A 115,343-nucleotide genomic window follows, 5' to 3' on the forward strand; every position below is an offset into this window, starting at 1 on the left:
GAAATCCCGGCATGCCATTCACACATTTTCGGCCTGGGCGTCCATTTCCGATTTGTCAGCCTGGTATGGCGAGTCGGTGGAACGAAAGAATAAATACGCGGCCGAAATTGTCCAGTGTACCGGAGCCACCGGCGGTTTTGATGCGCAAAAAGCCCGGGAACGTTCGCCCTTATTCTGGAAAACGCCCGTTAAAAAGCGGAAAAACAGCCACTTACAAATCTACGCGGGTATTCACGACGGGTATACGGGTTCGGTGCCGATTTCGCATTCCATCCGGTTTTACAATAAGGTTGTAACGGATTTCAACGCGAGAAATAAAGGGCTGACGGTTTCAGAAAAAGACGCGGAGGAGATGCTCAAAACCCAGACATTTCCGGCAACAAAACCGCCTAAGACCATCGGCGACCGGGCGGTTTTGTATCAAAAAAAGTCAGGAAATAACCGCCTGACTATTTTTGAAGGTACGCATGAAATTCTGAAAGATGCCGCCCTGGAACAGATTTTAGCCTGGTAATCGGATTCATTGCCATCGGTGGTTAAGGCTGGTTCTGCCAGGTCTTTGCGACAGATTTCCTTGCAGGTTTGATCACCCAATTTTCACCGAAGTCATTGTAAGTGAACCCGCAACGGCGCGGTCGTTAAAGAACGAAACCGGGTCTTTACGGCCTTTCAGGCCCAGCGTATACAGCAGGGGCAGGTAGTGTTCCGGGGTCGGAATCGCCAGCAAAGCGTCTTTTCCGAGCGTTGTATAATTGACCATCGGTTGAAAATCGCCCGCACTGATCAGGTTCTTGAACGTATCGTTGAGGGTGTTCGCCCAATCGTATCCGTAGTTCGGCACGTCCATTTTATCCCAGGCCACCATCCGCAGGTTGTGAACCATGTTTCCGCTGCCGATGATCAAAACGCCTTTCCGCCGAAGCGCATACAGTTCTTTCGCCAGATCGAAATGGTATTGCGGCCCTTTGGTGTAGTCGATGCTCAGTTGCAAAACCGGAATTTTCGCGTCGGGATACATGTGCCGGACAATCGTCCAGGTGCCGTGGTCCAGGCCCCAGTCGTGATCCAGTTCGACCTGCGCCGAGTGGAGCAGCGAAACCGTCTCCCTGGCTAAAACCGGATTGCCGGGCGCCGGATATTGCACATCGAACAATGCCTGCGGAAAACCGCCGAAGTCGTGAATGGTTTTCGGGAAATTCATGGCGGTAATTTTGGTTCCCCGGGTAAACCAGTGGGCCGAAACCACCAGAACCGCCGACGGGGTCGGAATTTCCTTCGCCATTGTTTTCCAGCGACGACTAAATCCATTATCCTGAATGCCGTTCATCGGCGAACCGTGGCCGACGAACAACACCGGCATCAGGGTGCCTTGTTCTTCCAGACCATCGGTAAATTTTCTGAATTCGGGTAAGGTATTCATACTCAGTACTCCCGTTAAAATTGTTTTGACAAATTGATTGCGTTTCATACCCAAAGTCACTAATGCGCCAGCGGTTTGCTCAGCGACAGAATCGGATTGAAACCAGCGGTTTTGAAGAGGTCAAAAACCGTATTCAGGGCATTGGGGTGAATACCGGCGACAAACACATCGGCCGGTTTTTCATCACTGAACGAGTTGATGACGTTGACGACTTTGGCGTTTGGCAATTCCCGCTGCCAGTCTTCGCTACGGGTATGATTTAAAAAATCGGACATACGAATGACAATTTTGCCGGTTGAAACGTCCCGGATGCGGTTGGCCAGTTCACTGACGGGCTGGTCAGATTCCCCCACCACGATGAGATCGGCCTCCCAGCACGCGTTGACCTGACAGTCAATTACTTCAATGTCGGCGGATGGCGTGTTACGGAGAATTCGGTTGACAAGTGCCTGAGCCTTTGCCGTTTCGCGGTCGAACAGCAGCAGTCGATACCGGCAGGTAGCTAATTGGGAGGCCAGTTCTTTTTCCGCATCTCCGATTCCGAGCAGGGCAATCGTTGGTTTCATGGTGAGCGTTACGTTTGTTGAGTCGTTGATTTCCCCACAAAAGTACGCGCGCCGGTCGGGCGAAAACGATGGCTTAGTACAAGAAAAATCGTTGTACCAGGTCAATGAAATTTACGCATCGGACGGTTTTCGGCCGCGAATTCGGCTTAGAAAAGCGGGCGTGATGCCCAGGTAAGAAGCAATCATGTGTTGCGGAACCCGCTGAACAATGTCGGGGTACCGCTGAACGAATTCCCGGTATTTTTCTTCCGCCGACTGGCTGAGCGAGTTAACCAGACGGCGGTGGGTGGCCACGTAATTGTTCTGTAGAATGAGCCGCAGATACCGTTCCATTTTGGTCACCACCTGCACCATCCGTTCGTTCGACGCCTGATCGAGCAGCAGCAATTCCGCATCTTCCAGGGCTTCAATGTTATAGCGCGCCGGTTCGCCGGTCAGGTAGCTGTACAGGTCGGAAGCCCACCAGCCTTCGGGCGCAAACTGCACGATGTGTTCCACGCCTTTTTCATCGACCGTGTAAACGCGCAGCAGCCCTTTGTCAACAAACGCAATGTATTTGTCGATGTCTCCTTCCTGCAACAAAAACTGTTTTCGACGCAGTTTTTTAGGGATAAAGAGGGTTTTCAGAAACGCAAACTCGTCGTCAGTTAGCTCGACCAGGCGGGAAATATGGCGGAAAAGGCGGTCGTACATGGCGGAAAAGACGGGCGATAACGGGCTTGAAATGGACCGATTAATGCGGCATTACGGTTTTGGCTTCAGGTACGGCGGATCGGGTGGGAGCGGAATGACATCGGTTTCACCGGCAAGAATCGGAAAGTTTTGGTTTCGCCAATCCTGCTTGGCCTGTTCAATGCGGTCGAGGCTGGTCGAAACAAAATTCCAGTAAATATGCCGTCCTTCGGGGAAAGGCTCACCACCAAATACATAAACCGTGCTGTTGGCGTTGATCACAAATTCGCAAAGCTGGCTGTTTTTGGCCACCAGAATGCGTTTCGGGTCATACGTAAAGCCTTCGCTTTCAATGCTGCCTTCCAGAATATACAGCCCGGCTTCCCCGAACAAATCGTCGCCAAGCCGGATGGTTTGTGTAGTGGGGCTTTTGATTTCCAGCAAGAAAAGCGGGCTGTAAACCGGCACGGGCGACTGGCGGCCGAAAGCCGCACCCGCAATCAGTTTGTAGGAAACGCCGTCGGTTTCCCAGGCCGGTATTTCGTCGGCGGCCGCGTGGAAAAAGGTGGGTGCCATTTCTTCCAGCTCTTTCGGCAGTGCCACCCAGATTTGCAAACCGTGCAGCGTTTTGTCCGAATGGCGCAGGTGGAGAGGGGTACGCTCGGAGTGAACAATGCCTTTGCCCGCCGTCATCCAGTTAACCTGACCGGGCGTAATTTCAACTTCCGTATCGAGCGTGTCTTTGTGCAGAATCGCTCCGTCAAAAAGATACGTCAGCGTCGAGAGACCGATGTGCGGATGCGGACCAATGTCAATATTTTCGTGATCGCTCAGCTTGGCGGGCCCCATGTGGTCGATAAATATAAATGGTCCCACCATTCGTTTTTCCCGGAAAGGCAACAACCGACCGACCAGAAAATGGCCGATGTCGGCCGGACGTTCTTCGATAATGATATTGATATTCGACATGGAAAGGCGATTCGTACAATGCGGGAGCAAAATACGAAAAGTTGCGTAAGCTGCTACGTTGCCCGGCTTCGCGGTTAACCTTACATGCGCCGTTCGTGGTGAATCGCGATGCTGTAGCCGGTGTAGTTTCCGGCAATACCGTTGCCGGAGTCGGCGGGTTTGAAACTGACGACAATTTTGTCCTTGTAAAAAATCTGCCGTTCCGTAAACTCCGATCCGGCCATGGTTTCGGCCGGTTTGAAGCCCATCGCCAGTAATTCTTCCCGTAAAACCGCCTGCACGGTTTTTGAAGGCTGCTGAAAATTTAGCAAGCCCAACTGGCTGTTGCAGATGTATTGAATCAGCGTGGTGGTTTGCGTAAGTTCACTCACATACGGAAAGGGCTGAAATTCATAAATACAGGCGGGATTGGCTACGCTTTGGGACCGGTTTTTAAACACAAATCCTTTGCGGAACATGCAGGAATCAAACTGAGCGGTTTTCAGGCAGGTAATGTCAATGAGTTCACGCATGGTGATGTGTTGGGCGAAAACCGGACTGCAACAACCCATGAACAGGAAAAAAATAACACGTTTCATAGCGGCAATTTTTTTGTTATACAAGCAAACAATTTGCCAATTACGTACGAACGAACCTTAGTCTGTGAGATTTTGGCAGAGTTTATAACTCATGGAATCACCAGAATCTCACGGACTAAAGTCCATGGGTACGGGTACGCGTTAATGCGCTTTTGAGAACTTGGCGCCGAAGAGGAAAATGACGGCGTAGCAGAGGATGGGCAGGTAGTAGGCTGTTGCCACGTCGTAGTCGGCCACAGCTCCCATTGCGAAGGGGAAAAAGGCTCCTCCGCAGACGCCCATCGAAATAAACGACGCACCTTGCTGCGTATGCGGCCCCAGATTTTTCAATCCTAGACTAAAGATGGTCGGGAACATAATGCTGAAAAAGAAATTCAACATCAGCAGGGCGATGAACGACGGCCAGCCCCAGCTTTGGGCGACAATCAGACACATGAGAATATTGCTCGCGGCAAAAATCGCCAGGAGTGAATTGGGAGCGATAAACCGCATCAGAAACGTGCCGACAAACCGCCCGGCCAACATCAGGGCCATGAACAACACCATGTAATTCCCGGCGGTGGCGTCGGAGAATCCCATTTTTTCGTGGCCATAATTGATGAAAAAGGCCCAGGTACCACCCTGAGCAGCCACGTTGAAAAACTGCGCGATAACCGCCCAGACGAAATGCCGGTGCTGAAACAGACTTTTTTCCGGTTCGAGATCGACGTTCGCGGCATCCGGATCGGCAGCTGCGTGCGGATCATTGAGCGCAGGGACTTTGACGAACGAAAACAAGACCGCAATCCCGGCAATCACACTGCCAATCGCGATGTACAGCATCTTGACCGAAGTTAGATCGGTGCTCCCTTCCGTATTGTTCCGTAATAAAAAATAGGAACCAATTGCCGGCCCCATAATGGCACCCAATGCGTTGAATGCCTGCGCAAAATTGATCCGCTGATCGCTGGTACGCTGGTCGCCGAGCGACGCGACGAACGGGTGTGCCACGGTTTCCAGCGTGGAAAGACCGCATCCTAAAATGAAGAGTGCCAGCCCGAAATACGGAAAGGACGCAGCACTGGCCGCAGGTACGAACAGAAAAGATCCGGTGGCAAAAAGTCCCAGGCCCAGCAAAACCCCGGCTTTATACCCAAACCGCTTCATGAACAAACCGGCGGGAATGCCCATGACAAAATAGGCACCGAAAATAGCAAACTGGACGAAAGCCGACTGGGTTTTGGTCAGACTCAAAACATGCTGAAAGTGTTTGTTGAGAACGTCGCCCATCGTAATGGCGATTCCCCAGAACATAAACAACGAAGTGACGAAGACCAGGGTGAGGAGGTACTTGTTTTCAGTGAAAGCCGCTGGCTTTGGGTTACTTACACTTGACTGCATGGGTAAGGAGTTGGTTTAAGCGACGTAGGAGTTCGGGTAACATATTGAATTGTTGGACAATGTAACGCTAAATTTTAACTTGGTAAATTACTACATCAAAAAAGCCAACCCGTTTCGGGGCTGGCTTTTGATTTCGGTAAAACCGTCGATGGCTTATTTTTCGTGTTTGAAAACCTTCACCATGTACACGCTCTCCTGGATTTTTTTGATCTGATCCTTGCGGGCGAGTTTGGCGAGTCCGTTTTTGCGGCTCATCCGAATGGAGTTGTTTTTGAGCGAATCGGTCGGGATAGCGGAGATGGCCCGGAAGAGGTAATCGGTTTTGATGGCAAACGTAGCGCCTTCCGACGAGGTTTGCTTGCCGCTGATGATCCCGATGACATTGCCTTTTTCGTCGAGCAGCGGACCGCCGGAGTTCCCCGGATTCACGCTGATGGCGACCTGATAAGCCGTTGAATCTCCCCGGTAACCGGTTTGCGAACTCAAATAGCCTTCGCCGTAAACGATTTCTTCGCGCGGGAAACCGAGTGTAAAGACGCGTTCGCCCAGATCCGAAGGAGCGGCTTCAAAACCGTACGGCAATACGGTTTTTACCCGGAAAGCGCTGTCTTCGTGCACCTGCAGAATCGCCAGATCGTATTTCCGGTCGGCGTAAACAACTTTGGCTTTGTAAATATCACCGCGCGTACTTTGAATGTACACCGAGTCGGCATCCTGAATGATGTGCGTATTGGTAACCAGATAACCGTCTGGCGACAATAAAAAACCCGAACCGGCCACCTGACCCGGGTTGATCTGCAAAGCGCGTTCGCGGGCGTTCAAATCCTGCAAAATCGCGTTCTGTGACCGCCGGATGGCTTGCAAATCCCGGCGCATCATGCTGTATTGTTCCTGTTGCTTGTGACTCGACTGATACTGACGAATCAGCATCAGCGTACCAAACGTGGTGATCAGGGCAACGGTTGCGGCCACCGCCAGAATCGGGCGGTAGGTTTGCCACAGCTGCCGGACCGTGCCGCCGTTGCGGTGCAGTTTCCGAACTTTCGAAAGTTGATTGACTTCCTCCCGAACGGCGTCCATGTCCAGACTGGCCTGAATGCGGTTCAACCGGGCCCGGAAATCCGTCCGTTGGCCATAGGTTTTCATGGCCTTTACCAATTGTTGCTGTTCCCGGGCGCGTTGCGCCAGAACCGGGTCCGACCGACGGAGTGTTTCAAATTCCAGCCGCTCGGTTTCGGTCAGCTCGTTGCGGAGCCATTTGTCAACCCAGTCGGTGAATTTCTGATTGTCAATCATATCACTCTTCTTTAAAAACTGAAAAAAATAGCCGTTTTAGCCGCATCAGACATTTATACTTCTGTGTTTTGGCATTATCGGCGTTGGTATACCCAAACTTTTCGGTAATATCCTGCATCGACAGGTGGTGGATGTAGAAATCCTCCAGCAAGGTCCGGCAGGGTTCTCCCAATCGGTCGAGTGAATCGGCCATCAGGTCGAACTGGCGGTCGCGGGCTTCGTGATCGGTCAAATCATCATCCACCTCCGCAACTCCTTCGGTATCCAAAAGCGAATTTCCGTTCCGGTTTCGCATCGACAACTGCTTAAGCCAAAGCCGACGGCTCACCGAATAGAGGTATGTTTTTAACTGGCAATGTAATTCCAGCGAATCCGTAGTGACTTTCTCGTACAGGACGATCAAGGTTTCCTGATAAATATCTTTGGCATCGTCTTCGGTGCCGCTGTTATTCAGAATCAGGTGCATCACCATCGGAAAATACCGTTTATACAGCTCTTCCAGCACTGTGTCCGAACCGTTGGCCAGGCCCGCAAGGAGTTGGTCATCAGATAAATGCGAACGGTTGGATTCTGTCATTGCTTCCTTGCCTACTTAATACGATTCCGGGTCAAATGTAACCCAAAAAATTTTTTTAATTTTTTTGAAAAAAGATGGGTTACCTAACGGCCATTCCTGTATTAAGGGTGAGATCTATTAACACTTAAACTGACTACTCTCATGAAACGTATTGTAAAATCTGTTTTGTTCGTTGCAACGATGGTTTCTTTGGCAGCTGCTTGCCAGTCTAAAAAAGCGGAAGATACTACGTCTACAACGGACTCAACTGCAATGTCTTCAGACTCATCAATGATGTCTGACACGACGATGGCAACTGATAGCATGTCTGCTGATTCAGCAAAATAAGCTATACGTTACTTATTAACGTACGAAAGCCGTCCAGCAATGGGCGGCTTTTTGTTTTTCTGCCATTTTACTCCTGAAAACCGGTTTTTGCGGCAAAAACCGGTTGCACTCCGGACGGAATAGTTTGCCAAAACTATTATTCTTATTTAGACTTTTGAAAAATAATAACACAAAATCGTTGTTTATTTAGAAATAGTCTAATTAATTTGTGCCTGTAAAATGACCGGAATAAAATGGCGAAGAAAGTCTATTTGATTATATTCATACTGATTGTCAGCGGATCGGCCTACGCGCAGGGCATTTCAAAAACCGAACGGATCGTGTCCCTGAATGGCACCCTAACCGAAATTCTCTGCGACCTGGGTTTGCAACATCAAATTGTGGGCGTCGATATCACCAGCACCTATCCGGCGGCCATGGATAAAGTCCCGAAAGTTGGGCATAACCGCAATATCGGCGCCGAAGCGGTTTTGGCCCTGCGCCCGACGGTTATCGTAGCCGCGAAGTCCAACGGCAGCATGGACATAAAACCGGAAGTGCTGCAACAATTCAAAAGTGCCGGGGTGAAAACCCTGCTTTTTGACCAGGAAACGAGCGTGGCCGGAACCAGGGCACTGATCAATGAAGTCGCCAAAGCCGTGGGCGCAACCGCCAAAGCAACCGCGATCAATCGTAAACTGGACGCCGATCTTGCCAAAGTGAAGAAACCGGTCAAAGCTCAGAAAGTACTCTTCATTTACGCCCGGGGCACCGGCACCATGATGGTTTCAGGCCGGAATACACCAATCGAAAAAATTGTTCAACTGGCCGGTGCGCAGAATGCCTTCAACGATTTTGATAATTATAAACCACTCACTCCCGAAGCGCTCGTGGTCGGGAATCCCGATGTAATCCTGCTGTTTACGAGTGGGTTAGAGAGCCTGGGCGGCATCGACGGTTTGCTGAAAGTACAGGGAATTGCCCAAACCAACGCGGGTAAAAACCGCCGGGTAATTGAAATGGACGGCCAGTTGCTGACCGGTTTTAGCCCACGTCTGGGCCTGGCCGTGCAGGAACTGAGCCGGAAACTGAATCCCGAACTGTCCCTGAAAAACTAACGACTCCGACTGATTCCATGCAAGCCGACCTCCCCAATACCCTGACTGCCGCACCGCCGAAACGTTCTGTCCAAACCGGGTTGCCCCGTGCCAAAGGCGGGTGGCTGAACGGCTTGCTGATCGTGCTGCTGGTGGTCGTGATGATCTGGTCGGTGGGCATCGGCGCCGTATCGATTCCGATTCCGGACGTGCTGGCGATTCTGTTGGGAAAGATTGGCTGGAACATTGGCGTCGTCGAACCGCAGCAGGAAACCGTATTGACCGTGATTCGCCTGCCGCGCATTCTATTGGGCGTGCTGGTCGGTGGCGTTCTCGGTATTTCCGGCGCGGCCATTCAGGGCTTATTTCGCAATCCGCTGGCCGATCCGGGCCTGATCGGGATTTCGTCGGGAGCCTCCGTCATGGCGGTTTTGATGATCGTACTGCAACTGAAGGTTTTCCAGGACCTGTCGTCGCTTTCCGGTTTGTACGCGCTGTCACTGGCGGCTTTTGCCGGAGCGGTTTTTACAACGCTGCTGGTCTACACGCTGGCGCGTAAAAACGGCCGAACCGTTGTTTCAACGATGTTACTGGTCGGAATTGCCATCAATGTATTGTGCGAATCGCTGCGCGGTTTGATGATGTATCTGGCCGATGAAGCGCAATTGCGGGCCATTTCCTACTGGAGCATGGGCAGTCTGGGTGGGGCAAGTTGGGACGTGCTACAGGTTGCCTCGCCGTTTTTGCTGATTCCGATTCTGTTGATGCCCCGGCTGAGTAAATCCATGAATGCGTTCGCGCTGGGCGAAAGTCAGGCGGGTCATTTGGGAGTCGATGTTTCGAAACTGAAACGGAATGTCATTATTCTGGCGACGCTGGGCGTCGGCGTCGCGGTGGCGGTTTCGGGCGTGATCGGTTTTATTGGACTGGTCGTTCCGCACCTGATTCGTCAGATTTCGGGCGCCAACCACCGGACGGTTTTACCGGCTTCGGCCCTGCTGGGAGCCATTGTCCTGACGTTATCGGATCTGGTGGCACGTACCATCGTCACTCCCGCCGAATTACCCATCGGAATCATCACCGGTATGATCGGTGCGCCAACGTTTTTGTACATGCTGATCCGGGGGGCGGGCGATCGGGCCTGAATACCGTAAACCAAAAAAACGAGTATCATGCTGGAAGCGCAACATATCACGCATCAAATTAACCGGAAAACGTTGCTGGACGACGTATCGCTGGTGGTGCGGCCGGGCGAACTGGTGGCGGTAGTCGGAGCCAATGGCGCCGGGAAATCGACGCTTTTGAAAACGATTAGCCGGGAGTTGACGCCCACCAAAGGGGAGGTGGTGCTGGATAAAAAACCGCTTAACCGGTTTTCGTCACTCGATCTGGCCCGACGGCGGGCGGTTTTGGCGCAGCAGAACCCGTTGGCGTTCGAGTTCAGCGTTTATGAATTGGTGATGATGGGGCGGTATCCGCATTTTGAAGGTCACCCACATCCCGAAGATCTGGCGATTGTCGATTTTGCGCTGGAGCGAACCGGCATTGCTCATTTGGCCAGACGGGCCGTTCCGACGCTTTCGGGCGGGGAGCAGCAGCGGGTTCACCTGGCCAAAATTCTGGCCCAATTGATGGGCATCGAGGAAATCAATCGGCCCGAAGCATCCATTCGTCAGACTAAATATTTGCTGCTCGACGAACCGACTACGGGGCTGGATTTTTATTACCAGCACAGTTTGCTGGAAGTAGCCAGTGAACTCACCCGGCGCGGTTACGGTGTTGTCGCGATCTTGCACGATCTGAATCTGGTGATGCAATACGCCGATAACGTGCTGTTGCTCAGGGAAGGAAAAGCCCTGTCGTTTGGCAAACCGGCCTCGGTGCTGACAGCGGAGTCCATTTTTAACGCATTCAATTTATCCGTTCATATTATTCACCAGCCCGAACTGGACTGTCCGCTGATTGTCCATACCCGGCAAACCGTTCCTCTCACGGCTCAAATTAATTAACGAAACAACATGACAACGACCGTTCTCGACCTGAAAAAACACTATGCAGCTTTCAAAGCCGAAAATCCGAAAGTGCGCATTCGCGATGCGGCTCAGCAATTGGGCGTAAGCGAAGCCGAACTGGTTGCCACGGGCGTGGGCGAAACCGCTACCCAACTGGAAGGCGATTTTCGGGAATTATTGAAAGAAGTACCCACGCTGGGGTACGTTATGGCGTTGACCCGCAATGAAAGTGTCGTGCACGAACGCAAAGGCGAATACCTGAATGTGTCGTTCAACGGCCATGTTGGGCTGGTTTTGGGCGAAGACATTGACCTGCGGTTGTTTCTGGCCAGCTGGAAATTTGGGTTTGCCGTTCACGAAAATGATCGCAAAAGCCTGCAGTTCTTTGCCGGGGACGGTGAGGCCATTCATAAAATTTACCTGACCGATAAAAGCAATGAAGCGGCTTACGACGCCCTCGTTGCGAAATACCGGGCGGCCAATCCGTCGGGTCAGCTGGAAATAGAGCCCAAACCGGAAACCGTTGCCCCCACGCCTGATTCGGAAATCGACGTGGCGGCTTTTCAGGAAGCCTGGTTGAACCTGAAAGACACGCACGAGTTTTTTGGCATGTTGCGGAAGAATAAAGTAAACCGCTTGCAGGCTATGCAGTTTGCGCCGGAAGGGTACGCACTGCCGATTTCGATGGATGCGGTGAAGAACGTCTTTACCGAAGTTTCTAAAACCGGTCTGCCAATCATGATTTTTGTCGGAAACCGGGGATGTATTCAAATCCATACGGGCGAAGTGCGGAAACTGGTGGCGATGGGACCGTGGTTTAACGTGCTCGATCCGCAGTTTAACCTCCATTTGCGCGAAGACCACATCGCGTCGGCCTGGGTGGTGAAGAAGCCAACCACGGATGGCATTGTCACGAGCCTGGAATTGTACGACGCCGAGGGCAATCAGATTGCGCTGGTTTTTGGTAAACGCAAACCCGGCATTCCCGAAAAAACCGAATGGCGCGAAGTGGTTGCCCAAACGGCTTTGGCAGTAAATTAATTAACACCCTGTCAGCGGCCAACGGCCCTGACAGCGGTTTTCCCCAAACTTCTGCATAATCCGAATAAAGAATTTGGAATAGCAATGGTGAACGCACCGCTGTCAGGGCCGTTGGCCGCTGACAGGGTGGGTAACAAAATCGAGCTTTCATTCGCTATTTTGGTTCGAATTATGCCAAATAAAATAATCGAATGAATCTTGAATAAATTCAAAAACTGTTGAACGTACTGGTCTTTCGAACGAACATCAATTCCGCGCAGCGACTCCATAAGGCGGCTTGCCGGTTGTGCAAACTGCGGGGCGTTTGCCGGTGGAGCGTCGATATGGAAGACCGGGACTGTGTCCTGCGGATCGAAGCACCGGAAGATTCGGCGGAACCGTATTCTGAGCAGACGGTTATCCGGATGCTAACCAAAGCTGGACTCGAATGCGAAGTGCTGACCTGATTCAAGTGGATGTTTCATGCCAAAGAAATTAGATAAAACCGTGAAAAAAAATTCTTTACTTTTCAGTCTACTGGTTGGAGCTGCGCTGCTGGATCAACCGCTCCAGGCCCAGTCGCTTAAAATCGACACTGTCAATGATTTACCCGCCGATCCGGCCAGCAACGACCCGCAATCGGGCCGTCCGATGGGATCGACCAACCGGTTTACCTTTTTCAGTTTTAAGAACGGCAAACAGGTTCCGAACAGCGATTCGGCCACCAGCAAATGGGACATCGGCATTCGGGCGACCACGATCATCGTCAACGGCGGAACCGGCCGGGCGGGGCAGGGGGGGGCTTATATTTACAGTGGAAAATTCGAAAGTCTGACGGCAGTACCTGATAATGCAACGTTTGTCGGTGACGAAAACGCCAACAAACTGGCCATCCCGACCGGTTCGGGCAATGGCTGGTATACCTACGGCGGAGGGGTCATTTCCCCAACCGATGATAAAGTACTGGTCATTCGGACGGGCGAGGGAAAATACGCCAAAGTACAAATTCTGGGATATTACAAAGGCGGCCCCGACGGGCCGGGAAATGAAAGCCGGTTTTATACGTTCCGGTACGTCTATCAGCCCGACGGCAGCAAAAAACTGAACTAACCGATTCTATATCCACACTTTCCACCGGACTACCCACGAACTGCCATGATTCACCGCGACACTTGTTTCATCACGCTGGCCCAAACCGAATACGGCGAAATCCACCTTTGCCGCGGTTGCAAGGCCAATCTCAGTTTCCGGTTCAACAACATTTTTCAGATCATGTCGCCGGACGAATTCCGGCAATTGTTCCGGCACGTTGAATCGGTCGATGTCGACGGTTTTTTTGGACAACTGGTGCCGGATTCCGGTACGGAGATTCGGCGGCTCTACCTCGGTACGACCCTGGAACCACTCTATTTCTGTTTTACGAAACGGGAGCTGGAGAACCTGAGGGGTATTCTGAACGACGCCATGGCGCGGCTCAATACGCTGGAAAAAGCCTGGACCGAATTGAATTGATTTCACCACTCCGCCGTCGTTAAAAACCGGAGTGATAAGGTAATACAGTAAAAGCTATAGTGAGTAGGATAGAAAAAGCAGTGTCTTTGACGCTGCTTTTTTTTTAAGTGAACAATTCATCAGAACTTTGCTCGTAATAGGGAATAGACAAAAGACGTTAGGCAAGCGACAAAAGAGTCGTAAGCCCGAGTCTTTCGTCGCTTGTCTAATGTCTTTAATCAAAATACTTCATGAGTAAATCGTATCAAATTCGGCGATTCGCCATCCTCATCGTGACCGGTTTTACGGTTATTTTGGCTTCCTGCAAGGAAAATAGGGATGACAGTCTCCGGCCTTCGTTGAACATTCCGCAGGTTTACGACAGTGTCGGGTATGCCTTCAATACGGAGTCGATGAAGCCGCTCATTCAGCAGTACATGACGTTGGTAAGTGAAGCCAGAAAAGGCAACCAGAACGGCCAGTATGTGTCGGAAGAATCGCTGAATTCGGCCTTTACAAAAGGGATTTTTAGTTTGCAATCAGTTACAACCCCGTATTTTGCCAGTCGGCTACAGGCCCAGAACAACGGTTTTTTTGCCGAACTGTCGAAAGCCAGCGGAGGTTCATTCTATCCGTTCGACCGCAGTTGGGAAGGCGGGGTTTATAAATCGTATCTGTTGGATGAATACGGGTTGGAAATGGGCCAGATGATCGAAAAAGGGTTGCTGGGCGCAACGCTGTATAACTACGCCATGTCGCTGACCAACGGAACTTTTACCACCGCTACGGTCGACCAGATGCTGTTTTTATACGGAGGGAATCCCCGGTTTCTTAACAGTGATAATTCCGCATTTTATCCCAATCCAGACCGCTTTATGGCGGGTTATGCGGCCCGTCGTGATGACGGTACCGGAACGGGTTTATACAGCCAGAACCGCCAGGCGTTTATTACGCTACAGACGGCTGTGCAAAAAGGAGAAGACTATGATTCGTACCGCGATGAAGCCCTGGCGGCCATCAAACTCAATTGGGAAAAGATCAATGCTGCGACAGTAATCAACAACATTCATGCGAGTTATACCATGTTGCAGGCCGGGCAGCTGGACGATAACAAGCGCGCTGATATTCTGCATTTAATCAGTGAAGCCGCCGGTTTTTTACACGGCTGGCGGACCGTTGAGACCCAAAATAAAAAGATTACAGATGCGCAGATTGACGAAGTTCTAACGCTTCTGAATGCTCCCTACGATCGTTCGGCGGCTGTCTACCGGTTTGTTACCAATACGGATACCGAAGCGACGAAACTGACGGATGCGGTCGCTAAACTTCAGGGTGTCTACGGTTTTACGAACGCCGAAGTGGAAAGCTTCCGCCATAATTACGTAGCGGATCAGGCAAGATAATACGTTTTCGGTATTCGGTTTACAGTTTACAGTGGCTGACGCATTCTTTTGTAAGCGCGCGTCAGCCACTGTAAACTGTAAACCGTTAGACTTTCTTAACCAGTTTGTATTCGATATTCGGATAGCCGCGCACCCCGCCGTCGGACGAGGTATAATTCATAAATCGTACTTTGTAAACATTTCCGGCGGCATCTTTAATGACATAAAACCGGTCGGTTTTAACCCCCGCCGGAACACCGTTTGGTCCAGCCGATGTCCGCCAGTTACTACCAATTACATTACGGTCTTTCTTAAACGTCGTCGTCGTAATGGTTGCTTCCGAATAGGCATCGTACGTAGAGGTAGTGGTTAAAACTTCCGCTGCTTCGACACCGCCGAGATGGTTAATAAAAACGTAATCCGCGTAGGTATACGGAACCGATTCGGTCGCGCTGAGGGCTGCTTTGTACGTTGCCAGGGTCCATTCCATATCCCAATCCGTTTTGGCGGGTTCAACCGTTGTAAGTCCTTTTTCGAAGGAAACGTAGCTGAAATTTAGTTTCGAATCTTTCGTGACATCGAGTGTTTTGAAGGTGGTTTCGGCAATTTGGGCATATTGCAGGGTATATCCGGTTCCTTTCCGAACAATCCGGACTTTGTACCAGGCTTTGGCGGTCGTCCCTGAATTGCCCGGATTGATAATGTATACTTTGTTCTCCGCATCGGTTGCCGAGATCGTTTTAATAGCGGTTTTGGTAATGTCACCTTCCGGATCGTCGACGTTGTCGAAACTGCCGGTTCCCTGGCTCAAAATCAGGATATTTCGCAATCCGACGGTGTCGGCGGCCGTTACCTGCGTAAGGTCCGTTTTGGGTAATTCTTTGGCCGTAGCCCCCGTTGTTCCATTGATGACCACCCGAAAATCCGTGCCACTATAGAAGCCTAAGTCCCAGCTGTTGCGGGCCACTGAACTCTGCGCATTGTTGCTAAAGTCGACAAAAACGGAGTTGATCGCGCTGGAACCGCCCTCGCCACCGTTCAGTTTCAGGGCCGAACCGGTCGATACGATGGACGAAAATTTAAGCGTCGAAGTGGTTTTCGTACCTACTAAAACCGGACTGGCCGCTGTCTTAATCGTGAAATTGATGGTTTCTTTTCCGCTCAGGAAAAGGTTCGCGCCTTTGGTTACTTTGAAAGATCCCGTGCTGCTGCCGGCCGGGATGGTCACCGTCAGGCTGTTGTTCGTTGCCGCCGGGTTGGTCGTAAACTGCGTTCCGTACGCAATACCACTTGGCGCCAGATCAATGGTAACTGCCGTGGCGGTTTCGGCGCTGCGGGTCAACGTCAGTTTAATTTCAGCTTCCGTTTTATCCGAGTCGAATCCCTGTTCGGCGGCATCAAAATTAACCAGGTTATCGGGCAGCGGGGGATCATCCTGCTTACAGGCATTTATTGCCATACTGAAAATAAATAAGGCTAAAAGAGAGCGTACTTTGTTCATGGATGTATTGATTTATTTGGTATTGATTGTTTTATTGACCATAGACCATTGACGGCCGACGATTGACTACTGACAGCCGACAATGGTCAATCGTCGATTGTCAATGGTCCTTTCACTTACCCCACTGAAAATTCAAACCCAGAAAATACGACCGGCCGTAACTCAGGGGGACGGCTCCGCCCGTGCTGTGTGCGCCACCGACATCCGTCGAGGTGTTGTTCAGGCGCGTCACATTTAGCAGGTTCTTCGCGCCCGTATTCAGGGTGACGTATTTCGTAATGGATTTGCTAATGGTCAGGTCAGCCCAGTGATAAGCAGCGGTTTCGGCCAGGCGGGTGGTGGTTTTTCCGTCCGTGCCCGTCTGCGTTTCGTAGGAAGGTCGTTTACCGGTGTACTTGTAAAACAGACTGACTTTGGTGTCAATTTTCTGAAGATGGTAGGTAAGGTTGGAATTGATTTCGGGCGACCAGACAAATTCGGGCAAACTGTTGTCGCTCTGCGTCAGGCTGTTATAACGGCCGACGTGCGAAAAGCCCAGCGTTAACTGAAGATTTTTGGTATACAGCGTATTGTTGAAGGTTCCGCCGGTGGTTTTGAACCGATCGACGTTGATCGTCCGCATGACGCCCGGATTGCCCGGATCGACGCCGTAACTGATCAGGTTGTGGAAGTCGTTGTAAAAACCGGTCAGCGTGGAGGTGATGCGTAGCGTGCTGGTGGTGACCGACCGCCAGGTGATTGAACCGTTGAAGCTGTTGGAATATTCGGCCTTCAGATTCGGGTTTCCGGTAATGGAGTGGCTGGCGTCGAAGAAATTAAAGTATAATTCGCGCAAAGCCGGAGAGCGAAAACCGCGGGCGTAGGCCAGCCGCAGATCGGTATTTTTGTGCAGGGTAATTTTAGTATTCAGCGACGGAATAACCGGTGGCGCGTCGTAAACCGAGTTTTTGATAAAGCGCAAACCCGGCCGGATCGTGACGGCCGACGTCGGTTTGATCTCCGAAGAAATGAACAGCGCGTAATCACTGATGGTGGGCGACCCCAGAATCCGGGCGCCCGAAGCACGTTCCACGTTGATGTCGACGCCCGGTTGCAGCGAAACCATCGCCGACACTTTGTACTGAATCGTTGTCCGGAAAATCCGGCTGTCGAAGCCCGAAACATCCTGCTCGCCCTGCCCCAGCGAAAGCGTCCGTTTGCCGGTAGTAAAGTCGATGTTGGTGGTTTGCGTCCGGCGGCTGTAATCGGTGTACGACAGAATGCTGTTCAGTTGCAGTTGCTCGCCCACCCGCCAGTCGCCCTGCATCTGGTGGGTAAACCGGGTGGAAATGTAGTTCTGATCCCGGGCCTGATCGGTGTTGGTGTTGACGGCCCCGAGCGCCTTGATGGTTTCATCGACCGCATCGAGCCGGTACCAGATGTTCACGTTGTCGTTGCGATACCCCATTTTGACGTTGCCGAGCAGCTGGTCTTTCGCGTGCCATTCCTGCGTGCGCGTGACGGATTTTCCCTGCCAGCCGCCAAATTCGTTGCGCGTTCCGCCCAAGGAAGCGTTCCAGCCATTTTTCTGCCAGGTTACGGCAAGGTTCTGATTGTGAGAGCCTTTCCCATCAAATGCCTGGTATTCCCTGCCGACGGTTTCTTCCTGAACCCGGCCCGAAACCGAAAACCGGTCGTTCCCCGGTTTTTTGGTAATGATGTTGATAATGCCCGCCAGCGCATCGGTTCCGTAAGAAACCGACATGGGGCCTTCCACGATCTCGACGCGCTCGATGGTGTTGATATCGATCTGATTGAGACTTTCGCGGGTGTCGCCCCGGTCGACCATCGGCACCCCGTCGAGGAGGATTTTTACGTTCCGGCCCGACATGCCCATCAATTGGATATCGGAGGTTCCGAGTGTCGCGTCGTTCGAAAACCGGATGCCGAGTTCGTTGTTCAGTACGCCGATCAGGTTAGTAGCGCCCCGCAGCAGTATTCGTTCGCGGTCGATGGTGCGAATCTGGTAGACCGACTGGCTGATGGATTGGGGCTGGTATTGGCCGGTAACGACCACGTCGGCCAGTTGCCGGGTTGATTCGTTAAGGGTAGTAGCCGGAATATGTGCGATTTCACCAGCTTTAACCCGAACCGGAACGATTTTGGTTTCGAGACCAAGTGATTGAATGACAAGTGTGTATCGGCCTTCGGGCGCTTCGATGGAGTAATTGCCTTCCGCATCAATGGTCGTTCCATAACGGGTCGATTTCAATGAAGCTGTAGCGGAAATGGCCGGTTTACCATCAGCAGTCAGAACTGTTCCATAAATCTTCCCATTTTCTCCCTGCGCAAAAACCGGCAACTGAAGGAGATGGAAGCAACAAATGAGGAGGAAGAAGTGTCTCATCTTGAAATTGAGCTCCTTTATTTAGACTGATTAATTATTTTTATTAAGACTGATTATAATTTAAGCAAAGGTACAACATGATTTGAGCAATTCTACTGTTCGGGATTATTTTTGAAAATTTTTACTAAAACACTGAAAATCAACGTGCCCACGAACGTCAGTCCGTGTTTTGGATTTTATTGGATCAACTCTTAAAAAATACGGACTGCGTTCGTGGGTACGAAGCAGTACCATACGACGGGTAGGTTACCGGAAGATTCGGTTCTTTAAAAACAAAAAACGGCTCGATCGAATGACCGGGCCGTGGATTGGCTCTGGAATACATGGGATAAGGTCCAGGCCACATGGAACTCTGAACAAACCGTGAAATGGGAGACAATGACCAAACGGCACAGAATTTTTACGAAATCAATCAACCTGTTGAAATGGTGATATTTCCTGGACAACGGTATTTTGGTGGGCCTTACTGCATCAACGTTGGGTTTAAATACTTGAATAGTAGTATGGTATTCTTTGCCGTCGTTCCGGCCAGAATTGCAGCAAAGATGAAAGCCGAAAAGATGGCTTGTGCGTTTTACTTGCTACTGAATCGGTTGATCCGTTCATTATAACTATCAAGCATGGTATCATCCAGCTTATCAGCCTGTTGGAGATCGAGTAAGAGGAAATCTGCTCGATCGACCCCTTCGATCATTCCCTCAAATTTGAGTTCCTGATCCACCCAAACCGACGTTTTTTGCAGGGCAGCCGCCTGGGCAAGAACTGCCTGAACAATTGCCGAGGTACGGTCCGCATCCTGAGTCGTTAGCAACAGGGTACGAATGGTCAACCTATAATCCGTTTCGGTCAGTCCCTGGGAGGGTAATCCTGTACGAATCCACTGCTGAGTCAGGTTCTGAATCAGTTCGTGATAAGGTCCGGTTTTAAGATCGTCGGGGCGTATACGTAGTTTCACGGACAAAATATACCAATTCACGATTATTTTGTCAAAATTGAGACGAAAAGAGGAGCCTTGGCAAACACGCTAACGTACCATTACCAAATGAGCCCGTCTTTGTCGTACTGAATTACCGTTCCTGATCGCTAATGTTCGTTGTTATGCTGGACCGATTATTCCGGATTTTAGGGCTTATTCTGGTTGCACATTGCGGCACCAGCTACGGGCAGTCGATGCCGAATCCCGATGATACCACCTGCATCATGACGCTGTTGAAACAAGGCGAAGCGGTTGAAACCAGTCAGCCCGCCACGGCGCTGACGAATTACCAAAAAGCGCATACATTCTCCCGGAAAGTAAACTACACCAAGGGCTATTTTGAAAGTATGCGCCTGCTGGCCTACCAGTTAAACAACATGGGGCGGCACGATGAAGCCCGAAAGATAGCGTGGGCGGCCGTTCAGAAAGCAAAAAAGGATACCTCAAAGCGGTATTTGGCCCTGAGTTATTTTGCAGTCGCCAACACCGCGCTTTTTATGGGACGCTATCAGGAAGCCATTCCCAATTATCAGCAGGCGGTTTTATACATGCGTCAGATTGGAAACCTGAAAAACGTAGCCGTTGTTAATCAAAACCTCGGCTTCATTTTCAGAAAACAGAAAATGTATGACAAAGCGCTTGAGTATTACGGGAAGGCACTTGCGCTTGATTCGACCCGGACGAAAGAGACCGCCGATCGCCGTTCCATCGCGTCCGATTATTTCAGCATCGGTGTCGTCTATAGTGATCTGGAAAAACCTCAGCTGGCGTTGGCCTATTACCAGAAAGCTAAACGATGGGTTGACCCGAAAACCGATCTGGATTTCATGATCAATCTCTACAACAACATCGGTTTTGAACACGGGCTGGCCCAGCGCTACGATTCGGCCCTGTATTACCGACGCGAAGCCCTGCGGGTCAGTCGTCTGGTGGGCAACAATCGCCATGAGCTTCATTTGCTGATGACGATGGCGGAAACGTACAGCCAGATGAATCAGTATGCCAAAGCCAAAAAATTGCTGGACGAGTCGTATGCACTTGCCCGGAAGACAAACGCCAGTTTAACCGAATTTCAGAATATTTACCACGAATATGCCCTGGCGACGGACGGCCTGGGCCAGTATGAAGCAGCGGTTCAATGGCTCGATAAATACATCATTGCTACGGATTCGCTGAACAATCAGCAAACGAAAAGTTTGTTGCAGGATTATGAAGTAAAGCTCAAACAGGCCGAAGCTCGTCAGCAACTGGCTCAGAAACAGCGAAGTATTGATCAGCTACAGGAACAGCAGCAGCGCCAGCGATTGTGGCTGGTCATAGCCGCTCTGATTACCCTGGGAATGATCGGCGCCCTGGTATTTGCCTATTTATACATCCGCCAGCGGCAACGTACCGCTGATCAGGCGGTTTTAGCTGCTGTCCGGGAACGCGAGTTGGCCGTTGTTCAGTCGGAATTGCAGGGGCAGCAGAAAGAGCGATTGCGCATTTCCAAGGAGATGCACGACGATCTGGGCGCATCGCTGACGGCCATCGGTTTGCTCAGTGAAGTGGTGAAAACCCGGATGGGGGCCGCCACAACGCCCGAAGTCGAAAAGATTTCGAGCATTTCGGCGGAGATGGTGACGGCGATGAACGAAATTATCTGGTCGTTAAATACCAGGAATGACAGTCTGAACGGGTTAATGGCCTACACCCGCTCGTACGCCAGCGAGTTTATCGAAAATACTGCTCTCACGCTCCGTACCGAAGTGGGAGATTTGCCACGGGAGATTTCGATGCGGGGTGCCGATCGCCGAAACGTATTTCTGACCGTGAAAGAAGCACTTAACAACGTGGTGAAGCACGCCCAGGCAACCCAGGTGACATTACGAATGCTGCCCGCAGCGCACCAATTGAGGATCGAAGTTTGCGATAATGGATGCGGTTTTACACCCAACGATAAAACCAGTTTACGGAATGGTCTGGGTAATATGCAGAATCGAATGGCAGAATCGGGCGGAGATTGTGAAATTTTGCCGTCGCCAAGGGGTACCTGTGTCAAAATAACTTATCCCTATCCGGCGGCAACCGTTCAGAATGTACCGCAAAACGTGTAGAATCAGGGGACTTGAACGGTCATCAGAGACGTAATGACAATACCAGAAAAACGGAAGAAGTCGACGGCCGGACAGGCGTAGGCAACGACTTCCATAAAAGAAGGATGACCACCGAAGTTGAAGTCATTGGGATTTCTTCAAACACAAAAAGCTTCCGACCATCCTTCACGAGCCCTTTCGTTTTAAACTCCTTCAGGATTCTTTATAACAAATGCTGGTTTTTAAACATTTCTGACGTGTTTCTGAAATTATTGAGCCTGAACGGGTGTATTTCAATGAGTCGAGGCTGGTCGCATCTGACATCGTCGTCTGGTAAGTTGGGCGGTTATTTCATTCGATAGAGCCTTTAGGCCTTTCATTTCATGCATTGCTGATGTCTAAAAAGACGTATTTTTTTCTAATCCTGATTTTAGGTAGTTTAACGGCGCTGGGGCCGTTTTCAATTGACATGTATTTGCCGGGATTTCCCGCCATTGCCAAAGACCTGCACACCACGGCGGCAAAAGTTTCCCTTTCCCTGTCCGGTTTTTTCATCGGTATTTCAGCGGGACAACTGCTCTACGGACCCTTACTCGACCGGTTTGGACGAAAAAAACCGCTATACATTGGGCTGATCGTTTATATTCTGGCATCGGCAGGTTGCGCTTTCACTGCGAGTATCGACGGACTAATCGTCATGCGGGTCATTCAGGCCATTGGAAGTTGCGCGGCAGCGGTCGCATCGGTTGCCATGGTGCGCGATTTATTTCCGGTAAAAGACAATGCCAAGGTATTTTCGCTGTTATTGCTGGTTGTCGGCGCTTCCCCGATGATCGCACCCACCGTTGGAGGGTATGTTACCGCTGCGTTCGGGTGGCAGGCGGTTTTTGTCATTCTGATGGGGATGGGAATCGCCATTTTACTGGCCGTCTTTTTCTGGCTACCCGCGAGTTACAAACCCGACAAGTCACTCTCGCTGAAGCCAAAACCGATTTTGCTTAATTTCTGGAGCGTGTTGCGGGAGCCTCAATTTTACACCTATGCTTTGACCAGTTCCATTGCCTTTTCGGGCCTGTTTGCCTATGTTTCCGGTTCGCCAATTTTATTTATGGAAGTGTTTCATACCGATGAAAAGGTATACGGCTGGATCTTCGCTTTTCTTTCCGTTGGCTTCATCGGAGCAAGTCAGGTAAACACGCTGCTGCTGCGAAGCTACAGGAGCGAGCAAATCGTCAGCGTGGCGTTAATTTGCCAGGTAATCGTTGCCCTGACTTTTCTAACGGTGGCGATGAGCGGTTGGCTAACGCTCTCGATCACCATTGTTTTTCTGTTCCTGTTCCTTTGCTGCATCGGTTTTACAAACCCCAATGCTGCGGCCTTATCGCTGGCTCCTTTTGCCAAAAATGCCGGTAGCGCGTCGGCCGTGATGGGTGCCCTCCAAATGGGAATGGGCACGTTGATTTCCATTTTTATCAGTCTCTTTGAGGTTCCTTCCGCCGTTCCAATGGTGCTGGGAATGGCCGGATCGGCCACCCTTGCCCTGCTGGTATTACTAACAGGCCGCAGAAAAATCAGTCATCGGGTTGAAGTTGAACAAGATGCCGATTCGGCCCTGATTCATTAGGTATTTGAACGCAGGCTCGTCATACGCATTCTCCTTCAATTTTTGGTTAGCATGATTGTCCGAAGGCAAAAAAGCTCCATCTCATTCAGCGGTAGCCAGTGAAGGCAGAAGACTGAACGAAATGGAGCCTTAAAAACCGCCTGAACGGGGGATAGGGGGATGCGTTATTGCTTTAGGAACTTTATATTTTGGTTCTGGTTACCCGACGTAACTTGCAATAGGAACATTCCGGGTGGCAACTGATCAACGCCAAAAACCTGTTCATCAGTTGATCGATCAGAAGGTAAATTTCGATTCTGCAACAGCTGACCTTGTAAATCAATAATCCGTAACCGAATGGATTCCTGTCCCGGACCCGTTAGTCGAACCCGGAGTTTTTCATGGACGGGATTTTCCAGAATGGTAACCGTCAACTTTTGGTCTGGATTGCTCACGCTGAGACGAGTGTTCCGATTGGGTGGGCTACACAGGTTCGGCAAATCAAACAGGTAGGTGGTTGTTTTGCCGCTTTGCGTGGCCTGAATGGGAATTGGTTTCGGATCGAAACGTAATCCTTCTTCCACGGTTCCGGTATTGTTCATGAGACTCGTTCGGGTGATACCCGGCGCTCCGTACGTAATTGGGGAGCCGTCCCCGCCTACGGTATTGAACGTGATGGCTCCGGTGGCGCAATCGTAGGTGGGTGGCATTAATGCCAGACTCCTATTCGTTGAAGGTCCTCCGTTCGAGCAGAATGCTTTTAAATCAAAGAGGATACTGACGGTTTTGCCACTTTGCGTAGCCTGAATGGGGATGGTTTTCGGATCAAAGCGTAACCCTTCTTCGACAGTTCCCGTATTGCTCATGAGACTTGTTCGGGTAATTCCCGGAGCTCCGTACGTGATGGGTGTACCATCACCGCCTACGGTATTGAAAGTGATGGCTCCGGTGGCGCAATCATAGGTGGGGGGCGTCAGTGCCAGACTACCATCCGGTGACGGTCCTCCGTTCGAACAGACGGTTTTTAAGTCAAAGATAATACTGACGGTTTTGCCACTTTGCGTCGCTTGAATAGGAATCGGTTTGGGATCGAAGCGTAACCCTTCTTCCACGGTTCCCGTGTTGCTCATCAAGCTCGTTCGGGTTATTCCCGGCGCGCCATAGGTAATAGGAGAGCCATCCCCACCGACGGTATTGAAGGTAATCGCACCGGTGGTGCAATTATAGGTTGGGGCCCTGAGTTGCAATGCGTTAACGGCGGTCGCTTGCCGACGGATCCACACGGCCAGTTTCCCATCGTCATTGACACCGCCAAATAGCCCCGGAGATGCCGTCGTACCGGCGATCAGATAGGTTCCGTCGGGATTGACGAGGACCCGACGGGCTTCATCATTGTATGGACCTCCCCCTTGTTCCTGCCATTCGATTTCCAGATTAGGAGAGAACTTCGTGATCCGGTAATCCGAATGAGGACCATTGGGATAGTTGTCTACTAGTTTATCAACGGCAATACATCCCCCATCGGGCGTGGTAGCAACCGAAATGGAATTTTGAACATTGTTTTCATCCGAATTAGACAATGCTACGCCCTGAATGATATTGAGTTGATTATCCAGTTTAAAAACCGCTCTGGACGCAATCGAACCATAGTAGCCGATGGCAAAATAACCACCTGGTCGCGGAGAAATAGCGCGTAAGACACCGTTCTGTCTTCCCACACTCTGCCATACAATTTGGCCCGTTTCATCAATTTTAAAATCGTAGGAAATCCCATAGCTTGCCTCCGGATTACCCGTGATCGTAGGATCACTGGTAGTAGCATGTATCAGGTATCCTCCGCCCTCCGTTGCCCGAACCGCTTTGTATAAGAAGGTAAAACCGCTTCCGCCAATGGTTTTAGACCAGCTTATTTTAAGATTCTGGTCTACTTTCACCAACACCAGGTCCAGGCGCTGGCCGGGAGTAGTGGACGGGTATTCGTAACCAGCCAATAGAAACCCACCGTCCGGAGAAGCAATCATATCGCCCAGATTACGCGGTGTAGTAAACCAGTTGGGCAGTTCAAGTGAATTGTAAAAGTTTCTAAAGCCCGTGGAAGTGTACCGAACAAATCCAAAACCCGTCGGCGCATAGTTTGAATAATAATTCCCCGCTACCACAATGTCTCCATTCGGCTGGGTTAGGACTTCAGTAGGGGAAAAATAGTCCGGCAACTCAGCGGTCCAAATGAGTTTGCCGATAGGATCAAATCTGGAGACGAACGGTTTACCCACACTGTTGACTAGTGAAAAGGGGGAGCCCACGGCAATGCTACCCCCATCCGGCAGGCGATCTATGCCTAAAAAACCAAAAAAATCTCCCCGGGTATAATCCGGCGTCTTGGTTTTATCTAAAACCGTTTGCCAATAAACAGGTGGCGTATTGGACTGCGCCAATAAGGAGGAAAGGCTTCCCCAACATGCAATGAGCAGAAGTAACCCTTTGTGTGTCAGGGTTGGGCGGTAGTTGTTTTTCATCGGATGTGAACGAGTAAGACGATTTTAAGAATTAGATAGTCACTGCATGTCGATATGACGACCCTGTTTCAGGGATAAAGGTTGTTTGATACATATATCTGACACCTCGGCAAAAGGTGAATGGCAATGGTAGAAAATTGTAGTGCTAATGAATTTGAGGCAAAAAAAAGTACCTGCCTCTTCAAGAAACAGGTACTTCATATCAGTTAAACTTCCGAAAAATTACGGACGCTCAATCGTCCATAAGTCCCCGTTTTTTGTCTGGAGTCTGGATAAGGCCCCCTGCTCAGTCAGGTTTTGTAAATAGGCTTCGCATTCCTGCCGGGGAACCCCCGACAGTTCCGAGAATTCGCGCGCGGTGAGGGAAGGGAAACGGAAAAATAACCGTTGCCACTGATTCTCAATTTCCTTTTTCTCAATCGATGCGTGTACGTTGAGGAGCGCATTTTCGTAGGTAGTGTACGGTTGGGACCCGTAGACGAATTCCTGGTTACCCCAATCATCTGCAAAAAACATGGACGGAAACCCCCGTACCCCCAATTTCTGCGCCAGTTTTAAATCTTCCGCAAATTGCGCTTTAGCCTCGCCCTCGAAATCCGTTTTTAGCCTGACAACATCCAACCCGACTGACTGGGCAGCTTCTGCCAGGTGATCCCACCGAGTGATATTTTTCTTTTGCAGGAAAACCATCTCCCGAATTTTGCGCAAAAATTTAATCGCCAGTTCCAAGCTCTGCAACTGCGCGGCCTTGAAGGCAATCGAGGGCGGAAAGGAGGAGTCCAGCGGATCTTCCAGCCACACGTCTCCGTCAATGGGCATGTCATAGTGTTGACTCACTTCGTCCCAGTGATGGGCCACGTCCGACGGCTTGCTAATGCCACCGCTGTTGTAGCTCCAGTCGGGCAGGAGGCCGCCCATCCGGTATTCTATTTCGAGAGAATGGCCATATTCAAGCTTCAGTTTTCGAAGCTGCGGTTCGATGCCCCAGCAGGAGGAGCAAATGGGATCGGTGAAATAGATGATTTTGACCGGTTTTTGGCCAACCTGAATGGCTGCGGTACGTTCCATTGGAACAGAGGACGGGACCTGGCAGAGACCCGTTTCGATGTCACATAGCAGCGGATTCGTGTTCTGATTTTCCATTTTATTGTGAGCTACTTGCGTGCTACACCGGCTATGACCAGAATAGCAAGGATTTCCTTAACGTCTATGGTTCTATACTCAAACCAGCAATGACTTTTTTTGCCTTGAACAGCCCCGCATTCGAAATTTCTCCGGTTTCGGGATAATCCATTTCGTGCCTGATGACGACGTCTTTTTTTAGCCTTCAATATTACCTGTAGCAAAAACCGCAAACGTCGTTTGGACAAAGAACACAGCCTGATTTGTCATTTTTGTTGGTATTAAATGCGTAACTTGTCCACAAAGTTCGGCAAAGGTTAGTCGCCTGTCAATTAGTCAAAAAAAGTTGACTATGGGAAAAGTACAAAAAAGCGAAAGTATCTGCCCGGCTGAAGAGGTGTTGAAAATACTTTCCGGAAAGTGGAAGCCACAGTTATTCAAGCTGGCACTCGATGGGCCGCTTCGCTTCAATTCGTTACTTCGTCAGGTGGAAGGTGCCAATAAGCAATCGCTGGCTACTTCCTTGAAAGAGTTGGTAGACGAAGGTTTTTTGAATAAAGTGGTGATCAGGGTTAAACCCCTTCATATTGAGTACACGTTATCCGAAAAGGGAAAGTCGCTCATTCCGGTTTTCAAACAGCTGGAATGTGTATAGCTTTTCCCATGCCTTCCCCGGCGGAATGACCAGCGGGTCAGGAATGGAATAATCTTCCGGAGTTTAGTTGCCGAAAGTAGGTTTCCGGAAGCGTATTTAAGATCCCCTTTTGATTGAAAGGTAAGCAGATTGTGCAACAGGTGCGGGATTGGTTTCGCAATCGGCAGAAAGTTGGCAACCCAATCGATGGTTGAACAGTTCGTCAGATGTTACCTCTATTGGCAAAAGGAGGGGACGTGGCACCTGCGTTTGTATTCAACCGGAGTAAGTCCCGTCAAGCGTTTAAAATGACTGTAGAAATTCGACCGATTGTTAAAACCGCATTCAAAGCATACGAACTCGGTGGTAATATCGCTTTCTTCAACGATCATCCGCTGCGCATGGCTGATGCGGATTTCGATTAAAAACTCGTGGAACGTTTTTTTGGTAACCATCTTAAAATACCGGCAAAAGGAGGTGACACTCAAATTGGCTACCGAAGCAATTTCCTCCAGCGTCAGTTCTTCTTTGTAATGAGTTAGGGCGTAATTATATACTTTGTTCAACCGATCGGCTTCCTCCTTATTGGGCCGGTACAAGGCATCTTTTGTTGAAATAAAGTGCATCTCCTCGCTTTTGGAAAGAATCTCCAGCATGGTCAGAATCAGGACGAGTCGTTGTAATCCGGTCGTTTTGGCCGATTGAAGCATCAGTGGAATGAGTTTTTCCCGCGTATTGCCGGTTATCACCAGCCCGGCTTTTGCTTTGTCGTATAAATGCTGAATGGCGTCGGATTCCGGTTTTCGGAGAAAGTCTTTTCCGACAAAATCGGGGAGAAACTGAACGACCACGGCCTCCGCCGTAATCGTGGGATCCTGCCGGAAATATTGTTCGTTACAGCGCCACATGTGCGGCAGGTTTTCGCCGAGCAGGAGCAATTCGCCCGCATTGAAATTACTGACGTTATCACCCACAAACCGTACGCCTTCGCCCCGCACAATGAAGTGGAGTTCCAGCTCCGGATGGTAATGCCAAACCGTACCAAAATTGGGGAGCGTATGATGGCGCGATACATGAGAACTCCGAACGTCTCTTGGTACTAAGTAAAATTGGGGTTTCATACCTGAACGGGCTTTGATGGAAAGCGATCTTCCTCAACAAGTTTACAATAATTACATTTTATCCCCAAAAACCACAAAACAGGAGGTTGGGGCTAACTCTTGCGCTTCACGTTGACGTAGAGCTGATTAGGGCTGTTTGTGGCTCGTTCAGCGCTCGTTAGATCCCGGATTACTGCCAGTGGATATGATAAATTTACGTACAAACTGGATAATCGACTGAACGGGGTTTAGCGCGGTTTCCAGGAGATTTGCAACCACATACCGGTTCACTATTCCTAAGCAGATGAAACTATGCGAAACCTCTTCTCTTCAAAAAAAATGGCTCAGTACCTGGTCAGGCTGAGTCTTCTGTGGATTGTCGCCCTCCGGGCCTTTTCCACGGTGTGGGCTACTTCGGCGGTTCCGGACCGAATGATCAGCGGAACCGTCCGGGATGCCGAAAACAAGGCTCCCCTGCCCGGCGTCAACGTGATCATCAAAGGGACGCAGCGTGGCACGGTTACCAACGTGGACGGTCACTACGAACTCACGGTTCCGGATCAGGATGTGCAGCTGGTCATCAGTTTTGTGGGCTACCTGCCGCAAACCGTGGACGTTGGCCGGAACGCGACGCTGGATATTTCCTTAAAAGTGGATCAGAAAACGCTGGATGAGATTGTGGTGGTCGGCTACGGCACCCAATCGAAACGGAATGTGACCGGTTCCATCGCCAAAGTAGACATGAAGCTGACGGAAAACCTCCCGAACACCAACGTGACGCAATCGTTGCGGGGGCGGGTAGCGGGGGTTCAGTTTACGGATAACGGCCGGCCGGGGCAGGGCGGTTCCATCCTGGTTCGCGGACCCCGCTCGCTGAGTGGCGGCAACGACCCGCTGATTATTGTGGACGGCATCATGTTCAATGCATCGATCAATTACCTGAATCCCAATGATATTGAATCGATGGAAGTGCTGAAAGACGCCAGCGCGGCTGCCATCTACGGTTCGCGGGCGGCCAATGGGGTCATTCTGGTGACGACCAAAAAAGGAACCACCGAAAAACCGACCATCCGGTTTAATACGTTTGTGGGCGTTTCGGACTGGAGCAAGAAAGTGAAACTGCTCAGCCCGGAACGGTACATCGAAAAAACGCTGGAGATGCGTCGGCAACTGGGATTGGATGCCGACCCATCCAAAATCCTGACCTATTTATCCGCCACCGAAGTGCCCAATTACGAAGCCGGGAAAACGACCGATCCCTGGGATGCGATCTCCCAACCGGGGCGGGTCAGTTCGTATGATCTCAGCATTTCGGGCAAAACAAACCGGACGAATTATTACCTGTCGGCTTCCATTACCAACGAGCAGGGTTTGATTTACAGCGACCAGCAAAAAAAGCTGTCGGTTCGTTCCAACATTGAAAACCAGGTCACTGACTGGCTGACCATTGGCCTTAATGCCAGTTTCCTGAAACGCGATTTGTCTGGCGCGGAACTCAGCCCGTCGGATGCGTACGACATCAGTCCCTACGGAACCTGGTACAACGCGGACGGTTCGCCCACGCGCTGGGTGGTGGCCGAAGACCAGAACAGTGCCAATCCGCACTACAACACATTTTTTAGTAAGAATGAGGAAATCTACTACAACCTGTTTACCAATGTGTATGCCCTGGTGGATGTGCCGTTCATTCGCGGGTTGAGTTACCGGCTCAATTATTCCCCCAACTACCGAGCCGATCATAACTTTAACTTTACGCGCCAAGACCCAACACGCACCGACAACATGGCGTCGGCCAGCAAATTCAACCGGGAGGATTTCGACTGGGTGCAGGAAAATATTCTGACGTATACCCGGCAGATCAACGCCAGCCATTCGTTTGATGCGACTTTGCTCTACGGCTGGAATCACCGGGGCGTACAGGCCACGACGGCCACGGCCACGCAGCTTAGTTCCGATGCTTTAAGCTGGAATAATCTGGGATTGGGCGGTATTCTGACCAATACATCGTCAGCCTCCGGTCAGGACGGCGTGTCGTCGATGTTCCGGTTAAATTACCGGTTCCGGAATCGGTATCTGGCCACGTTCACCGTCCGGCGGGACGGTAGCTCGGTGTTTGCCGCCAACAACAAATACGCGACGTTTCCCTCGGCTTCGCTGGCCTGGGTGGCATCCGAAGAACCGTTTGTCAAAAAACTGGATTTTATTTCTTCACTCAAATTCCGGTTATCCTACGGCGCCGTTGGTAATCAGGGCATTAGCCCGTATCAGTCGCTCAGCAGTGCCGACATTACCCGCTACGTTTTTGGCGATGGCGGTTCGACCTCCATTGGCGTGTATACCAACCGGATGGCGAATTCCAACCTGAAATGGGAAACGACGTACACCACCAATGCCGCCGTGGATTTTGAATTGTTTAAAAACCGCATTGGCGGAACGATCGAGGTGTACAACATGAACACGCGTGATTTGCTGGTGCAGCGATCCCTGCCGACCATGACCGGTTTTACGTCCGTCTGGACCAACCTGGGCGCTACCAACAACAAAGGGCTGGAAGTCACACTTAACACCCTTAATATCCAAAAGGGACCCTTTGAGTGGAGCAGTAACTTCGTGTTTTCGGCGAATCGCAACAAAATCGTGCATCTCTACCAGTCGGATACGAACGGCGACGGCAAGGAAGATGATGATTTGGGAAACCGCTGGTTCATTGGCAAACCGATGAACCTGGCCTTCGACTATGAAATGGACGGTATCTATCAGGTGGGTGACGAAATTCCGGCGGGATTCAAACCCGGTTTTGTCCGGTTGAAAGATCGGAACAACGATGGAAAACTCAATGCCGACGATAAAACCGTCATCGGGCAGACCGGCCAGCCGCTGTATCGCTGGGGCATTACCAACAACGTCCGGTATGGTCCGTTTACCTTATCCGTTTTCCTGAATGCCATGCAGGGCTGGATTGCCGGTTTTTCCGAAGCCGATCCCAATTCAAACTTTGGCGGAAACTACCCGGCCCGGGCGCTGAATCAATTCGACAACGAGTGGTGGACGGCAGAAAACCGATCCAACACGAATCCGTCGCTGGGCTACAACAATCCGTATCAGCACAATTATTACTTCAGCCGAAATTTTGTCCGGATTCAGGATGTCTCCCTGTTTTATGACGTTCCCAGTAAACTCATCCAGCGGGCCAAACTAACCAATCTGCGCGTTTCCGTGAACGCAAAAAACCTCGCGACCTGGACTAAATGGCCGGGTACGGACCCGGAGAGTGGGGGCGGAGCGAAGGGTTTTCCGATGCCCCGAACCCTTGCCCTGGGCTTAAATCTGGGCTTTTAGCCGATCCCTATTTCAAGAAACATCAATCCGCATACACTTATGAAGGGATTATCAAAGTTTGGCAGGAAGTTGTATTCCAGCTCGATCAACGCAATTTTATGGGTCATTTTACTCCTGACGCTGGGCGCGTGTAAGGAGACGTTGCTGGATGAGGTTCCGAAAGATTCCCTCAACCCGGATGTGGTGCTGACGTCCAAAGCCGGTTTCGAAAACTACCTCACCGCCCTGCACCAAACCGCCCGGAACGAAATGATTTTGCAGGATCTGACGCACTATTTCGATCAGAACATCGGAACCGATATTGCCACGACGGGGCAGGAACCGGCGGTTAATTTCCGAAATTATAATACCTATCTGATTCCGGATAATCCGGTGTCCCGCACGTATTGGGATTGGGGCTACGCCAACATGCTGAACATCGCCAACACGCTCATTGTGTACGCCAATCGGCCGGAGTCCAAAGCGATCTGGGCGGCAGAAGCGGAGAAGAATGCCGTCATCGCCGAAGCCCGGTTTTTTCGGGCTTATACGCACAATTTGCTGGCGAATCTGTACGGCGGGGTGCCCATTGTCGATACGGTGTATACCGGCCCGAAAACCGATTTTGTGCGAAATACGCGGAAACAGGTGTACGAATCGGCCCGCGCCGATCTGGAATTTGCCGCGAAGTGGCTGCCCGAAACCGTCGTCAAAGCGAAGGAAGGCCGGGTTGTCAAAGCGGCTGCCGATCACTTGCTGAGCGAGGTTTACATCAGTCTGGGCGAGTACGACAAAGCCGTTGAAGCCGCTTCGCGGGTCATTGGTTCGGGCGTGTACAAACTGATGACCGACCGTTTCGGGACCGAAAAAGACAAACCGGGGGATGTTTTCTCGGATTTATTCAAGGATGGGAACCAGAACCGGAGTTCCGGCAATCTGGAATCGATTTTTGTCTGGCAGTTCGAAAACCTGACGCCCGGTGGCGGGGGCAGCCGGGGAAATCATAATCTGCGCGGCTGGGGACCGTTTTACATCAACCTCAAAGACCCGGACAACAAGGCCGGGATGGTGATTGTCGATAGTCTGGGTCGTGGCGTCGGCTGGGTGCGGCCTACCACCTTCTTCCTGTACGACTTGTGGAAAGATAATGCAGCGGATATGCGCAATTCGCCGTATAATATCCGTCGAACGAATTATTACACGAATTCGGCTTCCAAATACTTCAAAATGCCGGTCGAGAAAAAGAAATCGCTGGAAGATACCATGCAGAATCTGTATCCGACGATTCTGAAAGTGGAAGGGAAGCCCTGGGCGAACAATAACACCTCGGGGCAGACGGCCAAAGATGTGATGGTGTATCGCCTGGCCGAAACCTATCTGCTGCGGGCAGAAGCCTACCTGCGAAAAGGTGACCTGCAAAAAGCCGCCGATGATTTGAATGCGGTTCGGAAACGGGCCAATGCCAAACCAGTGAGTGCCAGCGCCGTTACGATCGATTTTGTGCTGGACGAGCGGGCGCGGGAACTGATCACGGAAGAACCCCGGCGTCGAACCCTGATGCGCATGGGAAAACTGGTAGAACGCGTTCGGAAATACAACATGCGCGAAAGTACCCGGACCACCATTCAGGAAAAACACGAACTTTTCCCGATTCCGCAGACCGCCATCGACGCCAATTTTTCGGTCAAGCTGGAACAGAATCCAGGCTATTGATAGACTCAAAACAGGAAAAACCGTATGCTTTCAGGAATCAGACTGACTTGTTTTGCTCTTATGGCCGGGCTGGGAATTTCACTGGCCCAGGCGCAGGAAACCGCCCCGGCCGATCCCGGTTTGGCGCTGCCGGTCATCAATACGGCACCGTTACCGAAGTATGACTACGACCGGCTGGACTACGGCATGACCATCGGAATTGAACGAACGCCCAAAGGACGCATCTGGGCGTGCTGGGTAGGCGGTGGCGATAACCACGATGCATTTTTTGTCCTGAACTCCAGCGACGACGACGGAAAAAGCTGGTCAAAACCGCGGGTGGTCATCGATCCGCACGACCCGGCGCTGGACGATAAACGACGGACCATTGTCGGGAATTTATGGACCGATCCGCTGGGGCGTCTGTGGCTGTTTTTTGATCAGTCGCTGACCCATTTCGATGGCCGGAACGGCAACTGGTATACCCGTTGCGACAATCCCGACAGTGAGAATCCCGTCTGGTCGACGCCGGTCCGGATCTGGCACGGCTGTTCGTTGAACAAACCCATGATTCTGTCCGACGGCACCTGGCTGCTCAATGTTTCGCTCTGGGATGAAGGGAAAATCAATCCAAAGTACAAGGAAAAATACCGCGAGCTCGACTCCCTGCGCATGGCCAATGTCTTTGCGTCGACCGATCAGGGCAAAACCTGGGTTCGTCGGGGCGGAGTTCGCTACCCGCAGCCCCAATTTGACGAACACCACATCATCGAACGAAAAGACGGGACGCTCTGGATGACGGCCCGCACCGCCAACGGGATGTGGGAGAGTGTTTCGACCGACAAGGGAAAGACCTGGTCGGAACCCCGGAAATACCTGGAACACATCGGCTCGCGGCATTTTATGCGCCGGTTGCAGTCGGGACGAATCCTGATGGTCCGTCACGGTGCGGTTACGGAAAAAACCAAATTTCGCTCGAAATTGACGGCCTATTTGTCTGAGGATGAAGGTAAAACCTGGGTCGGTGGCCTGATGCTGGATGAGCGCCGGGGCATTTCGTATCCGGACGGTTTTCAGGCTCCCGACGGAACGATTTACATTTCCTACGACCATAACCGCGATTTCGACGGCGAAATTCTGATGGCCCGTTTCACGGAAAAAGACATTCTGGACGGGAAGTTCGGCGGACGGAAATCAAAACCCAAAATCCTGATCAGTAAACCACTGGGCCTCGACAAATTACCGGCTCCTTCGGACGTGACCAACTAACCAGCGAGATTCCGGGGAGGGATTTACGGAGCGATAATGACAAACCGACAGAGCATCTATTATTGGAAATGTGACCGTCCTTCGGCTTTTTTTGCCCTGGACGAACGGGATGAAGACCTTGAATCGTCGGCGATTGAGCGGTTGCTGCGGCCGGTGCTGGTCGATTACTTCAGAAGCGATGCCGTGTCGCTGCGTTCGGGAAATGGCCAGGGAAATCACCTGACGTATGTGGCAACCGTTGGCCATACGCAACGCTTTATCCGGCTGGAAAACGGTCCTGAAGGCGACGATTTTATGGAGATTGAAGCGCGCGTATTGCGGGAAATCAAAGCGCTGGGCATTCCCGCCCCAGCGGTTTTTGCCGCTGATGCCACCCGCTCCGTCGTTCCTTTTGCGTATCAGATTCTGGAATATGTCCCTTATCCGGATTTGAATCGATTATACAAGGAAGGAAAACTGAACCTCCCGGTTATTGCCGAAAAAATCGGTCAGTATGTGGCGAAATGGCAAACCATCCAGTTCAGCAGTTTTGGCCCCTTTGATCCGGCAAAACTTCGGAAGGAAGACCGGCTTTTGGGGTTACACCCGCGCTATCGGGATTATTTTCTTTTAAACTGGGAGAAACACCTCGATTTTCTGGTTCAGAAGCGGTTTTTGAGCGCGTCGGAATCCACTGAAATCCGGCAGCTGGTACAAAAGTACGATGCCTATCTGGAGGTCGACGAGGGATGTCTGGTGCATAAAGATCTGGCCTTGTGGAATATGCTGGGTGTTTCCGACGAGGTTATAGCGTTCATCGATTGGGATGATACGGTTTCGGGAGATGCCACGGATGACTTGTCGCTGCTGGCCTGTTTTCATTCCGGGGAGGTGGTTATGGCTGCCATGAAAGGGTATCAAAAAGTAAAACCGCTGCCCGAAAACTTCCTGATCCGTTTCTGGCTGCATCTGCTCCGGAACATGATTGTGAAAGCCGTCATCCGGGTGGGTGCCAATTATTTCGACCGCCAGTCCGATTTTTTTCTCATTGGCTCGGGTTCCAGCGGAGCCTCGCTGAAAACCTTTACCCTGCAACGGATAAAAACCGCCTGTCTGGGATTGCAGAACCTCAAACACGTCCACGATTTATGAAACAACAACCGGATTCCCGGCAACTTGGAACCGGAACCTGGCTATCGATTGGTTCGCCGGTCATTGCTGAACTGGCGGCAGCCTGCGGTTTTGACTGGCTGTTGTTCGATCTGGAACACGGCTGTCTGACCGAATCGGGACTGTTAGCCAATTTGCAGGCGGCTAAACGGGAGGGTGTCAGGCTCATTGTGCGCGTGGGCAGTATGGACAGCGCCCTGATTGCCCGGGTGCTGGACTGGGGCGCATCCGGTATTATGCTACCTCACGTATCTACGGCTGAACAGGCCAGGGAATGTGTAAAAGCCATGAACTATCCGCCCATCGGAACTCGAGGCTATTCAAGCTCAGCCCGTTCATTTTCCTATGGCCTTCACGTTCAGCAAAATACGTTGCAACAACCTTTGTTTATACCACAAATTGAAAATGAAGAAGGGGTATTAAAGGCGGAATCGATTGCGGCTGTCGATGGTGTCGATATTCTTTTCGTAGGGCCGGCAGACCTCAAGCTGGACTTGTCAATCCGCCGACCTACACCACCAATTTCCTACGAAACCGCTTTGCAGCAAGTGAGTCTGGCGGCCAAAAATCAGCAGAAACAGGCGGGTATTTTGGTCAGAAACCGGGATGATTTACCGGCGCTAAAACATTGGGGTTATTCCTGCCTGGCAATCGGTTCTGATCTGGGAATGATTCGGGATGGTTTGCTGGCTGCGACAATCTCTTAAGAGAACGATCCGAGGTGCTTCAAAATTATTTCAGGTTAATAAACAAAGGGTAATGCATCAATCCTGTCGGAAGATGAATGAGTGAACCGTTCGGTTTCCAGCCAGATGAGTTGAACAGACCGGCAGATTATTTACAGCAGAATCTGGAATTCCGTCCAGCCGTCGGGGCCGGTTTTCAGCGAGAATGGAAAACCGTGGTTGAGGAGAATGTCGCGCGTCAGGGTGAGCCCAATGCCCTGGCCGTCGGGTTTGGTGCTGAAAAATGGATTGAACAGGTTGGTTTCCAGGTCCGCACTGATCGGTTTGCCATTATCGCGGACACTCAGCTTCTGGTGGGAAACAAAAATCTCGACGGTTTCGCCCGCCGAACACGCTTCAATGGCATTTTTGATGATGTTGACCAGCACTTGTTCCATTTGCACAGTATCAAGCAAAACCGGCACCGAAACGGGCAATTTATACTCAAGCACAACCCCTTTGGCATCGGCCTGAGGCTGCATCAGCCGCCCGACGTGTTGGGCAATTTCGGCCAGATCGGCGGTATTTTTCTGGGGCAGTGGCAATCGAACGACATCGGCAAACCGGCGCATGAACTGATTCAGCCGGTCGTTACGCTCGATGGCGATCTGGAGGGCGTGGTTCACATCCTCCTCTTCCGGCGCATCCATGTAAGTTTTGGTGACATTCAGGATGGAATTGATGGCGCCAATGGAGTTGTTGACCTCGTGGGCCATCATCCGGATCACTTTGCTGTAGGCTTTCTTTTCGGATTCCAGAATCTCGCTCGTCAGTTCTTCGATCAGCAGAAAATCGCGCCGAAAACCACGGTCCATGAAGTGGGAACGTTGCACCCGGTAGGTTTCGATACCGCTGCCTTTCAGCGTTTTGGTTTCGTGTTCGACGGATTCGGCCAGTTGATTCAGGAGCGGGTGATCAATTTCCGACAAGTGCCGACCCAATAATTCGACGTGAGTCAGTTGCAACAAGTCAGCGGCTTTGGGATTAACGGAAGCGATTCGCCGGTCGAAGTCGAAAATCAGGGTGGCGATGGGGGAGGCTTCGATGAGCTTTTCCAGAAAAAACTGCTGTTCCATTTGTTTGGTGCGTTCCTCACGAAGTTGGTCGATCATGAGGTTATAGACTTCAATCAACCCATCGACTTCCCGGTTACCGGTCGGCACAAATTTGATCGTAAAATCCTTGTCTTTAATCGCTTCAATTCCGGACGAAATAAACGCGGATGGTTGACCAAAAGCCCGGTAAATCTGAATGGCAAGCACGACCGAAATCAGCACCAGCACTTCCGAAACGATAAACAGCAGTTTGTTTTCCTGAAGCCATTTGAAAATCAGAAAAATCATAGCCGCGTGAATCGCGACCATGAACAGCAGGTATTTCGTTCGGAGGGACATCGTTTTGAACTGGGATTACGCAGATTAAAGGATTAAGAGGATTTAAAATAAGAAAATAAGATTGCGGTAGCTAATCATAGTTAATCCTTTAATCTGCGTAATCATAGTTCAGGAATCGGTTGTATATGGAATTCCATATTTTTCCAGTCGTCGATACAGCGCAAACCGCGTGATTCCCAGTGCCCTCGCCACTTTCGAAACCCGGTTATTGTAAAAATCCATCGCCCGGCGAATCATCTGGAATTCCAGTTCGTCGAGCGTGATGGTGCCGACTTCGGGCAGTGGTCGTAGGGCTTGGGGCATCGGGTTTTGGGCGATGTGTTTCTGAAAATCAGCAATGCCGAGTTCGTCGGTGGTGGATAGCAAAACCGTCCGTTCAACGATGTTTTTGAGCTGCCGGATGTTGCCGGGCAACGCCAGATTTCGAACCCACCTGAGCGCGGCTGGATTGATGTTTAGTTTGGGACGTTCATAAATGGTTTTCAGGTTGTTAACGAAATAACTCACCAAGGATGGAATGTCGTCAGGACGTTCGCGCAGGGCCGGGAGCTTGACGGTGATGAGGTTGATGCGGTAAAACAGATCTTCGCGGAACGTGCCTTTGGCGACCATTTCTTCCAGATTCCGGTTGGTTGCGCAAATCACCCGCACATCGACGGTTTTGCTCCGGCTGCTGCCCAGCGGTTCGAACGTCCGGTCCTGCAACACCCGCAGTAGTTTGACCTGGCTCGACAGATCCAGGTCACCGATTTCGTCCAGAAAGATGCTGCCTTTGTTGGCGAGTTCAAACCGCCCGACGCGGTCGGCTTTGGCGTCGGTAAACGCGCCCCGCAGGTGTCCGAAGAGTTCGCTTTCGAACAAGGTCGACGAAATACCGCCCAGATTGACCTTCACGAACGGTTTGTTCCGGCGTCGGCTGTTCTGGTGAATGGCTTCGGCGATGAGTTCTTTCCCGGTTCCGCTTTCGCCCGTAATCAAAACCGGGGCGTCGGTGGGGGCCACGCGGCCGATGGTTTCCAGAATGTCGAGCAACTTAGAATCTTCACCGACAATGTGCTCAAACTGGTAGTGCTGATCGAGTTTTTTCCGGCTGGAGGATGAAAGCTGAGCCGGTTTTTGCTGCGCTAAATTTAAAATGGTACGAATCGACTGCAACACGTAGTCGTTTTGCCACGGTTTCGTAATGAAATCCTTTGCTCCGGCTTTCATGCCCTGCACGGCCAGATCGATCGTTCCCCAGCCCGTAATCAGAATCACCGGAATGGCCGGATAGGCCGCCCGAATCACATTCAGGAGTTTCAGGCCTTCATCGCCGGAGGTTTCGATGGAAAAATTCATGTCCAGCAAAATCAACTCCGGAGTCTCAGTTGCGAGCGTTTCCAGCGCCTGTGTGGGGTTTTCAGCGGTTTGTACTGTAAAACCGTCCCTCCGCAGCAGGAGCGAGAGCGAAGTCTGAACCGCAATATCGTCGTCGATGATCAGAAGCATGGTAAAATTATTTCGCAGAGTTAAGCAGAGAAAAGCAGAGTTAAGCGGAGAAAAAAAAGTTTTTCAAAAATAGTCTGCGCACCTCCTCTTTTCTCTGCTTAACTCTGCGTCTGCGAAACAACTTTTTAAAACTCCTATTCCTCATGCAGCGCCACCGCCGGTTGAATTCGTGCGGCCAGGCGACTGGGGAATAGGGCGCAGAGGGTGACAATCCCGTAAATAACGACGATTGAAATCGCAATGGCGGTCAGGTAAATACCGGCCTGAATGTCGAACACGTTCATTAGCGGGAACTGAACGGCAAACAAGAGCCCGATCAGCAACGCGAAGGTTGCCAGCACCCAGATTTCGCTGATGAATTGTTCCGAAATGCCGGTGCCGGTGGCGCCCAGTGCCCGGCGCAAACCAATTTCGCCCCGGCGTTTGGCAATGCTCAAGTTCAGGACGCCGAACAATCCGAGGGCGACGTTGATCAGCAGAAAACCGGATACGATCAGGAAAATGATCACCGGCACAAGCGTCATGTTATGCGTGGTTTTCCGCGAATCCGTCAGGTGATCGACCTCCACGCTCCACCCGGTGACCATCGTCGTAATCGCTTTGACCATTTTAGCTTCAAAAACCGCATCGGTTCCCGGTTTTACCCGGACCATCAACAGGTCGTTCCAGCGGGTCTTGACATCCAGCAGTTCAAATAAGGCCGGTTTGTCCGCCATGAATTCGCCCTTCGACTTGAATGTGTTAACCACACCAATCACTTTAAAGCGTTCACCAATGACTTTTCCCAGCGGTTTTTCGTCGCCGAACAGTCCTTCTTTCAACTTTCGATTGATCACCACCGGCGTGTATTTGCCCACACTATCGGCGCTCCGGTACCACCGGCCTTCCAAAACCGGAATCACCATGGTCTTGGCAAAGTGTTCATCCGTTGAGAAGAAATCGGCCAGCACATTCTTTTTGTTGTACTCCACCCCGTTGTTCATCGAGCTTTGCGAAAATGGGAAGTTGCTGCTCATGCGGGAAGCCGCTTCGACTTCAGGCTGATCCCGAAGCTGTTGCAAAACCCGTTCGATTTTTTCGGCTACCTCAACCGTATCCTGATTGCTGTTCAGGCTGATGGCCCAGGCGTTCTGGTACTCAAACCCCAGTGGCTCGCGGTAATTCCGGACGTTGTACACAATCAGCGAAGAAAGCCCGAAAAGGACCAGGAACGACGCCCAGATCTCCACCAGCAACAGTGAATGAGCTCGCTTCTTGTTCCAGATTAATTTAAAAAGATGACGGATCATGATAGTTTTGACCGGGTCGCCGGTGCGATGAGTGAATGATAGAATGAGTGAATAAAAAGGTGAGTGATGCTATCGTTTTTGTATTCACTCATTCAAAATTAAGATTTGAGCGCTTCCGCAATTTTGAGTTTTGACATGCGCAGGGCGGGCAGGACGCCGGACAGAAGCCCGAAAACGAGGCAGACCAGTAGACTAATCAGAAAGACGTTGACGTTGATGGTAAGGTCGGCATAGGCAATCATTCCGCTGTTATTGATCAGTTGAATGATGATCAGGGTCAGAACGAGGGCGATGCCTCCACCGAGGAACGTAATGAAGATGTTCTCGATGATGAACTGCCACATGAGGGTGCGGACGGGCGCACCGAAGGCTTTCCGGATACCGATTTCCGAAGCCCGTTCCATGATCCGGCTGACGTTGACATTCACCAGATTGATCGCTGGAAGCCCCATCAGCATGAGCATAATGAACGCAATAATTCCGAAAAAGACCGTTTTTATTCCCTTATTGCCATCCATGAGTGTGCCGATGAAGTTTTCCAGATACGGTTCACTTTTTACCTCCAGAATCGCATACTTAAATCCCTCCTGAACACCCGGCAGCGGAATTCGGGCGATGTGACTCTGAAACTCATCCTGAACGGTTTTTAGATCGGACTGCTTTTTGGCGAGCAAAATGGCCACATAACCACCCCGCATGCCAGCTCGCTGATAATTGCTTTTGGGAGCCGTATAGGGGTAAAAAACGTCGGAATACGTGAATGGCCGGGTCACCGGACTGCCTTTAACCACCCCAATGACCCGGTAGTGAATGTTTTCAATTTCAACGTCTTTGCCAATCACCGACTCGGTTCCGTTCCCAAAATAGTGCTTTTTAAAGTCGTCGGTAATCACAACGACCTGATCGCTGTTGGCAATGTTCTGTTCGTTGTACGGTTTGCCTTCCAGAAATTCAAAGTCAGTCACTTCCCAAAAATCGGCGTCGGTAAATTTGGTGTTCAGCTTGATTTTCTGCGAACCCACGTAGGCGTTGGAACTATTGACGAAAGTGCAGATGGTGACCCGCTCGGCGGTTTTCAGCGATTTGGCGTATTCCGTCAGAAACCGGAAACTCATCGGCCCCGAATTCCGGGACGTCCGACCCGAATCCATTTGCATCATTTGCATGACATAGAGCGACCGATCGCGCTTGGTTTCCGGGTAATGACTCCCGAACAAATGGTCGAGAAATGAGGTCAGCACCATCAACACCGTCAGGGTCAGGCTGATGCCGAAGAGCGTAATGAAGGTGTAAAACGGATGCCGCAAGAGCACCTTCCAGGCGATTTTTATGTAATTCGTTAGCATAAGTTGGAGGAGTGAAGGAGTATCGGAATGAAAGGAGGAAAGGGAAGAAGAAATATGCATTTTCCTTTATTCCCTTCTTCCTTTCCTCCTTTATTGTACCTGTGTTCCGTCAAAAAGCCGGATCAATCGATGCGTGCGTTTGGCCATGTTTTCGTCGTGCGTGACCATGATGATCGTGGCGCCTTCATTGTTCAGCGTTTGCAGGATATTCATGATTTCGTTGCCCATCGCGCTGTCGAGGTTGCCGGTGGGTTCATCGGCCAGGATGATTTCGGGTTTGCCGACAATGGCGCGGGCAATAGCGACCCGCTGTTTCTGTCCGCCCGATAACTGCTTCGGAAAATGCTTGATGCGGTTGCTCAAACCCACTTTTTCCAGCGCTTCTTTGGCGTAGGTCTGACGCGGTTTTCCGTTAGCCGAACGGTACAGCAGCGGAATTTCCACATTGTCGACCACCGATAAGTCGTTGATCAGGTGGAAGCTCTGGAAGATAAATCCGATTTTCTCGTTCCGCAGCCGGGCCAGCTCCTTGTCGCGGTAGGTCGAAACCCGCTGTCCATCCAGCTCAACGGTGCCTTTCGAGGGTTCGTCGAGCAGTCCCATGATATTGAGCAGCGTCGATTTGCCGCAACCCGACGGCCCCATGATGGAGACAAACTCGCCCTTGCGGATGTTGAGGTTGATGTTGTTGAGCGCCAGCGTCTCGATGCTGCTGGTGCGGTACACTTTTTCGATGTTCGTGAGGTTGATCATGTTAGTATTTGATTTTTTCATTGCGTTCAAAATCGTACAACGTCAGCAGACGGATGGTGTAAAAAGCCGTCCAGTAATCGCGTAAAGCCAGAATGGCGTCGCGCCGGGCGCGGTCTTTTTCCTGCATGGCAATCCCCAGATCCGTTACGCTCAGGTCGCTCAGAATAAAGCGGTTTTGAGCAATCTGGTAGCGTTGCTGACCAATGCCGTCGGCTTCGGCGGTGAGTTTTACCTGTTGTTGCAGCATTTGCAGGAGCGTGACCTGCGTGTAAATGGCTTGCTCAAACGTCAGCTTGTCCTGCTCCACTGCTTGCGTGGTCAGTTGCTGATTCGCTTTGGCGGTTTCGGTGCGGGCCTGGGCGCGACCCCAGGTCATGATCGGCAGCACAAACTGAATTTCCAGGTATTCCCGGTCCTGCGGGCGAATGTAAATATCGCCGAGATTGGCTCCCCGGTTCGACAGCCCAAAAGCCGCCTGAAGCGTGGCATTCAGCCCGTTGTCTTTGCGGGCTTTGTCCACATCCCGCTGGGCCTCCAGGGCTCTCCGCCGGAACGCGATGGCATCGGAGCGGTTGCTGAACGCTTCTTTAATGGCGTTCTCGACGTTGATTGTCAGCTCATTGATGCGGGACGGAACCACTAGTTCGAGTTTGCGATCGTCACGATAACCCATATACGAACGCAAACTTAACGAGGCAATTTCGGCGTTTTGCCGGGCCGATGCGAACTCCTTTTTAGCCGTCAGAACGCTCATCTGCAATTGCAAAATATCGTTTTGCGAAATCTTGCCCAATTCCAGTTTGTGTTGGGCGATTTTGTAAAGTGTATCGTTGTTGCTCAGGTTTTTTTCGGCAATCTGCAAATTCACCTGCGCCACCAGCAAATCGAAATAATAACCGGTTGCCAAAACCGTCACCTTTTCCATCGACTCGATGTAAAACTGCGTGCTTTCTTCGTATTTCAGCGGCTCAATTTTCCGGTCCCATTTCATGGCGTTGAACTGAAACAGCGGCTGCGTAATCCCGAAGGCAAACGGAATTCCGTTGTAAAGGCGGTTATTTCGCTGAAAATCATCAAACCGCTGAATCTGTTTCTGCACAAAAACCGACCCGCCGGTCAGCGCAATGTTTTGCGTCAGGGCCAGATTCAGAATGGAATTGTTATTGGAAATCGGCTGAAAACTGATGGTGCCGTCCGGTTGCGTCACCTGCGTAAACGACCGCTGAAAGTTGGGCAGCGAACCGTTGAGGCTCAGTTGTGGTTTGAACCCGGCCTGAAACGTGCGGTATTGCCAGTAACTCGTTTGCTTCTGGGTAGCGGCCTGTTTGCCCGAAATCGACTGTGCTTTTGCCAGTTGCACCACATCCTCCAACGTAAACTGTTGTGGCTGCGCAACCGTAGAAGAGGCACTCAACAACAGAATGAATAAAAATATATTTTTCATTGTTGATTTTTCATTATTCATTAGAACCGCTGTCGATCGTAATTTCCTCCAAATGCTCAAATTCGCTCAAATCGGTAATAATGACTTTTTCGCCCGGCTGAATACCGCTTTTCACCTCCACATAATCGAAGTTTGATAAACCGGTCTGAATCTCCCGACGCTGCGCTATCCCTTTGTCATTCAGCACATAAACGTATTGTACTTTCTTGCCTTTAAACGCCGGGCCGTTGGCAATTCGGACGGCTTTGGCCGTGCGATTGGTCACCACAAACACTTCGACTTTCATGTTGGGCCGGAGCGATGTATGATGGTTATCATCCAACTGCACCACGAACTGCACGACGCCGTTTTTCACCGACGGTTTTACCTGCGAAATGGTGCCGCGAAGATTGATTTCGTTGACTTTGACAATCACCGGCAAACCGGTTTTTACCTGATCGGCGTAAATATCGGAGCATGACCCTTCGATCCTGAAACTGCCCAGATCGGCCAGTTTCGCCAGAATCTCGCCCTCGGTGACCGCCGAACCGATGTTCTCATTCACCCAGGTCAGCACGCCCGGCCGGTCGGCGATGATGTTGGCCTGCTTCAGTTTCCGGTCCAGTTCTTTCAGGTTTTTTTCCTCGATCTGCGCCTGTAACGTCGTTTCCTTCAAACTGGCCCCCATCGACTGGCGGTTGTAGGAAAGGTCGTTTTCCAGCTTGGTCTTTTCGAGTTCGGCAATGCGGAGACTGTTTTCGGCGCGGGTGACGTCTTCCTGCGTCCGGCCACCCACTTTCAGCAACCGCCGGGTGTCTTCCAGTTCGGCTTTCAACCGATTGATGTTGAGGGATTTGATTTTGTCATCCGCTTCGGCATCGAACAGGTTTTTGTTCAGCTTCATCCGCAACTGCTCGATGCTGTTGCGTTTGAGCGCCAACTGGTCCTGCATCTTCTCGAAATCGATGATGGTCATGGATTTGTCCAGATCCAGAATGGCCTGACCGGGTTTGATCCGCGTTCCGGGCGTCAGCAGCACACGCCGGATGCTGGCGCGGATGGGGCTGGTGATGATTTGTTCGTAGGCCGGAATAACTTCACCTGTCGCGTTCAGCGAGTTCTCGACCGGGCCGATTTCCGCCGTCGCCGTCCGAATTCGCGACGCTTCAACGGACGTTTTCAGTACATTTCGGAAGAAGTAAATGGCTGCCAGAACAACGATCAATGCGATGCCCGCAATGAGGTAGTTTTTGGTCCGGCTTTGTCTGACGATTTCGGGGGCTAGTTCTCTGTCCATTTGTTGTTTTACCTTGACAGAGCGTATTCAATTGATGTGCCAGTAGTTAATTCACTGAATATCAAATATTTATTAAGTATCTTATTTCTGAAAGTGTGCGGTTTCGCACGGCTTGTGCGGGTTTGAACGGTTCATGGAAGGAATAGAAATGGTATTATTTTATGAAAAAATGGGCTGGTTTACAACGGTTTCGGGCAAAATCTGGTCTGTTTAGAATCGATTGAATTCCTAAATTTTCCTGGCTAATGGGTTGGTCTATACAGTTTCTGATCGTGTTGCTTGGGGTGACATTAATGACGTGCAAGCGTGGGAGTGAGGATACCGACCCGGTTGTGCCTGAAACCGGGCTGAAGATTCTGGAATTACATCTCGCCGGGATTCCTGATAAAAACATTACCATTGATCAGGATAAGCGGATCATTCGGATTGTTATGCCTCAAACCCTTTCCGCCGATGGCATCAAGGCTGATTATAAACTGACCTCAGATGCCCGGTTATATTCCGGTTTGGAAAAAGGGTATCTAAGAGCTCGTGATTTAAATAAATGCAATGAGACACGGATTAGTTTACAAAAAATCAATCCTCAACCCGGCGACCTGGTGGTTGAGTATTCAATCGTTACCGTTGCCGCCGGTAAACTAACACCCAATCCCACCACACCGCTTGAACTGGAACTGAGTAATTCCATGCGGCTTTCCATTCCGGCCCTTAACCTGTATGGAAGTGAAGCTCTGATGGATGCTCTGGTAACTCGGGAGGGCAGTTCGGAAAAAATAAGTCTTTTCCGGGAGCCGTCTCCGCACAGTTGTCTCTGGTTTTCATTTGATCAGGTCACTAACCAGGTTCACCTCTCGACCTCCCGCCAACTCCAACCGGGTCGGTATGCGCTGGAATTGGTGCAGACTGACGGAACGGTAGTGCCAGTGCCTCAACCTCTACTGGTGAAAAAGGGAGCCGTTTTTTTAGGTACTAATCCTTGGATATGGAGTCTTGTAACGAAAGAATCATTTCGGGTGGAGGGTTACAACCTCTTTAAGGGTGACATTTCGCTGACGATAGCGAATAAGCATCAAACGTATCAGCCTGTGCTGTCGGATTTTGCCGCAGATGGCACGGGTTTCCAGGTGGCGGTTCCCGTCCTTGATCCCGGGGTTTATTATGTTAAAATCAGTCAGGATGGACAGGAAATGGTCTGCCATAAATTGAATGTTTTAACCGATAAAAACCAGCCACTGTTGAAAGGAATCGGCAATTCAGGCTGCATGAATTTTGAAACGTTGCCGTTGGCGCGGCAGAAACAGCAGGTGATCAATTACGCGCCATCGACGGCGGCAAGGCAACCCAACCCGGTTCAGCTTGACGAACAGTTACAACTTGTCAGCATTGGGAATCCGTCCGTGCAGTTCAGCATTCCGATAGTTCCATACGGGGTTAAAGGCTCGGATTCACCGGCTTACTTTACCATTCCGACTTCGGTCCCGACGGGTGTTTACCAGGCAAAACTCCTGATAAAAGACTCGAAAACCGGTAAGTTTTTGTTCAGCAATAACTACGAGCGATTGATTGACGTGCAATAAATTTTATAAACCTGTCCACAGTGCCTTATGAAAAGAAAGATTATTTATTGCCTGATTTTCCTGACGGGAAGTGTATACCAGGCTCATAGTCAAACAATTCCCAAAAATTCTTTCCGTATTGGCGTTGGAACAGCATGGCCCCAGGTAGGAGAAGGAACGGGAATGAAAGGCGGTATTGTGCTGTCAAACGAATACCTGCGGGAATTGAAAAAACGCTTGTTTTTGGGTGCAAGTCTCCACTATTTAACCCGGTACAGCGGTTTTAAAAACCAGATTAATTATAGTGGTTCGGACGATCAGGTGCCCAATTTTCTAAAAAACAAACGCGTAAACCATGAATCGGTTGTCGCCGGTTATATTAATTAGTTTGGCATTCGCGCCAATCAACACATCAAAGCATCTTTTTCTGATCGGCGGTGGGGCCGGTATGCAGTATAAGGCCTATAGTCAATATTGGGCTTACAATCCCGACCGGTATTTCGTCGAGAGCCGACGCCGGATTGGTGCCAGCTTTAATGCTATGTTTGGTTATGATTACAGACTAAACCGGCAGATTAGCCTGGGAATAAGGCAAAATTATGTCATTGATGGCGATGTGATCCCGATGCTAACAATTGGAGCGGGAATCCGGATTTGAGCCATAAAAAATCCCCGCTGAAGCGGGGATTTTTACGTACCCACCCACGGACTTTAGTCCGTATTTTATAATTGGGTCTAAAAAACACGGACTGAAGTCCGTGGGTACGCTATTTCTTATCCGCCAACTGCACGGTTTTTACATCCACCGTTATTTCTTTCAACCGTTTAGCGACGTTTTCCGGCATGGATTCCTGAAACCGGCCACCCAAATGTTTCGCCAGAAATTTCTCCGCCATGGCCAGCATCGCCATGTTGTTGACGGGCCGCTGAAAACCGTGTCCTTCGTCGGGCGCGCACAGGTATTCGACCGGAAAACCGCGTTCGCGGAGGGCAATTACAATCTGGTCGGACTCGGCTTTGTTGACGCGCGGATCATTAGCCCCCTGAACCACCATCAGCGGAGCTTTGATTTTATCGGCGGAAAACAACGGCGACTGCTTCATCAACTGGGCCTTGCCTTCGGGGGTGTTGGGGTCGGCCATGCGTTCATACAACCGCTTGCGCTCGGCTTCCCAGTAAGCCGGAATCGAGTTCAGCAGCGTACTGATGTTGGAAGGTGCGACAATGGCCACCCCAGCCGCGTAGATATCGGGCGTGAAGGCCAGCCCGGCCAGCGTGGCGTAACCGCCGTACGAACCGCCCATGATGCCGACGCGCTTCGGATCGGCAATGCCCTGATCGATCAGGTATTTGACGCCCCAGGTAATGTCGTCCTGCATTTTTTCGCCCCACTGCTTGTTGCCCGCATTCAGAAACGCTTTGCCGTAGCCGGTGGAAGCCCGGAAATTCATCGACAAAACCGCATAGCCGCGATTGGCCAGAAACTGGTGGTACGCATTATATCCCCAGAAATCACGGCCCCAGGGGCCGCCGTGGGGAAAAATTACCACCGGGAGATTTTTGGCTTCACGACCTTTGGGCAATGTCAGAAAAGCCGGGATTTCGAGCCCGTCTGATGATTTATAGCGAACGGCTTCCATCCGCGCCAGATCGTTGATTGGCAGTTTCGGGCGGGGGCGGTACTGAAACGTTAGTTCTTTGGTTTTGCGGTCGAAGAGGAAGGTTGCACCGGGGTCCGTATCGCTCGTGGCCGAAAGCAACCAGTATTGCTCATCATCAGTAGAAGAGCCAAACTGAATATCGACGCCCGGTAACTCCCTCAGAATAAATTGGAAATCTTTCTCGAATACCTTGTCTTTCCAATACCGGCGCAGACGGTCGTCGGTGTAAGTGGTAAAAATCGGCTCTTTGGTAACTTCCGAAATGGCAATTTCTCCGAAATCCACTTTTTTTAACGGATCGGATTCAACCGATTGTTCTTTCTGCGTGGTTGGATTAAAAAGGACCAGCTTCAAAAGGTCATTTTTATCCTTGTTGGTGACGAGGTAAAACCGCTGATTGTCTTTGTGAAAGGCAACCGGATAACTGATTTCGTTAATCGAAGTCGAATAGATTTTGGTCATTCCCGCATCGTCGACGCGCAGAATTTCCGAACTGCCGTCGGCCGCTGTGCTGGTGGCCAGACGAAGCTTGTCGTCCCAGTCGAAAATCCAGCCCGAAACGCGGTCGGTATTCTTGCGAACGAGCGTTTTTTCGCCGGTCGTCAGGTTCAGTTTGTAGAGGTCATGCCAGGCTTTGTCGCGGTCGTTCAGACCCACATAAAGCGTATTCGGATCGGTTTTGGGAACGCGGTAAATCGCCACCCGTACGCCTTTCAGATTGGTCAGATCGCGAGCTGTTGGAACATCCTGACCGGTTTTCAACGGTTCGGACGGATTGACGGCGTAGACGTTGAAGTTCTCATCACCTCCCTTGTCCTGCGAATAAAGCAGAAACTTTCCATCGCGCGACCAGAAGTAGCTACGAATAGGGCGCAGGGTGTCGGCAGTCATCGGTTTGGCCGCTGTAAACGGTTCGTCCCGTTTCTTGACCCAGATATTACGAGTCCCTTTATAGGGTTTGATGAACGACATGTAGGCGCCATCGGGCGAGAGCTGGGCACTGATAATCTCCGGATCGCCAAAGATCAACTGCCGGTCGATGAGCGCCGGAATCTGGGCCATTGCCATCGAAACGGACCAAAATGCAAGAAACAACAGCGATACCTTTTTCATGGAAACGGATGGTCGGTGATTGGTTGGTAAGTTACTGAAAAATCCGTTTGTCATGCAGAAATTAGTATCAGCCTGGCGGGTTTTTAAAAACCGTAGGTCAACTGACTGGTTATTCATTGGATAGTCCTGTTGATGCATACCAAACCTGACAGTTTTATGAGCAAGATTCAGCGTGTTAATCCGGACGGAATGATGAAAAGCCCGGCGTTTTCGCAGGCCATTGTTACGGAAGGAACTGGAAAAACCGTGTACATTGGCGGACAGAATGCCGTCAATGAAAAGAACGAATTGATCGGCAAAGGCGACCTGGCCGTCCAAACCGAGCAGGCGTTGAAGAATGTCCAAACCGCTTTGGAAGCCTGCGGAGCTACCTGGGAAGACGTGGTCAAAATGACCATTTACGTTGTTCAGGGCCAGGATATAAGGGCGGGTTTTGCCGCTTCGCAGAAATTCCTGAAAACCGCTCCGACCATCTCCGTACCGTTCGTCGCCGGATTAGGCAATCCCGATTACCTGGTCGAAATCGATGTGGTAGCGTTTGTTTAAAAATGATGGATAAGGAACGATGAGTGGGCTGACGCATTCACCGTTCATAACTTCCCTGCGTTCGGTCAGGTTGAATTGGAGGCTCATCGGCCAAATGCGACGGTTCACGAAAAATAAGGGGCGTCGGCTGGATTGCGGTTCTACTTTTGGGACATCAACGCAGACAGCACGAGACATGACGACACCCCGAAAAGCCCTCATCATTGGTTGTGGAATTGCCGGTCCGGTAATGGCCCTTTTTTTACAACAGGTAGGAATCGAAGCTGAGATTTACGAAGCGCAACCCACCGGGATGGATGAAGCTGGTGCGTTTTTGAATCTGGCTCCCAACGGTGTCAATGTATTGAAAGCGCTGGAAATCGATCACTTGCTGGAAGCCGACGGTTTTCATTCGGAGGGAATGGATTTTTTCAACGGCGATGGCAAACAACTGGCGCAACTGGAAAGCAGCGATGAGGAACAGCGATTTGGCAGCCGGAATGTCATGATCAAACGGGGGCAGTTGCATCAGGTGCTGCGCAACGAAGCCATTCGCCGGAATATCCCGGTTCACTTTGGAAAAAAGCTCACTGGGATTCAGCTGCACGGTTTTCAGCACGTAACCGCCCGTTTTGAAGACGGTTCTGAGGCCGAAGGGAATTTTCTGATCGGCTGCGATGGAATCCATTCCCGAACCCGCCAACTGATTTTTCCGAATGCGCCCCAACCGACCTACACCGGAATGGTCGATTGTGGCGGTTTTGCCCAATTGCCTTCCGGTTTGTCGACCTCCGGAGCCATGCAGATGATTTTCGGAAAAAAAGCCTTTTTCGGGTATATCGCCAAACCGGATGGCGAAGTATACTGGTTCAGCAACGTGGCCTGGCCGAAGGAACCGAAGCGGAACGAGCTGAACGCCATTTCGGCCGATGAGTGGCGGCAGCGGTTACTGCATAATCACAGCAGCGATCCGGCTCATCTTTTGGAAATCATCGAATCGACGCCGGGTGAAATTGGCAAGTGGCCGGTTTATGACATGCCGTCGTTGCCGACCTGGCACAAAGGACTGGTTTGTTTGATTGGCGATGCGGCCCATGCGACCTCGCCCCACTCCGGTCAGGGGGCGTCGATGGCGCTCGAAGATGCTGCGGTTTTGGCTCAATGTCTGCGGGATTCGTTGAAAGTGGAGCACGCTTTTGCCAAATTTGAGAACCTGCGCAAGGAGCGGGTCGAGAAGATCGTGCGGCAGGCCCGGCGCACCGGCAACGGAAAAATGGTTTCCAATCCGGTGGCCGTCTGGTTCCGCGATCTTGTCTTGCCGTTTTTTATCAAACAAGGCGCCAAAGCCTCGGAAGAGGTGCTTTCGTATAAAGTGGAGTGGGAGCGGGAAGTGGCGTAGGAAATAATGAACAATTAATAATGAACAATGAATATAGGCGTGATCTCTATTTCTCTTTCATGCTGTGTTCATTGTTCATTATTAATTGTTCATTCCAAACCGACTTACTCCAGTGCCTGATAAACTGCGATTTTGAATTTTCGGCGGAACTCGGTCGAGTGGGCGTAGGGTTGGACGTTGGTGAAAATCAGCAGAACCAGGTTTTCTTTGGGGTCGATGGTGTATTCAGAACAATACATTCCACCCCATCCGAATGATCCCGGACTCATTTCATTGCCATAGCTGCTTTCCGGGGTGACAATCTGAAAACCGAGGCCAAACTTGTCGTTGTAAGCGCTGGTTTTTGCCTCGCCGATCTGGTTTCGCAACATCATCTCCACGGTTTTCCGACCCAGAATCCGCTTGTTGTTGAAGGTGCCGCCGTTGAGCATCATCTGGCAGAATTTGGCGTAATCTTCTACTGTACTGACCAAACCAGCTCCGCCCGAAAAATAGGTTTTGGCACCTTCCACGGCGAACGACCGGTAGGAATTATTTTCGTGGAGACTGAGCGGTTTTTCAACGCTGCTTTTCGAATACAGCTCCACCAGTCGGCTGGCTTTGTTGGCGGGCAGGTAAAAGTACGTGTCGCTCATGCCGACCGGTTCCAGTACGCGTTCGCGCAGCGCCACATCCAGCGGTTTTCCGGACAGGATTTCGACCAGACGGCCAATAATATCGGTGTTCAGGCCATACACAAACTCTTCGCCGGGATCTTTGGTGAGTGGTCGGGCGGCAATCCGGTTGACGACCTCTTCCAGTTTGTCGGTCTGCAACGAATTGAAAAACGGGACTTTAAACTCGGGGCGCTGGTCGAGCGGGTGTTCGTAGGGAATACCGGCGTTGTGACTCAGCAGGTGCCGAACGGTAACTTCGCGTTTGGCGGGTCGGGTTTCGTAGGTGCCTTTTTCCTTGTCGGCGCTGATCAGCACCCGCGGATTTTTGAACGCCGGAATGTATTTGGAAATCGGATCGTCGAGCAGGAATTTTTCTTCTTCAAACAACGTCATCAATGCCACGGTAATGACGGCTTTCGACTGGGACGCAATGCGGTAAATATCGTCGCGTTTGAGCGGGGTTTTCTTTTCTAAATTGCTGTATCCAAAGGCTTTGTAATGCACGATCTTGCCGTTCCGAGCCACAAACGTCACTGCGTTGGGGGCTAATCCTTTATCAATAAATTCCTGCAAATAATTGTCCAGGCGTTTGAGTCGGTCGGCCGAAAAACCGGCGTCGGCGGGCGATTTGGCAGTGGTGAAGGTTTGGGCGGGCGATTGAGCAAAGGCAACCTGAAGGGTCAACAGGAAGCCCAAAAGTAGGAATTTAAACATGTACGGTTTTTGAGGTTAAGAGGTAAAGGCGTAATTTCCCTCAAAAATGAGAAAAAGAATTATTCCTCATTTGATGAACATGGAAATTTTACAAAATCACCTCCATCTCAAAGCCTTCTAAAACCTCTTCGCCCGATAGCACCACTTTTTCACCCGTCCGAATTTCAAGCGAACCGGTTTCCCGATAAATTGTGACGGTTTTCTCAATCCGGTCGATGAGCCAGCCGAGCCGACAACCATTCGCCTGGTATTCGTCCATTTTGGCTTTTAATTCATGTATCGAATCCGTTTTGGAACGAATTTCAATCACGAAATCTGGACAGATGGGTGCAAATTTCTCCCGTTTGGCTTCCGGTAAGGCATCCCAGCGATCTTTCCGAATCCAGGATACATCCGGCGACCGAACCGCCGAATTGGGAAGGGTGAAACCGGTTGACGAATCGAACACGTAACCTGTCTTCTTTTTACGGTTCCAGATAACCACATCTGCGGACATCTCCGAATTGTAACGTCCTGTTTCTGATCCGGTGGGAGGCATAAGAATGATATTTCCGTCGGCATCGCGCTCCAGACGCAAATCCCGGTTGGCCTGACACAAGGCAAAGAAATAGTCGTCGTCAAACTGGTATTGACGCGGTGGGTGAAGTGTCAGGTGGTCGGATTGCTGAATCGTCGCAAGCATGGGGCACGGCTTTTGTCAAATATAACACAAATGGTTCACTTTTGGGGTCGTAGATATTAAACCGCAATTGCTCTTTGCCATTTCCCGAAACCCCAATCATTATTCTTCATTACAAAATTTTACAAAAAAATCAATGCGTAATTTTGACACATTGAATCTTTGTTTACTTTTGGTACAATGAATCGGCGTTTTAATTACAAGCTCCCGGTTTTCTGGTTTTGACGAACTTTATCTGGTGGAGTATCATGGTGTTAGCTCGGATAGTTGGTTTCCTGCTGGTACTCGTATTGTCTGGCTCTGTACGGGCGGCAAAGGTTGATACGCTCGAAATTCAGAGCACTGCCATGAAGCGGACCCTGCGGGCGGCTGTAATCCTGCCGGAGCGGTATGGAGAAAAGAAATCGCGGAAAGCCAACCAGCTATTCCCGGTTTTGTACCTGCTCCACGGCGGCACGGGTGGTTTTCGCGACTGGCTGACCAAAACGCCCGACAAAACCCTGCTGCATCGGCTGGCCGACCACTACAACCTGATCATCGTGACGCCCGATGGCGATCCGACCAGCTATTATTTCGACAGTCCGCTGGTGGCAAGCAGTCAGTTCGAAACGTTTATTTCGAAAGAGGTAGTCGAGAAAATTGACAATACTTACCGCACGATCCGCGACCGAAAAGGCCGGGTCATTGCGGGTTTGTCGATGGGCGGACATGGCGCAATGTTTATCTCGAGCCGTCATCCCGAATTGTATGCGGCTGCCGGGAGCATGAGTGGAGTAATGAACATTAATACCGCCACCTGGAAAGTTGCCGCCGATTTTGCCAAATCCCGCGCAGAAAACCTTGCCCGTTTGCTGGGACCGCCGAAAGAAGGCAATGCTCCGTATCCGGGCCTTACGATGGTAACACTCGCCGATCGGCTGAAAAGCAACAGCTTACCCTTGATTTTCGATATCGGGGTGGATGACTTTCTCATCGAAGGAAACCGGGATCTGCACCGCCAATTGGTTGAAAATAAAACGCCCCACGACTACACCGAACGACCCGGCGCGCATACCTGGGAGTATTGGGAAAATGCCTTGCCGTATCAGGTGTTGTTTTTCAGTAAAATCCTGAAAGCAAATAACCTGCTGATTCCTTAGGTACGGTTTGCGGTTTTTGAATGCATTAAGTCTTTTACCAACCTATATGAAAATCAGTGTTCTATTGATTGCTGCGTCAGTCCTTGCCCTGCCTCTCTGGAGTGCGGGGCAAGGCAAAAAAGAAACCACCGCGCCCATCGTGGCCGGAAAAGATGTGGCCGTTGTGCAAACGGAGTCGGGCAAAGTCCGGGGTTATGTTCACAATGGTACAGTTACCTTCAAAGGCATTCCGTACGCCAAAGCCGAACGCTTTATGGCACCCACTAAACCGGATTCGTGGACGGGCGTACGGAGTTCGATGAGCTACGGGCCGGTTTGCCCGCTGATGGACCCCACTATTTCGGTTCAGGACGAATCGGAGTTTGTGTATCACCACGACTGGGGCTATCCGAGCGAAGATTGCCTTCGGTTGAATATCTGGTCGTCAGGGGTTAACGATTCGAAAAAACGACCGGTGATGGTCTGGCTGCACGGGGGAGGACATACCGCCGGTTCTTCGCAGGAATTGCCTTCATACGACGGCGAAAACATTAGCAAGAAAGGCGATGTCGTGCTGGTTTCGGTCAATCACCGGCTGAACATTCTGGGATTTCTGGATTTATCGGCTTACGGGGCAAAGTATAAAGGATCTGCCAACACCAGTATCATGGATCTGGTGGCGGCTCTGGAGTGGGTGAAAGCCAACATTGCCAGCTTTGGGGGCGATCCCAATAACGTTACCATTTTTGGACAATCGGGTGGGGGCGGCAAGGTCAACACGCTGCTTTATACGCCCTCGGCGAAAGGACTTTTTCACAAAGCCATTATTCAAAGTGGCGGGTTAGGGCTGCATTTTCAGGAGCAGTCGGTTACGAAGCGGATTGGGGCCGCCGTGCTGGAAGAGCTCAATCTGCAACCGGCAAATGTAGATGACATTCAGCACGTTCCGTACGAAAAACTGGCAGCTGCCGGTAAAAAAGCGGTTCAGAAAGTGCAGGAACAGTTGAAAACGGAAGGAAAACCGCTGACGGTTTTTGGTTTGATGTGGATACCGACCCTGGACGGAAGTTTTCTGCCCTATCAGCCCACTGATCCGGCGGCACAAAGCATTTCAGCTGCGGTTCCGTTGCTGATCGGTTCGACCAAAAACGAATTTATGGCGTCGCTGCGCACGCCCGATAGCAACACATTAACATCGGAAGAGGCAAAAAAGATGCTGCAAAAACAGTATGGCGACCAGACGGATGCGTACATAGCCGCCGTTAGAAAAGCGTATCCCGCCGACACCAAACCATCGGATCTGCTCGACATCGATGGCATGTTCCGGCGGAGCGCGATTAAAATGGCGGATCTGAAAACCGCTTCACCGGCCCCGGTTTATATGTATCTGTTCACCTGGCAATCGCCGGTGTTGGAAGGACGGTACAAGGCCGTTCACTGCATGGAAATTCCATTCGTCATGAACAACATCGCCCGGTGCGAAGAGATGACCGGCGGCACGAAAACCGCTTACGATTTAGCCGACAAAATGAGTCAATCGTGGATTCATTTTGCCCGCAGCGGCAATCCGGGCCACAAGGGGCTGCCGAACTGGCAGAAATACACACCAGCCAATGGCGCAACGATGCTCTTTGATAATCAATGTGTTGAGAAGTACCACCACGACAAAGCCGTGCTGGCAATTGGCCCGCAGATTTCGTTGTAACGTACCCACGGACTTCAGTCCGTGAGATTCTTAATGTATTAAAAGCTACTAGTTGGACATGAATTTCACGGACTGAAGTCCGTGGGTACGTTACATCTGCGCCAGCAGATACAGAACCGCCATCCGAACGGCCACGCCGTTTTCGACCTGGTCCAGAATAATCGAATGATGCGAGTCGGCCGCGTCCGACGTGAGCTCGACACCCCGATTGATGGGGCCGGGGTGCATCAGCACGATCGGACGGTCGAGTTCGTCCAGCATCTTTTTGGAAATACCGTAATAGAGGGAATATTCGCGCAGCGACGGAAAATACTTGATCTGTTGCCGCTCCAGCTGAATCCGTAGGACGTTGGCGACGTCGCACCAGTTGAGCGCTTCCCGAACGTCGTGGCTCACTTTCACGCCCAACTCATTGATGTATTTAGGGATCAGTGTGGTAGGCCCGCAAACCATCACTTCCGCGCCCTGTTTTTGCAGACAGAAAATGTTTGACAGCGCCACGCGGGAGTGCAGAATGTCGCCGATGATGGCCACCCGTTTTCCCGCAACGTCGCCCAGTTTGTCCTGGATCGAAAACGAATCGAGCAGGGCTTGCGTCGGATGTTCGTGCGTGCCGTCGCCCGCATTGACGACGTTGGCTTTGATTCGGTCCGACAGGTAATGCGGGGCACCGGGGCTGCTATGGCGCATCACAATCATATCGACCTTCATCGCCAGAATGTTGTTGACGGTATCCAGCAACGTTTCCCCTTTTTTCACCGAACTGCCCGACGCCGAAAAATTCACGACATCGGCCGATAACCGCTTTTCGGCCAGTTCGAACGACAGCCGTGTGCGGGTCGAATTTTCAAAAAAAACATTGGCAATCGTGATGTCACGCAACGACGGCACTTTCTTGATCGGTCGGTTAATGACGTCTTTGAACTCGCGAGCCGTTCCTAAAATCAATTGAATGTCGTTCTCGGTCAGGTTCTTAATGCCCAGCAGGTGTCGGACGCTGAGTTGTTGCATGGCGCGAATGAGGAGGAAAAGTTTGGCAAAGATAGCTCTCGTCGCGCCGGATTTCAAATCTGACCCGCCCTGTTACGGATATAAATCCTGTTTTTCGGGAAAACCGCCCGATGGGGCGGGGATTAGTGCACCGGTTTTCCGAAATTATTTCTTTGACCACAAATTGGGCAAAAGGCGGTAATAGAGCAGATGCCGCCAGGTTCCCCAGTCGTGCGCACCATCGCCACCGACGTAATAATCGTGTTTGATGTTGTGTTTTTGTAAGGCTTCGTGCAGCGCTACGGCCCGTAGACCAATCGTGGCGACTTCACCGGTTCCCTGTCCGACCAGCAGATAATCCACTTTTTTATTCACCTCCGGATCGTTCAGGAATTTCGCACTCGACTGTTCGGCATTCAGATCGCCCGAACTCAGGCAGCCAAATGAGCTGAACAAATCCAGGCAGTTGAAACCGACAAATTGCGTATGCCGTCCGCCCATCGACAAACCGGCCAGTGCCCGGCCCTTCGGATTGGCTACTGTGCTGTAGTTTTTATCGACAATGGGCACAATCTGTTTGCGTAGTTCTTCTTCGAACAGCTTGAATGTCAATTCGGTATGTTTCGGATCACTCCGGTGAACAACCTGGTTGTTCGGCATGACAATGATCATCGGAACGGCTTTCCCTTCCGCAAGCAGGTTATCTTCAATGAAGTTGGCTCTTCCATCCAGCGCCCAGGTCGAAGCCAGTTCACCGCTGCCGCCCAATAGGTATAAAACCGGGTATTTTTTCTTCGGGTTGTAACCGGGGGGCGTGTAAACGAACAATTCACGTTCGCCGTTCAGGACATCCGAGTGATAAATCTGGCGGGTGACGGTGCCATGCGGAACCGGTCGGGCATCGTAATAAGCCGGTCCGTCGCCGTGAACGACTAACTGGCTGTAGCCCGGCTGATCCGAAAAACCGGTGAGCGTGTTGTTGGGATCGACGACCGTCACACCGTCGATGATCAGTTTATAGACGTAAATATCCGGTTTCACTGGACCGACTGTGAGCGTCCAGAGCGTGTCGCTGGTTTTCCGGAACGGAATTGGTTTGGCCGATTTGAGTGCCAGCAGCATCGGCCCACCCGTCAACAGCACTTCCTGGGCTTTGGGCGCTTTCAGACGAAAGGTAACCATGTGGTCGTCAGATACTTCGGGTGAAATGACGTTGGCACCAAACGGATTCAGGTTCTGGGTGTTTTTGTGCGGATTCCAGTCCAGATTGACGTGGGCCTGTTGCGCACGCACCAGCGATAGCTGAGTCAGAAACAGGAAAAAAAAGAGTAGTCGGATTGACATTCGGTTCATTCGTGAAGGAGGGTTTAGGGAGAAGCGGACGGGGCCCGGCCCTCATCTTAAAAATAAATATTGAATATGTAATTAATACATAAAGCTTATTTTTTATTTTTTCTCCATGGATTATAAAAAACAACTCGTAGAATTCTTCAAAGACGTCGATGAGCGCTGTATTCTGGGTCTTTCGATTGATTGTGTGATCTTTGGTTTTTATGATAACCAGTTGAAAGTGTTGTTGTTACGCTGGAAGGAAAGCGATGAATGGGGATTGCCGGGTGGATTTATTTACAAAAAAGAATCGGTTGATGTGGCCGCCCAGCGGATTCTGGAAGAACGTACCGGAATAAAAGAGCTTTTTCTCCAGCAGTTTCACACCTTTGGCAAAGATGTTCGCTATAACCGCGTCGAAATCAGCCGGAAGCTGAACTGGCCGGATAATTCAACCCGTTTATGGCCCGACCGCACGGTTTCCATTGGTTATTTTGCCCTGGTCGATGTCTCGAAAGTAACACCGACGGCCGATTTTCTGACGGATGAATACCAATGGCTGGATGTCGAAAAACTGCCTCCGTTACTTTTTGACCACAATCACATTATTGAAGTCGCGCTAAAAACGCTGCGTGTTCAACTGAGCTGGCAGCCTGTCGGTTACAATTTGTTACCGGAAAAATTTACCATGCCGGAGTTGCAGCGGTTGTACGAAACCATTCTGAACCGTTCGCTCGATCCCCGCAATTTTTCCAAGAAAATGCGGGCCCTGGGCATCATCGAACGGCTGGAGGAACAACGGAAAGGGGGGGCTTTCAAGTCGCCCTATCTGTTTCGTTTCGACAAGGAAAAATACAAAAAAGCCCTCAAAGAGGGCCATTTAGCATTTAGCTAGAATCAGGAGTCGGAATGTTGACAATTTTCCGACTCCTGAAACCGTCGTTTAGGCCACTACTTTGGCCAGATTTTGGTAGCTGATCGAAACGTTTTCGATGCCGGGAGCCGCGTCCTGCTCCACAAAATAGTATTTGAGACCAGCGGTTTTGGCGGCCTTGAAAATCCGCTTGAAATCGACCACACCGTTTCCTACTTCTGTGATGGTTTTCAGGTCATCTTTGATGTCCTTGATGTGCCAGAGCGGAAACCGCCCCGGCATTTCCTTAAACAAAGCAACGGGGTCTTTTCCGGCTTTCGTGGCCCAGGCCAGATCCAGTTCCATCTTGACGAGTTCCTTATCTGTCTGAGAAAGAATGAGTTCGTACGGTGTTTTGCCCCCATCGACCGGGTCAAACTCCGTCGCATGGTTGTGATACGCAAAAGCAATACCGGCTTTTTTACAGGCTTCACCGGTTTTCTGAAACACCTCGATCGACTTGTTGATTTCATCCAGCGTGGCCACGGGCGTGCTCGCGCAAACGAGGTAACTCAATCCGCCTTCAGCCGCGTCGTCGACCAGCTGCTGGTAATTATCCCGCAAGTTCGGACGTTTGGCCATGGCCGCCATCAACGCCTGCCGGTCGGCATTGGGTGGCGGACCGCCAGCGGGGGGAGTGGCTCCGGCGGGGGCACCACCCACACTGGGCGGAGTTCGGGGCCGAAAAGGAGCGCCACCGGCGTGGTGGGCCCGCCATTTCATGCCCAGATCGTCGATAATGGCCTTAAATTCTTTGGGTTTGAAACCGTAGTAGCCTTCTTTCAGGCCCCCCGCCGTTTCGATCTCCTTGTACCCAATGGCGGCTACTTTTTGCAACGTGCCCTTCGGATCTTCCGCCATTAATTTCGTGATGGTGTACAACTGCAAACCGATGGGGGCCGGAGCCAGCAAACCGGTCAGGGAGTTGGGCCGGGCATAAGCCGGTAACATCAGGCTGCTGAGCGCCAGCGCACCGGAATTTTTGAGAAATTCTCTTCGGGAAGACATGTCGTAACGGGTTTAAAACTACTTCATCATCGGAATAAACTTAATGCTGGATAGCGACAAAAGCGGTTCGATGGCTTTGGCCTGATCGTTTTTGAAAACCAGGTACACATCATGCTTTCCGCTGGTTTCTTTCAGATCGACTTTCAGCGGAACCGGGCCGCGGGGTGTATAGGAAGGGGTAGCGGTTTTGGGCTGGGCCGTAACACCGGTTCCGCTGGCCGGAGTAGCTCCGCCAGCGGTTTGGATCGAAGTGGCGGTCGGGGCGGCATTGGCGGCCCGGGGTTGCGCAACTTCAACGGGAATCTGCCCAATCAGCTCGCCGGTGGGCGAATCCAGGTGAATTTCAACGGTTCCACCGACACTACCTTCGCGTTTCTGCGCCGAAGCAATCAGTTCGAGTTGCTTAATGTCGGTCAAATCCAGTTTCTTATACCCGATATACCCGTTCGAAAACGCCATCAGACTAACCCCACTTCCCATGCCCCGCGCCTTGATGTCGACGCCTTTGGTGATTTCCGCATCAGCCGGACTTACTTCCGGATTACGTAAAACGATCTGACTTTCCGACGTTTGCGAAGGAATCGCTTTGACCGGCGAATCGGTGTAAGCCGCCCGCACCAAAACCGCTCCTTTACCGTTGTCGCCTTCCGGAATTTTGACCAGGTAGTCGCCCTGAACCGGCAGTGTGCTTAGCGTTTTTTCGGTGCTGTTCAGGATGTATTTGACGATCGCAGCCGCATCGCCCGCCGACATCGCCGGGTGAGCGGGCATCGCAACCTCGCCCCAGACGCCACCACCGCCGTTGATGACTTTTTTCACCAGAGGGTTGAATGACTCCGGTTTACCTTTGTACCGGTTGGCAATATCGTTGAAAGACGGACCGACGGATTTGGACGCAACCTGGTGGCAAACCTTGCAGTCGCTCTGGCCAATCAGCGTCTGAGCTACGGCGAATTGCGTGGACGCATCGACACTGCGCTGACTCTGAGCCACTTCCGCGTAATCGAAGCCTTCGGAAGTATAGTCGATGCTGATGGCCACCCGCGACGGTTTGATTTTTCCAGAGGCAAGGTTGCCATCTTCTTTGTCCGTTACCTGAACCGCATACTGAATCGGTTTGTCGGGGAAGAAAAACGACTTGTTACCGGTCAGGTTGATTGAAACAACCGGGGGTTCATTCCCCGCGACGATTTTAACCGATTGGCTGTTGGTTGCACCTTTCGGATCACTTACCGTCAACGTGGCCGTATACACACCGGCTTTATCGAACGAAACCGTCGGATTGGCCGTGGTGAACACGCGGGCCGCCCCACCCGGAGCTGCCACTTTCCACTGGTATTTCAGGGCGTCGCCATCCAAATCCTTGCTGCCTTCGGACGACAAGGTGGCCTGAAAGGGAACCGTGCCGCCTTTTTTGCTGGCTGTCGCCTGAACGAGCGGTTTGCGGTTTCCGCCGTTGTATTCCAGCCGAACCAGCCGGGAGTTGTCACTCTTGCGAAACCAGTTGCTGCCGTATTCCAGTGTATATAAATCACCGTCCGGCCCAAACTTCATATCGATCGGTTCGACGGGGCGGTAATTGGGCAAAACCCGCTCCATGGATTTGTAATCGCCGTTTTCATCCATTGTAATCGCCATAATCCAGCCGCGCGAAAAGTCGGTGGCAATCCACTTTCCTTCGTAATAGGCTGGCCAGGGCCGCTTTGGATCTTTGAAATCGGAGCGGTGATAAATCGGGCCACCCGTTGCACTGCGCGAACCGCTGCCAACGAGCGGAAACTTTTCGGAGACGCCGTAGGGATAATAAATGAACGAGGGCGCTACCGGCGGCAATTCCGTCAAACCGGTGTTGTTGGGCGAATTATTAATGGTTTTTTGGGGATTCTTTTTGTCGAGCGGTTTATTGGTCGCATAGTCAAAAACCGGAAAGGCCTGATCGTTCCCAACAAACCACGGCCAGCCGAAGTTACCCGGTTTCCGGGCCTGGTTCAGTTCATCATAGCCACGCGGTCCGATCTCCGTATCTTCGTTGGCATCGGGACCCACTTCACCCCAGTATAGATACCCGGTTTTGCTGTCGATCGAAATCCGCCAGGGGTTGCGATGGCCCATCGAATAAATTTCCGGGCGGGTTTTGGCGGTTCCTTTGGGGTACAGATTGCCTTCGGGAATGGTGTAGGAGCCGTCGGGTTCGGGGTGGATGCGGAGGATTTTACCGCGTAAATCATTGGTATTTCCGGCATGCCCCTGATCATCCCAGCTGGCGCGGCCCGGCCGTTCGTCGGTTTGGGCAGCCTGCTGGTTTCCGGTATTGTTGCCAACAGTCAGGTACAGGTTCCCGGCTTTGTCCCAGGTCATGCCGCCACCGGTATGGCAGCAGACTTCGCGTTGGGTCGTCACTTCCAGCACCACTTTTTCCGAACCTTTCACGAGCTGATCATTGACCAGCTCCCAACGGGTCAGTATGTGTTTCTTTTCGGTCGGGTGCGCGTAATACAGATACACCCAGTGGTTTTTAGCAAAATTAGGGTCGAGCGAAAGTCCCATCAACCCTTCTTCAGCTTCACGCGAAACTCCCTCGGCACTGGTGTATTTGGTATTGACGGGAATTGTGGCAAGCAGACTGACGGTTTTGGTCGCCGGATCGTATTTTTTGAAACCGCCCTTGCGCTCGATAATGTAAGCAGTCCCGTCCTTTAGGACTTCAAACACCATTGGTTCGTCGAGGTTGTCGGCAATGACGACGGGCGTAAACCGGCTTTCGTCCGGTTTTTGATCTTTTGGATTGTCTTGTAATGTAAAGGAAGCCAGCCCAACGATCAGCGTCGCCTTGATCAGGAGGGAGAAGGGTTTGGAGAGACGGTTTTTAAACTTCATCATAGATAGTTAAGCTTACTTGTGTTTTGTTGAGCATTGATTGAACTAAAAAGTCACTTGTTGTCCCAAAGAGCGATCCATTTTCATCAATGAACAAAACCGATCAATGAAAATAGGTAACTCGTTGGGAGAACAAATGACTTTTAGTAGCGCAGGAAAAGCTGATAACAGCCCCAAATTACATCGGCTTCGATTTCTTGCCCACCAGTTTCAGGTCAAGCGAGAACGTATCTTCAATGATGCGGTCAGCGGCCGTGCCAATAATAGCCGCCCGGTATTTGATGTCGTATTCCAGCCGGTTGACGGTCAGTTTCGCCGTTGCTTCCACATCGTCACCCGCTTGTTTAACAACCGCCGGGAATGTGATGGGTTTCGTGGTTCCTTTGATCATCAGATCGCCGGTTACGTTGTAGTTGGGCTCACCGGCTTTAGCACCGGAAATCGCTTCTACTTTGGTGATTTTGAATGTAGCGGTCGGGTTTTTCTCGACGCCAAAAAAATCATCACTTTTCAGGTGATTCACCACGCGCTCGCTGTTCTTGTTTTCGCTGAGCGTCGTCATGTCGGCCGTGAAATTTCCCGCCGTCAATTTTTTGCCGTCGAAAACAAACTCACCTTTTGCCAGCTTGATGTTTCCGGTGTGTTCACCACCCACCTTTTTCGAATTCCAGACCACCGTACTTTGTTCGGGATCAACGGCATACGTGACCGGTTTGGCAACGGTTTTGGCGGAACGTTTTTCGGGGCCGTTGGTTCCGGCAATGGTCATTAATGGGGCTGCGGTCAGCATAACAACAGCGAGAAAACCGGCAACAATTTGGTTTGTTTTCATTGATAGAGAAGGATGGTTGGTTGAAAGTTAAAAAGTTCGGTTTGATTTCCCTGAAGCCAAAACGTCGGACGGAATGAGAATCGTATTCAAACTATCCGTCCGACGAGTCAGCGCATTCAGGTTAGGGATAGTCACGTATTATTTTTGACGGGGACGAGCACCGCCGGTGGCACCACCCGTTGCCGGTTGAGCTTGTTGTGCACCGCCATTGTCATCACCGCCACCTTTCTGGTCGTCGTTGTTGATGGATTTTTTCCGGCGGAGACTGAATCCTGAGCCATCGAGACTCATTTTACCCAGACGGTACGAGAAGTTGACGCGAACACCGGCGTTATACATGCTGTTCACGCTGCTCTGGGTCAGGATGGGTGATTTCGATTCGGAACGCACTTTGAACGGGTGATTGAAGAAGTTCTCCGCGCCGATACCGATGCTGCCGCGTTTGTTGTTGAAATCTTTCTTGACCCCCAGGTTGTAGAAGGCAAAACTACCCTGGTAGCCCTGCAGGTTGATCTGCCGTCCGCGACCTCCACCGAAGCCCTGCAGACCCCAGCCATTTTTCAGGGTGACACTCGTGAACAACCGGCCACCAATGACCCAGCCCGAGTTGGAAGCACCGTAAACCGCACTGGCATTGTTGTTGGTCAGGTAGGTGTGATACAGGTCGATGCCACCACCCATTTGCCAGATCGAGAACAGCGTCACGTTCGTGAAGAGGTTCACCCCGTAGGCCTGTTCTTTTCCGATGTTCTGGAAGCTACTGCTGATCACCTGCTGGTAAATCGGATTCACGACCGAACCGGTATTGCGGGTTACGGTATCGCGAACACTCGTGATGGAATTGTTGGTGACGCGGGCAAACAGCGTGGCATTCAGGTAGAATTTCTTAACCTGTCCGCTCAATCCCAACTCGAAGTTGTCGGTTAGTTCCGGTTTCAGGAAGGGATTTCCCTGGCTGATGTTGAGCGGGTTGGATACATTGATGTTCGGATTCAGGAACTGAATGCCCGGGCGTTGAATCCGGCGGTTGTAACCCAGTTTAACAATCTTGCCACCTTTGATGCTCTTCGATACATTGACGCTCGGAACAAATACGCCGTAGTTCGGAATGGTGCTCAGGTCGCTGCCTTGTTCGGTCTGGCTGAAATGTGCGTTGATGAAGGTATATTCGTAACGGCCACCGGCTTTCAACGTCCATTTTGTTTTGGAAGCGTAGGTGTAAGCCACGTAACCGGCGGTGATGTTCTGGTCATAATTCAGCGTATTCGCCTGTTGATTCGGGCTGTTCTGGTAGTTCTCGTTATCACCGGTGGCGATGAAATATTTGTAATCGCTGTTCACGTTCCGGAAAATTCCTTTCCCCCCAAATTCAAGCAGCTGATTCTTTTTAATCGGTGTCTGGTAGTCGATCTGCAGGGTGGATTCCTGGTTGTAGCTCAGGTTGTCGTTGCGCTGGCGACCGGTGATCGTGTGCATATCGGTGCCGTTGAGCAGTTCGGCCACAAAATTGTTGGTGTTGTTGTTGCGGCTGTAGAGACCCAGAACGCTCAATTCCTGATTTGGTTTGTAGGTTTTGGTGTAGCTAACGTTCGCATCGACCGTTCCGGAAGTGTTCTTCGTTGCCACGTTCCGGCCCGACATACTCGCCAGCAAGTTCAGGTACGACAACGTTTGGAGGTTATCCTGGAAGTTGGTCATGTTTCGCAAGCCGTACCGAACTGTGGCCGTCAACGAGGTGTTTTTGTCGATGTCGTAATCCCAACCGAGCTGGTAGTTGCCAAACATGCCGCGCTGACGCGTATCGGCCGACTGAATGGTCGTGGTCGTTCCAACTTGTCCAATGGTGCTCTGCGTGCTGTTGAACGCACCTTTGATGTTGTACATCGCCCGGCCAAAACCACCGAGGTTGAAGCCCATTTTACCCTGGCGGTAGCTGGCGTTCAGGTTCAGGTTCGAACTCCGGTTTCCGGTGCCTAAATCCACGTTCATGGTAGCCCCCTGTAACGTGTTCTTTTTCGTTACAATGTTGATAATACCGGCGGAACCTTCGGCGTCGTATTTGGCAGAAGGGCTCGTAATGACTTCGATCGACTTGATCATGTCGGCGGGAATCTGCTTCAGGGCATCGGCCACGCTGGTTGCCACAATCGTCGAGGGTTTGTTGTTGATCAACACCCGAACGTTGCTGCTGCCGCGCAGGCTGACGTTTCCGTCGAGATCGACGCTCAGCATTGGCACTTTCCGCATGATATCGGCGGCATCACCACCTTTGGACGTAATGTCTTTTTCGGCGTTATACACCAGCCGGTCCACTTTCTCTTCAATCAAAGCCGCCTGACCTGTAACGGTGACTTCACCCAGCATCCGAACATCCTGGGCTAATTTGACGACGCCAACGTTGATATCCGAACCCTTTACAATCGTGATGGGGGCCGACGTTTTATTCTGGTAGCCGAGAAACGAGTATTGCAGTTTATAGGTACCGGGAGCCAGTTTTGATAAGGTAAATTTCCCTTTGCCATCCGCCGTCGTGCCGTCGATGGGCTTGTTGGTTTTCGTATCAATTAAAGCGATGGTAGAATATTCAACGGGCTGATTCGAGGTGGAGTCCATCAACAGACCGGTGATTTTTCCGTTGCCTTTAGGACGATCGTCGTCGGCCGTACCGGGAATGAAGGTTTTCTCTTTTTGCTGATCACCGCCACGCTGGCCACCCATACCCGGGCCGCGCATCCCACCGCCAAAACCGCCACCACCCGGAAATTGAGCGAATGCTTGAACTGTGATCAGGCTGATTGCTACTAAAAATAGTGAGAGGGAAAATTTGTTCATGATTTCGTACCCATTATGCATTGAAGTTACAAAACAACAATCTCAATTGTATTCTGGAAAATGGAATAGACTAAAGGGGTGGGAACATCGCCGGATGGCGTCTTTTCACCGATGAATCCAAACGGTACTGTCAAACCGCCGGTCAGTTGACCGGCGGTTTGACCATCTGATTAGTCGATGGAAATGGTGCGGTTTGTTACGGGCGTGGGTACGTTGGTCGAGATATTGATCTCCTGCGTCTTCGTCGTCGCACCGTCGGTAACAATGACTTTATAAATTCCGTCGCTCAGGCTGCTGATATCGAAGCGGGTACGGAAGGCTTTTTCGTGTTTGTTCAGCCATTGGGTTGCCTGCGTAATACCGGCTTCGTTGACGATCCGGATGGTCAGGTTAGCCCCTTCCAGATTTTGAACAACCACGTCGAGTTTCATGTGCGCGGGAAAGGCAATAACGGAGGTTTCGAACGGGGCTTTGTCTTCCGTTGCAGTAGCAGGGGTGGCGAAACTGGCGGTAGAGACGCAGAAGGCGATAAACAGGGAAGCGATTGCGGTTTTCATTGTATTGGTGTTTTTGTGTGAAATATGGTGCGTTTGTAGGTTAGCGAGCGGTTTGCGGTTGACCAACGATACAAAGCAACAGCGGATAAAATCGCCCTCAAAACGCGATATACCAGCGAGTTAGAGACGCCGATTAATGAGGTGATTTGACCGATTAATGCTAGAAAACCGCCACTTTATGTTCAAAATACATTTTGAAGCGGACTAATAGGTGAAAACAGGCAATTGGTCGGGACAAGATGGCAATTTGTCGATTCTCAAATGCGGTTTCCGAAATTGTGACGTATGATTGTAAATCATTTGACGACGTTCCTAGTTCGGCGTTCATCAATATGGAGTTTCCGCCGAACTTATACATAGATTTTATTTAATAGAGATGGTAGTTGGACAACCTGGTTTCATTTGATGCCAGGTTGTTTTGTCATTCTGGAAGAAATTAGTCAACTTGTGAGTATCGCCTGAAATCCTATCATCCCATGAATTTACTCACGTTACGCCGAAACGTCCCGGTTCTGATTCACGTATTAGCCTGGGGCTTACTGGGTTTTGCCCTGCTGGTTTATCAGCCGCTGAATTGGGATGTTACCCTGCCGACGCTTTTCTGGATCAAACAGGGCATTTACTTCGCCTTGCTGGTAGGCGCTTATTATTTCAACGCACTGGTACTCGTTCCCCGCTTGCTTTTTCGCGACCAAACCGGTCTCTATATCGCTTCCATTGTCGGAACCGCAGCCATGGTTCTGATTCTGCTTTTTAACATCGACACCTGGTTTGATCTGCCGGAGAAAATGTTTCGGGCTTTTCACCCGGAGGGCGGGGTTCGCAAACCCCGCAATATCTGGGGCTGGAGCCAGTCGGTTTTAGTTACAACTTTCCTCATGCTCGGAATCGGAACCAGCATTGCGTCCGTCCAGAAGTGGCAGGAAGACGCCCGGCTGCGGCTCGACCTGGAACAGGCCCGGGTGAGCTCCGAACTTTCGTTTCTGAAAGCCCAGATCAATCCGCATTTTTTCTTCAATACACTCAATAATATTTACGCCCTGACGCTCATCGATGGCGAAGCGTCCCGGGAAGCCCTGCACCGGCTGTCGCGGATGATGCGGTACGTTCTCTACGAAACCGGTAACAATACCACCATGCTGAGCAAGGAAATTGACTTCGTGCAGGATTACATTCAACTCATGCAACTCCGGCTGACGGACAAGGTAACTGTGACGCTCGAACAGCCCAAACCGCTGCGGGATGTGCCGGTGGCGCCGATGCTTTTGCTGCCATTCGTCGAAAATGCGTTCAAGCACGGCGTCAGCGCGATGTTGCCCAGCCGGATCGTCATCAGTATTCACCAGGAAGGTTCCCAGTTGGAAATGGAAGTGAGAAACACGATCTTTCCCGAAAAAAATCAGTCACTCGAAGTCGGTAGTGGCATTGGCCTGACCAACACGCGTCGGCGGCTCGATTTGCTGTATCCCGAACGCTATGAACTTTCCGTGAAGGAAGATGCCCCCGCCAACGAGTACCTGGTTCATTTGAACCTGCAACTCTCATGACGTTAAATTGCATTGCGGTCGACGACGAACCCCTGGCGCTCGGGCTGGTCTGTGCGTTCATCGACAAAACCCCTTTTTTAACCCTGGCCGGGCGGTACAGTAGTGCCGTCGAAGCGTTACAGGGTCTCCACAATCATCCGGTCGATCTGTTATTTCTGGATATTCAGATGCCCGATCTGACGGGAATGGAACTGGCCCGGGTGCTGGAACGCAATCAAACCGGCCACGCTCCCCGAATTATTTTTACGACGGCTTTCAATCATTTTGCCCTGGAAGGGTACAAAGTCGATGCGCTGGATTACCTGCTTAAACCGTTCAATTACGAAGAATTTCTGCGGGCGGCCAATAAGGCACGGGCGTATTTTGAACTGATTCACCGGCCTGTCGTGACTCTGCCTTCGCTGCCCGAACCCGAAGAAGAGTATCTCTTTCTAAAGGTGGAATACCAGCTGGTGCGCATTGCCTTCAATGATATTCTGTACATTGAAGGACTGAAGGATTACGTAAAAGTGCATTTGCGGAAAGAGCGGCCCGATGCCGTTTCCAAACCCATTCTGTCGCTGACCAGTTTGAAAGCACTGGAAGACAAGCTCCCTTCCCGGCGGTTTATGCGCGTTCACCGCTCATTCATTGTCGCTTTGGACAAAATCGAAGCCGTCACGCGTAACACCATCCAGATCGGAACTGCCACTATTCCGGTCAGCGATCAGCACAAAGATGCGTTTAATCAATTCCTGAGCCGCTGGTCGTAGACTCTGCCGTTACCAGTTGCCGTTCGAGGGTAGCTTCAACGCCTAACGTCAGCAGGTTGTTGAGATGATCGGCCACGGTGTCGGCAAAACCACTGAGGGTTTCCAGTTCGGTTTCCCACAAGGCCGAATCGGCACAGAGCGTCTGCACAAAATTCCGCACGGAAGCCGGATCGTGGACATCCACTTTGTTCCACATGTTGTAGAAATACTCGGCGTAGTCGTCGCGAATCGGGTAGGTGATGATGCCGCCGGATGGGGTGGTGGCTTCGCCTAGGTACACGCCTTTTTCAAACCGGACGGCTTTCATAAACCGCAGGTAAGCCGCAAATCCGAGCGCCATTCGCTGCGGAATCTGCTGTTGCTGCTCCACATACCGTTGAATGGTCGGCAGGTTGCGGGCGCGCATTTTCGAGGTTTCGTGCAGCGTAATGCTCAGCAACAGGTGCTCAATGAACGGATTCCGAAACCGGTCGAGCACGTCGGCGGCAAACTCGCGAACGGCGTCCGGATTTTCTTCCGGAATCATCCATTCCGGCAAGGTCGGCACAATTTCCTGCGTAATCACTTCCTCCACGAAACGACTCATCAGCGGGTGGTTCATCATTTCATTGACGGTTTCCAGACCGAGCAGATAAGCCAGCGGAACGCTGATGGTGTGGCCGCCGTTCAGGACACGCAATTTGCGTTCCCGGTAAAAATTAATATCCTCGTCGATAATGACATTCGGATCTGCTTTGGCAAAGGTCAAAACGCTTTTCACCCGATCATCACCCTCGATGGCCCAGAGCCGATACGGTTCGGCCATGATCAGCAGCTTGTCTTCGTAGCCCAGTTTCTGCTGCGCCTGCTGATGGGTTTCGGCATCCGGTTTTCCCGGTACAATACGATCAACCAGCGAGTTACAGAAACGAACGTGGTATTTGAGCCACTTCATAAATAGCTTGCCCAGCTCGTTGTGTTTAGCCAGTTTTTCAACGATGTCGCGCAGTTTCAGGCCGTTGTCCGAAATTAATTCCGTGGGAATCACCACCAGCCCTTTGCTGCGTCCCCCACCGAAGTTCTTGAATCGTTCGTACAGAAACGCCGTCAACTTGCCGGGGTAGGATTGGGGCGGATTTTGGAAAATACTTTCCGCAACGTACTGTATGCCAACTTCCGTAGTATTGGAAATGATGACCTGCAGCGACGGCTTTTTAGCAATATCCAGAATGGCTTTCCAATCCTCCTTCGCCGAAAGAACGCGGCTGATGGCCGAAACCACCGTGTGTTGGTCGACCGTTTGACCCTTCTGAAAACCGCGTGTAACCACCGTATACAAACCGTCCTGTTCCGCAAACTCATCCGTAGCTCCACCGGTCGATTTTACAACCACAATGCTGCCGTTGAAAATACCCTGCTGGTTGGCCTTATTGATGAGGTAATCGGGTAGCCCACGCAGCAAAACGCCCGTGCCAAATTGCAGCACGCGCTCGGGATGGGTAGTGGCCGGATGGGTCGAACGATTCAGTGGTGTCATGGGTTGGATAACGTTTCGCTGTTGTCTCGAAGGGAATCAACTAATCTTGTAATGTGTAAAAGTAAGGCTTAAACGCATTGGGCGCAACCTGAGAGTTAAGAGTTATGAGTTAAGAATGAAGAGTTAAAAAAGCTTGCGTCAGCCAACCGCCGGGCGGCCCCGTTATAACTCTTCACTCTTAACGTATAACTTTTAACTCGTTAAGAATGGCAATCACTTCCCGGGCTTTGGTTTCGATCTGGTCGAACTGGCGGTTTTTCAGGACGTCTTTCGGAAATAATTGCGAACCGATTCCGACGGCGGTCACGCCCGCGCCAAACCAGGAACTCAAACTCGCCTGGGTGGGTTCGACGCCACCGGTCACCATGATGCTCGTCCACGGCATCGGACCTTTAACGGCTTTGACAAAACCGGTTCCGAGTGTATCGCCCGGAAAAGCTTTCACGATCTCAACGCCAAACTCTTCGGCAGTCGAAATTTCGGTGAGGGTTGCACAGCCGGGCATGTAAGCGACCTTCCGGCGGTTGCAGGTTCGGGCAATGGATTCGTGGAACGACGGGCCAACGATGAAATTCGCGCCCGACTGAATGTACAGCGCGGCCGTGGCGGCTTCGACGAGCGTTCCGGCCCCCAACACCAGATCCGGGAAATCGCGGGCGGCAATTTTGGCTAATTCGGAGAACAGTTCGTGGGCAAAATCGCCCCGGTTGGTGAATTCAAACGCCCGGATTCCTGCCCGGTAGCAGGCTCCCAACACTTCACGACAAACCTCCGCATCGGCGTGGTAAAAAACCGGTACCACCGGCACCTGCCGAATGGTCTGGTAAACATCTAATCTTGAAAAACGAGCCACGACTTTTTTAGGAAATAATGAACAATGAACTTCAACAGGTTGCTCCGTTCATTGTTCATTGTATAAAAATTATCTTCTCAATCGGCCGGATTTATCACCGCCGACTACGGCTTCAACTTCCTGAACGGTAACCAGGTTTGCGTCACCTTCGATGGTGTGTTTCAGGGCCGTTGCGGCCGCACCGAATTCAACGGCGTATTGCGGGTCGTTTTTGGTGACCAGACCGTAAATCAGTCCGGCCAGGTAGGCATCCCCACCGCCAATCCGGTCAACGATGTGCGTAATGTCGTAAACGTCCGACGTGTACGTTTTGGTGCCATCGAATAGCTTGGCCATCAGTCGGTTATGCGATGCGCTCAGCGATTGCCGTTCCGTGTCGGTAAAATACCGGTTCCGCGGAAAGAGCGTTTGCATGCCCCGGCAGGCGGCTTCGAAGGAGTCGGCTTCCACGCCGTAGAGTTCTTCGAAGTTTTCCTGATTGCCCAGCACCAGATCACATCCGGCGGTGAGGGCCGGCAGAATGTCCTGCGGTTTTTTACCGTATTTCCACAAATTACTTCGAAAATAAATATCACCCGAAACCATCACCCCCAGTCGGTTGGCGGTCTGAATGGCTTCCTGCAAACAATCGGCGGCCTGCTGCGACAATGCGGGTGTAATGCCCGACCAGTGGAACCAGTCGGCTCCGGTCAGGATGGTTTCCCAGTCGAAATCACCGGGCTGAATCAGCGAAAAGGCCGAATCGTAGCGGTCGTAAATAATTTGGCTGGCGCGGCTAACGGCCCCGGTTTCCAGAAAATACAAACCTAATCGTCCGTTCCCAAAGCTGATGCTTTCCGTATCGACGCCGTGGTAACGTAACGTGGCGGCAGCCGCCCGACCCAGTGCATGGTCGGGAAACCGGGTTACGTGTGTGGTTTTACACCCGAAATAGGCCAGCGAAACGGCCACATTGGCTTCCGTTCCGCCATAGACTACATTCAGGGAATGCGCCTGATTGAATTTTGCAAAACCGGGCGGAGCCAGTCGCATCATGACCTCGCCGAAAGTGACTATTTTTTTCAATTACAAAAGTTGTTTGGGGTAAACGGCTTCTGATGGTTTCGTGGGTTAAAATGACGGGCGCAATTACCCGGTTTTAACTTTCAAACCATTCTTAATCCTTACCGATTTTTTATACAATCCCGCCATTTTTAGCCCGTTGAATGCTTAAACACCAATGCTTTCCAGTTCTTTTCGGGTCACGGGCTGCATCGTTGGCGACAGCAGGTGGATAATCACCAGCGCAATCAGGTACGTCGAACTGGCCACGATGAACAACGGCAGATACCCCAGGTTCACGCGGATGTTTCCGGCAATGGCCGCCAGCAAAATACCGCCCATTGCACCAAACATCCCGCCAATTCCGGTGACAGAAGCCACGGCACTTTTGGGAAACAGATCGGACGCAAACGTGTACACATTGGCCGACCAACCCTGGTGGGCTGCCGTTGCTAATGAAATCAAGGCAATGGCTACGTAAATACTACTGGTTTGGGCGGCAAAAAAAATCGGAACAACGCAAACTGCGCAAATTAGCATGGTGGTTTTGCGCGCCCGGTTGGCCGACCAGCCCATGTGAATAAACTTGGACGACAACCAGCCGAACAGCACACTGCCGCCGTCGGAAACGATGTAAATGACCAGAAAAGGCAATCCGACGTTTTTTAGATCCAGCCGCTGGTCGAGCGATTCGCTGCTGTTGAAGAAGTCGGGGAGCCAGCTGAGGTAAAACCACCAGATGGGGTCGCACATGAACTTACCGACGATGAACGCCCAGGTTTGCCGGAACCCCAGCAAACGCCACCACGACAGTTTTTCTTCCGGAATGGCTTCTTCGTGATCCTGTAAAATATAATCCAGTTCGGCTTTGCTGACGCGCGGATGTTCTTCGGGACGGCGGTAAATCCGTAACCACGCAATCAGCACCAGAAAGCCCAGTAAACCGGTGGCAATGAACGAAACCCGCCAGCCAAACCGGATCGTAAGCCACGGAATCAGGGCTGCGGTGGCAATGATGCCGACGTTGGTTCCGGCGTTGAACAACCCCGTCGCAAACGATCGTTCTTTTTTGGGAAACCACTCGGCGACGGATTTAATGGCCGATGGGAAATTCCCGGCTTCGCCGATGCCCAGCATAAACCGCACGATGCTCAGCCCGCGCAACGATCCGATAAAGGCATTCAGAACGCCCGCAATACTCCAGACAATGATGGAAAGGGAATACCCGCGCTTGGTACCAACCCGGTCGATGAGCCAGCCGGTCAGGAGAAATCCCAGGGCGTAGGCAACTTTGAAAACCGTATCGATGTAACTGTAAAGTACTTTGAACTGATCCAGATCGCTTTCGGTCAGGGCCTCCCCGGCGGTTTTACCCATCATTTCCCGCCGGAACGTTTCGTCGATCATCGTGAACGAAAGCACCTGCCGGTCGATGTAATTGATGGTGGTCGCGAAAAACAAAAGCAGCACAATTCGCCAGCGATAGTTTCCGGATTGATCGGGCTTCATGAAAGGAGGTTTGCAATCATTTGAAAAGACAAAATTCTGCGAAGTATAGTAATTTTACAACACGATGCTATTTTAGCCGGACAAAGTTAATTTTTCGGCCCGATTCCCAATCATTCTGCCTGCGTGTGAGTAATTCTTTCCGGTAACCCGCTTACGTATACTTTAACGCATAAACGGCTATGGTTCAACCGGAAAAACCCGCACTAACGGCCTACGTAGAGCACGTTAGAGACCTCATCATTCGTGAAAAATTTAATGATCTGCCGGAGCTTGCGATTACAAAACCGGTGTACTTCAATTGGGTCACCGATGTATTTGAAGCACTGAATGTCGCTGCGTTTCCGGAAAAATCGGCTTTGATCTGGACCAACGGCGACCGGACCGAGACGTTCACATTTAGTAAACTGGCCGAACAGTGCAACCAGTTGCTGAATCTGCTTCGGGCAAACCAAGTGCAGCAGGGCGACATCATTCTGTCGCAGCTCTCGAGCCTTCCGCCGATCTGGACGTCGATACTGGCCGTGATCAAAGGCGGTTTTAAGCTGATTCCGGTCGCAACCATTCTGGGCGTCAGCGACCTGGTCTACCGCTTTGGCCGGTTAACGCCGAAAGTGATTCTGGCCGATCCGGAAAACGCGGAAAAAATCGACACGGCCGAAAAACAGGCCACGATTCATATCGGATTGAAGATCCTGACCGAAGGCCACCGCGACGGCTGGATTACGTACGACGAAATCCGAAACTACGACAAAACCGCCGAGGCCGCGCAAACTCGGGCCGACGATCCGTTGTTTCTATTCTTTACATCCGGAACCACCGGAATGCCGAAAATCGTCAGCCATACGCATTTCACGTACCCGATCGGTCACCTGACCACCGCTTCGTGGATTGGCCTGAAACCGGACGATCTTCATTACAACATTGCGCAGCCGGGCTGGGCCAAGTTTGCCTGGAGTAGTGTTTTCGCCCCCTGGAATATGGGTTCAACCATTTTTTCGTATAACCAGCCGGGACGCTTCGACGCCAAATGGCAGCTCCAGCAACTTGAAACCCATAAAGTGACCACGTTCTGCTGCCCCCCGACGGTGCTCCGCATGCTGATTCAGGAAGACCTGAGCCAATTCCGGCTAAGTCTGCGGGCGTGTGTGGCCGCCGGAGAACCGCTGAATCCCGAAGTGATCGACGTCTGGCGAAAAGGCACCGGTATCACAATTCGCGACGGTTTTGGGCAAACGGAAAGTTCCTGCATCGTTGGTAATCTGCCGAATGACGAGATCAAACCCGGAAGCATGGGAAAACCGCTCTTTCTGTATGATGTGGTAATCGCCAGCGACGAAGGACAGGAACAGCCGCTTTACGAAGAAGGAACAATCTGCGTCAGGATGGATACCGGAAGGCCGAACGGGATTTTTTCCGGGTATTTCAATGAGCCTGAAAAAATGAAAGCGGTTTTTCGGGAAGGTTTGTATTTTACGGGCGACAAGGCGTACAAAGATCAGGACGGCTACATCTGGTTCGTGGGCCGCGACGATGACGTGATCAAATCGTCGGATTACCGCGTTGGCCCGTTCGAAGTGGAAAGCGCCCTGCTCGAACACGACGTGGTGGTTGAATCGGCGGTGGTGGGAAGCCCGCACCCGGTGAAAGGCTTCGAAATTAAGGCATTTGTGGTATTGGTACCGGGTTCCGAGCCTTCAAAAGAGCTTGCCGAACTACTTTTTTCGTTCAGTCGGGAACATCTGGCGCCGTTTAAAATGCCCCGGATCATCGAATTTGTCAACGAGTTGCCGAAAACGATCAGCGGTAAAATCCGGCGGGTTGAACTACGCGCCCGGGAAGCCCGCAACAAACTGGACGGACTGGTGATCGAGAAGGAGTATTGTTATGCCAAGAAATCATAAATCCGACCGGAATGACCGCCCAGCCAGCCTACGTAAAAGGTTCGGAAGCAACCCCGTTGCTACCCGACACAATTGGTGACAACCTGCGCCGTACGGTTTCCCGGTTTCCCGACCGGGACGCGCTGGTTTGTGTGGAGCAAAATTACCGGGCCAGTTACCGGGAATTTTACGATCAGACGACCCGGGCGGCCCGGAGTCTGCTGGCTTCGGGCGTAAAACCGGGTGACCGGCTGGGAATCTGGTCGCCGAACCGCAGCGAGTGGGTGGTGATTCAATACGCCACTGCCCGCATTGGCGTCATTTTGGTCAATATCAACCCCGCCTACCGCAGCAATGAGCTGGCGTTTGTCATCAGCCAGTCCGGGATTTCGTTCATGGTATCGGCGCTTAAATTCCGAAAACTGGACTACAAGGCCATGCTGGAAGCAGTCGGTCCGGCCTGCGAAATGCTGCGCGAAACAGTCTACCTCGACCTGAATTGGGACGAATTTCTGGAACGTTCGCGGCACATCGGCGATGAAGAACTGGCGGCTGTTGAAGCCACCGTAAAAAATACCGATCCGGTCAATATTCAGTACACCTCGGGAACGACCGGTTTTCCGAAAGGTGTAACGCTGACGCACAAAAACATTCTCAACAACGGTTATTTCATCGGGATTCGCCTGAAATACACGGAGGAAGACCGGGTTTGCATTCCGGTTCCTTTCTATCACTGCTTCGGAATGGTGATCGGCAATCTGTGCTGTACGTCGCACGGGGCCTGTATGGTTGTACCGTCCGAAAGCTTCGATCCGGCCAGGGCATTGCATGCTGTGGAACTGGAAAAATGCACGTCACTGTATGGCGTACCTACGATGTTCATTGCGGAATTGCAACTGCCCGGTTTTGATGGATATGACCTCCGGTCGCTCCGAACGGGCGTGATGGCCGGTTCGCCGTGTCCAATCGAGATCATGAAACAGGTGCAGTCGAAAATGCACATGAAAGAGGTCACGATTTGTTATGGAATGACCGAAACGTCACCGGTTTCCACCCAAACCGTGATCGGAGCTCCACTGGAAAAACAGGTCAGTACGGTCGGAACCATTCACGATCACCTGGAAATCAAGATAATTGACCCGGAAACCCACGAAACTTGTGAGCGAAACCGGCCCGGAGAATTGTGCACGCGGGGGTATTCGGTCATGAAAGGGTACTGGAACAACGAAGCGGCCACCCATGCCGTGTTGGATGACGAAGGCTGGATTCATACCGGCGATATTGGCGTGATTGACGACGACGATTACATCACGATCAGCGGCCGCATTAAAGACCTCATCATTCGCGGAGGAGAAAACATTTCGCCGAAAGAAATTGAAGATTTCCTGTATACGCACTCGAAAATCGAAGATGTGCAGGTGATTGGAGTCCCCTCCCAAAAATACGGGGAAGAGGTGATGGCCTGGGTAAAAGTAAAAAAAGGAGAAGAGCTGACTGCACTCGAGCTGATCGAATTCAGTAAAGAAAAGATTGCTCATTTTAAAGTTCCACGGTTCTGGAAGTTCACCGACTCGTTTCCGATTACAATTTCCGGGAAAGTCCGAAAGGTGGAAATGCGCGAGATATCGACTGCCGAACTGGGACTGGATCATGAGGGACGCCATTCAAATAAGTAACTATTATTAGGATTCTGACCATTCAAAGTATTCTGAAAAACCGCCCGTAAAAGCTACGTTCCGAAATGAGTAGAAGCCGTTCAACGGCCTGCTTTTCTAGTAAAATTATCCGCAAAAAAATGGCATTAGAACAAACCTGGCGCTGGTTCGGCCCCGCCGATCCCGTGAGTCTCGCCGATATTAAGCAAGCTGGCGCAACGGGAATTGTAACCGCGTTACACCATATTCCGAACGGAAAAGTGTGGTCCGTCGATGAAATTAACACCCGTAAATCCATCATTGAAGCCGCCGAACCCGGCGGAAGCCGACTGACCTGGTCGGTGGTGGAAAGTATTCCGGTACACGACGCCATCAAAACCCGCGCCGACGGTTTTCAGCAATACATCGAGAACTACAAGGAGTCGATTGTGAACCTGGGCCGCTGCGGCATCGATACGGTTTGCTACAATTTCATGCCGGTGCTGGACTGGACGCGCACCGATCTCGACTATCCTATGCCGGACGGATCAACGGCTTTGCGATTCGATGCGACGGAGTTTGCGGCTTTTGAACTGTTCATCCTGAAGCGCCCCGGTGCGGAAGATCATTACACGCCCGAACAGATTCAGAAAGCCCGGAACCGCTTTGAGTCGCTGGACGAAACCGCAGCATTGCGCTTGCAGCGGAACATCATCGCGGGCCTGCCGGGTTCGGAAGAAAGCTATACCGTCGAGCAGTTTCAGGCGACATTGGATACGTATAAGCACATCGGTGATAAGGAGTTACGCGAAAATCTGTATGCGTTTTTGCGGGAAATTGCCCCCGTTGCGCAGGATGCGGGCGTTCGGTTGTCGATTCACCCCGACGATCCCCCGTATCCGATTCTGGGTCTGCCGCGCGTCGTGAGTACGGAAGCCGACGCCCGGCTGGTGCTGGACGCCATCGATATTCCGGCTAATGGCCTGTGCTTCTGCACCGGTTCGTACGGCGTTCGGCCGGACAACGATTTGGCGGGCATGGTCGATCGGTTAGGAAACCGCATTCATTTCATTCATTTGCGCGCTACCAAACGCGATGAGGAAGGAAATTTTTACGAAGCCAACCACCTCGACGGCGACGTGGATATGTTTGCCGTAATTAGTGCGTTGTTGGGCGAACAGCGTCGTCGGGAAGAGGAGGGAATCGAAAATTTCCGGATGCCTTTCCGGCCCGATCACGGCCACAAAATGCTCGATGACCTGAACTCCGGCAAACGCACGAATCCCGGTTACACGGCCATCGGACGCCTGCGCGGGTTGGCCGAACTGCGCGGTTTGATGCTCGGAATCGAGCGGTCGAGTCTTTGATTTTTGTATATTGGCGGAAGGAAAAGATTGGTTTACGGTTTTCCGTTTCCGGTTTTCGGTGGCTGACGCGTTCTTGGATCGGCGCTAGCTACCGGAAACCGGAAACGGAAAACCGTAAACCCAAAACCGACAAATGGCGGAAGTACAGGAAAAACAGACTACAAAACGCAGTCCGGCGCAACGCGAGGCCCGGACCGCGAGGGCTCGTTTGCTCGAAACGCTCGTCTATGAGATGTGGGACGGCAAACCGGTTTATTACGCCGGGTACAAGGATGTCTTGAACGGTATTAAATCGGCAGAAAACGTAATGAGTTCGAGTTTGTTACAGGGAATACTGATTGCCAAACTGGTGGCCCGGTTAATCAATGCGTTGAATGAAGAGGAGTTTACGGTGGTTACCAATGAGTTAGGAGTTCAATTTAAAAAGAATGACTGGCGAGCCTGCGATATCGCCGTTTTTTCGAATCCGCAACTGGAAGGTCAGGATCTTTCCAAATACGCCTGGGTTCCGCCGAAGATTGCGATTGAAGTGGACACCAAAGCCGACTTCAGCCGTTTCCATTCCGATTTTAATTATTACCAGGAAAAAACCACTCAGTTATTGAATTTTGGCATCGAAAAAGTGATCTGGATTTTTACGGAATCAAAAAAAATCTGGATTGCGGAACCCCAGAAAGACTGGATTTTGAAGAACTGGGACCAGCCCATCGACGTCTTGCCGGGCTGTTCATTCGTACTTGATGCGTTGTTGACGGGTAAAAAGTCGGCGTAACCGACTTTGCCTGTTAAACGAAATCATTACGATCATGCTGGTTGATCAACCGATTAAATCCTTTTTAGACGAAGATTTTCTGCTTCAGACCGATACCGCCCGGCGGCTTTACCACGACTATGCCAAGGCGATGCCGATCATCGACTACCACTGTCACCTGCCGCCCGACCAGATAGCCGCCGATAAAACATTCGAAAACCTGACGCAAATCTGGCTCTACGGCGATCACTATAAATGGCGGGCCATGCGGACCAATGGCATTGCGGAAAAATACTGCACCGGCGACGCATCGGATTACGAGAAATTCCAGAAGTGGGCCGAAACCGTACCGTATACGATGCGGAACCCGCTCTACCACTGGACGCACATGGAGTTGAAAAACCCGTTCGGGGTTGAAACCGTGCTGAATGCCACGTCGGCCCGGCAGGTTTACGATACCTGTACCGAGCAACTGCCCGGCATGTCGACCCGCGTCTTGCTGCGTCATTTCAACGTCAAAACCGTCTGCACTACCGACGACCCGACGGATTCACTCGAACATCATAAAAAGATTGCGGCCGACGGTTTTGAGATCAAAGTGCTGCCAACCTTTCGTCCCGACAAGGCGATGGCGATCGACGATGTGCCGGTTTTTCAGGCGTATGTCAAACGGGTCGGCGAGGTTTGCAATCAGGACATCCGGACGCTCGATGTGTTCATCGAATGCCTGAAAAACCGGCATGATTACTTTGCCAAAGCCGGTTGCCGGTTGTCGGATCACGGCCTGGAACTTATTTACGCGGAGCCCTATACCGAATCGGGAGTTCGTGCGGTTTTTGAGAAATTACTTTCCAATGCGGTTTTGAGCGAAACCGAGCGGCTGCAATTCAAGTCGTATATGCTCGACCGGTTTGCGGAATGGGATTGGGAAAAAGGATGGACGCAGCAGTTCCACCTGGGTGCGCTGCGCAACAACAACAAACGAGCCCTGCGAACGCTTGGGCCGGATACAGGTTGGGACAGCATCGGCGATTTCCGGCAGGCAGGTCCGCTGGCGCGGTTTCTGGGCGGCCTGGACGACCGGGATCAACTGGCCAAAACCATTCTGTACAACCTGAACCCGGGCGATAACGAAATCATGGCGACCATGATCGGTAACTTCAACGATGGTTCGACGCCGGGCAAGATTCAGTTTGGATCGGGCTGGTGGTTTCTGGATCAGAAAGACGGCATGGAGCGGCAGATCAACGCGTTGTCGAACATGGGTTTACTGAGCCGTTTTGTCGGCATGCTGACCGATTCGCGCAGCTTTCTGTCGTACCCCCGTCACGAATATTTCCGCCGGATTCTCTGTAACATTTTCGGTAACGATGTCGAAAACGGTGAATTACCCAATGACATCGAGTGGATCGGGAAGCTCGTTCAGAATATTTGTTATAACAACGCCGAAGAATATTTCGGGTTTTAAAAAATTGAGGAAAGGATTAAAGGAGGAAGGGACGAAGGGAGGAAAATGCAAAGCACATCCTTTTCCCTTCGTCCCTTCCTCCTTTAATCCTTTCTTCCCTTAATCCCTTCCTCCTTTATACACTTTCCCTTCTTTCATCACAAACCGCACGGTTTGCAGCGTTTTAATATTCTGAAGGGGATTTTCATCGACGGCGATGAGGTCGGCGAGTTTACCGGTTTCGACGGAGCCAATCTGCGTTTTCATGCCCAATAACTCGGCGTTGACGATCGTCGCCGACTTAATGGCTTCCAGGGGTGGCATACCGGCTTCTACCATGTATTCGAACTCTTTGGCATTGTAGCCGTGGACGAAAACGCCCGCGTCGGTGCCGAACGCGATTTTGACACCCGCCTTGTAGGCTTTGGCGAATGTTCCCTGAATCAGCGGGCCGATGGCCAGGGCTTTACGCGTAACGAACGGCGTATAATACCCAAATATTTTGGCCGAATCGGAGGTTACTTTGCCTGCAATGATCGTCGGAACATAGTAAGTGCCGTGCTTTTTGAATAACTCGATGGCTTCGTCGTCCATCATCGTACCGTGTTCGATGGTATTCACGCCCGCCCGAATAGCCCGCTTCATCCCTTCGGCACCGTGGGCGTGAGCGGCCACGGCAAATCCGTAGTCTTTCGCGGCTTCGACCACCGCCCGGACTTCTTCTTCCGTGAACTGCGGCCCCGAACCGTCTTTGGCGTTGCTCAAAACACCCCCGGTGGCCGTAATTTTGATCAGGTCCGAACCGTCTTTATACCGTTGTCGCACGGCTTTCCGGGCTTCTTCGGGGCCGTTGATAACGCCCTCGTTCGGTCCCGGATCACCCATCAAATCCTTGCGGTAACCATTGGTCGGGTCGGCATGCCCACCTGTCGTGGCAATGGTTTTGCCCGCCGTAAAAATGCGCGGCCCATCGACTAATCCGCGGTTGATGGCGTTCCGCAGCGCGACGTTGACACCCGTACCGCCCAGATCGCGAACGGTCGTAAATCCCGCCAGGAGGGTCGTTTGAGCGTATTTTGCCGATTGAAACGCCACATCCGGCACGTTCAGTGTAAACCGGTCGAGCGTGCCGCCCCGGCGGGTTTCCCCTTCGAGGTGGACGTGCATGTCGATCAGGCCGGGCAATACGGTTTTGGTTTTCAGGTCGATCAGCCGATCCGAAGCCGCCGGTTTGGTATACCCTTTCTGGATGGCGGTAATTTTAGTGCCTTCCACGATCACCGTTATTTCGCGCTGGAGGTCGTTGCGAACGCCGTCGAGCAGGCTGCCGCAATGAATCAGCGTCCGTTGCTGGGCGAAGAGGGGAGAAGTACTGAGAAGGAAAACCGTCAGGGAGAGGAAGTAGTATTTTTTCATGCTATTGATGGTTTTAAAGCAAAAAAGCCGCATGGATTGCGGCTTTCAAGATACATATTTATCAGAATCGGAATGTGATTCCGGTCTGATTGTCAGCTTTTTATTTTTTCACGATCACGCCATCCGCCGTGAACGTAAGGGCTTTTTCGGGCTCGGTGATTTTGGCGATATCCTCCTTGCTTTTTCCGGCATCTTCGGCGTAATGGCGAAGTTCGGCGACGGACGTGGTTTTGGTTTCGGCGGTGCCTTCAAAAACCACATTTTTTCCGGCAATGTCTTTCGGAACAAAGAAACCGTAGTCGCGGAACCGCACCAGCATGGTTTGGTTATCAGCGGTTTTGACGCGCATCCAACAGCCTTTTACCTGGCAAACCGACTCGACGGTTCCTTCCACTTTGGTCGCTAACTCTTTTTTATCGCCCATTTTGGCCGCCAGTGCCGTCGTTGGTGTGGCGTTATCGGCGGTGATTTTTTTGCCGTGGTAACTCACATTGTCCTGTGCGACGGCGCTGAGTGAGACTCCGAAGGCAAGCGTCAGAATAGCTAGGTATTTCATAGGCTGATGCGGTTTTTGAAGTGATTTACACAAAAATAGTAAAAAAGGCGATTGCAAAATAGCCTACATTAGGTATATAAAATTCCGGATTTAGGTTACATTTTTTAGCTGTAGCCGGTTTTTAAGTGTCTGTAAATTAGCCAATATGGAAATTATTACTATTAGTTTCGTGTAGAATCGTGGTGGTTTCACGCGATTGGATTTGCTTTTCCGGGTGTGCCATCGTCGTAAATAATAAATTGTATCATGACCTTTCCCGCAATCCTGCCTGGTCAGGCCTCTTTGGGGTAATCAGCCGAATTTTTAGTAGAAGTGACCGAGTCGCAACAGAAAATTCAGTTGCCGTTGCCAGGCCAATCGTTGGGCCTAAATTTTTTGCAAGTGCTGAAGCCCCTGCATCAGCAGGTGATCAAAGTGATCAAGAATTAAAGGATACTCGGCTCATTCAGGTGATCGGTCTGATTAACGGACGTTCGTCTGACCGACCTTTTTTACGGGTATTCGGTGAAAAATTGACGCTGTTTTTTCAAATCGAGCCGGTTTCTGCCGGAAATGGATGAATAAAAAACCGGAAACCCGTTTCAATTGCCGCTTTTTTTTAAAATTGCTGATATTTTGACCCAACATGGACAACCGCAGATACCCCATCGGCCTTTTTAACTACAAGGAAACGTATTCGCCGGAAGAGCTTTCGCAATTCATTACCGTTTTAGAAACCATCCCCGCCAGCTACCGGCTGCTGGTCGAAAACCTGTCGGCGGAAGATCTGGCTAAAACCTATCGGGAAGGAAGCTGGACGGTTCAGCAACTGATTCACCACGTCAGCGACATTCAGCTGGTCCACTTTTTTCGGATGAAAAAAGCACTGACGGAGCCTGATTATGAGGTGGTAACGCTTATCGATATGGACAAATGGGTGCAAACACCCGATGCAAAAACCGCCCCGATCGAGGATTCGCTGGCATCATTTGACAGCATTACGCGTCGCTATGTTTACCTGATGAAGTCGTTGACGGAAGAGCAATTGGCCATCAAATATTACCACCCGGTTCGCAAAATATGGTTCAACCAGGCGCAGGCCATGGCGATCTCGGCCTGGCACACCCAACACCATCTCGCGCATATCAAACTGGCGTTGTCGGACGAGTAGGAGGGCGGTTTTCCAAAACCGTACTCTGCCCGTTTCGGATATAAAAATCATGACCGGTGGCTAAGTAACGTTTTAAAGTAGATCCCAATAGGCAATAACTAAAAATATAGTTATATTTGATCAGTCCATTGGTTTCTACCAGAACGTTCGCTAACTATGCCATTCAAAACGATTTTTTCCCCGCTAAAGGTAGCTTTACTACTTTTTGAAACGTCATTTTTCGGGCTGTTTGGGGGGACGGATTCGTGGGCTTTTGCAAAAGAAGCACCGGATTTTAAAGCGGAAAGAGTCGTTATTAGCGGACAGGTAAAACTTGCTGGAAATTCTTCCCGGGTCATTTCGCTCATCTATGCCCAATTAACCGCTACACCAACCCGGCTCACTTCGATACTGGATTCATCCGGTCGTTTTCAATTTGATTTTGAAATCGTACGCGCACGCGATATGACACTAAGGTACGATAAAGGAGTCGTCGAATTATATGTTAACCCACTGGATAGCTTGTACATCCGGTTAACATCCGCGGATTTTCAGAAAACGCGGTATCCTTCGGTTATCCTTTCGGGAAACCATCCGGAAACCTCGCGGGATATGCTGAGATACCATCAGTATACCAACCTGGAAAGCTTTCGGCCGAACCCAAAAGATAAATCGACGGAAGCCTATTTGTCAGACATTAAAAAACGGATTTTTTCTGAGGATTCGCTCCTGGTCGCTTTCAACCGGACACACCATCCTACGCAGGAATTTAGCAATTGGGCTAAGAAGGATATTCGCTATCGGAATGCCAATTATCTGGTCGATTTCGAAGCATTCCATTCATTTCAAAAGATCCTCCTCCGGCGACATCATAAAAACGCGCCTGAATCAGTTAGCCGACTAAGGAATCAGCCGCCCGTCCGCCAACTAAAACCGGACAGATGTTGTCCGAAACCGTACAGGAATTTCAACGAAAAGGCCTTAAAGGAGCTCTAAATACGGTTTTATCGTCATGGTATGATAGTTGAGCTTCCTTTGCAAATCCGCAATCTTTCCGACCTATGCTGCAAAATTACTTCAAAATTGCCTGGCGAAACCTGATTCGAAACAAGACGTACAGCCTTCTGACGCTTCTGGGTTTGGCCAGCGGCATGACCTGCGTCCTTCTGCTCGGCCTTTACGTCCGGGATGAATTAAGCTATGACCGGTATCATAAAAATGCCGCCCATATTTATCGGGTCAACCTGGACATTCGCTGGGCGGATAATGAATACAAACTGGGCATTGCTTCGGCACCCATGGGGCCCGCTTTGCAACACGAATACCCGGAAATCCGGAACGTGCTGCGAATAAAAACCGGGAATGAAAATCTGTTCCGGGTAGGCGAAAAAGCGCTGTATGTCAAGCACCTGATCTATGCCGACTCGACGCTGTTTTCGTTCTTTGATTACACCTTCATCGCAGGTAGCCCAAAAACCGCCCTGATGCATCCGAACAGCGTAGTGCTGACCCGGAAACTGGCGATGAATCTGTTCGGCAAAACGGACGGTTTGCTGGGAAAAACCGTTCTTTTCAAAGAGGACCAGCCTTTTACGGTAGCCGGAATTATCGGCGACATACCGGGAAATCACCACCTGAAATTTGACGCCATTCTGCCTTATACCAACCCGAAAGCCAGCGGGATCCGGCTCGAAAAATGGGATAGTTTCAATTCGGCAGTTTACGTTTTACTGAATCAGGAAAGTGATCGGGCCGGGCTGGAAAGCAAAATGCCGGCCTTCTATAAAAAGTATATTGCCAAGACCATTGGCGATGATAGCCGGGCTAAGGTAAAATTCAACGTCACGTTCCAGCCGCTGACAGAAATGCACCTGCGGTCGACTCACCTGATGGGCGAAGAAAATGGGAGCACGATGGCCTACGTGTACACATTTTCGGCCATTGGTTTGTTCATTTTATTGATCGCCATCTTCAATTACATCAATCTGGCAACGGCCCGGTCGGCTGGCCGCGCGAAGGAAATCGGGGTGCGAAAAGCCATCGGCTCGCTGAAGATTCACCTCGTGGCGCAGTTTCTGACCGAATCCTTTTTGCTGGCGTTTTTAGCCAGCTTCGTCAGCCTGACGCTGCTGTATACGCTGCTGCCTTTTTTCAATCTGATCGCCGATAAATCCCTGTCACTGGACTTTTGGAACTGGCAAACCGCCGGATTTCTGGCGATTTTTACAGTATTGGTCGGTTTGGTCAGCGGACTTTACCCCGCTTTTATTCTGTCCCGATTCAAACCGGTTTCGGTGTTAAAAGGAAGTTTTACCGGCAGCGGGAAAGGGGCGCTGTTGCGGAAATCGCTGGTGGTGCTGCAATTTGCCATTTCGATGGTTATGATCGTGGGAACGATCGTCGTATACCGGCAGTTGCAATACATGCGAACGACACAGCTGGGCTTCAATCAGGAACAGGTCATTTCGCTGGCGCTCAAATCGCCATCGGTGCAGGAGTCGGCTACGGTTTTGAAAACCAGGTTGTTGCAGAATGGTCTGATTACGAATGCGAGCCTGACGAACGGTTCGGTTGGCGGTGAAATCAATGACAAATCGACCTACAGTTTTTATGTCGGCGGAAAAGAGCAACCCATCAGCACGGAACATTTCGCCGTGGATGCCGACTTCCTGAAGGTGTTGAAAATCAGGCTAAAAGAAGGTCGTAATTTCTCGCCGGAGCTGAGCAGTGACTCTACCGGGGCGGTTCTGGTCAACGAAGCGATGCTTAAGCGCTTAGGCTGGAAAAACCGGACGACGGGATTGATTGAAGTAAACGAAAAGAAAGTAGCGATTGCGGGGGTCATCAATGATTTCCACCTGCGCTCGCTCCACAACCAGATCGAACCGCTGCTGCTGGTCATGAGCCGGAAAAAAGGCGATCATTTGCTCATCCGGGTGGCTCCGAAAAATATTCCGGCGGCCCTGGCGTACGTGCAGAAGACGTTTGAAGAAGTAAACCCGAATCAGCCGTTCGAATACACTTTTCTGGATCAGACATTTGCCGAACAATACCGTTCCGATGAACGGAAAGGCGGTTTGTTTCTGGCCTTTTCGGGCATTGCCATTTTCATTGCCTGCCTCGGACTGTTTGGTCTGGCGACTTTCACGGCCGAGCAGCGCAGGAAAGAAATTGGCGTTCGGAAGGTGCTGGGGGCTTCCGTGGCCAGCGTTGTGGCGCTGTTGTCGCAGGACTTTCTGAAACTGGTGCTGATTGCCATTGCGCTGGCAACACCGGTTGGCTGGTACGTCATGCGGCAGTGGCTTATGGATTTCGCCTACAAGATCGATATTGACTGGTGGGTGTTTGCGCTGGCGGGCTCGCTGGCGTTGCTGATTGCGTTGCTTACGGTCATTTTCCAGAGCGTCAAAACCGCGTTGATGAATCCGGTGCAGAGCTTGCGGGCCGAGTGAGTAAAACCGCCTGAACTTCCATTTGCATAACCTATCCCCAACCATGAAGCTGATTCAATCTTTATCTGTCTGTTTCCTAATTACTTTTGAAACGATCGGCCAGCGGACGATGCCGGTTTCGTCGATGTACCTGAATCAAAAACCGCCGGGTCTGGTCGCGGAGGTGTTTGCGCCGGGGGCGGTTTCGGCGAAAGATAAATACGAATACGGCTCCGTTTTTTCGAAAGATGGCAAGGAGTTTTATTACGCCGTTATCATCAACAAAAAACCGCAAATCCGGCTGATTCGGTTTGAAAACAACCACTGGACCGAACCGGCAATCGTCCTGGCCAGTGATCAGTACGAATACAACGATCCGTTTCTGTCACCGGACGGAACGAAGCTGTTTTTCATTTCCGACCGCGCGGCCGACGGAAAAGGGGCGAAGAAAGATTTTGACATCTGGTACATCAACCGGACCAAAACCGGTTGGGATTCCTCCCGGATCATTAGCGCCGGAAAATTCATCAATGCCGGAAAAAACGAATACTACATGTCATTTACCAAAGACGGAACGATGTATTTCTCGTCGAACCGGGGAACCGGTCAGGCCAACGACAACAATTACGACGTGTATTCGTCCCGGTTTTCGAAGGGAGAATTTCAGCCCGCACAGAAGCTCGACGGAGCGGTCAACAGCGATCATTACGAAGCTGACGTGTTTGTGGCCCCCGATGAGTCGTACCTGATTTTTTGCGCCGAGCGGCCCGACGGTTTGGGGAAGGGCGATCTGTTCATCAGTTTCAAAGACGCAAAAGGAGGGTGGCAGAAAGCCAAAAACATGGGCAAAACCGTCAATACCGATCAATATGAGTTTTGCCCCTTCGTTTCCAGCGATGGAAAATACCTGTTTTTCAGCCGGGATGGTGACCTTTTCTGGATCAGTTCTGAGGTGATTAATGCGCTTCGGTAACTAAAAAAGCCGCAAACGGATTCCATTTGCGGCTTTTTGAAAGTTTATTACAAGCCGGCAATTCGCCAGCCGTCGCGGTAAATCCGGCTCAGATACCGCTCCGCGTCGGGATTATTCGGGAATTTCATCCTGGCTGCATCCCACTCCAGCAGTTTGCCGGGCACGCGAATGGCCACCGTTCCCAGCAGAATCGCTTCGGTCATGGGGCCGGATTGGGCGAAGTGCGACTCGGTTTTTTCACCGCCAAGGCAGGCATCCACAAAATGGTGGTAGTGGTTGCGATCGGGCAGTTCGGGTACTTTATAGTTTTCAAAACTGGTTTTTGGTAACAAAACCGGGAACCCACCGTGCGGAATGAGCAGCGCACCTTTTGTGCCAATCAGCATCGCCGATTCGGCCGGGTAATCCGCGACCGAATACAAGGCCCGGATTTCTTCCGGTGGGTAAAATTCACCGTCGAACCATTCCAGGGGCAGGGTTTTTGACTCGGTCATTTTATTGCCGGGAAACGTCCACGTGATGTGGTTACCCTGCGGCCAGGTGTCGGCCCGACGCGCGGGGGAATCTTCCCAGGATTTCTGCACTTCGGCAATCACCGATTTGGGCGGTTTCAGGCCCAGACCTTTCCAGACGGCATCGAAAATGTGGCAGCCGATGTCGCCCGACCAGCCGGTTCCGAAATCCTGCCAGGCCCGCCATTTGGAGGGGTGGTAGATGTCCGGCGAAAAAGGCCGCGCGGGGGCGGTTCCGAGCCACAAATCCCAGTTCAGGGTTAAGGGCGCTTCCTGCCCTTCGGCCGGGCGCGGTCCCACGAGCCGGTAATTTTCAACGGCGCCGGGGCGGTTTGAGCACAGGTAAGCGTGTTTGATTTTACCGATAGCACCTTCTTTAATCCAGCGCACGGCCGTGCGGTCGCCTTTGGTGGCAGCAATCTGCGTACCGAGTTGGGTGATGACCCCGGCTTTGACGGCGGCTTCGGTCAGGGCGCGCACCTCCGCCACATCGTGACACATCGGTTTCTGGCAATAAACGTGTTTGCCCGCCCGAATGGCGTTTACGGCAATGGCGAAGTGGTTATGATCCGGCACGGTCACGTTCACCGAATCAATTTTGTCGCCTTCTTTTTCGAGAAGCTCGCGCCAGTCGGTATAGGTCCGCGCATTCGGGAAGGCTTCCGACGCTTTTTTCAACCGAACCGAATCCACGTCACAGAGGGCGACAATATTGACCTTGGAGTGCTTGCCGAACTGATTCAGATCACCCCAGCCCATGCCTCCGACGCCGATGCAGGCATGGTTGAGTTTGTCGTTCGGACCGAGCTTACGTTTGGAAGCCCGGAGCGCCAGCGGGGGAGCCAGGGCAGTTGCCGCAGCCGCCAGCAGAAAATCCCGCCGGGAAACGGTGAAGTCTTTTTCTTTCATTTTTAAAGGATTTAGGAGTTGAAATAGCAAGGAAATCGAGGTTGTAAACTACCCATTTCGATTCGCTAACCGGATGTAAATTAAATCGATAATCGAGAATTTCCAATCGGCATTTACAGAAACCCGCTTATCTTTAGCCCACGGTTATTTAATCGACTCCAAACCCATTCACTGATGAAATATTCGATCAACCCATTACTTCCCTTTCGATTTTTTTTATTCCTATCCGTCTTCTGTTCGGGTATTCTATTGCGTGCTGAAGCGCAGGTGGGTGTGGGGACCAAAGCCCCGAAAGATGCTGAAGTCCTGTTCGATGGATCGCGTAAGATGCTCGACTCAAAATGGATTTACTGGGAAGGCCCCCGGTTTGCCGCTACCCCGCCCATTAAATGGACCATTGAAAAAGACCCCACCGGAAAAGGCACGGTTCTGAACACCAACGACCCTACGGCGAAGGGCGGCATATACGGTTCTGCTGACATTGTAACCAAGCAGCAATTCCGCGATTTCCGGTTGCACATCGAGTTCTATATTGTAAAACCGGGGGGCAACAGTGGCGTCTATCTGCAAAACCGCTACGAAATTCAGGTGCTCGACGGCGACACGACCTCGCATGGAATGGCGGCCGTGATCAACGAAACGCCCTCACCGTATTACGCATACAACGGCGTGGGCAAGTGGAACGCCTACGACATTGTTTTCCGGGCCGCCCGCTTCAAGGATGGTAAACGCACCGAAAAGGCCATGCTGACGATGTATTTCAACGGCAAAAAAGTACATAAGAATCAGGGTATCAACCAGGTGTGGGGCGGCAAAAATTCGGGCATCGATGGGGGCAATGATGGCGGAAAAGGCATCACCGACACACCGGGCGGGCTGAAACTGCAGGCCGAAGGCCACGATGTGTATTACCGGAACATCTGGATCAAGGAACTGGATCTGAAGACGGCCGAAACGGATTTTTGAAAAAAGTCAGGGCCTGGGATGCTCCGGGCCCTGAATTCACTACGATTTATTGGGTGATTACTTCTGATTCGCCATTACCTTTTCGGTCAGAAATTGCATTAACTCCGTCGCTGATTGCAAGGCCGGCCGCGCCAGTGCATCATTGAATAAAACGTTGATTGGCCCTTCCCCAAAATAGAGTCCGTCAGATACCAGAAACGAAATCCGGACATTCCCCTCTTCCGGATACGGACGTCTTGCCCCGTTCCACGGACCAATTTTGGATACGATCGAGATGCTGTCCTGAAACAGTTTATTGCTCAGCGCGAAGGATTGGGCGTCGACGGTTTCCCAAATGATGAGCTTTTCGGAATGATTGATATACCGCGCCGTTCCGTCCTGAAACGAAGCCAGGACATCCAGCCCGTCGTCGAGACCAACTTCGATAATAACCGCCAGCAGCTCCCGTTTGGCAATTCGTTGACCGCTGGTTCGTAAGCGGCTGTAGGCGAGGATTTTGGCCCGGGATTCTGCCTCAGGATCGGCGGCCACTTTCTGCAAATCGGCAGCGTAAACCGTGTCGGCTAGCAAGACATTCCAGGGGTACTGATACGGCTCCTGCATGACGCCTTTGTACAGGTCAGGATTGTCGCCGAAAAGCAGTTCATAAACCGTGTTTAGCGATTGCTCCCGATATGGTTCCGGGGCGGTGTTGAAGTTGTTAGTGTGTGTCATCAGTTGTTGTTCGTGTGTTGAATCGATCCGGTAGCGGCCGGATTCGGATTCAAATGTCTGAAAACAACAGTGACAACAATAACCAGACTTGGTAACGGGTAGAGATCGGTTAATAGCTGGCGCCATTTCCGAACCGGAAGACTCAACGATGACGGCAGAACGTTTGAGCGGTTTTTTAGCCGTCAGCCCAGCTCAAAAGTCGTCACCCCAAAAACGCCGTTGATGTCGATTTCGGGAATGGGCCCGGTATACATACGGGCCGTTTCAAAAACCGGTTGCATCCCATGCCGCTCGGCGAGAGCTACGGCGTCGGGGTTCACAGCCGGAACATCCAGATAATAAGGAGCTTGTGGAGGGATTTGCTGACCAAGTGCGTTTAGAAGATGCTCGGCCACGTCCAGTGTTTCGGCAAATAAAGGACCGATTTTATACCCCTGTCGGCAGGGACGAATCATGCCGTACCCTTGAATTTGATTTTCGGTAACAACGGCCAGCGCGACGGCTTCCGGTTGCCGAAGCCACGCAGTGAGAAACTCCGGTCGATCGGCTGGGAAATACCGCCGGTCGTAAGCCATCAGCTCATCAAACGAAAGTTGATGGCACGAAACCAGGCTGGCGCTGGTTTGCGGAATGAATTCGGGCGTATTCATTCCTTCGTAGCGGATGTTATTATAGGCAAACTGAAAACCGGAGCGTTTGTAATTTTCCTGCTGCGCTACCACACCGTCGAGGCCGATGTTGCGCCCTTCCAGGTGCTGCATGGCGGCTTTCCAGATTTCCAGCCCGTAACCTTTGCCCCGGTAGTCCGGTCGGACGATGTAAAAACCGATAAATCCGAAATCCGGTCGGTAACGAACCGCCGAAATGCAGGCAACCGGCTCGCCGTTCAGCCAGCCTCCCAGAAAGCCCTCCGGATCAGCGGCATAAAAACCGGGTGCGTCGTGTAAACCGGGGTTCCAGCCTTCGGCAGCGGCCCAAGCTACCGCCATTTCCTGCAATTCCGGGAGCGTCATCCGGCGAATTTGTAGTTCACTCATGATCCGAGCTGGTTTTAATAATCGCCTTCCCCCACATCCTTCGTTTTTTTCTTGGCCTGCCGCAAGCGGTAGTTGAACGTCAGGTTAATTTGTCGCAACCGGCCCTGCGAGTTGTTTTCGGTGTAAAAATTAGCCCCTTCCGTAATCGACCGAAACCGCCGGGAGTTGAATACGTCAATGACGTTGAGCGTTAGCGTGGCATTATTTTTCATAATGTCCTTGCTGACCGCAAAATCCAGCGTCGCAATGGCTTTGCGTCTTCCCTGCGGGGTTTGTTGCGGGGCTTCGTAGTTGGCGCGGAGCTGAACGTCGGTTTTGTCCCAGACCGTCAGACGGTTCGTGGCCCGCACAAACCAGCTATACGTATCGCTCTGGAAGGTGGCATCGAGGTTGTTGCCGTTCGTGATCGCCCGGAAAAAGTTGAAACTTCCGTCCATTTTCCACCATTTTAAGGGCGTATACGAACTCGTGAACTCCGCTCCGTACGAATCTTCGGTGGCCAGGTTTTCGGGACGGGTGTTCGAGAAACCGTTGGCGTCGACCCGGCGTATCCGAATGATTTTTCCGGTCGTATAGCGGTAATACAGCGACGAACCAATCGAACCTTTTGCGAAGTATTTGATGTGACCCACCTCAAACGCATCCGTGAATTCCGGGTTCAGATCGGGGTTCCCGCTGAAGAAATTCCGGTTGTCGCTGAACGTCATGAACGGGCTTAAATCGTTGTACGTCGGTCGGCGCACCCGGCGGCTGTAGCTCAGTTGCAGCGCATTCTGACGGGGCAGGTCGTAGGTGACGTGTACGCTCGGGAACAGGTTGGCGTAACTGCGCGGATTCACGTCGTTCGTTTGTTTCAGCGTGGTCGTTACGTCCGTCCACTCGGCCCGTAAACCGGCCTGGTACGACAATTTGCGGGTTTTGTTGCCGACAATCCCGTAGACCGCGTTGATATTTTCTTCGTACAGAAAGTCGTTGGTCAAACCGGGCAGCGGCACCCAGCCGCCGTCGGACGTCTGCTGACGAACCCAGTAGTCGTTGGTCATGTCGCGCGAACTACTCCGCAAACCGGCTTCAAACTTGCCGTCCTTGGCAAAGGGCTGCACGTAATCGATCTGCACCAGAAACTGCTTCTCTGTTTCGTCGTTGATCGAGCGTTGCAAGGTAGCCGGAATGGTGGACGGGCTGCCGTCGGGCAAGACGTTTTTCTGTCCAAAATACTGGTCGGATTTTTCCCAGTTGTCCAAATAACGGACGTCCATATTTAGTTCGTGACCCTGCCGTTTGAACGAGCGTTTGTAACTGATGGCGTATTCGGAATTCGGCTCGGTTTCGGTTTCGTCCTGCGTCCGGTACGTAATACCGATCGGGTTGCTGAGGTTCGAAATATAATCCCGGTAACGGATGTCCGTAAACCGCTTCCCTTTGCTGATCCGCCAGGTGTACGAGCCCGTCAGGACGTTTTTGTCGTTGAAAAAATAATCGATCCCCGCCCGGGCGTTGTTGTTCTGGCCTTTCAGTTTGTAGTCCGAATTCTGCTGGGTTAAAAAGGTCGAATCGTTGCGGTATACTTCCTGATACTGGGTGCTGCGGCCGGGCGAATTGCGGTACGAGGCCGTGTAATTGACGAAAAAATTCAGGTTTTTACGCCGGTAATTGACGTTGGCGGCCAGCCCATAATTGGGACGATAACCCGTAATGATGTCGAACGACCCGTTGAAGCCTTCTTTTCGCTCTTTCTTGAGAATGATGTTGATGATACCGCCCATGCCCTCCGCTTCGTAGCGGGCCGACGGATTCGTGATCACTTCAATGCGTTCGATGGCGCTTCCCTGCAATTGCTGCAAACCGCTGCCGCCCTTGATGCTGACCAGGCCGGACGGTTTTCCGTCGATCAGAATCCGAACACTGCCGCTGCCCCGCAGACTAACGTTCCCCTCGACATCGACGGCCACTGACGGCACATTGCTCAGAATGTCGGCGGCCGTTCCGCCCGCGTTGGCGAGGTCTTTGCCGACGTTAAAAATCTTCTTATCCAGCGAGAATTCCATCGAACTCTTCTCGCCCTGCACCACCACCTCATCCAGCGTACTGGCCGAAGCGGTAAGCTTAATCGTCCCCAGATCGAGCGGAGAATTTTCTTTGGTCAGCCGTACTGCTGATTTTTTAAGCGGTTTATACCCAATGAATTCCAGTACGGCATAGTAGTTTCCGGCAACGGCATCGACTGAAAAATCACCGGTTTCGGTCGTAATGGCTCCGGCCACGAACGAGCTGTCGGCCTGTTTGAACAACCGGACGCTGGCGAAGATCAGGGGCGCGTTGGTTTGGGCATCTAAAGCTTTTCCTTTCACTTTTAATTTCCCATCCTGCGCGAAGCCAGACGAGGGGAAAAGGAACAGAGACAGGATGATACTACACAGCCAAAGTAGAGCGGTTGGATAGGTAAAAAAACGCATGCCCGTTGGGGTCGTAAAGGTTAAATTCATTCGGAATGGGTATACTGATTCGCTAAAGCCGGGAGGTGGCCTGATTCATGAAAGACCAGTCGGGAGCCGTCGGGCGGTTCCTTTGATCGCTATTATTTAGTAGAGATGATCCCTTGCAGACCGCAATCTGGAAGTTATTTGGCAAAAATAGGACTTTTTGGGTTCAGACGAAAACTAAAAAAGGATTGCTCCCAAAAAATCGGGCCATGGGTCGGGATTGGATGGGCAGCCGTTGGTTTATCGACAGCAGTGAAAAATGGAGAGTGAAAACTCCGTGAGTAACCCACAGGAAATGAGTGCTTTTAGGAATAATGATCTACCTTTCGGCTGAACTCTGACCCTATGAATCGCTACATCGTCATTTCCAACCATACCGAGGCCGATTGCCGCATGGCAATCAAGTATTTTCGGGCTTATCACGCCGGTTTTTTAACGCATTTCGAATGGGGCTGTTACGACGACGACCACAATGCGTACGCCATCATCGAAGCCGACAGCCACGAACAGGCACTGATGGCCGTTCCGCCCCTGTTCCGCGAAAAAAGTAAAGTGATCAAACTGACGCATTTTAAGCCCTTTGCAACGGTTGACACGGCGCACGGAACGCCTTCTGTTGACTCGTAACCGCCCATACCGTTTCCACTAGTTCTCTGAACGATCCGCATCCGATGATAAACATCGTTGATTACATTGCGTCCATCGGGATACAGCCGAATGACCGGGAAGATGCTATTCTTCAAAAGCGGTTTTTGGTCTATCAGGCCCTGTTGATGAGTGGCGGGGGCATCCTCTGGGGCATTCTGGCGTTGGTGCTGAACCGCGAATGGCAATCGACCGTTCCGTTTGGATACGTTCTGATCACTGCGGTAAATCTGTTGTATTTTCATCATTCCGGCGATTTTCGGGTGGTGAAAGCCATTCAAACGGGCATCAGCCTGTTGCTGCCTTTTCTGTTTCAGTGGGTGTTGGGCGGTTTTATTGCTTCGGGAGCCGTGATGCTGTGGGCGTTGATGTCGCTGGCGGCTTCGGTCACTTACCAGAGCAACCGAAAGGTGGCATTCTGGTTGGGGTTATACATCGTGCTGACCCTATTTAGTGGGTATTTTGATCAGAATTTTAAAGCGTGGATTCGGCCCGACGATGCGGAAGCGTATTCCGTTCCGGCGATGGTGATGAACATAGCCGTTATTTCAACTATTCTGTTGTGGCTGGTCAATTTTGTGGTGCGGGGCAAGAACGAAGCACTTCAGCGTTTGCAGGAAGCCCAGTTGCAGGTTGTTCAATCTGAGAAAATGGCTACCCTGGGAACGCTGGCGGCCGGGGTGGCCCACGAACTGAATAATCCGGCGGCTGCAACCCGCCGGGCATCGCAGCAACTGCGGACGGTTTTATCGAAACTGGAACAGGCACGGCTGGAGGTCGATCACCTCGATTTGTCGCCGGATGACCGGGAATTCATGAATCGTCTGGAGAAACAGGCCCTGAACCGGTCGACGAAACCCGTGTACGTCGACTCGTTGCAACGTGCTGACGACGAGGCCAATACCGAAGAGTGGCTGGAAGATCACGCTATCGAAAACGCCTGGGAACTGGCCCCGGCGCTGGTCTCGATGGGATTATGCAAGAAGGAATTGAGTCAGCTGGCTCCGGCCTATGACGAAACGCCGTTTCGCGCCATTGTCGTCTGGGCGGCCCACCTGTATCCGGTCTATTCGTTGCTGCACGAAATCAGCGAAGGTTCGGGCCGGATTTCGGAGATTGTCGTTGCACTGAAAAATTATTCCTTTCTGGGGCAGGCACCTATTCAGCAGGTCAATGTGCACGAAGGCATCGAAAATACGCTGATTATTTTACGCAGTAAGTTGAAGGCGGGTATTACCGTCCATCGGGCCTATTGCGCTGAGGTACTGGAAATTACGGCCTACGGCAGCGAACTAAACCAGGTCTGGACCAACCTGATCGACAATGCGATCGGGGCGATGGATTCCAACGGCGAACTGACGATTCGGACCCGAAAAGACAAAAACTGCGTGGCGGTGGAAATTGAGGACAATGGACCCGGCATTCCGGCGGAGATCCAATCGCGGATATTCGATCCGTTTTTCACGACCAAAGCCCCCGGCCAAGGAACCGGTCTGGGCCTTTCGACCTGCTACGGAATCATCACCGAAAAGCACAAAGGATCGATCAACGTACAGTCCAAACCGGGAAAAACGACGTTTACGGTCAAATTACCGATCCATTACCTGATTCCAGATTGTAACTAAGAAAGCAGAGCAGTTTTACCCAAACAAGAATTCAGTCAGTCTGAGAAGTATGGCACAAACCAAACCTGTAGTCTTTTGCGTAGATGATGACGCGGAAGTTCTGGCCGCCATCGAGCGGGACTTGCGGCAACATTATAAAAGCCAATACCGGCTCATCAAATCCGGTTCGGCGCAGGAAGCCCTCGAAGCAGTCCGGCAATTGAAACAGCGGGGAACGCCGGTGGCGTTGTTTCTGGTCGATCAGCGGATGCCCGGAATGACCGGAACGGAATTTCTGACCGAAGCCCGAAAACTATTTCCGGAGGCAAAAAAAGTATTGCTGACGGCTTATGCCGATACCGAAGCCGCTATTGTCAGCATCAATTCCATTGGCCTGGATCATTACCTGATGAAACCCTGGGACCCGCCGGAACAAAAACTATCCGGTTTTGGATGATTTGCTGGCCGAGTGGACAACGGAAGTTCGACTGCCCTACGAAGGAATTCGGGTGGTGGGCGCACGCTGGAGTTCACGGAGTTACGAGGCAAAAGAGTTTCTGTCCCGCAATCAGGTTCCGTACCAGTGGATCGATGTGGACGAGGATGAGGCCATTGGCGAACTCGTCAAACCGATGTCGGACGAGCTGACGCGGCTGCCGGTGATTTTGTTCCCGGATGGGTCGAGTCTGGTAGCCCCGTCGAATCTGGAACTGGCCGAAAAAGCCGGTATTACGACGAAGGCCCAAAAACCGTTCTACGATTTGGTCGTCATTGGCAGCGGGCCGTCGGGGCTGGCCAATGCGGTTTACGGCGCGTCGGAAGGTTTGCGGACCATCATCATTGAACGCAGTGCGCCGGGCGGACAGGCAGGTTCGAGTTCGCGCATTGAAAATTACCTCGGTTTTCCGTCGGGCATTACCGGTGCCGATCTGGCGCATCGGGCCGTCGCACAGGCCAAGCGGTTTGGGGCTGAAATGCTGACAGCGCAGGAAGCGGTTTCGTTTCGGCGCGACGACCCGTATCGCTACGTCAGGCTGTCGGACGGATCAGAAATCTGCTGTTACGCCATCGTATTTGCCACCGGGATGTCCGTGAAAAAGCTGGAAGTTCCTGGCATTGAGGAGTTACAGGGCTTGGGTGTGTATTACGGAGCCGCCATGACCGAAGCCGCTACCTACCGCGATAAAGACATCTGCATCGTGGGGGGCGCCAACTCAGCCGGACAGGGCGCGATGTTTTTCAGTCGGTACGCCCGAAGTGTCACGATTTTGATCCGGGCCAAAACCCTGAGCCCGGCCATGTCGCATTACCTCGTCGATCGGATTGAAGCGACGCCCAACATTACTGTCCTGGCGGAGGTGGAAGTAGCGTCGGTAACGGGCAATACCCACCTGGAAAAAGTGGTCGTTCGAAATGTCGAAACCGGCGAAGAAACCGCGCTGGACATGGCGGCCATGTTTATCTTTATCGGTTCGGCCCCGCACAGCGATATGGCCGAAGGCTTCGTTCCCTGCGACGACAAAGGGTTCATTCTGACTGGCCCGGATTTGCCGAAAATCAACAACAAAACCAAAGGCTGGACGCTCGACCGCGACCCGTTTTTATTCGAAACCAACGTTCCGGGAGTTTTTGCCGTCGGCGATGTGCGGAGTGGAGCCAACCGGCGGGTGGCAGCCGCGGTGGGCGAAGGGTCGGCGGGAATTTATCTGGTGCAGCGGTATTTGAAAACCGTGTAAATGTCTTCTAATCAGAGCGGTTTTAGGGTGGAAAGGTGTTTTTTTAGCAGGGGATCTTTTTCCATCAAGGTCTGAATCCGGGCGAGTTGATCAGCCGGTAGCCTTGGCGACCGGCCGATGATGTCGACTCCTTCGGGGGTAAACAGCGTTTTCGAAAACCAGATGACGGCCCACTGGCCCGACGAATCCAGCAAGGCTACTTTCCATTGGCTGCGGACCAGACTCAGCAGCCCTTTTCCCCGCCAGACAAACGCCCGCTCGTCCGTTGGGTCCGGCATATCAAAACCGGTCAGGGTTTGCTTTTTATTGTTTTTCAGGTACTTCACTTCGTCCAGTAACCCGGTTTTGCCTTTTTTATTCGCGAGCGTGTAGGTAAACGTCGGATTGGTTTTGTCGCCCTTCAACCACATGGGGAAATTAGTGCTGCAAATAAACCAGGTTCCAACCAGCGTTTGAAGGAGCGTGTCCATGTCGTGAAGGGTATCGTAAATTGTTAAATTGGTGCGTTTTATTAAAAACCGTTGAGCGGAACAAAACCGCTATTCTTAAACCCAAATTTGCCATGATTGTGAGGAATGTGCTTGGTTTTTTAGTGCTGACAGTGGTTTTTTATTCCTGTTTCCAAAAACGGCCCTACGGAAATCCGGTTCAGGCTCCGGCGACCATTCTGAAAGACATGGAGAGTTTCTGGAATTACAAAGCCAGAAATGTCCGGCTTTACGAAGATTACCAGGCCTTGGACCCGGAATCAAACGTCATTCCGAAGAAGGATTTTCTGAAAAAAATAGCCACCGGAGAGTACTTTCCGTTGCGGCTTTCTTCGATCGATTCAATGGCATATTACCGGTTGCAGCCGATCAAGAAGACGACGAATCAGGACATTCGAACCACCGTTAAATACTGGGGACTCGAAGAACTGGAGCATTTTCAGAAAGAAGGAACCGCCATGCCCGACTACCAATGGGTGGACATGGAAGGCAAGCGATACACGAAAGAAACGACCAAAGGGAAAATTCTGGTGGTTAAATGCTGGTTTCTGGCCTGTCTGCCCTGCATTCAGGAAATGCCGGCCCTGAATGAATTGAAACGGCAATACGAAAGCCGCGACGATCTTCTTTTTGTGAGTTTATGCATGGACCCGAGCGATAAAGTCGCTGCGTTTTTAATGAAAAAGCAGTTCGATTATGCCACCGTCCCGGATCAGGAATCATTCTTGACGGATCAACTACAACTCAATGCCTATCCAACCCATTTTGTGATCAATAAAAAGGGCCTGATCACCAAAAAAGTGAACGATTATCACGCTCTGGCGTACGCGTTGAAAAAGGAGACATCGCGGTGATTACGTACCCACGGACTTTAGTCCGTGTTTTTTTAGGATTTTGTTGGATATAACCACAAAAATACGGACTAAAGTCCGAGGGTACGCTACACCCGCCGATCATCCGGCAACCAGTTGACGATAGACTTTTTAATGGCTTTCGGGCTCAGGTTTTCGGATAGCGCACGTTGCGTCAAAACCGGTAATTCCTCGTCGGATGCAAACCGCAGGGCCAGAATCTGACCGAACGAAAGTTGGTTTTCGATGGTTTCCAATCGTTGCCCCGTCAATACATAATACCGAAACCGCATCTCCATCCGAACGATCCGGTCCTGATTCATCAGGGCATAATGCTGCCGCAGCATGAAGGAAACCCAGATGATCAGGAAAATAACGACACTGATAAAAAGCCAGATGAGCGTCTGTTCGTCGGATTTGATGGTGTAATAAATACTGATTCCCAAGAGAATAAGGGCGACAGGATAAAATACAAAGTGGTGCGGAGGGTAATATCGGACGTGGTTTTCGTAATTTTGGGCTTTCATTGCGTTCACGAACGTTGGATTCAGACGTTCATCATAAAGTGTTTAATGGTCTGTATTGTTTTGCAGACAACAAGGATATGACTTTTGAAGATTTAAATCTAACAAAACCGCTGTTAAATGCCCTGACGGATCTGGGCTACACAACGCCTACGCCTATTCAGCAGAAGGTTTTTTCGGTGGTGATGTCGGGAAAAGACGTTTGCGGAATTGCCCAGACCGGAACCGGCAAAACATTTGCCTACCTGCTGCCGTGTCTCCGTCAGTTCCAGTTTTCGAAAGACCGGTTGCCGCAGTTGCTCATCATCGTGCCAACGCGGGAGTTGGTGGTGCAGGTCGTGGAAGCGGTTCAGCAATTGACAACCTCCATGAATCTGACCGTTGTCGGCATTTACGGCGGGGTGAACATCAAACCGCAAATTGCGGAAGTCGAACAGGGAACGGACGTGCTGGTTTCGACGCCCGGCCGGCTGATCGATCTGTCGATCAAAGGGTTACTCAAAACCAAATCCATTAAGCGGCTGGTGATCGATGAGGTGGACGAAATGCTGAACCTCGGTTTTCGGACGCAGCTGGAAACCATTCTGGATCTGCTCCCGGCCAAACGGCAAAACCTGCTGTTTTCGGCCACCATGACCGAAGAGGTGGAAGGGCTGATCGAAACGCATTTCAATAATCCGGTCCGGGTAGAGGCTGCTCCGGCGGGAACGCCCCTCGAGAACATTCGCCAGACGGCCTATGCGGTTCCGAATTTTTACACCAAAATCAATCTGCTCGAACACCTGCTGCGGCAGGATGCCGATATGACCAAAGTGCTGGTTTTTGTCGCGACTAAAAATCTGGCGAATCAGCTTTACGAACAAATGGAAGCGAAGTTTCCGGATCAGGTGGGCGTGATTCATTCCAACAAGGAGCAAAACTACCGGTTCAATTCGGTTCGGCAGTTCCAGGACGGCAATTTCCGCGTGCTGATTGCGACCGACATCATCGCCCGGGGGCTGGATGTGGCCGAAGTGTCGCACGTCATTAATTTTGATTTGCCGGAAGTTCCCGAAATGTACATTCACCGGATTGGCCGAACGGGCCGCGCCGACCGGAACGGAATTGCCATTGCCTTCATCACGGAGCGGGAAAGCGAAGAGCAAACCGCCATTGAGCAGGTGATGAACTACGCGATTCCGATGCTGCCGCTGCCCGATGATCTGACTATTTCAGACGTGTTGACCGAAGATGAAAAACCGACGGTGAAGATGAAAAATCCGGGCGTCAAAATCCACCTGAGCGATACGTTCGGCGGGGCCTTTCACGAAAAAATTGAGAAGAATAAAAAGGTGAATGTGCGTCGGAATCACGCGGAGGAAATGATGAAAAAATACGGCAAACCGATCCGGAAAACGCGGAAGAATAACTGATAATCAGTCAATTGTAATAATTTTCATACCCCTTTTCCGTGGGCTGTGTCTGCACAGCCCACGGAGATGAGATGGTCTAGTTGAAGGTATTTTAGTTCTTGTGAATTAAGCAGCATTATTGATATTTCTCAATCAAATACCGGTTATACTCTTCTTTAAGATCCAAATTAAGGGGTATTGAAATATTGGATCTCATGCTTTTAACAAATGGCGTAATTTTTATTTCGGCTTTTTTTATCTCCGACACTTTCGATGCCATTTTCTTCTTCATTCGGCTGACCGTTTTTTTAATGTAAATATACAGGTTTGGTGTAAGTAATCTTTCACCCCGGTATTTAGTGGTATCTTTGCCGCTCGTAAACGGGAAATATTATGTCTTTTTCATCGCTTGGATTATCTGCACCACTCCTCAAAGCCGTTGAGGAACAGAGTTATACAAATCCGTATCCCATTCAGGAAGAGGCTATCCCGGCGATTCTGAAGGGACATGATGTGCTGGGAATTGCCAAAACCGGATCGGGAAAAACCGCCGGTTTTGTCTTGCCGATTCTGGAGCGGTTTCAGCGTAAAAAGACCACCAATGACCGCAATGCCAAAGTCCTTGTGCTGGTGCCGACGCGCGAACTGGCTGTTCAGGTGGCCGACGTTTTTCAGACGCTGGGGGCCAATCTGCCCCGGCGCGTGAAAACGCTGGCGGTCTACGGCGGGGTGTCGATCAACCCGCAAATGATGGCGTTGCAGGGGGCCGAAGTGGTGGTGGCTACTCCCGGACGCTTGCTGGATCTGGTGTCGTCCAACGCCTTACACCTGTGGGACGTCGAAGTGCTGGTGCTCGACGAAGCCGACAAAATGCTGGAACTCGGGTTTGCCGAAGAAATGAACGAAATTTTTGAAATGTTGCCCAAAAACCGCCAAAGCATTCTGTTTTCGGCCACCTTGGGCGATTCCATTCAGGGCATTCGGGAGAACCTGCTGCGAAATCCAATCAAAATTGAAATCGCGGAAGAACCCCAAAATCTGGCCCTGATCAAACAGGTCGCCTACCGCATCGATCCCGAACGCAAGGGGCCTTTGTTGCGGTATTTGATCAAAGAGCGGAAAATGACGCAGGTGCTGGTGTTTGTTTCCTCAACCCGAACGGCCGACAATCTCGTGGTGAAGCTGCGGAAAAACGGCATTCCGGCCGAGGCCATTCACGGCGACAAAAGCCAGGGCGCCCGGACGGAAACCCTGCGCAAATTCAAAACCGGACAGTTGGCGGTAATGGTGGCTACAGATCTGATTTCCAGAGGAATCGATATTCAATTATTGCCGTATGTCGTCAACTTTGAACTGCCGCGTTCGCCGAAAGATTACATTCACCGGATTGGCCGGACGGGCCGGGCCGAAGCCGAAGGCGAAGCCATTTCGCTGATCTGTCCCGACGACGAACACCATTTTAAAATCATCCAGAAAAAAATGGGCAAGCGGGTTGAAATGATCGAAACCGAAGAACTGAGCCTGAAAGGGTATTGAGGAGACAAGAGAAGCGCGACAAAAGAGCAGAGACAAGGAAAAAAAGAAACCAAACCGATCAGGTTTCGCTGCCAGCGGTAGATGTCTTTCTTCTCTTGTCTCATCTCTTTCATCTCTTTTAAAAATTCGGTTCGTCGGCGCTCGGGCCGTAGCTTCCCGGAATCGGGATATTCAGCAGGCGAAGGAAAACGCCCAGTTGCGCCCGGTGGTGGACAATCTGGCTGTAAGTCATCCGGATCATTTCGCCCTTCGTGGTATCGCTGTAAATGTCGTCGCCGTTACGCAGCACCCACCGACCCGCCAATTCACCCTCATTGGCTTCCGATAAATGCGCTTTTCCATCGGCCAGCGTCCGGTCAAAATACTCCACCAATTGGGAAGTTTCGTTGATCGAAACCGGTTGGTAAGGAGAGGTGGCAAAATCCAGTCCATTGGTGGTTAACGCCAGGGTTACCCACGAAGGCAGTTCGGCAATGTGCGTGGATAAGGTGCGGATGTCCATGCTTTTTTCGTGCGGTTTCCAATCGTACTTGTCGTCGGGAACGCGGCCCAGCATGTTCCGGGTGGTCTTGGCTTCCTGATCCATTTCCTTCAAAAGCATTTCGATTTGTGACATTGTCGTAGGAGTTTGTTTACAGTACAAATTTACCGGAGCCGGGTGACAGCCCTATGTCAGTAGCCTTTGGTCTGAAGCAAATAAAAACCGGTTTTTCACGTCTCCTGCCCCGGTTTTCCAAAAACCGCCCGGATCGATTCGGACTTTTTTCAATTAAATTTTATAGCTCCTTTATCCTATTTCCAACTTCAGGTGTCTCTATGGTGTAAATCGGCAGCATGGAAGATTTTAGGGAGTATTTCAGGCAAAGTGAATGGATCGTAAAACATCTGAAGGGAGAACTGAGCGATCAGGAAAAGGAAGAACTCGATCGGTGGGTTGCCCAAAGCGAGCACAACCGGGCTTTATTTGAAAAATTAACGGGCGAAGAAATTCTCGACCTCGAACTGAAACGGTTTGCTTCGTCCGGTAAAAGCGAAGCCTGGGATCGGATTGTCGCCGAGACAAACATCCGTTCAGCGTCGCAAACTGCGTATAGGGGTAGGCGTTGGATTTGGTACGCGTCTGCGGCTGTAATCCTGCTGGTTTCGGGTTTATTCACGTACCGGTTTTTCCAGAAATCGACAGTAGAAAATCGCATTGTTCAGCAGCCTGCCGATTTTGTGCCGGGAACCAGCAAAGCGGTTTTGACGCTGGCGGATGCTTCCCAGATCAATCTGGACGACGCGGGGAGTGGCGAAATTGCCCGACAGGCCGACGCCATCATTACCAAAACCGCCGATGGTCAACTGGTGTATAATGCCTCGAAATCACCGGTTTCGTCCGTTGAAAGCACCGACTCCAACCCGGGTTTTAATACCATCCGTACCCCACGCGGAGGAAAATACCGGGTCATTCTGCCGGATGGGAGCAAGGTCTGGCTGAATGCGGCATCCTCCCTGAAATACCCGACACGGTTTGCGGAAAACGAACGGAAAGTCGAGTTGATGGGCGAAGCCTATTTTGAAATTGCAAAGATTAGCCTGCGCGGACGAAATGGGAAAAACGGAACGATCCCGTTCCGGGTTCGTTCGGCGGGGCAGGTTGTCGAAGTATTGGGCACCCACTTCAACATCAATAGTTATTCGGACGAAAAAACCGTAAAAACCACGCTGCTGGAGGGGAGCGTCCGCGTCTTAACGGGAAAACAGCCGGAAACCGGATCACTGTCGCTGATTCTGAAACCGGGCGAGCAGGCCCAACTGGCGACGGGTAATAAACCGAAGCTGCAAGTCATTTCCCGGGCGAATGTAGAAGAAGCCGTTGCCTGGAAAAATGGGCAGTTTCAGTTCAAGGATACCGACATCCAGACGATTATGCGGCAGATTTCCCGCTGGTACGATGTCGAAGTGGAGTTTCAGGGCAAAGTACCGGAAACAAAATACCGGGGCCGGATTTCGCGGGACGTTCCGCTGTCCCAGCTTTTCCAGATTCTGCAAACAAGTGGTGTGAACTTTAAAATAGATGGACGAAAAATAACCGTAAAATCCTAAGCGAACCGAGCTGTTGGCGGCCAGGCCGGGAATAGCAACAGGTTTCCCGATAAAAAAGCCGGACGGTGTTGCGAGCACCTCCGGCCGGAAATTCGGGATAACCTGCCTGTGAACAGACAGGAATGTAACTTTTCAATGGACATCGAAACCTTTACAAACTCCCAAATCCCTACAAAAGTATGGAATATTCTACCTTTTCCCTACGGCACTGGTTGTCAGTGCCGTGGTGCCGGTTTAGTGACGTGATCCGGACGTTGTTAACCGGCATAAGTCCGGGTACGAAACGAAAATGGATGATGCGAATCAATTTTATGACCCTCCTTTTGCTGGCCGCTACGGTCCATATCCATGCCACCGGATACGGTCAACAACGTATTTCGCTCTACGAGCGGAACACGCCACTCGAAAAGGTGCTGGACAAAATCGAACAGCAAAGCGGGTATTCGTTCTGGCTGCAAACCGAGCTGCTGCAGAAAAGCAACAAGGTATCGCTGTATTTGAAAAATGCGCAGCTGGAAATGGTTCTGAGCGAGGTTTTCAAAAACCAGCCGCTGACGTATTCGATCATCAATAAAACGATTGTGATTAAAAAGAAAGCGGAAACCGGGGCAGCTAAAACGTCGGCGACCGACCCGTCGACCAGCATCGAATCGAGACCCCGACTCAATCTGGAATCAGGTGGCGAACTGGCCCGGAAGCGGCTGGATTTGCTGGCCGACAAGATCCAGATTCCCCGGAATACAGTCATGATCGTGACCGGTACTGTCACCGACGAAGCCGGTCAGGGCTTGCCGGGCGTGAGCATCGTGGTTAAAAATACAACTCAGGGAACGACGACCGATGCCGACGGTAAATTTCGAATCAATGTCGAAAAACCGGCGGTGCTGGTGTTTTCGTTCGTCGGGTATGCCACGCAGGAAGTGCCCATTGGTAACCGAAACAACCTGGACATTCAACTGGTAGCGGACGATAAAATCCTGAGCGAAGTTGTGGTGGTGGGCTACGGAACGCAGTCGCGCCGGAATGTAACCGGTTCGGTGACCAAAGTGGACATGAAGCAAACCGAAAACCTGCCAAATACCAACGTTGCCCAGGCGCTGCGCGGGCGGGTGGCCGGGGTACAGTTTACGGACAACGGGCGGCCGGGTCAGGGCGGAACGATTCTGATTCGGGGCCAGCGGTCGATTTCGGCGGGCAATAATCCGCTGATCATTCTGGACGGTATTTTCTTCGATGGCAGCCTGAACGACATCAATCCCGGCGATGTGGAGTCGATGGAAGTGCTGAAAGATGCCTCGGCTACAGCCATTTACGGTGCCCGGGCTGCCAACGGCGTTATTCTGATTTCGTCGAAACGCGGAACGTCCGAGAAACCCACTATCCGGATCAGTTCGTATTACGGCAGTTCGTCCTGGAGCTACAAACCCAAATTACTATCGCCCGAACGCTACATTGAAAAAACACTCGAGTGGCGGAGACAAAGCGGTCTGGACGCCGATCCCGCCAAAATCAGCGGGTATCTGACGGCGACGGAAGCCAAAAATTATGCGGCCGGCAACGTGATCGATCCCTGGGAGGTCGTCTCGCAATCGGCCGGGATTCAGAATTATGATCTGAGCATTTCGGGACGCTCGGGACAGACCAATTACTTTATCTCCGGAAATTTCAACAAAGAAAAGGGCTTGATTTACAACGATATGGCCGGTCGGAGCAGCGTTCGGATCAACCTCGACAACCAGATTACGAAGTGGCTGAAAGTGGGCGTCAATGCGCAATACGCCGAACGGGATCTGTCCGGCATCGAATCCAACGTCGGAAACGCGTTCGGAACGTCTCCGTTTAATGCGGTTTGGCTGGACGAAGCCAAAACCGATCCGAACCCGTTTCCCAACGAAGACGGATTGATTGGCAGTATTAACTACGACGCAATCATCAAGAAAAACCGGGAACTTCAACGTAACCTTTTTGCCAATTTTTACGCCATTGTCGACATCCCATTCGTCAAAGGGCTGACGTATCGGATCAACTATTCGCCGAATTACCGCTGGTATAACCTGGATAATTTCAGCCCGATTTATCAGCGCAATAAAATCAACAGCACCGGAAGTGCCAGCCGTCGTACTGATTTGAATAAAAACTGGGTGCTGGAAAATATTCTGACCTACACCCGCCAGATCGGCGCGGATCATAATTTCGATGTCACGCTGTTGTACGGGCGGAACCAGGCGTATTCCGAATCGGTAACGGCCACCGGAACCGACTTTACCGGGGCAAGTGACGTCAATGGCTGGAACAACCTGTTGCTGGCCAAAATACAAACTGCCAGCACCTCGGCCTCCAATATCGACGCCATTTCCACGATGGCCCGGCTGAATTACCGGTTCAAAGACCGGTATCTGCTCACGCTGACCACCCGGCGCGATGGGAACTCGGTGTTCGGAGCCAACAACAAATTCGGAATTTTTCCGTCCGCTGCCCTCGCCTGGATCGCTTCGGATGAACCCTTTCTGAAATCAGTTCCGTGGATTAATCTGCTGAAAGTTAGGGCTTCGTACGGATCGGTGGGAAATCAGGCGATTTCGGCCTACCAGTCGCTGACCCGGCAGGGACAGGTTCAGTACGTATTCGGCGACGGAGGAACGACCTCGACGGGGATTTTTCCGGCCAACCTGGCCAACCCGAACCTGAGCTGGGAAACCACGACCACGGCCAACTTTGGCGTCGATTTCGAAATCTGGAAAGGCCGGGTGGGTGGTACGGTTGAGTACTACAACATGGACACCAAAGACCTGCTGCTGAGTCGCCAACTGCCTTCGCCAACGGGTTTTGCCAACATCCTGACCAATGTCGGGGCCACTAACAACAAAGGTGTTGAAATCACGCTGAATACGCTGAATATGCAGCGGGGCGCTTTCGAATGGAGCAGCAACCTGACGTTTTCGACCAATAAAAACCGCATCGTCCATATTTACCGGAGCGACGTGGACGGCGACGGCGTGGAGGACAACGACATCGGCAACAAATGGTTTGTCGGTCAGCCCATTTCGATTGTTTACGATTACCGCATCGACGGGGTTTATCAGCAGGATGATCAGATTCCGTCGAACCAGAAAGCCGGTTTTTACCGCTTGCAGGACGTCAATAACGACGGAAAAATCGACGCCAGCGACCGCCAGGTGCTGGGTTCGTTGCAACCCAAATACCGCTGGAGTTTTACGAACACCGCCAAATATGGCCCCTTCAGTTTGATGCTGATGCTCAATGCGTTACAGGGCTGGATTGCGCCTAATCCCAAACTTGCGCTGGTATCCGATGCGGGTTCCATCGGGTCGGGTAATTTTCCGGGCCGGGCGGCCAACTTTCAGGATGTCGGCTGGTGGACTCCGGAAAACCGGTCCAACACGCAGACATCGCTGGTCTATACCAACCCCTACAACCACGGTTATTACCAGAGCCGCGATTTTGTCCGCGTTCAGGAAGTAGCACTGGCGTACGAATTTCCCCGTAACTTGGTCAACCGGTTGAAAATGAGCAACCTGAGAGCGTACGTCAGCGGCCGGAATCTTTACACGTTCACGCCCTGGCAGGGGATGGACCCGGAAAGTGGCAACCAGAGCAATTCCTTTCCAACACCGCGCACGGTTTCGGTGGGCGTGAACATGAGTTTTTAAGGTTCCATTCCTAACGATATTCACCATGAAAAATAGATTCAATGTGCTGATTGGCACCTTTACTACCTTACTTGTGCTGCTGGTTTCTCAGGCCTGCAAGGATTCGGTACTGGACGAAAAACCGCTTTCCTTCCTGTCACCGGATATTACGCTGGTTAATAATGCCGGTTTTCAAAGCGCCATAACCGCCCTCCATCAGGGGGCCCGCGAGCTGATGGGTATCGATGATTCCAACACCTACTGGTCGCTCTACCTGGCCACCGATATTGGTTCCATTGGCGTCCGGGATGTGCTGTTGCGGGATTACAACACCCAGTTAACGCCCACATATACGGCGGTCAACTGGTTTTGGGAATGGGGATACCTGACCATGTTGCCCCGCGCGAACCAGATTATCGACTACGCCCAGCGGCCCACCGCCGTCTGGAAAGACGATGCCGAGAAGAATGCGGTATTGGCCGAAGCCCGTTTTTTTCGGGCTTACACGCTCAACCTGCTGACCAATCTGTACGGCGATGTGCCCATTATCGATAAAGTGGCTACCGAGCCGAAGGTTGACTACAAGCGGGATGCCCGCAAAGACGTGCTGGAATTTGCGAAAGCGGATCTGGAGTTTGCATCGCAGTGGCTGCCGCTGAACGAACCGCAGGGGGGGCGCATCGTCAAAAATGCCGCTGATCACCTGCTGACGGAAGTCTACATCAGTTTGGGAAATTACGACAAAGCCATCGAAACCGCTACGGCGGTGATCAGTTCAGGACGTAATCAGCTAATGACCAGCCGGTTTGGAACGACAAAAGCGCAGCCGGGCGATGTGTATTCCGATCTGTTTAAAGACGGAAACATCAACCGGTCGGGCGGAAATCTGGAAACCCTGTGGGCCATTCAGTATGAGTTTCAGACGCCCGGCGGGGTCAGTGTGGCCGGAATCGGGAAGCCCTGGCTGCGGTGCTGGGGCGCCCGGTATTTCGACGCCCGCGATCCGGACAACGCGTCGGGCATGGTGATTGCCGACAGCCTGGGGCGGGGCGTGAGCTGGATGCGCCCCAATAATTACACCTTGTATACGATCTGGAAGGATGATCCGGCGGATATGCGCAACTCGGGCTATAACATTCGGCGGAAGTGGTATTACAACAATCCGGCTTCCAAATACTACCTGCAGGAGGTAAAATACCACGTCAATCTGGACACGCTTTACCACGTTTATCCGGCGTTCCGAAAAATTGAAGGGCTATCGCTGGCCGGTGCCGCCAACGGCCGGACGTTCAGCGACTGGCCGATGATGCGGCTGGCCGAAACCTATTTGCTGCGCGCGGAAGCCTATTTGCTGAAAGGCGACAAACAAAAAGCTGCCGACGACATCAATGTGCTTCGGAAACGGGCGAATGCCAAACCGGTTTTGGCCGCTCAGGTCGATCTGGATTACATTTTGGACGAGCGGTTGCGGGAACTGATTATTGAGGAACCCCGCCGGTTGACGCTGAACCGGATGGGAAAAACTGCCGAACGAATCCGGAAATACAACGGCTTCAGCGCCACCATGACCAGCGTTCAGGATCGGAATGTTCGGTATCCGATTCCGCAGAAATTCATTGATGCGAATTTCGGGTTGAAAGTCGCGCAAAATCCGGGGTATTGATTCGCAACAGGCCTAAAATTTAGTTTGCCGCTGACGGTAACTCGAACATCGTCAGCGGCTGGTAAAGCACGGCCGGATGCGACTGGAACTGTACAGAAACGATGAAAAAACTGACGATATTCCTGACCCTTTGGCTGGTTTCCTGTGCGCCGACCGCACAACGACACCGTTCCGTTTTGCCGCTCAATCACTGGAAAATCATTTCGGGCAGTGATTCGGAGCTTCCCTTAAAAACCGCGTCGGAGGAGTTGAAGCGGTTTCTGGAACGTTCGGGCAAGCTGCCGATTTTTATTCAATGGGCGTCAGCACAGGAGCAAACCCCGGCGTCGGGCAGTGTGTTGATCGGTACACCCGCAACGCATCCCTTGTTGGCCAACTGGATTCGGAGCGGCCGGATCAAACCCGTCGCGGAATCGGCGACAGTCGATCAGTACGAAATCGCGGTGGTCGATGGCGCCGTCGCCGTGGTGGGGAGTAACCCACGGGCGGCTCTGTATGCGACGTATCACCTGGAAGATATTCTGAACCGGGACGGCGGTATTCCGGCCGACTTTCACGAATCGGCCAGGCCGGTTTTGGATTTGCGGATTCTGCACCCCCGCGCCCGGGGCGATTTTGAAAGTTACAAACCGACCGATTTTGAGTTTATCGCCCGGACGGGGGGCAATCGGGTGTTGCTTCAGCATGATTGGATGAAGGAAAAAACGTTGTTCAGCTTTGTGGAATGTCCCGAATTTCCGAATGTGACACCTGCTGACGAACTTCGAAAAAACCGGGAGCGGCTTCGGTTGTACCTCAATTGGTGCCAACAGTTCGGTTTGGGGGCGGGCCTGTGGCTTTGCGAGGTCGTTTGTCAGGGCGGGCCGTGGGTTCCGGCCGACAAACGGTCGGCTTTCCTGACTCTTTTTCCGGAAGAAGTGCTGTCGGAATCAGGTTCGCATCAGGGCAAAGTGTTGTGTCTGGCGCATCCACGGGTCGAAAAAGCGTATCGGCAGATGGTTCGGCAATTGGTAACCGATTTCCCGGAACTGCAATTCGTGCTGACGTTCACGCTGGATTCCAACGGCGAACTCTGCGATCCGACTGCCTGCAAACGGCATCACAACGTCAGTAAGCTGACGCAATACAACCAGTTCCAGCGCCTGTTGCTCGAAGAGTCCCGAAAAATGCGGTCTGATTTTCAGGCCATTTCGGTTGTCTGGTCGTGGCGTTTCCGAAAAGAAGTCGATTTCCTGGCCCAACAGGCCGCTATGCCACCCGGCAGCGGACTGGCGACCTTGCCCGACGCCGAAGCCTGGTCGTTCGACCGCAAGCTGACCAACGCATTGCGCGATCAGGCGAAAACCGTGCGGCAAAACCGGCAAACCCTGCTCGGTTACGACATTTTTCTCTGGGGCGACGACACCATTTTTCCCTCCACGGAGCTGTATGATTTCCCGTTCGGCATTGCCGCTAAGGTAAACCGCTGGCAGGAGTTGGGTGCCGATGGTGTTTTTGACCAATGGGGTACGCAGGCGGAATATTCGCCCGTCAATGCCGTCGCGCTACGAGACCTGTTTTTTCACCCGGAGCTGACCGATCCGTCGCGCGTTACGGCCTGGGCGGAACAACTGGCTACTAATCAGTATGGTAAGGCAGCGGGACAATCCGTTTTGGCGGCCTGGAAGGAAATCGAAACCGCTCAGCAAATCCAGTCGGATCATACCTATTACTGGCACCAGTTGCGACCCAACTGGGCGAAGGTTTCGCTGGCGGCACCCTTGACCGCTTCGGCATTGCAGAAAATTCAGCTATCGGTGTTCGACCAGCCGACCTTAACCGGCATCGAACCGCCCAAGCCCGATGGTTCCCGAAATTACAGCCCGCCGAACGACGATGTGGCGGCTGCGCAGGTCATTGGCGTGGCGCTGGAGAAAGCCATCGGGCATTTTCAGTCGGCGGCTGCCCATCTTGAAAAGGCACTCAAAACCGTACCCGCCGAACAACCAGCGGCCAGTGCCTACTGGCTCCCGATGGGTGATGCCGAACGAAAACCGCTAACGACCCGGCAACAGCTTGAAAAACAGTTGCTTGCCGTTCGGTTACAGGCCGATGTGCAGCGCGAGCTGGCGCATTTTTTTACGGCGTACTCAATTGCAAAAAATCTGTCGGAGGCAGATACACCGGAAAATACCCGGAAACGGGCGCAATTACGGGCCATCCAGGCTGAAGCGCTTCGTACGTCGACTGCCCTGGCTCAATTGCTGGAACAAACCGGTACGAAAGGGCGGGCGGTGCTGCAACTTCGTGCCCGTGTCGTAGGGCTTCCAGAGTTCTGACAATCAGATAAAGACTGAAAATCGTTCTAACCCACTCCGGTTTATCAAATCCGGGATTGCTTATTACTGTACCCAATGAAAAAAATATTGAAAGCGATTGCGCTGATTGCGTTCGCGATCCCCGTCGCAGCGCAGCAGCG

General features: G+C 51.5%; 94 protein-coding genes (2 of these 94 only partly in view). 50 read left to right on the plus strand and 44 right to left on the minus strand.

Annotated elements, in window-relative coordinates; genetic code table 11:
* Positions 1–514 carry the 3' portion of an alpha/beta hydrolase family protein gene (locus EHT25_RS18705; RefSeq protein ID WP_124876648.1) on the plus strand. 422 nt of this gene lie to the left of the window's left edge, so 514 of the gene's 936 nt are visible here — the last part of the coding sequence; its start codon lies beyond the left edge, outside the window; its stop codon occupies positions 512–514.
* 72 nt (positions 515–586) lie between these two features.
* Here EHT25_RS18705 and ygiD read toward each other — a convergent pair whose 3' ends face one another.
* From ygiD to EHT25_RS18745, 8 genes are all read right to left on the minus strand, one after another.
* The gene (gene ygiD / locus EHT25_RS18710) at positions 587–1,420 is read right to left on the minus strand and encodes a 4,5-DOPA-extradiol-dioxygenase (RefSeq protein ID WP_124876649.1); all 834 of its coding nucleotides are present in this window, start codon (positions 1,418–1,420) and stop codon (positions 587–589) included.
* Between the two features lie 59 nt (positions 1,421–1,479).
* Positions 1,480–1,986, minus strand: a complete 507-nt coding sequence (locus tag EHT25_RS18715) for an NAD(P)-binding domain-containing protein (RefSeq protein WP_124876650.1) — start codon at positions 1,984–1,986, stop codon at positions 1,480–1,482.
* Between the two features lie 111 nt (positions 1,987–2,097).
* The gene (locus EHT25_RS18720; RefSeq protein ID WP_124876651.1) at positions 2,098–2,679 is read right to left on the minus strand and encodes a Crp/Fnr family transcriptional regulator; all 582 of its coding nucleotides are present in this window, start codon (positions 2,677–2,679) and stop codon (positions 2,098–2,100) included.
* A gap of 51 nt (positions 2,680–2,730) precedes the next feature.
* Positions 2,731–3,627 carry a pirin family protein gene (locus EHT25_RS18725; protein ID WP_124876652.1) on the minus strand — a complete coding sequence of 299 codons (897 nt, stop codon included), beginning with the start codon at positions 3,625–3,627 and terminating at the stop codon, positions 2,731–2,733.
* 80 nt (positions 3,628–3,707) lie between these two features.
* Positions 3,708–4,205: a hypothetical protein gene (locus tag EHT25_RS18730; RefSeq protein ID WP_124876653.1), complete on the minus strand. Its 498-nt coding sequence runs from the start codon at positions 4,203–4,205 to the stop codon at positions 3,708–3,710.
* Positions 4,206–4,346: 141 nt separating this feature from the next.
* Positions 4,347–5,585, minus strand: coding sequence for an L-fucose:H+ symporter permease (gene fucP, locus EHT25_RS18735; protein WP_124876654.1), 1,239 nt, complete (start codon positions 5,583–5,585; stop codon positions 4,347–4,349).
* A 153-nt stretch (positions 5,586–5,738) separates the two neighbouring features.
* Positions 5,739–6,881, minus strand: a complete 1,143-nt coding sequence (locus EHT25_RS18740) for a S1 family peptidase (protein ID WP_229311636.1) — start codon at positions 6,879–6,881, stop codon at positions 5,739–5,741.
* Between the two features lies 1 nt (position 6,882).
* Positions 6,883–7,458, minus strand: a complete 576-nt coding sequence (locus tag EHT25_RS18745; protein WP_124876655.1) for an RNA polymerase sigma factor — start codon at positions 7,456–7,458, stop codon at positions 6,883–6,885.
* A 141-nt stretch (positions 7,459–7,599) separates the two neighbouring features.
* On the opposite strand from EHT25_RS18745, the gene EHT25_RS18750 reads away from it, so the two are divergent.
* The 9 genes from EHT25_RS18750 to EHT25_RS18790 all read left to right on the plus strand — a co-directional run bounded on the left by EHT25_RS18750 (position 7,600) and on the right by EHT25_RS18790 (position 14,787).
* Positions 7,600–7,785 carry a hypothetical protein gene (locus tag EHT25_RS18750; protein WP_124876656.1) on the plus strand — a complete coding sequence of 62 codons (186 nt, stop codon included), beginning with the start codon at positions 7,600–7,602 and terminating at the stop codon, positions 7,783–7,785.
* A gap of 233 nt (positions 7,786–8,018) precedes the next feature.
* The gene (locus EHT25_RS18755; protein WP_124876657.1) at positions 8,019–8,882 is read left to right on the plus strand and encodes a heme/hemin ABC transporter substrate-binding protein; all 864 of its coding nucleotides are present in this window, start codon (positions 8,019–8,021) and stop codon (positions 8,880–8,882) included.
* 17 nt (positions 8,883–8,899) lie between these two features.
* Positions 8,900–10,006, plus strand: coding sequence for a FecCD family ABC transporter permease (locus EHT25_RS18760; protein ID WP_124876658.1), 1,107 nt, complete (start codon positions 8,900–8,902; stop codon positions 10,004–10,006).
* Between the two features lie 27 nt (positions 10,007–10,033).
* Positions 10,034–10,870 (plus strand): heme ABC transporter ATP-binding protein, encoded by an 837-nt coding sequence (locus tag EHT25_RS18765; RefSeq protein WP_124876659.1) that lies wholly within the window; start codon positions 10,034–10,036, stop codon positions 10,868–10,870.
* Between the two features lie 9 nt (positions 10,871–10,879).
* Complete coding sequence (locus tag EHT25_RS18770) at positions 10,880–11,914, plus strand: hemin-degrading factor (protein WP_124876660.1); 1,035 nt, start codon at positions 10,880–10,882, stop codon at positions 11,912–11,914.
* Between the two features lie 218 nt (positions 11,915–12,132).
* Complete coding sequence (locus EHT25_RS18775; protein WP_124876661.1) at positions 12,133–12,360, plus strand: hypothetical protein; 228 nt, start codon at positions 12,133–12,135, stop codon at positions 12,358–12,360.
* A 40-nt stretch (positions 12,361–12,400) separates the two neighbouring features.
* Complete coding sequence (locus tag EHT25_RS18780; RefSeq protein ID WP_229311637.1) at positions 12,401–13,003, plus strand: HmuY family protein; 603 nt, start codon at positions 12,401–12,403, stop codon at positions 13,001–13,003.
* Positions 13,004–13,048: 45 nt separating this feature from the next.
* On the plus strand, positions 13,049–13,405 hold the full coding sequence (locus EHT25_RS18785; protein WP_124876663.1) for a DUF6686 family protein: 357 nt from the start codon (positions 13,049–13,051) through the stop codon (positions 13,403–13,405).
* A gap of 230 nt (positions 13,406–13,635) precedes the next feature.
* On the plus strand, positions 13,636–14,787 hold the full coding sequence (locus tag EHT25_RS18790) for a hypothetical protein (protein WP_124876664.1): 1,152 nt from the start codon (positions 13,636–13,638) through the stop codon (positions 14,785–14,787).
* Between the two features lie 85 nt (positions 14,788–14,872).
* Here the strand turns inward: EHT25_RS18790 and EHT25_RS18795 are convergent, their stop codons facing one another.
* From EHT25_RS18795 to EHT25_RS18805, 3 genes are all read right to left on the minus strand, one after another.
* Positions 14,873–16,267: an HmuY family protein gene (locus EHT25_RS18795; protein ID WP_124876665.1), complete on the minus strand. Its 1,395-nt coding sequence runs from the start codon at positions 16,265–16,267 to the stop codon at positions 14,873–14,875.
* Positions 16,268–16,379: 112 nt separating this feature from the next.
* A complete protein-coding gene (locus EHT25_RS18800; RefSeq protein WP_124876666.1) occupies positions 16,380–18,653 on the minus strand; it encodes a TonB-dependent receptor in 2,274 nt (757 codons plus the stop codon).
* Positions 18,654–19,227: 574 nt separating this feature from the next.
* A complete protein-coding gene (locus tag EHT25_RS18805; RefSeq protein WP_124876667.1) occupies positions 19,228–19,608 on the minus strand; it encodes a hypothetical protein in 381 nt (126 codons plus the stop codon).
* Positions 19,609–19,751: 143 nt separating this feature from the next.
* On the opposite strand from EHT25_RS18805, the gene EHT25_RS18810 reads away from it, so the two are divergent.
* Complete coding sequence (locus EHT25_RS18810) at positions 19,752–21,725, plus strand: tetratricopeptide repeat-containing sensor histidine kinase (RefSeq protein ID WP_185731413.1); 1,974 nt, start codon at positions 19,752–19,754, stop codon at positions 21,723–21,725.
* Between the two features lie 373 nt (positions 21,726–22,098).
* Positions 22,099–23,328, plus strand: a complete 1,230-nt coding sequence (locus tag EHT25_RS18815; RefSeq protein ID WP_124876669.1) for a multidrug effflux MFS transporter — start codon at positions 22,099–22,101, stop codon at positions 23,326–23,328.
* 164 nt (positions 23,329–23,492) lie between these two features.
* Here EHT25_RS18815 and EHT25_RS18820 read toward each other — a convergent pair whose 3' ends face one another.
* Both EHT25_RS18820 and EHT25_RS18825 read right to left on the minus strand, forming a co-directional pair.
* Positions 23,493–25,823: a T9SS type A sorting domain-containing protein gene (locus EHT25_RS18820; protein WP_124876670.1), complete on the minus strand. Its 2,331-nt coding sequence runs from the start codon at positions 25,821–25,823 to the stop codon at positions 23,493–23,495.
* Between the two features lie 222 nt (positions 25,824–26,045).
* Positions 26,046–26,891: a ClpXP adapter SpxH family protein gene (locus EHT25_RS18825; RefSeq protein WP_310588762.1), complete on the minus strand. Its 846-nt coding sequence runs from the start codon at positions 26,889–26,891 to the stop codon at positions 26,046–26,048.
* 406 nt (positions 26,892–27,297) lie between these two features.
* Between EHT25_RS18825 and EHT25_RS18830 the strand changes: the two genes are divergently transcribed.
* Positions 27,298–27,600, plus strand: a complete 303-nt coding sequence (locus EHT25_RS18830) for a winged helix-turn-helix transcriptional regulator (RefSeq protein ID WP_124876672.1) — start codon at positions 27,298–27,300, stop codon at positions 27,598–27,600.
* Positions 27,601–27,815: 215 nt separating this feature from the next.
* Here EHT25_RS18830 and EHT25_RS18835 read toward each other — a convergent pair whose 3' ends face one another.
* The gene (locus EHT25_RS18835) at positions 27,816–28,700 is read right to left on the minus strand and encodes a helix-turn-helix domain-containing protein (RefSeq protein ID WP_124876673.1); all 885 of its coding nucleotides are present in this window, start codon (positions 28,698–28,700) and stop codon (positions 27,816–27,818) included.
* 318 nt (positions 28,701–29,018) lie between these two features.
* Here EHT25_RS18835 and EHT25_RS18840 point away from each other — a divergent pair, with 318 nt between their 5' ends.
* From EHT25_RS18840 to EHT25_RS18860, 5 genes are read left to right on the plus strand one after another with little or no spacing between them, the layout of a single operon-like run.
* Positions 29,019–32,018: a SusC/RagA family TonB-linked outer membrane protein gene (locus tag EHT25_RS18840; RefSeq protein ID WP_229311639.1), complete on the plus strand. Its 3,000-nt coding sequence runs from the start codon at positions 29,019–29,021 to the stop codon at positions 32,016–32,018.
* 39 nt (positions 32,019–32,057) lie between these two features.
* Positions 32,058–33,710 carry a RagB/SusD family nutrient uptake outer membrane protein gene (locus tag EHT25_RS18845; protein WP_124876675.1) on the plus strand — a complete coding sequence of 551 codons (1,653 nt, stop codon included), beginning with the start codon at positions 32,058–32,060 and terminating at the stop codon, positions 33,708–33,710.
* A 60-nt stretch (positions 33,711–33,770) separates the two neighbouring features.
* On the plus strand, positions 33,771–34,958 hold the full coding sequence (locus tag EHT25_RS18850) for a sialidase family protein (RefSeq protein ID WP_221622303.1): 1,188 nt from the start codon (positions 33,771–33,773) through the stop codon (positions 34,956–34,958).
* A gap of 36 nt (positions 34,959–34,994) precedes the next feature.
* On the plus strand, positions 34,995–36,089 hold the full coding sequence (locus EHT25_RS18855) for a phosphotransferase family protein (RefSeq protein ID WP_124876677.1): 1,095 nt from the start codon (positions 34,995–34,997) through the stop codon (positions 36,087–36,089).
* Positions 36,086–36,814, plus strand: coding sequence for an HpcH/HpaI aldolase family protein (locus EHT25_RS18860; RefSeq protein ID WP_124876678.1), 729 nt, complete (start codon positions 36,086–36,088; stop codon positions 36,812–36,814). The genes EHT25_RS18855 and EHT25_RS18860 overlap by 4 nt, the downstream gene beginning before the upstream one ends.
* A gap of 131 nt (positions 36,815–36,945) precedes the next feature.
* Here EHT25_RS18860 and EHT25_RS18865 read toward each other — a convergent pair whose 3' ends face one another.
* The 7 genes from EHT25_RS18865 to EHT25_RS18895 all read right to left on the minus strand — a co-directional run bounded on the left by EHT25_RS18865 (position 36,946) and on the right by EHT25_RS18895 (position 45,822).
* A complete protein-coding gene (locus EHT25_RS18865; protein WP_124876679.1) occupies positions 36,946–38,226 on the minus strand; it encodes a sensor histidine kinase in 1,281 nt (426 codons plus the stop codon).
* A 108-nt stretch (positions 38,227–38,334) separates the two neighbouring features.
* Complete coding sequence (locus EHT25_RS18870; protein ID WP_124876680.1) at positions 38,335–39,714, minus strand: sigma-54-dependent transcriptional regulator; 1,380 nt, start codon at positions 39,712–39,714, stop codon at positions 38,335–38,337.
* A 134-nt stretch (positions 39,715–39,848) separates the two neighbouring features.
* Positions 39,849–41,003, minus strand: coding sequence for an ABC transporter permease (locus EHT25_RS18875; protein WP_124876681.1), 1,155 nt, complete (start codon positions 41,001–41,003; stop codon positions 39,849–39,851).
* Positions 41,004–41,101: 98 nt separating this feature from the next.
* Entirely contained in the window at positions 41,102–42,349 is a 1,248-nt protein-coding gene (locus EHT25_RS18880) for an ABC transporter permease (protein ID WP_124876682.1), read from the minus strand.
* A 90-nt stretch (positions 42,350–42,439) separates the two neighbouring features.
* Positions 42,440–43,102 carry an ABC transporter ATP-binding protein gene (locus EHT25_RS18885; protein ID WP_124877106.1) on the minus strand — a complete coding sequence of 221 codons (663 nt, stop codon included), beginning with the start codon at positions 43,100–43,102 and terminating at the stop codon, positions 42,440–42,442.
* A gap of 1 nt (position 43,103) precedes the next feature.
* The gene (locus EHT25_RS18890; RefSeq protein ID WP_124876683.1) at positions 43,104–44,546 is read right to left on the minus strand and encodes a TolC family protein; all 1,443 of its coding nucleotides are present in this window, start codon (positions 44,544–44,546) and stop codon (positions 43,104–43,106) included.
* A gap of 13 nt (positions 44,547–44,559) precedes the next feature.
* Complete coding sequence (locus EHT25_RS18895) at positions 44,560–45,822, minus strand: efflux RND transporter periplasmic adaptor subunit (RefSeq protein WP_124876684.1); 1,263 nt, start codon at positions 45,820–45,822, stop codon at positions 44,560–44,562.
* A 245-nt stretch (positions 45,823–46,067) separates the two neighbouring features.
* Here EHT25_RS18895 and EHT25_RS18900 point away from each other — a divergent pair, with 245 nt between their 5' ends.
* The 3 genes from EHT25_RS18900 to EHT25_RS18910 are packed head-to-tail and all read left to right on the plus strand — an operon-like array spanning position 46,068 to position 48,036.
* Complete coding sequence (locus EHT25_RS18900) at positions 46,068–47,399, plus strand: hypothetical protein (protein ID WP_124876685.1); 1,332 nt, start codon at positions 46,068–46,070, stop codon at positions 47,397–47,399.
* A 27-nt stretch (positions 47,400–47,426) separates the two neighbouring features.
* On the plus strand, positions 47,427–47,765 hold the full coding sequence (locus EHT25_RS33005; protein WP_124876686.1) for a hypothetical protein: 339 nt from the start codon (positions 47,427–47,429) through the stop codon (positions 47,763–47,765).
* Positions 47,734–48,036 carry a hypothetical protein gene (locus EHT25_RS18910; RefSeq protein ID WP_124876687.1) on the plus strand — a complete coding sequence of 101 codons (303 nt, stop codon included), beginning with the start codon at positions 47,734–47,736 and terminating at the stop codon, positions 48,034–48,036. The genes EHT25_RS33005 and EHT25_RS18910 overlap by 32 nt, the downstream gene beginning before the upstream one ends.
* Positions 48,037–48,145: 109 nt before the next feature.
* Here EHT25_RS18910 and EHT25_RS18915 read toward each other — a convergent pair whose 3' ends face one another.
* The gene (locus EHT25_RS18915; protein ID WP_124876688.1) at positions 48,146–50,152 is read right to left on the minus strand and encodes a S9 family peptidase; all 2,007 of its coding nucleotides are present in this window, start codon (positions 50,150–50,152) and stop codon (positions 48,146–48,148) included.
* Positions 50,153–50,308: 156 nt separating this feature from the next.
* Here EHT25_RS18915 and EHT25_RS18920 point away from each other — a divergent pair, with 156 nt between their 5' ends.
* Together EHT25_RS18920 and EHT25_RS18925 are read left to right on the plus strand one after the other, a co-directional pair.
* Positions 50,309–50,698 carry a RidA family protein gene (locus EHT25_RS18920; RefSeq protein ID WP_229311641.1) on the plus strand — a complete coding sequence of 130 codons (390 nt, stop codon included), beginning with the start codon at positions 50,309–50,311 and terminating at the stop codon, positions 50,696–50,698.
* Positions 50,699–50,873: 175 nt separating this feature from the next.
* Positions 50,874–52,076 carry an FAD-dependent oxidoreductase gene (locus tag EHT25_RS18925; protein ID WP_124876689.1) on the plus strand — a complete coding sequence of 401 codons (1,203 nt, stop codon included), beginning with the start codon at positions 50,874–50,876 and terminating at the stop codon, positions 52,074–52,076.
* A gap of 104 nt (positions 52,077–52,180) precedes the next feature.
* On the opposite strand, the gene EHT25_RS18930 is transcribed toward EHT25_RS18925, so the two are convergent.
* Positions 52,181–53,446: a serine hydrolase domain-containing protein gene (locus EHT25_RS18930; protein WP_124876690.1), complete on the minus strand. Its 1,266-nt coding sequence runs from the start codon at positions 53,444–53,446 to the stop codon at positions 52,181–52,183.
* Positions 53,447–53,534: 88 nt separating this feature from the next.
* Positions 53,535–54,128: a Uma2 family endonuclease gene (locus tag EHT25_RS18935; protein ID WP_124876691.1), complete on the minus strand. Its 594-nt coding sequence runs from the start codon at positions 54,126–54,128 to the stop codon at positions 53,535–53,537.
* A 245-nt stretch (positions 54,129–54,373) separates the two neighbouring features.
* Between EHT25_RS18935 and EHT25_RS18940 the strand changes: the two genes are divergently transcribed.
* Together EHT25_RS18940 and EHT25_RS18945 are read left to right on the plus strand one after the other, a co-directional pair.
* On the plus strand, positions 54,374–55,264 hold the full coding sequence (locus tag EHT25_RS18940) for an alpha/beta hydrolase (protein ID WP_124876692.1): 891 nt from the start codon (positions 54,374–54,376) through the stop codon (positions 55,262–55,264).
* 46 nt (positions 55,265–55,310) lie between these two features.
* Positions 55,311–56,948: a carboxylesterase/lipase family protein gene (locus EHT25_RS18945; protein WP_124876693.1), complete on the plus strand. Its 1,638-nt coding sequence runs from the start codon at positions 55,311–55,313 to the stop codon at positions 56,946–56,948.
* Positions 56,949–57,038: 90 nt separating this feature from the next.
* On the opposite strand, the gene EHT25_RS18950 is transcribed toward EHT25_RS18945, so the two are convergent.
* Both EHT25_RS18950 and EHT25_RS18955 read right to left on the minus strand, forming a co-directional pair.
* Positions 57,039–57,959, minus strand: a complete 921-nt coding sequence (locus tag EHT25_RS18950) for an aspartate carbamoyltransferase catalytic subunit (protein WP_124876694.1) — start codon at positions 57,957–57,959, stop codon at positions 57,039–57,041.
* Between the two features lie 144 nt (positions 57,960–58,103).
* Positions 58,104–59,282 (minus strand): esterase, encoded by a 1,179-nt coding sequence (locus EHT25_RS18955; RefSeq protein ID WP_124877108.1) that lies wholly within the window; start codon positions 59,280–59,282, stop codon positions 58,104–58,106.
* Positions 59,283–59,397: 115 nt separating this feature from the next.
* On the opposite strand from EHT25_RS18955, the gene EHT25_RS18960 reads away from it, so the two are divergent.
* The gene (locus EHT25_RS18960) at positions 59,398–60,162 is read left to right on the plus strand and encodes an NUDIX hydrolase (protein ID WP_124876695.1); all 765 of its coding nucleotides are present in this window, start codon (positions 59,398–59,400) and stop codon (positions 60,160–60,162) included.
* Positions 60,163–60,210: 48 nt separating this feature from the next.
* On the opposite strand, the gene EHT25_RS18965 is transcribed toward EHT25_RS18960, so the two are convergent.
* From EHT25_RS18965 to EHT25_RS18985, 5 genes are all read right to left on the minus strand, one after another.
* The gene (locus EHT25_RS18965; RefSeq protein WP_124876696.1) at positions 60,211–61,188 is read right to left on the minus strand and encodes a sugar phosphate isomerase/epimerase family protein; all 978 of its coding nucleotides are present in this window, start codon (positions 61,186–61,188) and stop codon (positions 60,211–60,213) included.
* A gap of 18 nt (positions 61,189–61,206) precedes the next feature.
* Positions 61,207–64,065, minus strand: coding sequence for a PQQ-dependent sugar dehydrogenase (locus EHT25_RS18970; protein ID WP_124877109.1), 2,859 nt, complete (start codon positions 64,063–64,065; stop codon positions 61,207–61,209).
* A gap of 178 nt (positions 64,066–64,243) precedes the next feature.
* Positions 64,244–64,897 (minus strand): YceI family protein, encoded by a 654-nt coding sequence (locus tag EHT25_RS18975; RefSeq protein ID WP_124876697.1) that lies wholly within the window; start codon positions 64,895–64,897, stop codon positions 64,244–64,246.
* Between the two features lie 138 nt (positions 64,898–65,035).
* Complete coding sequence (locus EHT25_RS18980; RefSeq protein WP_124876698.1) at positions 65,036–67,729, minus strand: TonB-dependent receptor; 2,694 nt, start codon at positions 67,727–67,729, stop codon at positions 65,036–65,038.
* 170 nt (positions 67,730–67,899) lie between these two features.
* Positions 67,900–68,286 (minus strand): T9SS type A sorting domain-containing protein, encoded by a 387-nt coding sequence (locus EHT25_RS18985; RefSeq protein WP_124876699.1) that lies wholly within the window; start codon positions 68,284–68,286, stop codon positions 67,900–67,902.
* Between the two features lie 476 nt (positions 68,287–68,762).
* On the opposite strand from EHT25_RS18985, the gene EHT25_RS18990 reads away from it, so the two are divergent.
* Both EHT25_RS18990 and EHT25_RS18995 read left to right on the plus strand, forming a co-directional pair.
* Entirely contained in the window at positions 68,763–69,833 is a 1,071-nt protein-coding gene (locus EHT25_RS18990; RefSeq protein ID WP_124876700.1) for a sensor histidine kinase, read from the plus strand.
* A complete protein-coding gene (locus tag EHT25_RS18995) occupies positions 69,830–70,585 on the plus strand; it encodes a LytR/AlgR family response regulator transcription factor (RefSeq protein ID WP_124876701.1) in 756 nt (251 codons plus the stop codon). The genes EHT25_RS18990 and EHT25_RS18995 overlap by 4 nt, the downstream gene beginning before the upstream one ends.
* Here EHT25_RS18995 and EHT25_RS19000 read toward each other — a convergent pair.
* From EHT25_RS19000 to EHT25_RS19015, 4 genes are all read right to left on the minus strand, one after another.
* Positions 70,557–72,101 (minus strand): tagaturonate reductase, encoded by a 1,545-nt coding sequence (locus tag EHT25_RS19000; RefSeq protein ID WP_124876702.1) that lies wholly within the window; start codon positions 72,099–72,101, stop codon positions 70,557–70,559. The genes EHT25_RS18995 and EHT25_RS19000 overlap by 29 nt on opposite strands.
* A gap of 178 nt (positions 72,102–72,279) precedes the next feature.
* On the minus strand, positions 72,280–72,954 hold the full coding sequence (locus tag EHT25_RS19005; protein WP_124876703.1) for a bifunctional 4-hydroxy-2-oxoglutarate aldolase/2-dehydro-3-deoxy-phosphogluconate aldolase: 675 nt from the start codon (positions 72,952–72,954) through the stop codon (positions 72,280–72,282).
* Between the two features lie 69 nt (positions 72,955–73,023).
* Complete coding sequence (locus tag EHT25_RS19010) at positions 73,024–74,019, minus strand: sugar kinase (RefSeq protein ID WP_124876704.1); 996 nt, start codon at positions 74,017–74,019, stop codon at positions 73,024–73,026.
* 144 nt (positions 74,020–74,163) lie between these two features.
* The gene (locus EHT25_RS19015) at positions 74,164–75,504 is read right to left on the minus strand and encodes an MFS transporter (protein WP_124876705.1); all 1,341 of its coding nucleotides are present in this window, start codon (positions 75,502–75,504) and stop codon (positions 74,164–74,166) included.
* Between the two features lie 179 nt (positions 75,505–75,683).
* Here EHT25_RS19015 and EHT25_RS19020 point away from each other — a divergent pair, with 179 nt between their 5' ends.
* The 5 genes from EHT25_RS19020 to uxaC all read left to right on the plus strand — a co-directional run bounded on the left by EHT25_RS19020 (position 75,684) and on the right by uxaC (position 82,604).
* Positions 75,684–77,405, plus strand: a complete 1,722-nt coding sequence (locus EHT25_RS19020; protein WP_124876706.1) for an acyl--CoA ligase — start codon at positions 75,684–75,686, stop codon at positions 77,403–77,405.
* Between the two features lie 11 nt (positions 77,406–77,416).
* Positions 77,417–79,060, plus strand: a complete 1,644-nt coding sequence (locus tag EHT25_RS19025) for an AMP-binding protein (protein WP_124876707.1) — start codon at positions 77,417–77,419, stop codon at positions 79,058–79,060.
* A 119-nt stretch (positions 79,061–79,179) separates the two neighbouring features.
* The gene (uxuA, locus tag EHT25_RS19030; RefSeq protein ID WP_124876708.1) at positions 79,180–80,385 is read left to right on the plus strand and encodes a mannonate dehydratase; all 1,206 of its coding nucleotides are present in this window, start codon (positions 79,180–79,182) and stop codon (positions 80,383–80,385) included.
* A gap of 133 nt (positions 80,386–80,518) precedes the next feature.
* Entirely contained in the window at positions 80,519–81,157 is a 639-nt protein-coding gene (locus EHT25_RS19035; RefSeq protein WP_124876709.1) for a PDDEXK family nuclease, read from the plus strand.
* A gap of 34 nt (positions 81,158–81,191) precedes the next feature.
* Positions 81,192–82,604 (plus strand): glucuronate isomerase, encoded by a 1,413-nt coding sequence (uxaC, locus tag EHT25_RS19040; RefSeq protein ID WP_124876710.1) that lies wholly within the window; start codon positions 81,192–81,194, stop codon positions 82,602–82,604.
* A gap of 99 nt (positions 82,605–82,703) precedes the next feature.
* Here uxaC and EHT25_RS19045 read toward each other — a convergent pair whose 3' ends face one another.
* Together EHT25_RS19045 and EHT25_RS19050 are read right to left on the minus strand one after the other, a co-directional pair.
* Entirely contained in the window at positions 82,704–83,999 is a 1,296-nt protein-coding gene (locus tag EHT25_RS19045) for a metal-dependent hydrolase family protein (RefSeq protein WP_124876711.1), read from the minus strand.
* A 100-nt stretch (positions 84,000–84,099) separates the two neighbouring features.
* Complete coding sequence (locus EHT25_RS19050) at positions 84,100–84,555, minus strand: DUF4920 domain-containing protein (protein WP_124876712.1); 456 nt, start codon at positions 84,553–84,555, stop codon at positions 84,100–84,102.
* A gap of 182 nt (positions 84,556–84,737) precedes the next feature.
* Here EHT25_RS19050 and EHT25_RS19055 point away from each other — a divergent pair, with 182 nt between their 5' ends.
* From EHT25_RS19055 to EHT25_RS19070, 4 genes are all read left to right on the plus strand, one after another.
* Complete coding sequence (locus tag EHT25_RS19055) at positions 84,738–85,115, plus strand: hypothetical protein (protein WP_124876713.1); 378 nt, start codon at positions 84,738–84,740, stop codon at positions 85,113–85,115.
* A gap of 65 nt (positions 85,116–85,180) precedes the next feature.
* On the plus strand, positions 85,181–85,705 hold the full coding sequence (locus EHT25_RS19060) for a YfiT family bacillithiol transferase (RefSeq protein ID WP_124876714.1): 525 nt from the start codon (positions 85,181–85,183) through the stop codon (positions 85,703–85,705).
* Between the two features lie 1,040 nt (positions 85,706–86,745).
* Positions 86,746–89,136 carry an ABC transporter permease gene (locus EHT25_RS19065; protein ID WP_124876715.1) on the plus strand — a complete coding sequence of 797 codons (2,391 nt, stop codon included), beginning with the start codon at positions 86,746–86,748 and terminating at the stop codon, positions 89,134–89,136.
* A gap of 43 nt (positions 89,137–89,179) precedes the next feature.
* Positions 89,180–90,088 (plus strand): TolB family protein, encoded by a 909-nt coding sequence (locus EHT25_RS19070; protein WP_124876716.1) that lies wholly within the window; start codon positions 89,180–89,182, stop codon positions 90,086–90,088.
* 47 nt (positions 90,089–90,135) lie between these two features.
* On the opposite strand, the gene EHT25_RS19075 is transcribed toward EHT25_RS19070, so the two are convergent.
* On the minus strand, positions 90,136–91,509 hold the full coding sequence (locus EHT25_RS19075; RefSeq protein ID WP_124876717.1) for a Gfo/Idh/MocA family protein: 1,374 nt from the start codon (positions 91,507–91,509) through the stop codon (positions 90,136–90,138).
* A gap of 174 nt (positions 91,510–91,683) precedes the next feature.
* On the opposite strand from EHT25_RS19075, the gene EHT25_RS19080 reads away from it, so the two are divergent.
* A complete protein-coding gene (locus EHT25_RS19080) occupies positions 91,684–92,475 on the plus strand; it encodes a 3-keto-disaccharide hydrolase (protein ID WP_124876718.1) in 792 nt (263 codons plus the stop codon).
* Positions 92,476–92,532: 57 nt separating this feature from the next.
* On the opposite strand, the gene EHT25_RS19085 is transcribed toward EHT25_RS19080, so the two are convergent.
* The 3 genes from EHT25_RS19085 to EHT25_RS19095 all read right to left on the minus strand — a co-directional run bounded on the left by EHT25_RS19085 (position 92,533) and on the right by EHT25_RS19095 (position 96,712).
* Positions 92,533–93,189 carry a hypothetical protein gene (locus tag EHT25_RS19085; RefSeq protein ID WP_124876719.1) on the minus strand — a complete coding sequence of 219 codons (657 nt, stop codon included), beginning with the start codon at positions 93,187–93,189 and terminating at the stop codon, positions 92,533–92,535.
* Between the two features lie 182 nt (positions 93,190–93,371).
* Positions 93,372–94,226: a GNAT family N-acetyltransferase gene (locus tag EHT25_RS19090; RefSeq protein ID WP_221622304.1), complete on the minus strand. Its 855-nt coding sequence runs from the start codon at positions 94,224–94,226 to the stop codon at positions 93,372–93,374.
* 14 nt (positions 94,227–94,240) lie between these two features.
* A complete protein-coding gene (locus tag EHT25_RS19095) occupies positions 94,241–96,712 on the minus strand; it encodes a TonB-dependent receptor (RefSeq protein WP_124876720.1) in 2,472 nt (823 codons plus the stop codon).
* Between the two features lie 342 nt (positions 96,713–97,054).
* On the opposite strand from EHT25_RS19095, the gene EHT25_RS19100 reads away from it, so the two are divergent.
* Genes EHT25_RS19100 through EHT25_RS19110 form a run of 4 tightly spaced genes read left to right on the plus strand, consistent with a single transcriptional unit; the run spans position 97,055 to position 100,694 of the window.
* Entirely contained in the window at positions 97,055–97,336 is a 282-nt protein-coding gene (locus EHT25_RS19100; RefSeq protein ID WP_124876721.1) for a hypothetical protein, read from the plus strand.
* A gap of 44 nt (positions 97,337–97,380) precedes the next feature.
* Positions 97,381–98,979: an ATP-binding protein gene (locus EHT25_RS19105; protein ID WP_124876722.1), complete on the plus strand. Its 1,599-nt coding sequence runs from the start codon at positions 97,381–97,383 to the stop codon at positions 98,977–98,979.
* Positions 98,980–99,028: 49 nt separating this feature from the next.
* A complete protein-coding gene (locus EHT25_RS33195) occupies positions 99,029–99,415 on the plus strand; it encodes a response regulator (protein ID WP_229311643.1) in 387 nt (128 codons plus the stop codon).
* The gene (locus EHT25_RS19110) at positions 99,408–100,694 is read left to right on the plus strand and encodes an FAD-dependent oxidoreductase (protein WP_229311644.1); all 1,287 of its coding nucleotides are present in this window, start codon (positions 99,408–99,410) and stop codon (positions 100,692–100,694) included. The genes EHT25_RS33195 and EHT25_RS19110 overlap by 8 nt, the downstream gene beginning before the upstream one ends.
* An 11-nt stretch (positions 100,695–100,705) precedes the next feature.
* On the opposite strand, the gene EHT25_RS19115 is transcribed toward EHT25_RS19110, so the two are convergent.
* The gene (locus EHT25_RS19115; RefSeq protein WP_124876723.1) at positions 100,706–101,164 is read right to left on the minus strand and encodes a hypothetical protein; all 459 of its coding nucleotides are present in this window, start codon (positions 101,162–101,164) and stop codon (positions 100,706–100,708) included.
* 92 nt (positions 101,165–101,256) lie between these two features.
* On the opposite strand from EHT25_RS19115, the gene EHT25_RS19120 reads away from it, so the two are divergent.
* On the plus strand, positions 101,257–102,036 hold the full coding sequence (locus EHT25_RS19120) for a TlpA family protein disulfide reductase (RefSeq protein ID WP_124876724.1): 780 nt from the start codon (positions 101,257–101,259) through the stop codon (positions 102,034–102,036).
* Between the two features lie 86 nt (positions 102,037–102,122).
* On the opposite strand, the gene EHT25_RS19125 is transcribed toward EHT25_RS19120, so the two are convergent.
* Positions 102,123–102,560 (minus strand): DUF6526 family protein, encoded by a 438-nt coding sequence (locus EHT25_RS19125; RefSeq protein ID WP_124876725.1) that lies wholly within the window; start codon positions 102,558–102,560, stop codon positions 102,123–102,125.
* Positions 102,561–102,637: 77 nt separating this feature from the next.
* Here EHT25_RS19125 and EHT25_RS19130 point away from each other — a divergent pair, with 77 nt between their 5' ends.
* Positions 102,638–103,969: a DEAD/DEAH box helicase gene (locus EHT25_RS19130; RefSeq protein WP_124876726.1), complete on the plus strand. Its 1,332-nt coding sequence runs from the start codon at positions 102,638–102,640 to the stop codon at positions 103,967–103,969.
* 372 nt (positions 103,970–104,341) lie between these two features.
* Complete coding sequence (locus EHT25_RS19135; RefSeq protein WP_124876727.1) at positions 104,342–105,484, plus strand: DEAD/DEAH box helicase; 1,143 nt, start codon at positions 104,342–104,344, stop codon at positions 105,482–105,484.
* A gap of 118 nt (positions 105,485–105,602) precedes the next feature.
* Here the strand turns inward: EHT25_RS19135 and EHT25_RS19140 are convergent, their stop codons facing one another.
* Entirely contained in the window at positions 105,603–106,100 is a 498-nt protein-coding gene (locus tag EHT25_RS19140; protein WP_124876728.1) for a DinB family protein, read from the minus strand.
* A 218-nt stretch (positions 106,101–106,318) separates the two neighbouring features.
* On the opposite strand from EHT25_RS19140, the gene EHT25_RS19145 reads away from it, so the two are divergent.
* The 5 genes from EHT25_RS19145 to EHT25_RS19165 all read left to right on the plus strand — a co-directional run.
* Positions 106,319–107,572: a FecR family protein gene (locus EHT25_RS19145; protein WP_124876729.1), complete on the plus strand. Its 1,254-nt coding sequence runs from the start codon at positions 106,319–106,321 to the stop codon at positions 107,570–107,572.
* 179 nt (positions 107,573–107,751) lie between these two features.
* Complete coding sequence (locus tag EHT25_RS19150) at positions 107,752–111,243, plus strand: TonB-dependent receptor (RefSeq protein ID WP_229311646.1); 3,492 nt, start codon at positions 107,752–107,754, stop codon at positions 111,241–111,243.
* A 25-nt stretch (positions 111,244–111,268) separates the two neighbouring features.
* The gene (locus EHT25_RS19155) at positions 111,269–112,885 is read left to right on the plus strand and encodes a RagB/SusD family nutrient uptake outer membrane protein (protein WP_124876730.1); all 1,617 of its coding nucleotides are present in this window, start codon (positions 111,269–111,271) and stop codon (positions 112,883–112,885) included.
* A gap of 101 nt (positions 112,886–112,986) precedes the next feature.
* A complete protein-coding gene (locus EHT25_RS19160; protein WP_124876731.1) occupies positions 112,987–115,203 on the plus strand; it encodes a beta-N-acetylhexosaminidase family protein in 2,217 nt (738 codons plus the stop codon).
* A gap of 75 nt (positions 115,204–115,278) precedes the next feature.
* On the plus strand, positions 115,279–115,343 hold the 5' end (the start) of the coding sequence (locus EHT25_RS19165) for a hypothetical protein (protein ID WP_124876732.1). Its footprint extends 2,026 nt past the window's final position; the window shows 65 of its 2,091 coding nt (coding positions 1–65); it begins with the start codon at positions 115,279–115,281; the stop codon falls past the right edge of the window.

This window comes from Larkinella rosea, assembly GCF_003858635.1.
In the GTDB taxonomy this organism is placed as follows: Bacteria; Bacteroidota; Bacteroidia; order Cytophagales; family Spirosomataceae; genus Larkinella; species Larkinella rosea.

What these genes read in the sequence shown, in the direction of transcription:
- ygiD (WP_124876649.1), bottom strand. Translation starts at nt 1,420, where the DNA reads ATGAATACCTTACCCGAATTCAGAAAATTTACCGATGGTCTGGAAGAA.
- EHT25_RS18715 (WP_124876650.1), bottom strand. Translation starts at nt 1,986, where the DNA reads ATGAAACCAACGATTGCCCTGCTCGGAATCGGAGATGCGGAAAAAGAA.
- EHT25_RS18720 (WP_124876651.1), bottom strand. Translation starts at nt 2,679, where the DNA reads ATGTACGACCGCCTTTTCCGCCATATTTCCCGCCTGGTCGAGCTAACT.
- EHT25_RS18725 (WP_124876652.1), bottom strand. Translation starts at nt 3,627, where the DNA reads ATGTCGAATATCAATATCATTATCGAAGAACGTCCGGCCGACATCGGC.
- EHT25_RS18730 (WP_124876653.1), bottom strand. Translation starts at nt 4,205, where the DNA reads ATGAAACGTGTTATTTTTTTCCTGTTCATGGGTTGTTGCAGTCCGGTT.
- fucP (WP_124876654.1), bottom strand. Translation starts at nt 5,585, where the DNA reads ATGCAGTCAAGTGTAAGTAACCCAAAGCCAGCGGCTTTCACTGAAAAC.
- EHT25_RS18740 (WP_229311636.1), bottom strand. Translation starts at nt 6,881, where the DNA reads ATGATTGACAATCAGAAATTCACCGACTGGGTTGACAAATGGCTCCGC.
- EHT25_RS18745 (WP_124876655.1), bottom strand. Translation starts at nt 7,458, where the DNA reads ATGACAGAATCCAACCGTTCGCATTTATCTGATGACCAACTCCTTGCG.
- EHT25_RS18750 (WP_124876656.1), top strand. Translation starts at nt 7,600, where the DNA reads ATGAAACGTATTGTAAAATCTGTTTTGTTCGTTGCAACGATGGTTTCT.
- EHT25_RS18755 (WP_124876657.1), top strand. Translation starts at nt 8,019, where the DNA reads ATGGCGAAGAAAGTCTATTTGATTATATTCATACTGATTGTCAGCGGA.
- EHT25_RS18760 (WP_124876658.1), top strand. Translation starts at nt 8,900, where the DNA reads ATGCAAGCCGACCTCCCCAATACCCTGACTGCCGCACCGCCGAAACGT.
- EHT25_RS18765 (WP_124876659.1), top strand. Translation starts at nt 10,034, where the DNA reads ATGCTGGAAGCGCAACATATCACGCATCAAATTAACCGGAAAACGTTG.
- EHT25_RS18770 (WP_124876660.1), top strand. Translation starts at nt 10,880, where the DNA reads ATGACAACGACCGTTCTCGACCTGAAAAAACACTATGCAGCTTTCAAA.
- EHT25_RS18785 (WP_124876663.1), top strand. Translation starts at nt 13,049, where the DNA reads ATGATTCACCGCGACACTTGTTTCATCACGCTGGCCCAAACCGAATAC.
- EHT25_RS18790 (WP_124876664.1), top strand. Translation starts at nt 13,636, where the DNA reads ATGAGTAAATCGTATCAAATTCGGCGATTCGCCATCCTCATCGTGACC.
- EHT25_RS18795 (WP_124876665.1), bottom strand. Translation starts at nt 16,267, where the DNA reads ATGAACAAAGTACGCTCTCTTTTAGCCTTATTTATTTTCAGTATGGCA.
- EHT25_RS18800 (WP_124876666.1), bottom strand. Translation starts at nt 18,653, where the DNA reads ATGAGACACTTCTTCCTCCTCATTTGTTGCTTCCATCTCCTTCAGTTG.
- EHT25_RS18810 (WP_185731413.1), top strand. Translation starts at nt 19,752, where the DNA reads ATGCTGGACCGATTATTCCGGATTTTAGGGCTTATTCTGGTTGCACAT.
- EHT25_RS18815 (WP_124876669.1), top strand. Translation starts at nt 22,099, where the DNA reads ATGTCTAAAAAGACGTATTTTTTTCTAATCCTGATTTTAGGTAGTTTA.
- EHT25_RS18820 (WP_124876670.1), bottom strand. Translation starts at nt 25,823, where the DNA reads ATGAAAAACAACTACCGCCCAACCCTGACACACAAAGGGTTACTTCTG.
- EHT25_RS18825 (WP_310588762.1), bottom strand. Translation starts at nt 26,891, where the DNA reads ATGGAACGTACCGCAGCCATTCAGGTTGGCCAAAAACCGGTCAAAATC.
- EHT25_RS18830 (WP_124876672.1), top strand. Translation starts at nt 27,298, where the DNA reads ATGGGAAAAGTACAAAAAAGCGAAAGTATCTGCCCGGCTGAAGAGGTG.
- EHT25_RS18835 (WP_124876673.1), bottom strand. Translation starts at nt 28,700, where the DNA reads ATGAAACCCCAATTTTACTTAGTACCAAGAGACGTTCGGAGTTCTCAT.
- EHT25_RS18840 (WP_229311639.1), top strand. Translation starts at nt 29,019, where the DNA reads ATGGCTCAGTACCTGGTCAGGCTGAGTCTTCTGTGGATTGTCGCCCTC.
- EHT25_RS18845 (WP_124876675.1), top strand. Translation starts at nt 32,058, where the DNA reads ATGAAGGGATTATCAAAGTTTGGCAGGAAGTTGTATTCCAGCTCGATC.
- EHT25_RS18850 (WP_221622303.1), top strand. Translation starts at nt 33,771, where the DNA reads ATGGCCGGGCTGGGAATTTCACTGGCCCAGGCGCAGGAAACCGCCCCG.
- EHT25_RS18855 (WP_124876677.1), top strand. Translation starts at nt 34,995, where the DNA reads ATGACAAACCGACAGAGCATCTATTATTGGAAATGTGACCGTCCTTCG.
- EHT25_RS18860 (WP_124876678.1), top strand. Translation starts at nt 36,086, where the DNA reads ATGAAACAACAACCGGATTCCCGGCAACTTGGAACCGGAACCTGGCTA.
- EHT25_RS18865 (WP_124876679.1), bottom strand. Translation starts at nt 38,226, where the DNA reads ATGTCCCTCCGAACGAAATACCTGCTGTTCATGGTCGCGATTCACGCG.
- EHT25_RS18870 (WP_124876680.1), bottom strand. Translation starts at nt 39,714, where the DNA reads ATGCTTCTGATCATCGACGACGATATTGCGGTTCAGACTTCGCTCTCG.
- EHT25_RS18875 (WP_124876681.1), bottom strand. Translation starts at nt 41,003, where the DNA reads ATGATCCGTCATCTTTTTAAATTAATCTGGAACAAGAAGCGAGCTCAT.
- EHT25_RS18880 (WP_124876682.1), bottom strand. Translation starts at nt 42,349, where the DNA reads ATGCTAACGAATTACATAAAAATCGCCTGGAAGGTGCTCTTGCGGCAT.
- EHT25_RS18885 (WP_124877106.1), bottom strand. Translation starts at nt 43,102, where the DNA reads ATGATCAACCTCACGAACATCGAAAAAGTGTACCGCACCAGCAGCATC.
- EHT25_RS18890 (WP_124876683.1), bottom strand. Translation starts at nt 44,546, where the DNA reads ATGAAAAATATATTTTTATTCATTCTGTTGTTGAGTGCCTCTTCTACG.
- EHT25_RS18895 (WP_124876684.1), bottom strand. Translation starts at nt 45,822, where the DNA reads ATGGACAGAGAACTAGCCCCCGAAATCGTCAGACAAAGCCGGACCAAA.
- EHT25_RS18900 (WP_124876685.1), top strand. Translation starts at nt 46,068, where the DNA reads ATGGGTTGGTCTATACAGTTTCTGATCGTGTTGCTTGGGGTGACATTA.
- EHT25_RS33005 (WP_124876686.1), top strand. Translation starts at nt 47,427, where the DNA reads ATGAAAAGAAAGATTATTTATTGCCTGATTTTCCTGACGGGAAGTGTA.
- EHT25_RS18910 (WP_124876687.1), top strand. Translation starts at nt 47,734, where the DNA reads ATGAATCGGTTGTCGCCGGTTATATTAATTAGTTTGGCATTCGCGCCA.
- EHT25_RS18915 (WP_124876688.1), bottom strand. Translation starts at nt 50,152, where the DNA reads ATGAAAAAGGTATCGCTGTTGTTTCTTGCATTTTGGTCCGTTTCGATG.
- EHT25_RS18920 (WP_229311641.1), top strand. Translation starts at nt 50,309, where the DNA reads ATGAGCAAGATTCAGCGTGTTAATCCGGACGGAATGATGAAAAGCCCG.
- EHT25_RS18925 (WP_124876689.1), top strand. Translation starts at nt 50,874, where the DNA reads ATGACGACACCCCGAAAAGCCCTCATCATTGGTTGTGGAATTGCCGGT.
- EHT25_RS18930 (WP_124876690.1), bottom strand. Translation starts at nt 53,446, where the DNA reads ATGTTTAAATTCCTACTTTTGGGCTTCCTGTTGACCCTTCAGGTTGCC.
- EHT25_RS18935 (WP_124876691.1), bottom strand. Translation starts at nt 54,128, where the DNA reads ATGCTTGCGACGATTCAGCAATCCGACCACCTGACACTTCACCCACCG.
- EHT25_RS18940 (WP_124876692.1), top strand. Translation starts at nt 54,374, where the DNA reads ATGGTGTTAGCTCGGATAGTTGGTTTCCTGCTGGTACTCGTATTGTCT.
- EHT25_RS18945 (WP_124876693.1), top strand. Translation starts at nt 55,311, where the DNA reads ATGAAAATCAGTGTTCTATTGATTGCTGCGTCAGTCCTTGCCCTGCCT.
- EHT25_RS18950 (WP_124876694.1), bottom strand. Translation starts at nt 57,959, where the DNA reads ATGCAACAACTCAGCGTCCGACACCTGCTGGGCATTAAGAACCTGACC.
- EHT25_RS18955 (WP_124877108.1), bottom strand. Translation starts at nt 59,282, where the DNA reads ATGTCAATCCGACTACTCTTTTTTTTCCTGTTTCTGACTCAGCTATCG.
- EHT25_RS18960 (WP_124876695.1), top strand. Translation starts at nt 59,398, where the DNA reads ATGGATTATAAAAAACAACTCGTAGAATTCTTCAAAGACGTCGATGAG.
- EHT25_RS18965 (WP_124876696.1), bottom strand. Translation starts at nt 61,188, where the DNA reads ATGTCTTCCCGAAGAGAATTTCTCAAAAATTCCGGTGCGCTGGCGCTC.
- EHT25_RS18970 (WP_124877109.1), bottom strand. Translation starts at nt 64,065, where the DNA reads ATGAAGTTTAAAAACCGTCTCTCCAAACCCTTCTCCCTCCTGATCAAG.
- EHT25_RS18975 (WP_124876697.1), bottom strand. Translation starts at nt 64,897, where the DNA reads ATGAAAACAAACCAAATTGTTGCCGGTTTTCTCGCTGTTGTTATGCTG.
- EHT25_RS18980 (WP_124876698.1), bottom strand. Translation starts at nt 67,729, where the DNA reads ATGAACAAATTTTCCCTCTCACTATTTTTAGTAGCAATCAGCCTGATC.
- EHT25_RS18985 (WP_124876699.1), bottom strand. Translation starts at nt 68,286, where the DNA reads ATGAAAACCGCAATCGCTTCCCTGTTTATCGCCTTCTGCGTCTCTACC.
- EHT25_RS18990 (WP_124876700.1), top strand. Translation starts at nt 68,763, where the DNA reads ATGAATTTACTCACGTTACGCCGAAACGTCCCGGTTCTGATTCACGTA.
- EHT25_RS18995 (WP_124876701.1), top strand. Translation starts at nt 69,830, where the DNA reads ATGACGTTAAATTGCATTGCGGTCGACGACGAACCCCTGGCGCTCGGG.
- EHT25_RS19000 (WP_124876702.1), bottom strand. Translation starts at nt 72,101, where the DNA reads ATGACACCACTGAATCGTTCGACCCATCCGGCCACTACCCATCCCGAG.
- EHT25_RS19015 (WP_124876705.1), bottom strand. Translation starts at nt 75,504, where the DNA reads ATGAAGCCCGATCAATCCGGAAACTATCGCTGGCGAATTGTGCTGCTT.
- EHT25_RS19020 (WP_124876706.1), top strand. Translation starts at nt 75,684, where the DNA reads ATGGTTCAACCGGAAAAACCCGCACTAACGGCCTACGTAGAGCACGTT.
- EHT25_RS19025 (WP_124876707.1), top strand. Translation starts at nt 77,417, where the DNA reads ATGACCGCCCAGCCAGCCTACGTAAAAGGTTCGGAAGCAACCCCGTTG.
- uxuA (WP_124876708.1), top strand. Translation starts at nt 79,180, where the DNA reads ATGGCATTAGAACAAACCTGGCGCTGGTTCGGCCCCGCCGATCCCGTG.
- EHT25_RS19035 (WP_124876709.1), top strand. Translation starts at nt 80,519, where the DNA reads ATGGCGGAAGTACAGGAAAAACAGACTACAAAACGCAGTCCGGCGCAA.
- uxaC (WP_124876710.1), top strand. Translation starts at nt 81,192, where the DNA reads ATGCTGGTTGATCAACCGATTAAATCCTTTTTAGACGAAGATTTTCTG.
- EHT25_RS19045 (WP_124876711.1), bottom strand. Translation starts at nt 83,999, where the DNA reads ATGAAAAAATACTACTTCCTCTCCCTGACGGTTTTCCTTCTCAGTACT.
- EHT25_RS19050 (WP_124876712.1), bottom strand. Translation starts at nt 84,555, where the DNA reads ATGAAATACCTAGCTATTCTGACGCTTGCCTTCGGAGTCTCACTCAGC.
- EHT25_RS19060 (WP_124876714.1), top strand. Translation starts at nt 85,181, where the DNA reads ATGGACAACCGCAGATACCCCATCGGCCTTTTTAACTACAAGGAAACG.
- EHT25_RS19065 (WP_124876715.1), top strand. Translation starts at nt 86,746, where the DNA reads ATGCTGCAAAATTACTTCAAAATTGCCTGGCGAAACCTGATTCGAAAC.
- EHT25_RS19070 (WP_124876716.1), top strand. Translation starts at nt 89,180, where the DNA reads ATGAAGCTGATTCAATCTTTATCTGTCTGTTTCCTAATTACTTTTGAA.
- EHT25_RS19075 (WP_124876717.1), bottom strand. Translation starts at nt 91,509, where the DNA reads ATGAAAGAAAAAGACTTCACCGTTTCCCGGCGGGATTTTCTGCTGGCG.
- EHT25_RS19080 (WP_124876718.1), top strand. Translation starts at nt 91,684, where the DNA reads ATGAAATATTCGATCAACCCATTACTTCCCTTTCGATTTTTTTTATTC.
- EHT25_RS19085 (WP_124876719.1), bottom strand. Translation starts at nt 93,189, where the DNA reads ATGACACACACTAACAACTTCAACACCGCCCCGGAACCATATCGGGAG.
- EHT25_RS19090 (WP_221622304.1), bottom strand. Translation starts at nt 94,226, where the DNA reads ATGAGTGAACTACAAATTCGCCGGATGACGCTCCCGGAATTGCAGGAA.
- EHT25_RS19095 (WP_124876720.1), bottom strand. Translation starts at nt 96,712, where the DNA reads ATGAATTTAACCTTTACGACCCCAACGGGCATGCGTTTTTTTACCTAT.
- EHT25_RS19100 (WP_124876721.1), top strand. Translation starts at nt 97,055, where the DNA reads ATGAATCGCTACATCGTCATTTCCAACCATACCGAGGCCGATTGCCGC.
- EHT25_RS19105 (WP_124876722.1), top strand. Translation starts at nt 97,381, where the DNA reads ATGATAAACATCGTTGATTACATTGCGTCCATCGGGATACAGCCGAAT.
- EHT25_RS33195 (WP_229311643.1), top strand. Translation starts at nt 99,029, where the DNA reads ATGGCACAAACCAAACCTGTAGTCTTTTGCGTAGATGATGACGCGGAA.
- EHT25_RS19115 (WP_124876723.1), bottom strand. Translation starts at nt 101,164, where the DNA reads ATGGACACGCTCCTTCAAACGCTGGTTGGAACCTGGTTTATTTGCAGC.
- EHT25_RS19120 (WP_124876724.1), top strand. Translation starts at nt 101,257, where the DNA reads ATGATTGTGAGGAATGTGCTTGGTTTTTTAGTGCTGACAGTGGTTTTT.
- EHT25_RS19125 (WP_124876725.1), bottom strand. Translation starts at nt 102,560, where the DNA reads ATGAAAGCCCAAAATTACGAAAACCACGTCCGATATTACCCTCCGCAC.
- EHT25_RS19130 (WP_124876726.1), top strand. Translation starts at nt 102,638, where the DNA reads ATGACTTTTGAAGATTTAAATCTAACAAAACCGCTGTTAAATGCCCTG.
- EHT25_RS19135 (WP_124876727.1), top strand. Translation starts at nt 104,342, where the DNA reads ATGTCTTTTTCATCGCTTGGATTATCTGCACCACTCCTCAAAGCCGTT.
- EHT25_RS19140 (WP_124876728.1), bottom strand. Translation starts at nt 106,100, where the DNA reads ATGTCACAAATCGAAATGCTTTTGAAGGAAATGGATCAGGAAGCCAAG.
- EHT25_RS19145 (WP_124876729.1), top strand. Translation starts at nt 106,319, where the DNA reads ATGGAAGATTTTAGGGAGTATTTCAGGCAAAGTGAATGGATCGTAAAA.
- EHT25_RS19150 (WP_229311646.1), top strand. Translation starts at nt 107,752, where the DNA reads ATGGAATATTCTACCTTTTCCCTACGGCACTGGTTGTCAGTGCCGTGG.
- EHT25_RS19155 (WP_124876730.1), top strand. Translation starts at nt 111,269, where the DNA reads ATGAAAAATAGATTCAATGTGCTGATTGGCACCTTTACTACCTTACTT.
- EHT25_RS19160 (WP_124876731.1), top strand. Translation starts at nt 112,987, where the DNA reads ATGAAAAAACTGACGATATTCCTGACCCTTTGGCTGGTTTCCTGTGCG.